Below are 113,258 nucleotides of genomic sequence, written 5' to 3'. Positions count from 1 at the left end.
CACCATCCCTATACCGCGGGCCTCATGGCCTCGACCCCGCTGGCCAGCGTGGGGCAGAAGCGCCTGAAACAGATCCCCGGCGCCATGCCCCGCCTTGGCGCCCTGCCCGACGGCTGCGCCTTCCACCCGCGCTGCGAATATGCGCAGGACAAGTGCCGCCGAGAGCCCGGCCCCAGCATCGAGGCCTGCGACGGCCGCGCGGCCTGCTGGTTCCCGCTCGGCACCACGCAAAAGGAGGACACCGTCGCATGAGCGCCCTGATCTCCATCCGCAACCTCACCCGCCGCTTCGACGTCTCGAAACCGTGGCTCAACCGCGTGATCGAGCGGCTGAACAAGGCGTATCTGACGGCTGTCTCCGACGTCTCCTTCGATATCGAGGAAAACAGCGTCTATGCCCTCGTCGGCGAAAGCGGCTCTGGCAAGTCCACCATCGGCAAGATTGTCGTCGGCCTCACCCCGCCCTCCGAGGGCAGCGTGAAGATCAACGACACCGATCTGGCGACCGAGACCGACGCCGCCAAGATCGAAGCGGTGCGCGACGAGATCCAGATGATATTCCAGGATCCCTTCGCCTCGCTCAACCCACGCTGGCGGGTGCGCGACATCATCGCCGAACCCGTCGCGGCCAAGGGCGGCGACACCGCCGGACTGGCCGAACGCCTGCTGGAGCAGGTCGGCCTCTCCGCCGCCGACGCCTCCAAGTACCCGCACGAATTCTCGGGCGGTCAGCGCCAGCGGATCTGCATCGCCCGCGCGCTGGCGTCCGAACCCAAGATCATCGTCTGCGACGAGCCCACCTCGGCGCTCGACGTCTCGGTGCAAAGCCAGGTCCTGAACCTCATGTCCGACCTGCGCGAGGAATTCGGACTGACCTATCTTTTCATCAGCCACGACCTGACCGTGGTGCGCCACATGGCCGACCGCATCGGCGTGCTCTACCTTGGCCGCCTGGTCGAGGAAGCGCCGCGCGACGCGCTCTTCACCGACCCCAAGCATCCCTACACCCAGATGCTCTTCGACGCCGCCCCCCGCATGGATGCCTTCGGGCGCGAGGTCGATCCCCCCAAGGGCGAAATCCCCGACGCGATCAACCCGCCGTCGGGCTGCGCCTTTCATCCACGCTGCCCCATCGCCATCGACAGGTGCAGCAAAGAACGCCCCGAGATGCGCCTTCTGGGCCAGACCCGCGTCGCCTGCCACCGGGCGGAATAATCGGCCCGAAGGCCGAGGCGTCCCCTCCGGACCGCGCGCCAGACCTTGTTTTCAAGGCCGGACATAGTGGGCCTTTACCACATATTGGAAAAATCACTTTACCAATTTGCCGGTTTGCCATTACGCTCGGACGCGTCGGAAACCTGAAAATACAGGACCGGCACGAATGGGAGGAAATACATGACCAACAAACTGACCACGCGGCGCAACGCGCTGCGCACGATTGCCGGTGCGGGTGCCGCCACTCTGGCCGCGCCCCATGTTGCGGGCGCACAGGCCAACGGCACGACCTGGAAAATCCAGACAAGCTGGCCCGGCGGCGCCGGGCTTCAGATCTTCCGCGACTGGTGCGGCACCATCGCCGAGAAAACCGGCGGCGAACTGACGTTCCAACCCTTCGGCGCCAATGACGTCGTGGGCGACTTCCAGCTTTACGACGCGGTGAAGAACGGCGTTCTGGAGGCCGTGAACCCCTTCACCATCTACGCCCAGGGCATCATTCCGGCGGCGACGTTCCTGACGTCCATCCCGCTCGGCATGCGCAACCCGCATGAATTCGACGTGTTCTACTATGGCCTTGGCGGCATCGACATCGCGCGCGAACTTTACGCGGCGCAAGGCCTGCATTTCGTCGGCCCCGTGCACCACGGCCCGAACATCATCCACTCCAAGGTTCCGATCCGCTCGATCGACGACTTCGCGGGCCGCAAGATGCGTCTGCCCGGCGGCATGGTCGCCGAGATCTTCAACGAGATCGGCGCCGAGACCACCGTTCTGCCCGGCTCGGAAATCTTCCCGGCGCTGGAAAAGGGCACCATCGACGTGGCCGACTATGTGGGTCCCGCCGTGAACTATGCCCTCGGCTTCAGCCAGGTCACCGACTACATCGTCATGGGCCCTCCGGGCTTCATGTCGCTCTACCAACCGGTCGACACCATGGACATCACCGTGGGCATGGACGCGTGGGAGGCCCTCTCGCCCGAGATGAAGCAATTCGTCGAGATGGAAACCCACGTCTATTCCGACATGCACCACGCCGCGATCCAGGCCGCCGACCAGGAAGCCTGGGAAAAGTTCGAGGCCGACGGCACCGAGGTCACCCGCCTCAGCCAGGACGACGTGGCCCTGATGACCGAGGTCGCCGTGCCGATCTGGTTCGACTACGCCAACCGCGATCCGCAGGCCGCACGCGTGTTCAAGATTCAGCTTGATTACATGCAGTCCGGTTCGCTGGGCTATGTCGACCCGGCCCTGACCGAGGGACTCGAGCTCAAGCTCTGATCCCCCGACCCATCCGCCGCCCGGGTGTCTCATACTCCCGGGCGGCATTTTCCAACGCTTTCAACGAGTGAGGACCGCAATGCCGGGTCTCAGCTTCACGCTGCCGCATTGGCTGTACTGGGTGGGACTGATCGTCTTTCCCATCATCGCGATGATCCTGTCGCGCCGACCACAGCCCGAAGAGAAACGCTATACCCTGCCGCTGGCCTACATGATCGCCGTCACCGGCGGCATCCTCGGCCTGCACCGCTTTTATCTCAAAAGCCTGTGGGGCCTGGTCTTCATCCCGATCTTCCTGTTCATCCTCTACGCCAACGCGCAGACGCAGGACGCACGCACGATCCTGTCGGGCTTCGACAACGAGCTGCGCGTGGCCCAAAGGATGATCGACCGCGAACAGGGCCGCGTCGAAGAGGCCCGCGCCGACCTGCCCGACCTTCAGGCCGCCTATGACGAGGCCGAGGAAGGCAGCTTTACCCAGCGCGCCGCCGAGCGCCGCCTGGACCGGGCGAAGGACACGCTCGACAGCGGGGCCGCCCGCCTCGAAGAAGCCCAGGCCACGCTGGAAGAGATCCGCCCGCAACAGATCGAGGCGTTCCGTACCCGCGCGTGGTGGGACAATGCCGCGGGCTATGGCTTCTACGCGCTTCTGGCGCTTCTGGCGATCGACCTTCTGCTGATGCCCATGCTGGTGCGTCGCGCCAATGAAAAGATCCCGCCCGAGGAGGTGTCCGAGACCGAAAAGGCCCTCGCCGCCCACGAGCAGGAAGAAGGCCCCAAGCACGACAGCGATTACGCCGAGAACTGGATCGACCGCCTGTCGCTCTTCTGCGGCGAATTCGTGGCCTACTGGGCCGTCATCGCCGTCTTCGTCTATTATTACGAGGTGCTGGCCCGCTACGTCTTCGGCTCGCCCACCAACTGGGCGCACGAGGCGATGTACCTGATGTTCGGGATGCAGTACCTGATCGCCGGCGCCTACGCGATGCTCACCGAAACCCATGTGCGCGTGGATATCTTCTATGCCCCGATGCGGAAAAAGAACAAGGCGTGGGTCGACCTGCTGACCTCGATCTTCTTCTTCATCTTCGCCGGCACGCTCTTGGTCACCTCATGGATCTTCGCCATGGACGCCATCGCCGTGCCCTCCGGCAACGCGGTCGTCTCCGACTGGGCACGCGGCCAGATCACCTTTGGCGAGATGGTCTCGGGCTTCGGCCTGAACCAATGGACCGATCCCAACATCCGCTGGGGCGAGATCAGCTTCAACGAATGGGAAGTGCCGCTCTGGCCGATGAAATGGGTCATGGTGATGGGCGGGCTGCTGCTCGTCCTGCAAGGCATCTCGAAACTGTCGAAAGACATCCGTGAAATCGCACGGGGGAACTGAGGCTCATGGGTATTGAAATCGACATCGCGTGGCTCACGCTCATCATGTTCGGCAGCCTTCTGGCGCTGCTCATGGCGGGCCTGCCACTGGCCTTCGTCACCGGCGGCCTGGCCTGCGTGTTCCTGTTCATCCTCGGGGATGAACGCGCGCTCAACATCGTGCCAAGCCGTATCTTCCCGCTGATGACCAATTATCAGCTCTCGGCGATCCCGCTCTTCATCTTCATGGCTGCCATGCTGGAAAGGGCAGGCATCATCAACGACATGTTCGACGTGATCTACAAGGTCATGGGCGGGCTGAAGGGCGGGCTGGCCGCGGCCACGATCATCGCCTCCACGATCCTCGCCGCCATGGTCGGCGTGATCGGCGCGGCGGTCGTGACCATGGGCATCATCGCCCTGCCGGCGATGCTGAAACGTCACTACGACCCCAAGATCGCCATGGGCTCGATCATGGCCGGCGGCACGCTGGGTATCCTGATTCCGCCGTCGATCCTCGCGATCATCTACGCGGTGGTGGCCGAACAATCGGTGGGCGAGCTTTTCATCGGCGCGGTCATCCCGGGCCTGATGCTCTCGAGCATGTATATCGCCTACGTCGTCGTGCGCAGCTACATCAATCCGGCCCTCGGCCCTGCCATCCCGGTCGAGGAACGCGTGTCGAACCGCGAAAAGATGCAGCTCATCGGCAAGATGGCCGCGCCCATCACGCTGGTCGCGGTGGTGCTGGGCATCATCTTCTCCGGCGTGGCCACCCCGGTCGAGGCCGCCGGCATCGGCACCTTCGGCGCATTCATCGTCGCCGCCATCCACCGCAAACTCGACTGGCCCACCATCCGCGAGGCCTGCACCACGACGCTCAAGGCCTCGGCCATGGTCATCTGGATCATGTTCGGCGCCACGATCTTCGTCGGCCTCTACGTTCTGGAAGGCGGGCAGCAATTCGTGCAGGACGCGCTGGCGGCCACCGGCCTCGGCCCCTGGGGCATCCTGATCCTGATGCAGATCCTGCTGGTGATCCTGGGCATGTTCCTCGACTGGGTCGGCATCCTGCTCCTTTGCGTGCCGATCTTCGTGCCGATCATCAAGGCCTTGGGCGCCGCCGCCTTCGGCCTCGACAGCCCCGAGGATCTGGTTCTGTGGTTCGGCGTGCTCTACCTCGTGAACATGCAGATGAGCTTCCTGTCGCCGCCCTTCGGCTACGCGCTCTTCTACCTGCGCGGGGTGGCGCCGCCGGAAATCCCGATGACGGACATCTTCAAATCCGCCCTGCCCTTCCTGTTTCTGCAAATCGTCGGGCTGGCGCTCTGCATGGTCTTCCCGCAGATCATCACCTGGCTGCCCAGGCTGATCTACGGCTGATACCGAGCCGAAACTCGGCTGGCCCTCTCAAACGGCCTCCGCACTGCGGGGGCCGTTTTCACATCCATGACACGCCAATTGCCACGCGAAGCGACCAATGAGCATATCATTCTGCCAAATCTGGAAGAAGTGGTGCCCGGGGGCGGAATCGAACCACCGACACGAGGATTTTCAATCCACTGCTCTACCCCTGAGCTACCCGGGCACGGGTGAACGGGCGCACCGTTCGGGTTCCGGCTTTCTAGGCGAGGGCCACGCGACTGTCCAGTGGGTTTTTGCCACTTTTCAGTGGGGTTTTCCCGAGCCCGCGTCCTGCGCCTCTTCCAGTGCGTCGGCGACCTCCTCTGCATCGTCCAACCGGCTGGAAGGTATGGCATAATCCCCGCGAAGCCACGCGCCTAGATCACGGTTGGCGCAGCGTTCGGAACAGAAGGGGCGGTATTTCTTCACCGTGTCTTCCCCGCAAATCGGGCAACTCATATCACACCTTTCGGCAGCGGCAGCCTGTCGCGCTTTCGTTGCAACTCATAGTGCCCAAGGGGCGTCCATCCCACAAGGGCCGTCTCCACCGTGTCGCGGCGGAACGCGGCGCGCAGGGCGGCCTCGAAGGTCTTGCGGTCCTTCTTCGGCATCGGCGCCAGGTCCAGCACCACCTGCCCGCCAAGCCCCCGCAGCCGCAAGGCCCGCGGCAAGGCCCGCGCGGCGGCCATGTTGGCTTTCACGCTTGCTGCCGGCGAGGTGTCGCCGCCCGCGTTCACATCCACCGCGACCAGCGCCCGTGTCGGCTCGACATAAATGCTGGCGCCGCCCGGCAGGTCCTCGCGCGGAGAGCCCAGCGTCTCGACCGCATCCAACACCCCGTGATGCGCGAACGCCTGCCCGTCCTCGTCCCAGATCTCCGGCTCCGGCCAGTCGCGCCAGGCCAACTCGTGCGGCCCTGGCCCCTCGACCAGTTTCTCCGGCTTGCCGCTCGCGTCGGCCATGACCGCGCGGGCCAACTCGGCCATGCGCGCCACGTCCTCGGCCACGGCGTCCTCGTCCGCGCTCTCGCAGGCCGAGCGCAGGATCAGGCCGTTGTCGTCGCCCGCCATCACGTCCTTGCCGATCAGCATCAGCCGGTCCTGCAGGTCGTCGTCCTTGATCGCCCGCGACACGTTGATCCCCGGCGCGCCGGGCGTCACGATCGCAAAGCGGCTCTTGAACAGCACCTTGGCCGTGACCGGGATCGCCTTGCCCGGCTCGGCATAGCCCGTCACCTGCACCAGAACCGTGCCCCCAGCACTCATCCCCTTGACCTGGCGCAGGAACCCATTGCCGTCAGGCGTGCGCACGAAGAGCCCACCCTGCCCCTTCACCGGCCGCTCGATCACGGCGCGATAAATCGTGCCCGGGCGCGGCTGGTCGGTGTCCACCAGCAGGTCGGACAGCACGCCATCCTCCATCAGCGCCGCCGCCTCGAATGCGCCCAGCTGGCCCAGCGCCACCACGCGTCCCTTCATGTTTTCCCTTTCCAGACCGGATACCCGGCCGCCAGAAGCAGCCCCGCCGTTTCCTTCAACGGCAAGCCCACAACGGCCGTGAAAGACCCCTGGATCCACGGAATGAACGCGCCCGCAGGTCCTTGGATGCCATAGCCCCCGGCCTTGCCCTGCCAGTCGCCGCTGGCCAGGTAGAACCCGATCTCGTCGTCATCCAGCCGCTTCATCTTGACGTCACTGACCACGTCACGCTCCCAGATGCGGTCACCGCGGCGCACCGCCACCGCCGTGACCACCTTGTGCCGCCGCCCCGACATCTTGCGCAGGAACGCCTCGGCCTCGCCTGCATCCCCGGGCTTTCCCAGGATGCGCCGGCCCAGCGCCACGGTCGTATCGGCAGAGAGGACGATATCGTCGGTCCCGGCCTCGACGGCCAAGGCCTTTTCCCGCGCCATGCGCACGCAATAGGGGCGCGGCAGTTCGGCCTTTCCAGGGGTCTCGTCGATATCCGGCGGGCGCACGTCATCGGCCACGACACCGATCTGCGCCAGCAGATCCCGGCGTCGCGGGCTACCGGACCCAAGGATGAGCTTGGGGCTGCGCAAACCTGCGGTTCGCGCTATTTGAAGCGGTAGTTGATCCGACCCTTGGTCAGATCGTAAGGTGTCATTTCCACCTGAACTTTGTCGCCTGCCAGAACGCGGATGCGGTTCTTGCGCATCTTGCCTGCCGTGTGGGCGATGATCTCATGGCCGTTCTCTAGCTCGACCCGAAATGTCGCATTCGGCAGGAGTTCCTTCACGACACCTGGAAATTCGAGCGTATCTTCCTTGGCCATGGTCTCTCCTTGGTTTCCGCCCTGCCGGTTGCAGGACAGGCGTTTAAATGGCCCTATTCCCCAAGGTTTTCAAGTCAAATATCATTGCAGCCGTTCAACTGTGGGCGCGCCGTCACGGCCCGCCTGCTCGGCCCAGTGGGTGCGGTTCAGTACCCCGCCATCCGCCCGCACCTGCGCGATTTTTTCCAGATCGACCTGCGCCACGGTCCATCCCGGCGCGTCCAGCACGCCCTCGGCCAGCACGCCCGTGGGCGGGAATCCCTTGTCGGGCGGGCCGAATACGCCGCCCGCGCCGGTGTTCACGTCGCAGACCTCGCACCAGTCGGCAGGCCCCACCAGCGACGACATGGCGCTCACGCATTGCTGCTCCAGCGCGCGGGCCATGGCCCCGATCCGCACCCGCCAGTACCCGGCCAGCGTCTCGGTGCAGGACGGCACCAGCAGGATATCAACATCCTGCAACGCACGCCCCAAAAGCGGAAATTCGCAATCATAACAAATGAGTACGCCCACCCGCCCCAGCGCGGTGTCGAACGCCTTCAGAGGCCCGCCGCCCACGCACGCCATGGGCTCGCGTTCCCAGCGGGTCATGATCTGCTTGTCGACCACGCCCTTGCCCCCGCCGGGGCCAAAGAACGCCGCCCGGTTCACCGGACGCGGGCCCAGCGCATCGTCAAAGACCGGCGCCGAGCCGCCAAGGATATGCACGCCGTACTGCACCGCCAGCCTGGAATGCAGCGCGTCGGCCTCGGGCATCCGGTCCGACACCGCCCGCAGTGACGGCTCCAGGTCCGTCGCCACCTCGCGCCCGGCCAGCATCGCCAGCTCCATCGCGGCATATTCGGGGAACATCAGCAAATCGGCGCCCTGCCCGGCGGCCTCGGCCACCCAGGCCTCGATCTTGTCGGCATAGGCCTGCCAGCTGTCCAGCTCGTCCATCGGATAGGCCGCACTCGCAATCTTCATCGCACTTCACTCTCCAGATCGGATTCGGCGCCACCCTACCGGCCCCGGCCCCGCGCCGCATCACCGGAATCGCGCGCTCACTCCGCGACCGTCTCCACCGGCCTTTGCATCCGCAGCGGAATCTCCCGCGCCAGACGAAGAAGATGCGCCATGTAGGGCTTGTCCGCCTCGTCCTCGCGGATCGCCGCGTACAGCCGCTTGGTCAGACCATCCTTCGTGACCGGCCGCGTGACGTATTCCGAACTCGTCCGCTGTTCCCGCAACACCCAGTCGGGCAGCACCGCAACGCCGCGGTTCGACGCCACCAGCAACAGGATCACAGCCGTCAGCTCGATCTGCCGCACCGCGCGCGGCTCGACCTTGGCGGGGGTCAGCAACTCGGTGAAGATATCCAGCCGCGAACGGTCCACCGGGTAGGTGATCAGCGTCTCGTCCCGGAAATCGTCCGCCTCGACGAAATCCTTGGCCGCCAGCACATGCTGGCTGGAGGCCACGAACAGCGGCTCGTAGTCGAACAGCGGCTGAAAGATCACGCCATCGAGGTCCTCGGGGTCCGACGACACCACAAGGTCGACCTCTTCCTTCTGCAACGCCGGCAGCGCGTCGAACGCGAGGCCCGGTCGGATGTCGATATCCACCTCCGCCCAGGTCTGCCGGAATCGCTCCAGCACCGGGAACAGCCATTCGAAACAGGCGTGGCATTCGATGGCGATATGCATCCGCCCCGCGCTTCCCTGCCGCAATCCGCTGAATTCCGCCTCCAGCGCCTCGACCTCGGGCAGCACTTTCTCGGCTACGCGCAACAGGCGCAGGCCCGCCGCCGACAGCTTCAAGGGCTTCGAGCGCCGCACGAACAGCTCGACCCCCGCCTGATCCTCCAACCCCTTGATCTGGTGGGACAAAGCGGACTGCGTGATGTGCAACAGCTCTGCCGCGCGGGCCAGCCCGCCGGCCTGGTGAATGGCCCGGATCGTGCGCAGATGACGAAAGTCGATATGCATGAATATTAGCCAGCCTCATTCAAACCATGAATTTTATGAAGTTGTCTCACATACGCGCACCTGCGACAAGAGACCCAACAACAGATTGCAGGATATCCGTCATGAGCACCCCCACCGTTTCCTTTGAATTCTTCCCGCCGAAATCGCTGGAGGCCTCGTTCCGCCTCTGGGACACCGTCCAGTCACTGGCGCCGCTGGACCCCACCTTCGTCTCCGTGACCTACGGTGCCGGCGGCACCACCCGCGAACTCACGCGCGATGCCGTGGCCACGCTGCACAAGTCCAGCGGCCTCAACGTCGCCGCGCACCTCACCTGCGTCGAGGCAACGCGCGAGGAGACCCTCGCCATCGCCCAGGACTTTGCCGATGCCGGCGTGAACGAGATCGTCGCCCTGCGCGGCGACCCGCCCAAGGGGTCGGACGGCTTCACGCCCCATCCCGACGGCTTTGCCGACAGCTGCGAACTCATCTCGGCGCTGGCCGACATGAACCGCTTCAAGATCCGCGTCGGCGCCTATCCCGAGGTGCACCCCGAGGCGGCGGATGCCCAGGCCAATATCGACTACCTGAAACGCAAGATCGACGCCGGCGCGTCCGAGGCGATCACGCAGTTCTTCTTCGACACCGAAGCGTTCTTCCGCTTCCGCGATGCCTGTGTCGCTGCGGGCATCGACGCGCCCATCACCCCCGGCATCCTGCCGATCGAGAACTGGGCCGGCACCAAGCGCTTCGCCGCCGCCTGCGGCACCAAGATCCCCGCATGGCTCGACGAGGCGTTCACCAAGGCCGCCCGCGACGACCGCGAGACGCTGCTGGCCACGGCGCAGGCCACCGAGCTGTGCAGCGAGCTGATCGACGGCGGGGCCGAGCACCTGCATTTCTACACGCTCAACCGCCCCGAACTGACCCGCGACGTCTGTCACGCGCTCGGCATCACGCCCAAGGTCGCGCTGCGCGACGTCGCCTGATACACCCCCGATCCCTGTGACCTCCCCATTCTTGGGGCAGTCGCAATAGCCTGACCCCGCCTTCCCTGGAAGGCGGGGCTTTTTCGTGCACACCTGTCAGGCACGCAGGTAATGCGGCGCGTGCTTGACCCGTGCTCGAACGTCAGGATCGAGCCCAAGGTGAGACAAGTGTGATCTATAGCTTCGAGGGCCATTGACGGGCCGCGGCGCGGCGATCCGACGGTCGTTCGGCAGCGTTTTATCCAAGCCAAATCCGAAACAGAATTCAGCGATGCACCGAACTTCACCCAATCGCCGGGCCGTGGGGGCGGCCCGTCAATGGCGCGGGGCCTGCGGCCTGATTCCGCGCTCGGGCCTTAGATCAAATGCCTTTCATGTCCGCACAGCCGACCTTTGCCAGGCTGCGCGACAAGCACCGCAAACCTTCTGCGCATCAAAATGCGGACCCTCCATCACAGCCACGACCTGCGAAAGCCGTGATGCTTTCATGCCCCGCCGCCGGGGGCGGGCTTGTCCACGCCCGGTGCCGGGATTAGCGTGCCGCCATGACAGACACACCCAGCCCCTTCACCGCCACATCGCTCGAGCAGATGCCCGACATGGACGCGCTCTTGTCCCGCTCGGGCCTCGACTTCATGCGCGACATGATCGCGGGCCGCCTGACCGCCCCGCCCATCGGCGCCACGCTCGGCTTCACCGCCCTCTCCGCCGATAAGGGCCGCGTGGTGTTCGAAGGCACCCCCGGTTTCGGCGCCCTCAACCCGATGCGCGGCGTGCATGGCGGCTGGTACGGCGCGATCCTCGACTCCTGCATGGCCTGCGCGGTGATGACCCTGCTGGACAAGGGCCAAGTCTACACGACACTTGAATACAAGGTGAACCTCACCCGCGCCCTGCCCATGGGGATGGCCGCGGTGGCCACCGGCACCACCCAGCACGGCGGCCGCCGCACCGCCACCGCGGTCGGTGAACTGCGCGGCAAGAACGATGGCAAGCTCTATGCCACCGGGAGCACCACCTGCCTGATCATGGACGCCGCGTGATCCGGCGGCCTTCCTTCAGCGCACGCTCGTGACCCTTCACCGACGCTTTCACCCGGCCCGCCGTCAAATCGGCAAAATCTAGCCAAACACACGCCCTGTTGCGCAGCTACACGCTTTTTCAAGATCTGGCGTGGAGGCCGCTCAATGACGACGATTGTAAATGTTGCTGCGCGAGGCGACCTTTTCCTCCGCGCCATCAGCACGCACCGCGTCCTGATCTCACTGTCGCTTTTTCACGTGATGTCGGCGCTCGGTGTCAGCCTGCTTCTCGGGGTTCCCTTTCGCGCCAGCGCGGTGCCGATCCTAATGCTGCTCTTCAAGGTACTTGTGCCGGTCTTCATGATCCTGATCATGTTTGCGCATTTCTTCCACCTCGCCATCTGGGTCCGCCCCCCGAACCCTGCACGACGGTTTCTCGCAGATGCGCGCGACACGCTGCTCGATCCGGAACGCCTGGTGGCGGGCGGTGCAGCCCTTCTGTCGATCTCCGTGTTCTGCGGCAGCTTTACCTTTCTCAAGGAAACCATTCCCGTGATGAATCCGTTCTCATGGGACCCGCTTTTTGCCGGATTGGACCGTGCCCTGCATGGCGGATACGATCCTTATGTTCTGGTGATGCAGGTGTTCGGCACGCCCTTTCTGACGACCGTCCTGAACGCGGCCTACCATTTCTGGTTCTTTCTTCTCTACTTCATCGTTTTCATGTGCTGCTTCTGGAAAGGCCAGCCGGCCCTGCGTCATACCTTCCTGATCGCCTACGTCCTGACCTGGACCATCGGCGGCAACGTCATGGCGACGGTCTTTTCGTCTGTCGGCCCGGTTTATTATGACTTTTTCGGGTTCGGCGCAGATTTCAAGCCGCTTGTCGGCACACTTCACCAGTTTGCCGAAACCAGCCCTGTCTGGGCGCTCGATGTGCACCAGATGCTGCTGGACGCCTATCGGGACGGTCGCGGCATCAGCGGTATTTCCGCCATGCCCAGCATGCACGTTGCGACGGCGGTCCTGATGGCCGTTTTCGGGTTTGGCCTGAACCGATGGGTAGGCTGGGCTCTGACCGCCTTCGCCGTGGTCACCATGATCGGGTCCGTGCATCTCGCCTGGCATTATGCAATCGACGGCTACGTCGGCGCCGCGGTCGCCGTCGCATGCTGGTGGCTGGCCCGAAAGCTGGCGCGTCACGAGGCGTATTAGCCGCCGCCTGACACCTCGCGCCAAATCTTTTCAGAAAAGATTTGCCAAAACTTTTTCAAAAGTTTTGCCCCCGCCTACGTCACCGCCTGTGCATCCGGGGCATCCGGTGCGGCGCGGCCCTGCACGCTCTCATGCAGCCGCTCGGACGGATCCTGCCCCACCACCCGGGCCTTGCGAAACAGGAATATCTTCCCCCAGCCCCGCCACTTGCCGACCGACGGCGCCTGCGCATCCGTCGGATACCGCGCCTGCCACCCCTCGGGCAGGGTCAGCCCATGCGCCTCCGCCCGTTCCAGCATCCAGACCAGCGGGATATTCGACAACGGCCGTGCCGCGTGAAACCCGTCCAGCTGCCCGCCCACATCGCCATGAGTGCCGCGGAACCAGACCTGCTCCACCCGGCCCTCGCCCGCGGCACGCCCCGGTCCGGTTTCCCACATCACGGGCGTATAGACCCGCCGCGTCTCGTCCAGCGCCAGCGCGTGATAGCCGTGCCGGATATGCGGCCCCAGCGCATGGCTGTGAAAGGCGTTCTTCGGCGTCAGCAGCCGCCAGATCAGCGGACCGGTCCAGTCCAGCGCCTTCACCGTATCCCAGACCCCGACCATCTCGATCTGCGAGGTCTCGTGGCACAGTTCCCGGGTAAAGGCCGCCGCAGCCGTACTCCTGGCCTCGTCGCGGTAATGGCGATAGGCCGTCCTCACCTGCCGCTCGGTCGCGTGTTCCGCCCGCAACAGCCCGATCCGGTCGATCACCCCGGCCAGCGACCGCACGGCATAGGCCCCGCGCGAGAACCCGAACAGGAAAATCCGGTCGCCGGGCCGATAGCGTGACGCGAGATAGCCATAGGCCCGGCGGATCTGCCGGTTGATGCCCCGCCCCAGCATCACGTCGCCGGTCCGCCGCCAGTCCGGCCACTGCACCCCCGGTTCGTAATACAGCGACAGCGCCGCCCCCACCTCCTCGTTCAACAGCTTGAAGGTCAGGCCCGCATTGCTCTCCAGCCCGGGATCGAGCGAGGACATGGTGCCGTCCAGGATGATCACATGCGTCACCGCCCCGCGCGGACCATGCTTGATCCGCGCCCGCTCGCCACGGGTCAGGCCAACCAGCCGCCGGACAGCCCGGCTAACGCGTTTCGTCCAGCTCATCACGGTTCAACATCATCCAGACGCGGTGCGGGGTAAAGGGCATGTCGGCCCGGCGCACGCCCCGGCCCTGCAGCGCATCGAACACCGCGTTCGCCGTGGCGGCCATCGCCCCCACGGTCCCGGCCTCGCCGCAGCCTTTCATGCCCATCACGTTGGTGGTCGACGGCACCGGCTCGGTGTCGAAACCGATCATCGGCATGCTGTCCGCCCGCGGCATCGCGTAATCCATGAAGCTCGCCGTCAGCAATTGCCCGTCCGCGTCATAGACCACCCGTTCGCACAGCGCCTGCCCGATGCCCTGCACCACGCCGCCATGGATCTGGCCTTCCACCAGCATCGGGTTGATGAGGTTCCCGAAATCGTCGACCACCGTGTAGCGCGCGACCGTGACCGCGCCGGTCTCGGGATCGACCTCCACCTCGCAGACATGCGCGCCATTGGGAAAGGACCGCGCCTCCAGTTCCGCGCGTTTCTTGTGGCTCATCAAATCGTCGCGCCCGTCCGCCCGCGCCCACGCGGCGGCCTCCAGCAGCGTCGGCGTCTGGTTCGATCCCCGTGCGCGGAACGTTTCGTGGTCGAACTCCACCGCGTCGGCATCGACGCCCATCTTCTCGGCCAGGTAGGGCCGGAACGCGTCAACCATCGCGTCCACCGTCACCAGCGTCACGTTGTTCTGCACCGTCACCGAGCGTGACCCGCCCGTGCCGCCGCCCTGCGCGATCCGGTCGGTGTCGCCGGCCACGATCTCGATGTGCTCCACCGGCACCCCGGTCTGGTCGCTCAGGAATTGCGCATAGACGCTCTCATGCCCCTGCCCGTTCGAGATCGTGCCCACGTAAAGCCGCACGCCCTCTTCGGTAAACTCGATCTGCGCGCCCTCCGCCGGGTCGCCCAGGATGCTCTCGATATAGAAACACAAGCCCATCCCACGCAGCCTGCCCCGCGCCTCGCTTGCCGCACGGCGCGCCGCGAACCCGTCGCGGTCCGCGTGCCGCGCGACGCTGTCCAGCACCCGCGCGAAATCGCCCACATCATAGGTCTCGCCAAAGGCGGTGGTATAGGGAAACTGCCCGGGACGGATGAAATTCCGCCGGTGCAGCTCCCACACATCCACGCCCAATTCCCGCGCCGCGTGGTCCATCAGCCGCTCCAGCGCATAGATCGCCTCGGGCCGCCCGGCCCCGCGATAGGCATCGACCGGCGTGGTGTTGGTGTAAAACCCCTCAACATGCAGGTAAGCGGCGCGGATATCAAAAACCCCCATCATCACCTTGGCGAACAGGTTGGTCTGGATGTTCTGCGCCAGCGGGCTGTTATAGGCGCCCAGGTTCATCCTGGTATCCACGCGGTAGCCCGTGATCCGCAGATCGTCATCGAACCCCATCACAAGGTCATGCTCCAGGTCCCGCGCGCCCGTGTCCGACAGCATCCCCTCGGTCCGGTCCGCCACCCAGGCCACGGGCGCCTCCAGCATCCGCGCGGCCTGTCCCACCAGCAGGGTCTCGGGATAATCCGGCGCCTTGGTGCCGAAGCCACCGCCCACATCCGGGATCGTGACCCGGATATCGTCCTCCGCCATCTTCAGGATCCGTGCCGCATGTGCCTTGGTGTTCCAGACGTTCTGCCCGCCATAGGCGATGTGCAGACGGCCCTTTTCCATCTGCGCCAATACGCTGCGGGTTTCCATCGGGTTCGAGATCACCCGGTTGTCTTCCAGCGGCATCCGCACCACATGCGCCGACCCGACCAGCGCCGCCTCCACCGCGTCCGCGTCGCCCATGCCGAAATCGAACGCCCGGTTTTCCGGCGCCGCGTCATGCAGCGCCTGACCGCCCGGCGCCCGCTCCAGGTGCACCGGCAGGCTGTCATAATCGACTTCGATCAACTCCGCCGCATCCCGCGCCGCGTCCAGGCTTTCGGCGACCACCAGTGCGATCGCCTCTCCGACAAAGCGCACGCGCCCTTCGGCCAGCAAGGGCCGCTTCGGTGCCGACCCCATGCTGCCGTCCCGGTTTTCCACCAAAAGCGCCGGCATCCCTTCGGTGATCCCCGCCTGCGCCAGGTCGTCCGCCGTCAGCACAAGGCGCACGCCGTCCGCTTCCCGCGCGGCCTGCGCATCCACCGATATTTGCGCATGCTCCTCGACCGACCGCAACAGATAGGCCCGCAAGCACTCCTCCGGCCACAAATCGGACGTGTACCGCCCGGCCCCGGTCAGAAACCGCCGGTCCTCGATCCGGCTCACGGGTTGAGAGCGGCCGAACTTGGCCATGCGCTGCTCGGTCATGTGGGGACACCTCTGCGCGGGAAATCTACCGCGACCCTAACGCCCGACGGCGCGGTGTCCACCCCCGATCAGATCAGGCGCGCCACCGTCACCGGCCCCTCGGGTCCGTAGCCGTTGAACCGCGTCGCCAGCGCCCGCGAATAGGCCCCCATCCCCTCGAACAGAACGTAATCGCCTTCGGCCACGTCTCCCGGCAAGGCCAGCGGATCGGGCAGCCGGTCCAGGCTGTCGCAGGTCGGCCCGAACACCACCCGCGCCACCGGGGCGCCCCCGCGCGGCCGCCCGTTCGGGCTGACAACCCGCACCCGCGTCAGCGCGTCGATGTCCCGCGCCTCGGCCAGCGCGCCGTAAATGCCGTCGTTCAGGAAAAGGCTTCCGTCCGGTCGCACCGCCTTCACGCGTGCGGCCAGCGTGAACGCCTCGGCCACCATCGCCCGCCCCGGCTCGCAGACCAGGCGGGGCGGCACCTCGAATACCGAGGCGGTCACCTCTGCCACATGATCAAAAATCGCCTCCAGGTCCGGCGCCACGCCCGAACGATGCGCGGCAAATCCGCCACCCACGTTCAATCGTTCCAAAGTCACACCGGCGGCCCGCGCCACCTCCGCACTGGCCCGCACATACGCGCCCCACGCACCGGGATCGGCGCATTGCGTGCCCGGATGAAAGCAGAGGCCGGGGCGAAACCCCATATAGGCCACCTTGCGCAGCAGCCCCGCCGCGGCGTCAGGCCCCGCCCCGAACTTCGCGCCGAAATCATAGGCGGCACCCTTGACCGGCAACGCCAGCCGCACCGTCACCTCCATGTCGCGCGGCAGGCCCGCCAGCTTGTCCAGCTCCGACGCGCAATCCACCGAAGCAGACGCCACGCCCATCTTCGCGGCCATCTCGACCTCGGCCGCCGATCGCACCGGGTTGTTGTAATGCAGCACCGCATCCGGCGCCGCCTTTCGCACCGCCCGCATCTCCGCCGGGCTGGCCACGTCGAAGGCCGGCACACCGGCCGCGGCCAGGTTCGCCAGCACTTCCTCGCCCGGGTTGGCCTTGACCGCATAGGTCACCAGCCCGTCAAAGCCGGTCAGGAACCGCCGCGCGGTGGCCTGCAGGACCTCGGGACTGAAATAAAGCACCGGCGCATCGGGTTTCTGGCGCGTCAGATGCGCCACGGGCGTGTCCCACGGGGATGTCTGATGTTGCATCGCTCTGCCTCTCGGGTCGTCTTTTCCATAGTGTGCCGCGAAACGTGGTGATTTTGTCAGGTCAGATTGCACTTTATGCAGTATAATTTCGGCACAACGCCGAGGGAATCATGCAAACAGACGAACTTGACGAGGCCCTGATCGCCCTCCTGCAGGAAAACGCCCGCATTCCTGTCGCCACCATCGCCCGCCGGCTGGGCCTTGCACGCACCACGGTACAGGCGCGGCTCGACCGGCTGGAAACCTCCGGCATCATCCTGGGCTATACCCTGCGCCTCAACGCCGCGCGCCGCGCCCCGCTGCGGGCGACCGCGCTGGTGCAGATCGAGGCCCGCAGCCAGCCCACCGTGCTCTCGCGCCTGCAATCCCTGCCCGGCGTGCGCCGCGTCCACACCACGTCCGGGCGCTTCGACCTCATCGTCACGCTCGAGGCCGAAACCACCGAGGAGCTCGACGAGACACTCGACCGCATCGGCGACGCCAAGGGCGTGCGCGGCTCGGAATCGCTCATTCACCTCGCGACCAAGCTCGACCGCAGCCGCTAGGCCATCCCCCGTCCCGGGCCTGACCCGGGACCTGCCGCGAGAGTCGAATCACCGCCGCGAACCGCCCCTGTTTGCGGTCCGGCGCGGCACTATCCCGCTTGACGCAGCGCCCCGTCCCGCGTCGCCGCATCCTACCCCCGGACGCCGGATCACCCGCTCGCGCGCTCCGCCACAAAGCGGCCACATTGCGTCCCGAAACCCGTACGACCTTGGTCGGACGACCTTCCGACGATGGGGTCGTAAAGCCGCCCACCGACCGAGGGAGGATTTCGCATTGCCCCGGCAGGCGTCAGTGTCGGGGCACACCGGGGTCGTTGCGGCCCGCATCCACAAACCTGTTCAAAACCACGGAAAGACACGATCATGACCATCGCACGTAAATCCATCAAGACCATCGCCCGCACCTTCGCCCGTGACGAGGATGGCGCCACAGCCATCGAATACGGCCTCTTCGCCGCACTCGTGGGCGCCGTGATCGTCGGTACCGTCGCCACGCTCGGCACCAACACCAACACCGGCTTCGAAACGATGAACACCGAGCTTGAAAAAGCCCAAGGTACGAGTGGCGGCACCTGAGCCGCGCGACGGAGCGGCCAGATCCCGGTCGGCCGCTCCACGCACCCGATCCACCTTCCCAACCCCACCGCTACCCGGAGACCGCCCCATGCCTTTCGATACCCAAGACGGCGTCGCCCCCGCGCTTCAGGCCTATGTCTGCACCGATACCGGGGCTGCCACGGCCCGCGCCGTCCTGGCCGAGAGCGGCCAGATGGCCAAGGCGATCCATGGCGGCGGGCTCAGCGGGGCGGCGCGCCTCCTGACCGGCGCCTCGCCGGTGAAATGCATCCTGGCCGAGATGGGCCAGATCAGCTTGCCCATGGCCATTGAATGCGTCGAGGAACTGGCCCGCGCCGGTATCGGCGTGATCGTGCTGGGTACTGTCGACGACATCGCCACCTACCGCGCCCTGCGCCAGGCCGGCGCCCGCGACTATTTCTGCCTCCCGGCAAACGCATCGGACATCCTCGCCGCCACCAACGCCCCCACGCCCGGCCCCGTCGCCGCACCGGCGACGCCGTCGCCCGAAGCGTCCCGGGGCCTCACCATCGGCGTTCTCGGCTGCAAGGGCGGCACCGGGGCCAGCCTTCTGGCCCTCAATCTCGCCGCCCACGCCGCCGCCCCCAAGGGTGCCGCGCGCAATACCGCGCTGGTGGATGCCGATCTGGAATTCGGCAGCCAGGCCATCGACCTCGACCGGGACGAAACCCGCGGTCTGTTCGACGCCCTGCGCGCGCCCGACCGCGTCGACACCACCTTCATCGGCGCGACCATGGACCAGGTAAGCGACACGCTCTCACTCTATTCCGGCCAGGTGCGCGGCGACCAGGCCGCCGCCGCCTACGAGCCCGGCATCGCCGCCCTCCTGCCCCGCCTGCGCGAGGCGTTCGACACCGTCATCGTCGACCTGCCGCGCGGCCTTGCCCTGCGCCAGCCCGACGTGATCGGCACGCTTGACCGGCTGGTGCTGGTGCTGCCCGCGGGCTTTGCCGGGGTCAACGCCGCCAGCCGCCTCTCGGCCCGGATCCGGGCTGACAATCCCGACCTGCCGATCCTCGCCGTGCTGTCGGACACCCGCAAGGACGCGGGTCTGCGCCCCAAGGACATCGCCAGGACGCTTCAGATGCCGCTCACCGCGACGCTGCCCTGCTGCGCCCCGGCGCTGGCCCGCGCGCACAAGGCCGCCAAGCCGCTCGTCACGCTGCAACCGCGCGCGCCCTGGTCCCGCGCCGTGCGCACCGTCTTCGAGGCCGCCATGCAACCGGCGAGCGCCGCCACGGCCCTGCGCAAACCCCGCAAGAGACTGTTCGGATGAAACACGAGGTTATCGAGCATCACAATCGGGCCGCGCTCGACCGGGTGCTGCACATCGCACGCCACATCGACGCCAACGGGCTGTCGGTCGAGGAAAAGGTGAACACGGCGCTGACCTTCGTGGTCGAGGCCGCCGGGACGCCGATCCCCCTCTCCCACCAACGCGCCCTGTTGGCACAGGCCGTGGCCGAACTGGGCGGCGACGCGCCCTCGCGCACCGCACCTGCGACGCAGCCCACCGCAGTGCCACGGGCCTCGGCCCACGCCCCGGCCGACACTCCTGCCAATGCCGAGGCCCACGCCCCGGCACCGCCCCGCGCGTCCGATACCGCACCGCGCCCCGCGCCCGAGCCGAAACTTCCCGCGCTGGTCGAGTCCGTCAACGCCGCCGCGGCCTCCGCCTCCGACATCTCCGCCATGGCCGGCGAAATGATCCAGGCGCTCTCCGACGTGCTCGACTTCACCGAGGTGGCCGGCCTGCCCCGCCCCGAGCAGGAAAGCCGCATCCACGACGCGATCCACGGCCTGTCCGAACAGCGCAAGATGCACCTCAACGGCCGCGAGGTCGCCGACCTCGTCCAGGCCGTGCTGGCCGACATGCTGGGCCTCGGCCCGCTGGAACGCCTGCTGGCGGATGAAACCGTGACCGACATCATGGTCAACGGCCCCGACCGGGTCTATGCCGAACGCCGCGGCAAGCTGGAACTGACCGCCACGCGCTTTCGCGACAACGCCCATGTCCACGCCGTGGCCTCCCGCATGGTCGCCGCCGTCGGCCGCCGCATCGACGAGGCGCAGCCGATGGTCGATGCCCGCCTCAAGGACGGCAGCCGCGTCAACGTCGCCATTCCGCCGCTCGCCATCGACGGCCCCACCATCACCATCCGCAAGTTCCCCGCCGACCCGATGAAGATGGAAACCCTCGTGGCAAACGGCAGCCTGTCGGAACAGATGGCGGGCTTTCTCGGACTTGCCGCCTACCTGCGGCTCAACGTGCTGGTCTCGGGCGGCACCGGCTCGGGCAAGACCACGCTGATGAACGCGCTGTCGGCCTTCATCCCCGCCACCGAACGGCTGGTCACCATCGAGGATGCCGCCGAACTGCGCTTCCAGCAACCGCATGTCGTCCGGTTCGAGACGCGCCCGCCCAATGTCGAGGGCAAGGGCGAGGTCACCATGCGCACGCTGGTGCGCAACGCGCTGCGGATGCGCCCCGACCGCATCATCATCGGCGAGATCCGCGGCGACGAGGTGCTGGACCTGCTACAGGCCATGAACACCGGCCATGACGGCTCGATGAGCACGCTCCACGCCAACTCCCCGCGCGAGGCGATGACGCGGATCGAAAGCATGGCCGCACTGGCGGGCTTCGACATGGCCTCCGGTGTCGTCCGCCGGCAACTGGCCGATGCCGTGCAACTGGTGATCCAGATCTCCCGGATGCGCGACGGCACCCGCCGCATCACTTCGATATCCGAGGTCGCGGGGCTGGAGGGCGATGTCGTCACCCTCCAGGATCTCTTCACCTTCGAGACCGACCCCGACAGCACCCGCAACGAAGTGCGCGGCACCTACCGCTATTCCGGCTATCGCCCCAAATTCGCCGGCCGCGCCGCCGATTACGGTGTCAGCGCCGACCTCGACGCCGTGCTGAGAGGATAACCCATGAGCCTGTTCCTGATCGTCCTCACCGCTAGCATCGTCACCTTCACCGCCCTCGTGCTCTGCGCGCTGGTCCATGCCGACCGCACCCGCCGCCGTCACCAGGCCCGGATGCAGCGGGGCCTCGCCGGCCCCGCCCCCGCGGCGTCCAAAAAGCCGCGCCGGGCCAATCGTGACGCGCCCGACATCACCGGCCTCACCCCCCGGATCGAGGCGCTTCTGGCCCAGACCGGCCTGCGGCTGACGCCCACCGATATCTGCATCCAGATCGCCATCGCCGCGCTGGCAATTTACGGCCTCGCGGTGCTTTACGCCGGGCTCAACCCGCTCATCGCGCTGGTGCTCGCCGTGGTCCTGCCGGTCCTGCTTGCGCTGGTCGTGCTGCGCTACGCCCGCGCCCGCTACCAGGCCGCCTTCACCGAAGGGCTGCCCGATGCGCTCGACATCTTCGCCCGCGGCCTGCGTGCCGGACGGCCCATCGCGGATTCCCTGCGCATCGTGGTCGAGACCACCACCGGCCCCGTTCAGGCCGAATTTGCCCGCACCCATGGCGAGATCTGCCTCGGCACGTCCCTTCAGGACAGCCTCGCGGCGCTCTACCAGCGCCTGCGCACAGCCGAGCTTGGCTTTTTCGCCGTGGCCACCGCCCTTCAGGCCGATTCCGGCGGCAACCTTGTCGAGACGCTGGAAAACCTCGCCGAACAGCTGCGCGAACGCCGCAAGCTGCGCAAGAAGGCACGGGCCCTGTCATCCGAGGCCCGCGCCAGCGCCATGATCCTCGCGGCCCTGCCCTTTTGCATCGCGCTCGCGCTCTTCGTGCTGAACGGCGCCTATCTCCAGCCGCTCTTCACCGATCCGCGCGGCCAGGTGATGGCGGCCGGCGCGCTGACCAGCGTGGCACTCGGGGTCTTCGTGATGGCCCGGATGGGGCGCGCGGATGTCTGAGTCCACGGTAGATATCCTGTCCTGGATGGCCTTCGCAGGGCTGATTCTGGTGGCCTTCGGCCTTGGCGCTCTGGTCGATACCGAACGCCGCCGCGCCGTCCTGATGCTGCGCCTGCGCCGCGCGAACGGCGAGGCCCTTGCCCCCCGCAGCGCCGCGCCGGGGAAGGCCCGCCGGTCCGGCGCGCTGGCCGGGATTTGCTCGGCGCTGCGCCGGGTGGTCCTGCGCATGGGCGAACGCCTGTCGGCGATTCTCGGCGGCGAGGCACGCGACACCGCCGCCGACCTGCGCTCGGCCGGCTACCAGGGCCGCGACGCGCTTCTGATCTACGCTTTCCTGAAAACGGTCCTGCCCGTCGGTGCCTTCCTGTCCGGTGGTGTCTGGGTGGTGACCGTCTATCCCATCGGCATGCCTGCGCTCATCCCCTCGGCCATTGTCCTGGCCGTGGCGCTCGGCATGTCGATGGGCGTCGACATGGTGGTCGATTCCCGCCGCCGCGCCCGCATGGGCCAAATCCGCCGCAGCTTTCCCGACCTGCTGGAACTGCTGGTGATCGCGTCCGAGGCGGGCCAAGGCCCGCAGCAGGCGCTGCACCGCGTCTCCCGCGAACTGCAATGCAGCGCCCCCGAGCTTGCCGCAGAGACCCGCCAACTGGTGGCCGAAATCGCCATGACCAATGACCGCCGCACCGCCTATGACAAGCTGCGCGCGCGCGTGCCGCTGCCCGAGATCGCGATCTTCACCCAGGCGCTGGACCAGTCCGACACCTACGGCACACCTTTCGCCCGCGCCATGCGCAACCTCGTGTCGGAACAGCGGGCCAACCGCCTGATCGCGATGGAGGAAAAGGCCGCCCGCCTGCCCGTCCTGATGACCATCCCGCTGATCTTCTGCATCATGCCGGCGGTCTTCGTGGTGCTGGTCGGGCCCGCCGGGCTTTCGATCTTCGACAACATCCTTGCGGGGCGCTGAGATCATGACCACGCATTCCCTGACCATCGCCGCCCGCCGCTTCGCCCGCGACACCACCGGCGCCGTCGCGATCGAGTTCGTGCTCATCGCACCGATCCTCTTCGCGCTGATCCTCGGCATCATCACCCTTGGCTTCTACATGGGCGTCAGCCATTCCGTGCACCAGCTGGCCGCCGGGGCCGCCCGCGCCTCGGTCGCGGGCCTCGACGAGACCGAGCGGCGCGATATCGCCACCGCGTATCTGGCCGAGGGCGCCACCCGCTATCCCCTGCTGACGGACGACGCGCTCTCCACCTCGCTCGCCTATTCCGGCGCGGCGATGGGCAGCATCACCGTCAACGTCACCTATGCCGCCCAAGGCACATTGCTCGACGTGGCCAACGGCTTTCTCGGCCTCGGGATCGACACCATCAAGGGGCGGGCCTATGTCGCTTACTGACCGCATTGCCCGCTTCCGGCGCGACGAGTCCGGCGTCGTCGCCATCATCGTGTCGCTGATGCTGACCGTGCTCTTCGGCTTCGTGGCGCTCGGCGTCGACGTCGCCGCGCTCTACCGCGACCGCGCCCGGCTTCAGGCCGCCAGCGACCTCGGCGCGATGAGCGCCGTCGCCGACGCCTCCGCCGCGCAAGACCGCGCCATCGACGCCATAACCAAAAATGACCGCGCCGCCTCCACGCTCACCGAGCTGCAAACCGGGCGCTACTTCCGCAACCCCGCCATTCCCCGGACCGAGCGGTTCATGCCGCTCGACGACGACACAGACGTCGTGAACGCCGCCCAGGTCACGCTCAGCGACGCGTCGCCGCTCCATTTCGCCCAGATCTTCAGCGGCACGCCCTCCGTCGACCTCAGCCGCACCGCCATGGCCACCCGGACCGGCGCGGCCAGCTTTTCACTGAACAGCCATCTGGCCGATCTCGACCCCGCCGCGCTCGATGCCGTGCTGACGGCGGAATACGGCGTCGGCGCCGCGATCGGGGTGGGTGATCTCGCCCTTCTGGCCGACGCGCGGGTCAATCTCGGCACCCTGTTGGATACCCTCGACGGGCTCACCGGCGGCCCCTCCCGCAACCCGGCGGAGGTGCTGAACCGCGTCACCACCGCCGACACCCTGCTCGACGCGTTGGCCGCCGAATTGCCGCCCGCCCTCGCCGGCAGCCTCACCGGGCTGGCCAGCGCCGCCGCGGGCCAACAGATCGACGTGGCCGCGGTCATCGGCGGCATCGACACCCGCCTTGGTCTCACCGCCACCGATTTCCTGATCGAAATCGACGTCACGGCCCTCGATATCGTCAAGGCCGTGGTTGCCAGCGAAGATATAAACGCCGCCTCTCTGGATCTGGACCTCGACGGCGCCGGCATCGTCGGCGTCGACGCGCAACTGACCGCCGGTGAGCCGCCCGCGCAATCGGGCTGGGTCGCCCTGGGCGAGGAAGGCGTGCAACTGCACCGCGCCGCCGCGCGCCTTGGCCTCGATATCGACGCCGATCCCGGCCTGCTGACCGGGCTGGCCGCCGAGGTCACCGCCACCGATCTGCATGTACCGCTTTACGTGGAACTCGCCGGCGCCACCGCCACGCTGGACGAAATCAGCTGTAGCGCCTCGCGCCCGTCCGACCCTGCCGCGTCCTTCCTGGTGTCACATACGCCCTTGCACCCGGAAAACGGCACCGCTGTCGCCGCGCTCTACCTCGGCACCCTGCCCGCAGGCACCAGCGCCACCGCGCCCGTTGATCCCGCGAGCCTCGGCTTTGCCGATCTTCTGACCGTGCGCATCGCCATCCCGGTGCCGTTGCTGCCCGACCTGGTGCTGCCCGACCTGGTGCTGGCCGACCTGGTGCTGGCCGACCTCGTGGTCCAGGCCCGCAGCCACGTCGCCGTCGGCAGATCGAACACCGACCGCATCACATTCACCCATGGCGACGTGGCTAGCGGCGACACCGTGCGCAGCTTCGGCTCGGAACTCTTGGTGACCAACGCCGTCAGCACGCTCCTGTCGTCCGAGACCACGGAAATCCGGATCAAGCCCGATCAGCAGGGCCTTGTCACCGGCCTCGCGGCCCCGGTCGTCAACACCCTGCTCGCCAACCTTCCGGCCCAGCTTCTGGCCGCGCTCACCACGCCGGTCGATGGCGTGGTGGACAGCGTGTTGGCGAGTGTGGGGCTAGAGCTCGGATCGGGCGAGCTGACCCTGACCGGGCATCACTGCGAACTCATCCGGTTGGTCCAGTAATGCCGGGCGGCGGTATCAGGCCGCGTGCTGCTTGCGGCGCCCGACCAGCGGCAGGGCATCCTTGGTGCTGATCTTCGCGGCGGGCTCTTCGGCCTCGCGCGCCATCGACACCACCTCGTCGGTGACGAAGGCAATCAGCTGGTAGCGCGATTCAAGGCCCGATTTCTGATAGATCCGGCCCAACTGCGATTTCACCGTGGTGATCGCGCTGCCGCGCATGTCCGCGATCTCACCGTTGGAAAATCCCTTGGCCACGAAAATCGCCACGTCCGCCTCGGCCTGCGACAGCCCCCAGTCCGGCGCGTGGCGCAAGATGACGGTTTCCTTGGCGACGGGCTCGCTCATCCCCGGGGCCAGCTTTTCACGGCGCTTCTGCACCACGTGCCGGGTCAGCTGCGTGCAGGCGACATAGGCCACCACCGCGGTCAGCGCAAAGAACAGCGCGAAAAGCCCCGACAACACCACCAGGCTCGGCGCGCCCGAGACGCCCCCAAAGGCGAAATGAACGACCAGCAAGGTCTTGAGGGCCGCAATGACGGTGACGAGGACAGATCCGAATACCCAGATACGTTGCATTAATCGCTACTCCTGTTCGCGCTGATTTCCGGCGCCAACGTTGCCTCGAATTAAGGCAAATTTGAGGTAACTGTTTCTGGAATATCGACAATTTTAGGGATTTTTTCACGCATCAGACCTGCGCCCCGCCGTCACCACAACCGTCGAGCGTCACGGCCCAAGGATCAGGCTCAGCCCGCGTACATCACGCTCCAGCGTTCGATCAACCCCTGCTGAAGCTGCTTGGCCCTCCGGTTCCAACTGGACGCGCCCGGCGGGCGCACGTCCGACCGGCTGTCGATCGGCTCGCGCAGCTTGGCGTTATGGGTGAAGACCGCAAAGGCCAGCTCGGTGCCGTCCGGCGCCGTCGCATATCCCGCCAGCGTGCTGACGAAATACAGCGTCCCGGTTTTTGACGCGACCTTGACGGGATGGTCCCGCATGATGCCGCCCTGGCTGTCGCGCATCAGAAACGGCTTCAGGATCGGCTTCAGCCGCCCGTCTCCGTGCACCCGCGCCAGCGCCCGCGCCATGCCCAGCGGCGTCACCCGCGACATCTCGCCCAGGCCCGAATGATCGACCAGTTTGGCCCCCGTCATGCCCAGTGTCTCCTGTGCCCAGGCACTCATCTCGGCGCCCGAGGCCGCCAGGTCCGCGGGCTGGCCCAGCCGCGCGGCACTGGTCGTCAGCCCGACCAGCTCGGCGGTCAGGTTGTTGGAATACTTCAACATCTCCTTCAGGATCGGCACCAGCGGCTCGCTCAGGTGACTGACCAGCACCTTGCCTTCGGGCGTGCCCTCGAACACCTCACCCGCACTCAGCGTCACGCCCTGCGCCTGCGCCAGCGCGGTGAACACCTCGGCGGCATAATCCCCCGGCCGCCGCACCGGCAGCCAGCGCGACCCGCCATTGCCCAGCGCGCCCGACGCCACGGTCCACGCATCGTGGTCGCCCGCGTCCTCGTAGGTATAGACCGGCCCCTTGCGGTTCGCGACGCGCATCCGCGCCACCCGCACCGACGGGCGATAGCGGTCCGACCGCGCGTCCATCGCCACGGTGTAATCCCCGCCCGACCGCTTCCACTCGAAATGCACCCGGTTGAAATTCAGGTTCAGCCCCGACAGCGACGGGTTATAGCCCACGTGCAGGGGCTGCTCGTCGTCGATGAACCGGGTAAAGGGCAGCGCCCCGGCCCAGGCCCGCAGCTTGCCGGTCACCCGGGTCACCCCGGCCTTCTTCAGCCGCGCGGCCATGTCGGCCAGGCCATTCGTGTCAAGCACCGGGTCGCCGCCGCCCGCCAGCACCAGGTCGCCGTCCAGCACCCCGTCCTTGACCGGCCCGGTCGCGATCAGCCGCGTCTCGAACCGGTATCCCTCGCCCAGCGTCTCCAGCGCGTAAAGCGCGGTAATCGCCTTCATCACGCTCGCGGGCGGCATACCGTCGCCTGCTCCAACGCCTTCCAGCGGCTTGCCGGACTTCACGTCGATGACCGCGAACCCCACGTCCCCGCCCAGCTTGGCACGCTCGATCAGCGCGTCGACGCTCGGAACCGAGCGAATGCGCGCCGCCTCGGCGCCGCCTTCGGGGCGCAGCTGCGGGCGCAGCGACACCTTGGGCGCATCGGCCATCGCGCCACCCGCCAGGCTGGCCAGCGCCGTCGTCAACAGGAACCGTCGGGAAATGTTCGTACGCATGGGTCCAATTAACCCAAGCGCGGCAGGTCACACAATCCGCAATTCGCCCCTGTCGGCACCATGTCGCGGGCGTGCGATCAACTTTCCGAAAGATCGCCCCAGTCACCCCGTGCCCGCAGCGCCGTCGACGACAGCGCGCTCATCGGGACATTGACGAAACACCACGCCGGCGGGGCGGCCATGCGCAGCGCCCGCGACTGCCGCGCCGGGATGCGCACCGTGCGATAAATCCGCGCCGGCTTCGACATCCGCGCCGAAATGCGCTGCCCGGGCCGGGCCAGCACGCCGATCGGCACGGTATCCATGATCTGCCGCCAGTCCTGCCAATGCTCGAACTGCGCCAGGTTGTCGGCGCCCATCAGCCAGACGAAATGCACATGCGGCCGCATCTTTTGCAGCACCGCCAGCGTCTCGGCGGTATAGCGCGTGCCGACCTGCGCCTCGAAATCGCTGACGTGGATGCGCGGATGATCCACCAGCGCCCGGCACGCCGCCATCCGCCGCTCCAAGGGCTGCGGCCCCCGCGCCTTCAGCGGGTTGCCGGGGCTCACCAGCCACCACACCCGATCGAGGCCAAAGCGCCGCAGTGCCTCGCGGCTGATATGCACATGCCCCGCATGGGGCGGGTCGAACGATCCCCCCAAAAGCCCGATCACCATGCCGGGCCGCGTCATCGGCAAGCGCAAACGCATGTCCTCTCCCTTCGCGTCGCCCCTGAAATCGCCGGGATGTGGCGGGATGTCCAGCCTTTTCGCCACGCGCCCCTGCACCGGGATTCGACGCAATTTTAGGGATTTAGCCTTTGAAGTCGCACGGAATGTTAAGCGCCGCGTGGCAAGACGGCTCTCGGTGAGTACCGCAAGAGTATGGGCGTGGCAGAGCAGAGCAACATACCGCACCCGCATCCCGCCGATGCGGCGCAGGGTCCGTCAGCGGACAGGGCTGGCCCGTCGCGCCCTGTGGACGACCTGTCTTGCTGCCCTCAGTTCCTGAACCGGACCCAGGACGCCATCATCGTCCAGGATATCGAAGGTCACGTCGAATGGATGAACCCCGCCGCCGAGGCGATGTTCGCCACCTCTCTCGACCGCGTGCGCGGGATCAAGGTCATGGCCCATGTCCTGCCCGACGGCGCCCGCGTCGACTCCGCCAAGGTGGCCGCCTTCCGCTATGACATCCACAGCGCCATCTTCGACCGCGACCACCTCGCCCGGCACAAGCGCGCGACTGGTGAAACCTTCTGGAACCTGCACAGCTTCACGCTGCTGGCCACGCCCACGGGGCACAAGATCGCCGTCACCTGCCGCGACGTGACCGGCACGGTCGAGACCGAGCAGGACCTGCGCCGCGCCATGGCCCGCCTGCAACACGTCGCACATCACGATGACCTCACGGGGCTGGCCAACCGCAAGCGGCTGTCGCAATACCTCGCCTCCGACATCGTGGCCCGCGCCCTGGCCGAGCGGCGCGTCGGCGTGCTGCATCTCGACCTCGACAAGTTCAAGGAAATCAACGACACGCTGGGCCACGCCGCCGGCGACGCCGCACTCCTGCACGTGGCCGACCTCTTGCGCCGCTTCTGCGGCCCGCAGGACCTCGCCTGCCGCATTGGCGGTGACGAATTCCTGCTGGTCTGCCTCGGCATGGCGACCGAGGAGGCGCTGCTGACCCGTGCCGAACTGCTGCTCGGCGCCACCGACGACCCGTTGATGTGGAAAAACCAGGCAATCCGCGTGGGCCTCTCGATCGGCGCCTGCCTGGCACAGAACAACAAGGAAAACGGCGAAACCCTCATCCATCACGCCGACCAGGCACTCTACGAGGCCAAGACCCGCGGCCGCAGCCGCGTCCAGCTTTACACCCCCGCCCTGGGGCAGGTTCAGATCGCGCAGAACCGGATGGCCCGCGAACTGCGCCTCGCCACCACGGAAAAGCAGCTGACCGTGCACCTGCAACCCCAGCTTGACCTGACGCGCGGGCGCATCACCGGGTGCGAGACGCTTCTGCGCTGGAACCATCCCCGCCTTGGCCAGCTGCCCCCCGGCGCGTTCTTCGAGACCGCCCGCCGCGCCGGCGTACTCGCCGATCTCGACTACCAGTCGATGCACCTGTCGCTCGACGCGCTCAAGCGCCTGCACGAGGCCGGCTTCGAGGATCTGACCCTCTCCCTCAACGTCTCCGCCGAGGCGCTCACGGATGTGAACTACGCAGGCCTGCTGGACTGGGCGCTGCAATCACGCGGGCTCAAGCCCGCGCAGATCTGCGTCGAGATCACCGAGACCACGATCCTCCAGGGCGGCGGCCGCACCATCGCCACCGCCGTCGACCGGCTCAAACGCATGGGCGCCCGCGTGGCGCTCGACGATTTCGGCACAGGCTATGCGGGCCTTGCCCATATCTCGGAAATCGAGGTGGACGAGATCAAGCTCGACTGCTCGCTCACCGCCAACATCGCCACCGATCCGCGCAACCGCGCCATCGTCCGCTCGATCATCGAGCTGTGCCGCAAGCTGGGCACCCATGTCACCGCCGAAGGGGTCGAAACCGCCGAGCAGCTGCGCCTCCTGCGCGTCGCGCGCTGCCCCGCGATCCAGGGCTTCGTGCTGGCCCATCCCCAGCCCTGCGACGACATGATCGCCTGGCTTTCCGCCAACCTGCCCCTGCCCGCGGATTTCGACAAGGGCCCGGACACCCCCCGCGTCACCCGTCTGCACCCGCGCGCCTGACGCGTTATCCCGTTTGAATTCGCCGCCCGGCGCGGTTACATGGGCCTCAACGTATCCCCTTTACGAAAAGAGCACGGACCATGGCAGCCTACCAATACGTCTACCACATGCAGGGCGTCTCCAAGACCTACCCCGGCGGCAAGAAATGCTTCGAGAACATCCATCTCAGCTTCCTTCCCGGCGTGAAGATCGGCGTCGTCGGCGTGAACGGCGCCGGTAAATCCACCCTGATGAAGATCATGGCCGGCCTCGACACCGATTTCACCGGCGAGGCGTGGTCCGCCGAGGGCGCCAAGGTCGGCTACTTGCCGCAGGAACCCCAACTCGACGAAAGCCTCACCGTGCGCGAAAACGTCATGCTCGGCGTCGCCGCCCACAAGGCCAAGCTCGAACGCTTCAACGAACTGGCGATGAACTACTCGGACGAAACCGCCGACGAGATGGCCGCCCTCCAGGACGAGATCGACAGCAACAACCTGTGGGATCTCGACAGCCAGGTCGACGTTTCGATGGAGGCGCTGCGCTGCCCCCCCGACGACGCCGACGTGAGCACACTCTCGGGCGGCGAAAAGCGCCGTGTCGCGCTCTGCAAGCTGCTGCTCGAGGCGCCCGACATGCTGCTCCTCGACGAGCCCACCAACCACCTCGACGCGGAAACCATCGCCTGGCTGCAACAGCACCTCATCGACTACAAGGGCACGATCCTGATCGTCACCCACGACCGCTATTTCCTCGACGACATCACCGGCTGGATTCTCGAGTTGGACCGCGGCCGCGGCATCCCCTACGAGGGCAACTATTCCGCGTGGCTGGAACAAAAGGCCAAGCGGTTGGAGCAGGAAAAGCGCGAGGACAAGTCCAAGCAGAAGACCCTCGAACGCGAACTGGAATGGATGCGCCAGGGCCAGAAGGCCCGCCAATCCAAGCAGAAGGCCCGGATCGAACGCTATAACGAGCTGGCCAACCAGTCCGAGCGTGAAAAGGTCTCCCGCGCCCAGATCGTCATCCCCAACGGCCCCCGCCTTGGCGGCAAGGTGATCGAGGTCGAGGGCCTGCAAAAGGCCATGGGCGACAAGCTTCTGATCGAGGACCTGACCTTCTCGCTGCCCCCCGGCGGCATCGTCGGCGTGATCGGCCCCAACGGCGCCGGTAAATCCACGCTGTTCAAGATGTTCACCGGGCAGGAGCAGCCGGACAAGGGCGAGCTGTCCTACGGCGACACGGTCGAACTCTCTTATGTCGACCAGTCCCGCGACGACCTCAAGGACAACGACACCGTGTGGGAGGCCATCACCGGCGGCGCCGAAATCATCCAACTGGGCGACGCGCAAGTGAACTCCCGCGCCTACTGCTCGTCCTTCAACTTCAAGGGCGGCGACCAGCAAAAGAAAGTCTCGCTCCTGTCAGGCGGCGAACGCAACCGCGTCCACATGGCCCGGCTCCTGAAAGAAGGCGGCAACGTCCTCCTGCTCGACGAACCGACCAACGACCTCGACGTCGAAACCCTCCGCGCCCTGGAAGACGCGCTGGTCGACTTCGCCGGCTGCGCCGTGGTCATCTCCCACGACCGCTTCTTCCTCGACCGCATCTGCACCCACATCCTGGCCTTCGAAGGCGAGGCCCATGTCGAATGGTTCGAAGGCAACTTCGAGGATTACGAGGAAGATAAGAAGAGACGTTTGGGGCCAGACGCGCTAGAACCGAAGAGGATCAAGCATAAGAAGTTCGCGAGGTGACTTTTGGCCTCTGGCCAAATGTCACCAGTGGGCGAAAGCGTTTCCGCAGGAAATGCGTGCCCACCCCATCGATCTGCCGGGAACTGACCTGCTCCCTCGCCGTCCCGGGCTCGACCCGGGACCTCCGGACCCCAAGATCCTCGGATCAAACCCGAGGATGACGTAGGGTGGGTGAAAACCCACGCATTCTACCCGAGATTCAAACGCCCGGATGCCAGGTCCCGATGCACCGAAGAATACGTCCAATCCGTTGGTTCTACCACGAACCCATGCTTGACCGGGTTCATCCAGCAACACCGCATCGTAGTCTTCCGGGCCACGCACATGATGCTCCCAAAACCGCCGCTGCCAGATCCCGGCATCCCTTTTCCGGCGCTTGCTCTCCGACCGGCGTAGGGTGGGGTTCCACCCCACCGCATGTCCCGTCTCCTTTGCCAAGGTGGGGTGGAACCCCACCCTACAGTCATCCCGCAGGCTCCGCGTGAACCGCGACTTGATCGCGCCCCACCGCGTCGAGAAATCATGATCTCCCTCCGGCAAGGTCCAAACAGCATGCAGGTGATCCGGCAAGACCACCCAGGCGTCGATATGAAACGGCCGCTCGACCCGAGTCCGCCGGACCGCCGCACGCAAACGCGCGATCTCATCCACCAGCAATCGGCTCCCCCGTTCCGCAAGGGTCATGGTGAAGAACACCGTTGCACCGGGAACGTTCGGTCGGAGGTAATTAGACATCCCCCAACCCTGAACGAAACATGATTAAGAAAAGGTTGCCTCTCCCCTACTCCCCCATCCCAACCCTCTCCCGCAACACCTCCTCCAACCGCACCTCCTTCGCCAGATGCATCTGCATATACGTCGCCAGCAGCCGGTTGATCCGCCCCTGGTACCCCTTCCCCATCGCCCGGTAGAACCGCGCCACTGACCGGTCCAGATACAGCGTCACCTTCTCCTTCGGCTCCTCCACCGGCACGTCCATCTCCAGCGTGTGCCACGCCTCCGGGATCTCGTCCGCGATCGTGTCGGGGATCCAGCTTTCCTGCTGCAGATAGATCAGGCTTTGCATCAGGCTGGCGCGGGCGGCGCGTTCGGTCTTGGTGGGCATGGCGGGCTCCTCTGTGGCGAGCCCGCATCCTCGCCCCAAACCCTTACCGGAACTTAACCCCACCGCACCGCCGCGTTACCACCCGGATACCGACGTGATACCGACACGTCTTTCCGCGCCCCTCGGGATGCTCTATCTCCCCTGTCCAAGATGCCCGATTTCGACCTTGTCATCCTCGGCGCCGGCCCCGCCGGAACCGCCGCCGCCATGCAGGCCCGCACGCTTGGCCTGAGCGTTGCGCTGGTCGACAAGGCATTGTTTCCACGCCAGAAACTCTGCGGCGGGCTTGTGACAGGCCGCTGTGCGGCGCATCTGTCCGACATTTTCGGCATGCAGATCACCCCGGACCTTTTCGAGACACGGCGGAATTTCGAATTTCACCTGAAAGATCAATATCTTGGAGACCTCCAGGACGTCCCGCCACTGCACCTCACCATGCGTTGGGACTTCGATCATCACCTGCTGAAACAGGCCCTTGCCGCCGGGGCCGCCGACTATACCGGTCACCGCATCGAAGCCCTTGATTTCAAAAACAATAAAGTCAATCTGGCCGAGGGCGAACCCCTCTCCTACAAGCTCCTCATCGCCGCCGACGGCGTTCAAAGCCCGACCGCCAAGGCCTTGTTCGGCAAACCTTTTTCCCAAGACACCATCGGTTTCGCGCTGGAGGTCGAAGGCCCCGCGCAAGCCCCGACCGAGGCCACGCCCATCCGCATAGACTTTGCCGCCGCCGACTGGGGCTACGGCTGGTCCTTCCCGAAAAAATCCAGCACGACCATAGGCTTGGGTGGCCTGCACGCCCAAAACCCCAACATGAAATCGCACCTCGCCACCTATCTGGACAAGCTGGGAACCGGTCAGACCGCCAAGGTCAAAGGCCATTTTTTGCCCTTCGGCGCCCCAAGGCCCATCCCCGGCAAGGACAATGTCCTGCTCGCGGGCGACGCCGCCGGCCTTGTCGACCCGATCACCGGCGAGGGGATCGGCCACGCCATCCACTCCGGCGCCCTCGCCGCCCGTGCCGCGAAAACCGCGCTGGATCAAGGGGATGCCCAGCGCGCCCTTCCGCTCTACACGACCGCGACCAAGCCGATCCGCCGCGCCATCGCGCAGGCCCGCCTGTTGCGTCCGCTGATCTTCTCGGCACGCTTGCAGCCGTTTTTCGCCCGTACCTTTACAGCCTCGCAAACGCTCAAACGCGACTATATGCACCTGCTTTCAGGCGATATCGAGTATCCGGCCCTCCTGCGCCGCACCGCTCTCCGCCTGCCGCGCGCGGCAATCCGTTACCTCTCTGCCGCAGCTTCGGGAAACTGACGCTTGACGGTCACAGAATCGCTTGCCCTACCGCCATTCACTTGTTTTTGATTTCTAAATGCTCATGTGGCGGAATATCGCCACACCCACATGCCGCCGTTTCGAGGGGAAGAAAACATGATGAATCGCCGCCAATTCGTGGCCACCGCGGCCGCGGCTGCCACTGCGCCCGCGCTGCCTGCCGCCGCGCAGTCGTTCCAGATCGCTCCAAAATACATGCCGCAGGATGTGAACATCTCGGCCCAGTATGCCCCCGGCCAGATGCTGATCCTGCCCAAGGCGCATTTCCTGTACCTGATCACCGAGCAGGGCCGCGCCCGCCGCTACGGCGTGGGCGTCGGCAAAGCCGGCTTGGAGTTCACCGGCCGCGCCACCATCGACGTCAAGAAAAAGTGGCCGACTTGGCGCCCGACGCAGGAAATGATCGAGCGCGAGCCCAAGACCTATGCCAAGTTCAAGGGCAACGACTACGTCCAGCCGGGCGGCAAGGGCAACCCGCTGGGCGCACGCGCGCTCTACCTCTTCCAGAACGGTCGTGACACGTATTTCCGCATCCACGGCACCACCGCACCCCGCTCGATCGGGCGCTCGGTGTCCAACGGATGCATCCGTATGATCAACGAGCACGTGATCGACCTTTACGAACGCGTGCCGCTGGGCACGGTGGTCACGGTTCTCTAAGAGACCTGCGCGGAACCAAGGCGCGGCTTGTCGCGCCCCCGCGCAAGCGACGGGCCGCCAACGTCAGCCGCCAAACTTCCCGTCCCGGGCTTGACCCGGGACCGCTTCCTCGGGTTCAGACTGAGATCCGGCCAAGCAGGAAAGCCCCGCGACCTCACTCCACCCGGTCAGCCAGATCCGCGACCGCCGGCCCCATCGCCTCGACGATCCGGGCCACGCCCTCGGCATTCGGATGAATCCCGTCCGACTGGAAATACCCCTGCAGCTCGGATGGATCCCCCTCGCCCAACCCTTTGAAGAAGCTCTCGAAATAAAGCGCGCCGAACTCTTGCGACAACTCCGGGTACATCGCGTCGAACGCCGCCTTGTAATCCGGCCCGAAATTCGTCGGCGCCTGCATCCCCACCATAAGCACCGGCAGGTCTTGCCCCTCGGCCACCTCCAGGATCGTCCTCAGGTTCGCCCGCGCCTCGCCCGGGTCCAACCCGCGCAGCATATCGTTGCCGCCCAGCGCCACGATCATCGCGTCGACCTCGGGCGTCAGGCTCCATTCGACCCGCGATGCGCCACCGGCAGTGGTATCTCCCGACACGCCCGCATTGATGACCTCGGCCGCGACGTCGTTCTCTTCCAACCAGCTTTCCAGCTGCGGCACGAACCCGTCGTCCTGCGCCAGCCCGTAGCCCTGCGTCAGGCTGTCACCCAGCGCCAGGATCGTCACCGGCTCTTCACCAAATGCCGGTAAACCAAGGAAAACAAGCGCCGCAACCTTGCCCGCCAAGGCCCGGACCCCATATGTGAAACGACGAAAAGCAGACAGGCAGAACCCCATGACAGACCCCGTGTTATCGCTACGCGAGGCCGCACTCTCGCTGCAAGGCAATGCAGGCCCCGTCGACATACTTGAGGCGATCAGCCTCGATGTCCACCGCGGCGACACACTCGGGCTGGTGGGGCCGTCGGGTTCCGGCAAATCCTCGCTGCTGATGCTGATGGGCGGGCTGGAACGCGCCACCGGTGGCACGGTCACCGCCTTGGGCCAAGACCTCACGACAATGTCCGAGGATGCGCTCGCCCGCCTGCGCCGCGATCATATCGGCGTGGTCTTCCAGTCCTTCCACCTTATTCCAACCATGACCGCACTGGAAAACGTCGCCACCCCCCTCGAACTGGCCGGCAATCCCGACGCCTTCACCCGCGCCGAGGAGGAGCTGACAGCCGTGGGCCTGGGCAAACGCCTGAACCACTACCCCTCGCAACTCTCGGGCGGCGAGCAACAGCGCGTGGCATTGGCCCGCGCCGCCGCCCCGCGCCCCGATATCCTGCTGGCGGACGAGCCCACAGGCAACCTCGACAGCACCACCGGCACCGCCATCATCGACCTGCTCTTCGGTCTTCAGGACCGCCACGGCGCCACGCTGGTCCTCGTCACCCACGACCCCGGCCTCGCCGACCGCTGCGCCCGCGTGGCCGAGCTGAGCGATGGCCACCTTTCCGAGCGTCAGCCCCCCAAGGCCCGCACCGCATGAAACTCCGGCTCGCCGCACGCCTTGCGGCCCGCGAACTGCGCGGCGGCCTGCACGGGTTCCGCATCTTCCTTGCCTGCGTGATCCTCGGCGTCGCGGCCATCGCCGCCGTCGGCACCGTCCGCCAGAGCATCACCGAGGGCCTCGCCCAGGAAGGCGCCACGCTCTTGGGCGGCGACGCGGAAATCGAACTGACCTACCGCTTCGCCAACCCGGACGAGCTTGCGTGGATGCAAGACACCGCCACGCAAGTCTCCGAGATCGCCGATTTCCGCTCCATGGCCGTCTTCGGCGAGGAACGCAGCCTGACGCAGGTGAAAGCCGTCGACACCGCCTATCCCCTCGTGGGCACGGTGGGCCTTTCCCCCGACATTCCCCTGAATGAGGCGCTGGTGAATGATGGCCTCGTCATGCACCCCACCCTGGCTGACCGCCTTGGCGCGACCCCCGGCGACACCGTCACGCTGGGCTCCAAATCTTTCACCTTGCGCGCCATGATCGAGCGGGAACCCGACAGCCGCACCGGCGGCTTCGGCCTCGGCCCCCGCACCATCGTCATGCGCAGCGCGCTGGACGGCGCGGGATTGCTCGAACCCGGCACGCTCTTTTCCTCGCATTACCGCCTCGACCTGCCCCCCGGCACAAATCTCGACGCCATCCGGGCAAAGGCCGAGGACGCCCTCGAAGGCAGCGGCATGCGCTGGTCCGACGCCCGAAACGGGGCGCCGGGCGTGGCCGAATTCGTCGAGCGTCTCGGCGCGTTCCTGATCCTCGTGGGCCTCTCCGGTCTGGCCGTCGGCGGCGTCGGCATCTCCGCCGCGCTGCGCGCCTATCTGTCGGGCAAGACGCAGACCATCGCCATCCTCCGCAGTCTCGGCGCGGACCAACGCACGATCTTCCTCACCTACCTGATGCAGGTCGCCGTTCTGGGCGTCCTTGGCATCACCCTCGGCCTCGCCCTCGGCGTCGGCCTGCCGGTGCTGCTGTCGCCCATCATCACCGCGCAACTGCCGGTGCCTGCCGTCTTCGCCCCCTACCCGGGACCCATGGCCGAGGCCGCGATCTACAGCGCCCTCACCATCCTCATCTTCACGCTCTGGCCGCTCGCTCAGGCCCGCGACATCCGCCCTGCCGCGCTTTACCGAGACGCCGACACGTCCGGCACGATCCCCGGCGCGGGTTTCATCCTGACCACCGCCGCCCTCGTCGCGGCCCTCGTTTGGGTCGCTGCATGGTTCTCCGGCAACGCGACCCTGACCTACTGGACGGCAGGCTCCATCGCCGCCGCCCTCGTCGTGCTGGCCCTCGCCGGCCTTGCCCTGCGCGCCGCCGCCCGCAAAATGCGCCCGCTGGCCCGGGGCCGCACCGCGCTCGGCTGGGCGCTCGGCGCCATAGGCGGCCCGCGCAGCACCGCCAGCGCCGTGGTCCTGTCGCTCGGCCTCGGCCTGTCCGTCCTTGCCGCCGTGGGCCAGGTCGACCGCAACCTGCGCGACGCCATCACCCGCGACCTGCCCACCCGCGCGCCCAGCTTCTTCTTCGTCGACATCCAGCGCGACCAGATGCCCGACTTCTCGGCTCGGCTCGACAGCGACACCGGCGTCACCCGCGTCGACGCCGCCCCCATGCTTCGCGGTATCCTTTCCGAGATCAACGGCCAGCCCGCAGCCGAGGTCGCCGGCGATCACTGGGTCCTGCAAGGCGACCGCGGCGTCAGCTATGCCGCCGCCCTGCCCGACCGCAGCACCATCACAGGTGGCAACTGGTGGCCCGAGGACTACTCCGGCCCGCCCCAGGTCAGCTTCGCCGCCGAAGAGGCCGAAGAAATGGGCCTGAGCCTTGGCGACGAGATCACCCTCAACATCCTCGGCCGCGACCTGACGGCGGAAATCACCTCCTTCCGCGAGGTCGATTTTTCCACCGCCGGCATGGGCTTCATCATGATCCTGAACGAGGCCGCGCTGGTGAACGCCCCGCACAGCTATATCGCCACGGTCTACTCCGACGCCGAGTCCGAAACCGCCATCCTCCGCGACCTCTCGCGCCAGTTCCCCAACATCACCGCCATCTCGGTGCGCGACGCCGTCTCCCGCGTCAGCGACCTTCTGGGCAGTCTCGCCTCGGCCACCGCATGGGGCGCCGCCGCAACGCTACTCACCGGCTTCATGGTGCTGATCGGCGCCGCCGCCGCCGATGCCCGCGCCCGCAGCTACGAGGCGGCGATCCTCAAGGTGCTCGGTGCCAGCCGCGCCCGCATCCTCTGGGGTCTTTCCCTGCGCGCCGCGCTCCTCGGCGCAGCGGCGGGCAGCGTCGCACTCGGTGCTGGCATCGCCGGCGCCTGGGCGGTCAGCCACTACGTGATGGAAACCTCTTTCGCCGTGGCCTGGCCCCCCGCACTCGGCATCGTCGCGGGCGGCGCACTGATCAGCCTGCTGGCGGGCCTCGCCTTTGCCCTGGGCCCCATCTCGGCCCGTCCCGCAAAAGTTTTGCGCAGCCGCGAATAACCGCCCATCCCGTACCCCGATCCGGTTGCGATCCGGCGCGCGCGGTGGCACTTAATCCGCATTCCCTCACCTTCGAGTCGTACAAGGAGCGTCCATGACGGAAACCCTGCCCATCCCCGTGTCATCGCCGCTGACAAAGGCGCAGAAGGCTGCGCTCGTCAACCTTGTCCGCCGCGCCGCCCGGGCCGAGGTCATGCCCCGCTTCCGCAACCTTGCCGCCGCCGACATCACCTCGAAATCCGGTCCCGACGACCTGGTGACCGAGGCCGACCACGCGGCCGAGGCCATGATCGCGCGCGGCCTTCAAAAAATGTTCCCCCACGCCCTCGTCGTGGGCGAGGAAGCCGCCGCCGCCGACCCTGCCCTGCGCGGCAAGCTGGCCGAGGCCGAACTTGCCTTCATCCTCGATCCCGTCGACGGCACGTGGAACTTCGTCAATGGTCTGGCGGTGTTCGGCGTCATCGTCTCGGTCACCCGCTTCGGCAAACCGGTCTTCGGCCTGCTCTACGATCCGGTGATGGACGATTTCATCGCCGCCGAAGAGGACGGTGCCGCCCAGATGACCCGCGCCACCGGCCGTGCCCGCCCGGTCTCGACCTCGCAAGGCGGCGAGATCGACAGTCTTTCGGGCTACATGCACTTCTCGTTGATGGACCGCGCGGTGCAGGAACAGCTGGCACCGCTTCTCCCGAAATTCGGCCGCACGGGCTCGTTGCGCTGCTCGTGCCATGAATACCGGATGCTGGCGCAAGGCCACGCCGATTTCCTGCTCTCTTCCACGCTCAACCCGTGGGACCACGCGGCGGGCGTTCTGATCGTCCAACGCGCCGGCGGCGTCGTGCGGATGCTGGACGGCCGCGATTACAACGCGGGCATCGAAACCGGCTACCTGCTTGCCGCCGCGAACGAGGCCAGCTGGCAAAATCTGCACGAAGTGTTCTCGATACTGGTCGAGGACGACTCCGCGTAACGTTCAGCCTTCGCACCGGACCTCCAAGCCCGGTGCCTCCCCGTCCCGGACCTGATCCGGGACCTCCGGCACCACGCACCCGCTCGTCAGTCAGACGCAGCGCGGCTGGCGGCGCGGCTTGCAACCCGCAAGCCCCACACCTCTTCTGCACGCCCTCCTCTGCACATCCACAAAATAATTTGAACCCGTCGCGCCCCCGCCGCGACCCATGGGCAATCGTTCGAAGGGCTCTCCCACCTTCCGAACGAGGGTCCCGCCCCTGTCCCGGGCACGACCCAAGGATTTTAGAGAGTGATTTCAGTACCAAAGTAAGGGCGGTCTCCTCCGGGAGGCCGCCTGATTACATGGTCACTCCGCCGCCTCGGCATACTCCTCCATCGGCGGGCAGGTGCACACCAGGTTCCGGTCGCCAAAGACGTTGTCGACCCGGTTCACCGGCGGCCAGTACTTGTCCACCCGGAACGCGCCCGGCGGGAAACAGGCCTGCTCGCGGCTATAGGGCCGGTCCCAGTCCCGCACGAGATCTTCCATCGTGTGCGGCGCGTGTTTCAGCGGATTGTTCTCGCGGTCGCTTTGGCCGTCCTCGATGGCGCGGATCTCCTCGCGGATCGCCAGCATCGCATCGCAAAACCGGTCCAGCTCCGCCTTGGTCTCGGATTCCGTCGGCTCGATCATCAGCGTGCCGGCCACCGGCCAGCTCATCGTCGGCGCGTGAAACCCGCAATCCATCAGCCGCTTGGCGATGTCGTCCACCGTCACGCCCGCACTGTCCGCGAAAGGCCGCGTGTCCAGGATGCACTCATGCGCCACCCGGTCGTTGCGCCCGCGGTAGAGCACGTCATACGCGCCCTCCAGCCGCTTGGCGATGTAGTTGGCGTTCAAGATCGCCACCCGCGTCGCCTGGGTCAGCCCCTCGCCGCCCATCAGCAGCGTATAGGCCCAGCTGATCGGCAGGATCGAGGCCGAGCCGTAAGGCGCCGCCGACACCGGCCCCGGCCCGTCGTCCTGCCCGCGCGGATCGCCCGGCAGATGCGGCGCCAGGTGCGCCTTCACGCCAATCGGCCCCATGCCGGGCCCGCCCCCGCCATGCGGAATGCAGAACGTCTTGTGCAGGTTCAGGTGGCTCACGTCGCCGCCCAGATCCCCGGGCCGCGACAGCCCCACCATGGCATTCAGGTTCGCCCCGTCGATATAGACCTGGCCGCCGTGATCATGGGTGATCTTGCACACCTCCAGCACGGTTTCCTCGAAGACACCATGCGTGCTGGGATAGGTGATCATGCAGCCGGCGAGATTCGCGGCATTGGCCTCCGCCTTGGCGCGGAAGTCGTCAAGGTCGATATCCCCGTTCGCCGCCGACTTCACCGGCACCACTTTCCAGCCCACCATCTGCGCACTGGCCGGGTTGGTGCCATGCGCGGACATCGGAATCAGGCAGACATTGCGATGCCCCTCGCCATTCGCGGCATGATACCCGGATATGGTCAGCAGCCCCGCATACTCTCCCTGCGCGCCCGAATTGGGCTGCATCGACATGTCGTCATAGCCGGTGATCTCGCACAGCCTTGCACTCAGATCGTCGATCATCACGCGGTACCCTTCGGCCTGGTCCTTCGGGCAGAACGGATGCAACCGCGCGAATTCCCGCATGCTGATCGGCATCATCTCGGCGGCGGCGTTCAACTTCATCGTGCACGACCCCAGCGGGATCATCGCCCGGTCCAGCGCCAGGTCCCGGTCCGCCAGCCGCCGCATATAGCGCATCATCTCGGTCTCGGCCCGGTTCATGTGAAAGATCGGATGCTCGAGGTACCCGCTCTTCCGGTGCATCTTTTCGGGCACGCGGTACTCCGGCTTAAAATCCTCGTCCGCCTTCTCAATCCCGAAGGCCCGCCAGACCGCCTCGATATTCTTGGGCCGGGTCGCCTCGTCCAGCGTGATACCGACGCGGTGCTCGCCCACCCGGCGCAGGTTGATCCCCTCGTCCACCGCCGATTTCATCACCGCCGCCTGCAACGGACCCACATCCACCGTGATCGTGTCGAAATAGACCTGCGGGTCCACCTTGAACCCCGCCGCCTCCAGCCCCTTGGCCAGTCGCACGGTCTTGCGGTGAATACGTTGCGCAATGGCCTGCAAGCCCTTCGGCCCGTGAAAGACAGCATACATCGACGCCATCACGGCCAAGAGCGCCTGCGCGGTACAGACATTCGACGTGGCCTTCTCGCGCCGGATATGCTGCTCGCGGGTCTGCAAGGACAGCCGGTAGGCCCGGTTGCCATGGGAATCCACCGACACGCCCACGATCCGCCCCGGCATGGCCCGCTTCATCGCGTCCTTGCAGGCCATGTAGGCCGCGTGCGGCCCGCCATAGCCCATCGGCACGCCGAACCGCTGAACCGAGCCCACCGCGATATCCGCGCCCATTGCGCCGGGTTCCTTCAGCAGGGTCAGCGCCAGCGGGTCCGCCGAGACGATCCCGATCGCGTTCTCGGCGTGCAACGCCTCCATCTGCGGCGTGAAATCCCGCACATGGCCGTAGGTCCCGGGATACTGAAAGAGCGCGCCAAAGACCTTGTCCGCCTCCATCTTCTCCGGGTCGCCCACGATCACCTCGATCCCCAGCGGCGCGGCCCGCGTCTGCACCACCGCGATGTTCTGCGGATGACAATCCCGGTCGACGAAAAACGCCTTCGCCTTCGATTTGGCCACCCGCTGCGCCATGGTCATCGCCTCGGCACAAGCCGTCGCCTCATCCAGCAGCGAGGCATTCGCCACCTCCAGCCCCGTCAGGTCACAGATCATCGTCTGGAAGTTCAAAAGCGCCTCCAGCCGTCCCTGGCTGATCTCGGGCTGGTAGGGCGTATAGGCGGTGTACCACGCCGGGTTCTCCAGAATATTGCGCTGGATCGCCGGCGGTGTGACCGTGCCGTGATAGCCTTGGCCGATGAGGCTCACCAAAACCTTGTTTTGACTCGCGACCATCCGCATCTCGTGCATCAACTCGCGCTCGGACTTGGGCTTGCCGAAATCCAGTTTCTCCGCCTGGCGGATCGATTTGGGCACCGTCTCGTCGATCAGCTGATCGAGATCCTTCACACCCAACGCGGCATACATCTCGGCCATCTCCTCGGGCGACGGCCCGATATGGCGCCGGTTGGCGAAATCATAAGGCAGGTAATCGGTGGGCTCGAACGGCATGGCAGGCACTCCCGGGTGTCGGACAAAAGATTGTGCCGGGGCGGCCGCACCGCCCCCGCTTACTCTGGCTCTAAATATCCCCGCCGAAGGCACAAAAATCTTCGAAAGATTTTTGCCAAAATTTTTCAAAAATTTTGCGCCCGGCGGCGCGGATCAGTCGATGAAATCCTTGTAGGCGGCTTCATCCATGTAGTCGTCCATCGGCGAGGTGTCCGACGGCTTGATCTTGAAGAACCATCCGTCGCCCTCGGGGTCCTCGTTGACCTTGCTGGGCGTGTCGGCCAGCACTTCGTTCACTTCCACGATCTCGCCATCCAGCGGCGCCAGGATATCCGAGGCCGCCTTGACGCTCTCGATCACCACGATCTCGTCGTCCTTGGTCACCTCGGCGCCCACCTCGGGCAGCTCCACGAAGACGATATCGCCCAGCTGCTCGGCGGCGTGGCTGGTGATGCCGACCGTGACGATATCCCCGTCCTGGTCCAGCCACTCGTGTTCTTCGGTGTATTTCATGCAAGTCTCCCTGATGCTCAGCGTTTGAAATTTGATGGCGTGAACGGCATATCCGCCACCCGCACGGGCAGGCGCTTGCCGCGTACCTCGCCATAGAGCGTAGTTCCGGCCGAGGCGTGGCTCGCCGCGACATATCCCATCGACATCGGCGCCTCGATGCTCGGCCCGTAGGCGCCCGAGGTGACATGGCCCACGGCCTCACCGCCCGTCTCGCTGCCGAAAATCTGCGTGCCTGCGCGCATCGGTGCACGGCCCTCGGGGCGCAGCCCCACGCGGCACCGCGCCATGCCGTTCTCCAACTGGTCCAGGATCACCTCCGCGCCGGGGAATCCGCCTTCGCGCTCCCCGCCCCGGCGGCGCACCTTCTGGATGGCCCAGCTCAGCCCCGCCTCCACAGGCGTGGTGCCTTGGTCGATATCCTGCCCGTAAAGGCACAGCCCCGCCTCCAGCCGCAGGCTGTCGCGCGCGCCCAGGCCAACCGGCTCCACCGCCTCGTGCAGCAGCAGCGCCCGCGCCAGCGGTTCGGCCTGCGCTTTGGGCACCGAAATCTCGTAACCGTCCTCGCCGGTATAGCCCGAGCGTGACACCCACAATTCCCCGTAATCCGAGGTGAAAATGCCGGTATCCAGGAATTTCATGATCTCGCAGCCCGCGGCGATCGGCGCCAGCGCATCGACCGCCTTCGGCCCTTGCAACGCGATCAGCGCGCGGTCCGTCACCTCGGTCACCTCGCAATCGGGCAGCCCTTCACGCATCAACGCGATATCATCCGCCTTGCAAGCCGCGTTCACCACGACCAACAGGTGATCGCCCCGGTTGGTCAGCATCAGATCATCGAGGATGCCGCCCGTCTCGTTGGTGAAAAATCCGTATCTCTGTCGCTTCTCGCCCAGCCCCAACAGGCTCACCGGCACCAGCCGCTCCATCGCCTGCGCCGCGCCGCCATGTCCCGCTTCGTGGCGGATCAGGACCTGCCCCATGTGGCTGACATCGAACAGCCCGGCCTTTTGCCGCGTGTGCAGGTGTTCGCCCATGACGCCGCGCTCGTATTGCAGCGGCATCTCATAGCCCGCGAACCCGGTCATCTTTGCGCCCAGCGCCTTGTGCAGGCCCGTCAGCGGCGTCTCGCGCAGATCGTCCAAGTGGCTCTCCTTCGCATCTCGCACCGGGCGCATCTGGCAGGGCAACCGGCATCCGTTCCGCGTCTCGCATGACGCGTTCGATGCCCCCTCTGTCCTTCCGCCTGAGATCGCTATCCCTTCGGCGCCGCGGGTTTTCCCGCGATCTCTCCAGAGTCTTCCATCGGCCGGTCCTTGCGCCTGAGAGTTTCCGGGGCGGTTGCTCCTTCGGCACCGGCAACGCCGGTTCTCCCGTTCCGATACTTTAGTAGCGTAGTGACCGCCCCGCACCTCTGCAAGCAGAATGACAGGCGCCGATCACAGTTTGGTCGCCCCCATTGACCTTTGCCCCCACGCCTGTTGACATCAGGGCAATCGAGAAAGGTGGTACCCCACGTGCAACCCGGATTCTTCTTCGGCTATGGCAGCCTGGTGAATCGCGGCACCCACGCCTACACAGATGCCCACCCCGCACAGCTTTCTGGCTGGCGGCGTGCTTGGCGCAAGACGACGCTGCGCGAGGTGGCGTATCTCACGGCCGTGCCCGACACCACAGCCCAGATCGACGGCCTCGTGGCCGGCGTGCCCGGTGCCGACTGGGCTGCGCTCGACGCGCGCGAGCGCGCCTACAAACGAGTGCCCGCCCGCCACCAGGTCCGCACCCACTTGCCCGAGGACGCCGACCTCGTGGTCTTCGCCATCCAGGACGGCCAGCACCAGACCCCCGACGCCGTCAGCCCGGTTCTGCTCAGCTATATCGACGTGGTGGTCCAGGGCTACCTGCATGTCTTCGGCGAGGACGGCGTGCAGCGCTTCTTCGATACGACCGACGGCTGGGACGCCCCCATCCTCGACGACCGCCGCCGCCCGCTCTACCCGCGCCACCAAAAGCTTCAGCGCAAGGAGACGGCGCTGGTGAACGACATGCTGGATCGCGTCGGCGCCAAGGTGCAGCCGGTGTCGACCTTCAGCCCGCTCAGGGACTAACCCGCACCCCGCGCGAGTGTCGGCATTGCCCCACCTCGCACGACGACACTCGTCAGGGAGATCCCCGCCGATGCAACAGGCGAAACCGTCAGACGCGATCCCGCGCCGACGTCGTCAGCAGTGCGAACAACAGAACGGCAACGATCAGCAGTCCGATCAGTACTATGGCGCTAGACATATCTCGATCCCAGGTAGCGGTGTTGGCAGACCATCTTGATGAGGTGGAATCAGGGCCGGCAACAAGCCTCCCGGCGCAGACCGGCATCGATGTGTTGCTCAAAAACTCGGGGCATCGGCAAAGAAGCACCGATCAGCCGCCAAGGTGCCGCGTTTTTGCCCGAAGGCGGGTCTGACTTGGGTCACGCGCAGCGTTCGCGATGGCAGGTACTCGGCGAAACAGGGTCTCCGGCCATCCGCTGCGCCGTAACCGCGCGTCTGCCATGCGGGCTTTGCCGCCGTTCACGACGGAGGCAATCAGTCAGCCTCTGGGGTGGCGATCCGACGGCAATTTCGAAGCCCTTCATGCCTGCCAAATACATCCTCGGAAGGGTCGTTGCGCCAGCCTCCGCCAAATCGCCAGCCCAAGGGAAGGGCTGACGAGGGCCGGGCCGCGTCGCGGCTGTTAACCGGCTGGGGGCTTGGCAACAATGACCAACACCGGACGTCGCCGCGGCCTCAGCAGACACCTACTCTAGCAGACGTCGCGCGACGACCAGCCTTCAGCCCTTCGCCTTGATCACCTGCAACAGCGGCAGCACCTGGCTCATGTCCGGCCCGTGGTTCTGCCCGGTCAGTGCCTTGCGCAGCGGCATGAACAGGCCCTTGCCCTTGCGGCCGGTCTGTTCCTTGACCACGGCCGTCCACTGCCCCCAGGTGTCGCCGTCATGCGGCCCCTCGGGCAACAGCGCCAGCGCCTCGGCCACGAACTCCCGGTCCTCGTCGTCGATCACCGGCTCGGCCCCGTCGCGGAACATGATCCACCAGCCTTCCAGGTCCTGCAGCGTGGTGATGTTCTCGCGCGTCACGCTCCAGAACCGCTCGGCCTGGTCCTCGGGCACGCCCAGCGCCACGATATGCGCCTTCACGTCCGCAAAGTTGCGCCCCTGCAACACCCGCGCGGTCAGCGGGAACAGGTCATTCGCATCGAACTTCGTCGGCGCCGAGCCGAAGCGCGAGATGTCGAACCCCTCGATCAACTCCGCCATGTCCGTCCGCAACTCCACCGGATCGGCCGAGCCCAGCCGCGCCATCAGCGACAACAGCGCCATCGGCTCCACGCCTTGCGCCCGCAAATCGCGCAGGCTCAGCGTGCCCAGCCGTTTCGACAGCGATTCCCCCTGCGGCCCGGTCAGCAGCGAATGATGCGCGAATTGCGGCACGCTGCCGCCCAGCGCCTCGATGATCTGGATCTGCGTCGCGGTATTCGTCACGTGATCCGACCCGCGCACGACGTGCGTCACGCCCATTTCCGTGTCGTCCACGACCGAGGCCAGCGTATACAGCACTTGCCCGTCGCCCCGGATCAACACCGGGTCGCTGACGCTGGCCGCGTCGATGGAAATGTCGCCCAGGATGCCGTCATCCCACTCGATCCGCTCGTGATCCAGCTTGAATCGCCAGACGCCATCGCCCCGCTCGGCGCGCAGTGCCTCCTTCTGTTCCTCGCTCAGCCCCAGCGCGGCCCGGTCATAGACCGGCGGCCGCCCCATGTTCAGCTGTTTCTTCCGCTTCAGGTCCAGCTCGGTCGGCGTCTCGAACGCCTCGTAGAACCGCCCCATCCCGCGCAGGGTGTCGGCCGCCTCCGCATAGCGGTCCAGCCGCTCCGACTGCCGCTCGACCCGGTCCCAGGTCAGGCCCAGCCATTCCAGGTCTTCCTTGATCGCGTCCACGTATTCCTGCTTCGACCGCTCCGGGTCGGTGTCGTCGATCCGCAGGATGAACGTCCCGCCGGCCTTGCGGGCAATCAGAAAGTTCATCAGCGCGGTGCGCAGGTTGCCGATATGGATGTACCCGGTGGGGGACGGCGCGAAACGGGTGGTTGTCATGGGGTGTCTCCTGTTGCCGCGCCAAATGTCACAAGGGGGGGCGCTTGTCCAGTATCAGCCGTGCGTGGGCCAGCGGTGATGGGTATCGTCGATGATCACCTCGTGAGCATGGCGCGCGCCCTGCCCGTGCGCCTCCAGATGCGGGTGATCGGGCGGCAAGTCGGGATGCCGATGCGTGATCACCCCCTCGGCGTCTCGCGGCCAGACCCGCGACGCCACCGCCACCGCGCCCAGCCCCAGCAAGGCCAGCAGGCCCAGCGCCGGCCCCAGCCCGATTGTCACGCCCGCCCAGCCCGCCAGCGGATAGGTCACCAGCCAGCACGCATGGCTCAGCGCGAACTGCGCCGCGAAGATCGCCGGGCGGTCCCCGGCATGGGCCGAGCGCCGCAACAGCCGCCCCGAGGGTGTCAGGATCGCGGCCCATAGCGCCCCGATCCCGGCCCAGCCCGCCAGCATCGCGCCCCATCCCATGCCCAGCGTCAGCCCGGCCGCCAGCACCAGGCTCAGCGCCACCAGCGCCAGTGCGGCGGCCATAATGACGGGCCGGTCCTCCACCCGGTCCAGAAGGCGCGGCAGGGCCAGCGCCGTCGCCATCGACCCGGCCCCGAAACAGCCCATCGCCACCGCCAGGTCGGTCTCGGACCCGCCATAGCTGCCCCGCACCAGCACCACCGTGTTGACCAGCACGAAGGCCCCGCTCGCCGCCGCCAGGAAATTCAGGGCCAGCAATCCCCGCAGGCGCGGCGTCGCCAGGTAGATCCGTATCCCCCGCGTCACCCGCTCGCGAAACGGTCTTTGCCCCACCCCCGCGCCCACCGGCGGCACGGCTGCGCCCAGGATCAGCAGCGCCGAGGCACAGAATCCCGCCACCGTACCCAGGAACAGCCAGTTGTAACTCATTACCGTCAGAAGCAGCCCCGCCAGCGCCGGGCTCGCAAGGTTCTCGATGTCATAGGCCAGCCGTGACAGCGACAGCGCGCGCGTATAGTCCCCCTCGTCCGGCAACACGTCGGGCAGGGTCGCCTGAAAAGCCGGGGTGAACGTCGCCGACGCCGCCTGCAACGCGAAGATCAGCACGTAGATCTGCCACACCTCGCTCACGAAGGGCAGGCACAGGGCAATGCCCGCGCGCACCATGTCAGCGCCCACCAACACAGCGCGGCGCGGCAGAACCTCGACCGCCGCCTGCATCACCGGCGACAGGCCCACATAGGCCACCATCTTGATCGTCAGCGCCAGCCCCAGCACCACGCCCGCGCGCCCCCCGGCCAGATCATAGGCCAGAAGGCCCAGCGCCACGGTCAACAGGCCCGTGCCCAGCAGCGCCACGACCTGGGCCGCGAAAAACCGCGCGAAAACGGGATGCTTCAGGATCGACCACATGGCCCAAGCCTAGCCCCCCGCCCGCCCGCCGCCAAGCCGCCGGTGCCGCGCCTCAAATTCACGTGAAAGCGGCATGTCGAAGGGGACTTTCGCCCGCACCGTCCTATCCTCTCGCGCGACAGCAACAGGAGGTTTCACATGTCCACCCGCCTTTCCCGCCGCGGCTTTATCGCCTCGGCCACCGCCCTCTCCGCCGCGCCCGCCCTGCCCGCCTGGGCGACCGCGCCCATGCTCGGCGCCGCCACGCCCCCCTTCCGCCGGTTCAAACTGGGCGCGTTCGAGGTGACGACCCTGCTGGCAGGCGAGGCCACCCGCCCCGATCCGCACACCATCTTCGGCCTGAATGTCGAGGAAGAAGAGTTCATCGCCGTCTCCGAAGCCGCGATGATTCCGACCGATCAGGCGCAGTTCTTCTTCACCCCCACCGTGGTCAACACCGGGTCCGAACTTGTGCTCTTCGACACCGGCCTGAATGCCGAGGGCACCACCGCGGCGCTCGAGGCCGCGGGCTACAGCACCGACATGATCGACACGGTCGTCATCACCCACATGCACGGCGACCATATCGGCGGGCTGATGAACGGCGACACGCCCACCTTCGCCAATGCCGCCTACGTCACCGGATCGGCCGAGTTCGACCACTGGGCCGCCGCCGGCGACGAGAACTTCGAGGCCAAGGTCCGCCCGCTGGCCGAGCAGTTCAGCATGATCGGCGACGGCGACGCGGGCTTTTCCGGCCATACCGCCATGGCCGCCTTCGGCCACACGCCCGGCCACATGGTCCACCTGATCGAAAGCGAAGGCGAAAGCCTGATGATCGCCGCCGATTTCGCCAATCACTACGTCTGGTCCCTCGCCCATCCCGACTGGGAGGTGAAGTTCGACATGGACAAATCCGCCGCCGCCCAGACCCGCAAGACGATCCTCGACATGCTGGCCACCGAGAAGATGCCCTTCGTCGGCTATCACATGCCCTGGCCCGCCACCGGCTTCGTCGAGAAATCGGACAGCGGCTACGCCTACGTGCCCAGCTCCTACCAGCTGCGGCTCTGATCGCTTGCGCCTCTCGGGCGCGCAGCATAAATCCTGACCATGCCCGCGCCCGACACCTCTCTCGACTGGATGGAAGACGTGGCCCGCCGCACCGTGGCGGGCTTTCCGCAGGCCTTTGCCGAGGCCGCGCGGGCCGTCGCCATCCACGTCGCCGACTGGCCGGATCACGAGATGCTCGACAGCCTCGACATGACCGACCCAGCCGAGCTGACGGGGCTCTATGACGGCATCCCGATGACGGAAAAGTCGGTTTTCGACCAGCCCACCGGCCCCGATATCGTCTGGCTGTTCCGCGAACCCATCCTGGCGGAATGGCGCGACCGTGGCGACGTGGACCTGGCCGATCTGGTGGCCCATGTGACGGTCCACGAGTTCGCCCACCATTTCGGCTGGTCCGACGACGACATCGCCAGCATCGACCGCTGGTGGGAATAGCAAACCCCGTCCCGGGCCTGACCCGGGACCTCTACCTCTCCCACAACATCCCCTTGCCCCCCCGCACGCCCCGTGCATTCTGACCCCATGCAAGATTACCGCTCCCACGACATGACCTCCCTCGCCGGCCTCGTCGCCAAGGGCGAGGTCACGCCAGACGACCTCCTCGACACCGCCCTTGCCCGGATGCACGCCGTGAACCCCGCGCTCAACGCCGTGGTGCACGACTATTCCGACACCGCCCGCCAGATGATCGCCGACGGCCTGCCCAAGGGCCCGCTCACCGGCGTGCCTTTCCTGCTCAAGGACATGGGCGCGGAATCCACCCAGCATCCCGCCTCGCTCGGCTCCCGCCTTCTGGCCAACACCAGCTACAAGATGAATTCCACCATCTACGACCGGCTGGAATCGTCGGGCCTCGTTACTTTCGGCCGCACTGCCGCGCCCGAGGGCGGCGTGGGCGCGGCGACCGAGGCGGCGGTCTATGGCGGCCCCACCCGCAATCCCTGGGACAGCTCCCGCACCCCCGGCGGCTCGTCCGGCGGCTCGGGCGCGGCGGTGGCGGCAGGCATCGTCCCCGGAGCGCATGGCAGCGACGGCGGCGGCTCGATCCGCATCCCGGCGTCCAATTGCGGTCTCGTCGGGTTCAAGCCCACCCGCGCCATGGTCCCCGACGGGCCCTATGCCGGGGAAGGCTGGGCGGGAATGGCGATCGAGGGCTTTCTCACCCGCTCGGTCCGCGACACGGCCCTCTTGCTCGATATCGTCTGCGGCCCCGACCTCGGCGCGCCCTACGTCGCGCCCCCGATGCCCTGCACCTTCATCGAATCGCTCGACCGGCCCAACGGCCCCCTGCGTATCGCCCTTTGTGACACCACCCTCACCGGCGACCCCATCCACCCCGAATGCCAGGCCGCCGTGCAGGACGCCGCCGCCCTGCTGCAGGAGATGGGCCACCACGTGACCCCGGCCCGCCCCACCGCCGACACGACAGGCATGATGCACGCCTGGACCAAGATCGTCGCCTGCGGCACGGCCTCCTGGGTGCGGCGGGCGCTGGCCAAACGGGGCCGCGACCTGCGCCAGGGCGATCTCGAAGGCGTCGCCCGCGGCGCCGTGGACTACGCCAAGACCGTCAGCGGCACCGATTACCTCGATGCCGTGGAGACCGTGCACGCCTATGGCCGCCAGATGGCCGCGTTCTTCGAGGATCACGACATCCTGCTGACCCCCACCATGGCCGAGCCACCGGCCGCCATCGGCCGCTTCGCCCACGACACCGAGGATTACGTGGCCTACCGCATGGGCGAGGATGGCATCTTCGCCTACTCCCCCTATACCGCGGCTTTCAACGCCACCGGCCAGCCCGCCGTCTCCCTGCCGCTCTGCCGCGGCGCCGACGGCCTGCCCATCGGCATCCACCTCGCCGCCCGGTTCGGGGCCGACACCGCGCTCATGTCTCTCTGCGCCGATCTGGAACGCGCCCGCCCATGGTTTGATCAAATTCCGGCATTGCCCGGTATCGACACCTGAAAATACTTGAATGTCGTGGCCTTGTCGGGAAACACTAAGGTCATGAACATGGGGGACAACGCATGACCGAAGCCGCGGTCGAGGCCCGATCGGCCCGCAAGGAATACGGTGCCGGCGACAAGAAGGTCCGCGCCCTCAACGATGTTTCCCTTGTGATCAACAAGGGCGAATTCTTCACGCTTCTGGGCCCCTCGGGCTGTGGCAAGACCACCCTTCTGCGCCTGATCGCCGGGTTCGAATCGCCCACATCCGGGATGATCCTGCTGGGCGCGCGGGACATCAGCACGATGGCCCCCTACGACCGTCCCGTGAACACGGTCTTCCAAAGCTACGCACTCTTCCCGCATCTCAGCGTGGCCGACAATATCGGCTTCGGCCTGACCATGCAGGGCACGCCCAAGGCACAGGTCGACGCCCGCGTGGCCGAGATGCTGGCCCTGGTCAAGCTGGAGGCCTTCGCAGACCGCAAACCCCAGCAACTCTCCGGCGGCCAGCAACAGCGCGTGGCACTGGCCCGCGCCCTTGCCCCCGCGCCCGAGGTGCTCTTGCTGGACGAGCCGCTTTCCGCGCTCGACCTCAAGCTGCGCAAGGAAATGCAGCTGGAACTCAAGCGCCTGCAAACCGAGACCGGCATCACCTTCGTCTTCGTCACCCACGACCAGGAAGAGGCGCTGACAATGTCCGACCGCATCGGCGTCATGCGCGACGGCGTGATCCTGCAAATCGGCGGCCCGCGTGAGATCTACAACAAGCCCGTCAATCGCTTCGTCGCCGATTTCATCGGCGAAACCAATGTCCTGACCGGCACGGTCGAGCCGGGCGGCGTGCGCCTGCCCACCGGCGACGTGATCGCCGTGGACAACCTCGACGCCGCCTCTCAAGGCGCCCACGTCAGCCTTGCCGTGCGTCCCGAACAGGTCCGCATCGGCGACGGCGCGCTTCGGGGCCGCGTGGCCGAAACCGTCTATTTCGGCACCGACACCCATTGCCACCTGCGCATGTCCGACGACACCGAGGTCGTCGCGCGGATGCAAAGCCCGCCCTCTGGCGACACCGGCCTGACCGCAGGCCAGACCGTCGCCTTCGATTTCGTCCCCGGCGCGGTCCGGGTGCTGGAGGACTAGCATGGCGGGAACCACCCATGGCAGCGGACGCACCGGCTGGATCCTTTCGATCCCGGCGCTGATCCTGCTGGCCCTGGGCGCCGCCGGGCCGCTGCTGATCGTTGTGGTCTACGCCTTTCTCGAGCCGGGCGAATATTCCGGCGTGGTCTGGGAGTTCACGACCGAGGCGTGGTTCCGCGTCTTCTTCGAGCGGGACATCTTCGACGACACCGTCACCTTTGCCGACGCGCACCTGACGATCTTCTGGCGCTCGGTGAAACTGTCGGTGCTGACCACGCTCATCGCCTTCGCCATCGGCTTTCCGACCGCGTGGTTCATCGCCACGCGCCCGCCCAACAAGCGCGGCTTCTGGCTGTTTTTGATCACAATTCCGTTCTGGACAAACCTGCTGATCCGCACATTCGCGATCATGGAAGTGGTCCGCAACCAGGGCCTGCTGAATTCGTTCCTGATGAATTTCGGCATCATCGATGACCCCTTGCAGATCCTCTATACCGACACTGCCGTGCTGATCGGCATGGCCTATGTCTACCTGCCGCTCATGGTGTTGCCGCTCTACGCCGCCATCGACCGCTTCGATTTCCGCCTCGTGGAAGCAGGCTACGACCTCTACGCCACCCGCATGAAGGTGCTGCGCCGGGTCATCCTGCCCATCGTCAAACCGGGCATCGTCGCGGGCTCGATCCTGGTCTTCGTGCCCTCGCTGGGCGCCTACGTCACGCCGCGCATCCTGGGCGGCGGCAAGAACATGATGGTCGGCAACTTCATCGAGCTTCAGTTCGGCCAGGGCCGCAACTGGCCCCTTGGCGCGGCCCTCTCGCTGCTCCTGCTGATGATCGTCCTCGTCGCCCTGCTTGCCTATGTCCGCGTCACCTCGAGGGATGACTCCAATGGCTAGGAACAAGAGCTTCTCCGTCACCACCCTGCCCGGCTTCACCGCCATCGCGCTCACGACCTTCGTGCTGCTCTACGCGCCGATCGTCACGATGGTGATCTACTCGTTCAACGATTCCGAATCCGTGGCGCTCTGGGGCGGCTTCTCCGTCCGCTGGTACGTCGAGGCCTGGGACAACACCCAGGTGCAGGAGGCGACCGTGCGCTCGCTCGTGATCGCCGTCTCGGCCGCACTCATCTCCACCACCGTCGCCACCATGGCCGCGCTCGGCACCACCCGCCGCGGCCGCTTCAAGGGGCAAACGCTCATTTACGTGATGATCAACCAGCCCCTGATGGTGCCCGAGATCGTGACCGCCGTCGCCCTCCTGATCTTCTTCGCCTCGATCAAGGTCGCCACCGGCTACACCGGGCTGGCCTACCTCATCCTCGCGCATTCGGCCTTCTGCGTGCCCTTCGCCTACCTGCCGATCCGCGCCCGGCTCGAAGGCATGGACCTGGCCCTTGAAACCGCCGCCTCGGACCTCTACGCCCGGCCCTGGCAGACCTTCCGCCACGTGACCCTGCCGCTGATGATGCCCGGCATCGCCGCCGGCGCCATGCTGGCCTTCGTCATCTCGCTCGACGACGTGATCATCACCGAGTTCGTCAAATCCGCCGGGCAGGACACCCTGCCCACCTACATGCTGGGCCAGCTGCGCCGCGCCATCACACCCGAGGTCAACGCGATCTCCACCGCGCTCCTTGCGCTGACCGTGCTTCTGCTGACCGCCTTCTTTATACTGAACCGCAAGCGGGACTAACCCGCGCACAACCTCAACAGGGAGAAAGACGATGAAACTACATCTGACATGCACAGTGGCGGCCATCGCGCTCGCCGGGGTGGCCCATGCCGAAGGCTCGCTCAACATCTACAACTGGGGCAACTACACCAGCCCCGAGATGATCGAGAAGTTCGAACAGGAATACGACATCGACGTCACGATCACGGACTATGACAGCAACACCACCGCGCTCGCCAAGATCGAGGCCGGCGGCCACGGCTTCGACATCGTGGTGCCCACCCACAGCTACATGGGGGTCTATATCGAAAAGGACCTCTTGATGCAGCCGGGCATCCCCGAGATGGGAAACTACGCCAACATTTCCGAGCAGTGGAAGAACGTCGAATGGGACCCGAACCGCGAATATTCCGTGCCGTGGCAATGGGGCACGACCGGCGTCGCGGTGAACAAATCGGCCTATGACGGCGACATCAACACCTCCGCCATCTTCCTCGACCCGCCAGAGGAACTGGTGGGCAAGGTGAACGTCGTGCCCGAAATGCAGGACGTGATGAACCTCACGCTCTTTTACGTCGGCGGCGAGCCCTGCACCACCGACAAGGAAATGCTGAAAAAGGCCCGCGACGTGCTGATCGAGGCCAAGCCCAAGTGGATGAGCATGGATTACGGCATGACCGAGAAGCTGTCGAACGGCGACGTCATGGCCTCGGTCAACTGGAACGGCTCGACCTTCCGCGCCCGCAACAACAACGAAGATGTGGCCTATGGCTACCCCAAAGAGGGCTACCCGGTCTGGATGGACAGCGCCGCAATCCTGTCGGACGCGCAGAACGTGGAAAACGCCAAGCTTTTCCTGAATTTCATCATGGAGCCGGAAAACGCGGCCATGCTGTCGGCCTTTGCGCGCTACGCCAACGGCATCGACGGCTCCGAGGAATTCATGCCCGAGGACATGAAGACCGCACCCGAGATCGTCGTGCCCGAAGAGCTGAAGGCCGCGGGCCGCTTCACCACCGCCTGCCCCGCCGAGGCGCAGGAATTCTACACCGCGATCTGGACCGAACTGCAGAAATAAGCCAGTCGACGGGGGACGGGAAACGGGGGCCAATTGGCCCCCGTTTTTCTTGCAACCGGCAGTATGCCTCTGCCTCCCGGCTCATCCGGCCTCCTTGGCTCAGACAGGGTTGCGCACAGGGTTACGCAGACGGAAGACCGGCGCCGGCTCGGATTCGGATTCGGATTTGTGCAGCATGTAGACCACGCCGTGCATCAGCACCGCCGCGGTGGCGATCAGCAGCAGGTAGGCCGTCAGGATCACCATCACCGGCACGTTGTTGTTCAGCTGCGGGAAGGCGCCCAGCGCCACCGGAAGGAACCACGACACCGCCGAGATGGCCCCGGATGTCACGAAGACTGTCCGCTTCAGCGGACTGATATCGGTGAACAGGGATTTGCCGATCTGCCGCTTGACGCCCGGCAGGATGATCGTGTGGATGAAAAAGCCGTTCACCGTCAGGATCGTGACGATCATCAGCTTGGCGTGAACCTTGGGGTTCATCAGCAGTTCGGGGTTCGTCAGGGCATATAGGAACAGGAACCCGACGCCCGTGATCCACAGCACGAACAGCCCCGCGCTGACGATCTTTGATGCGAACTCGAAGATGTCTGATGTTTCCTTGATGATCCTGCCCCTGACGAAGAACCGTAACATCATGAGATCGAGCAGGATCGCACCACCCAGGCCCAATGCCAAGCCGATGAAGTGAACGAACCTGAGCCCGGTACGCACCGTTGCCTGCGGATCGGAACTGAAAAGGGCGACCAGTTGCGAGAAGTCCATTTTTGTCTTCCTTGTTAAGAGCTTGCCGTTTTCGATAGGTAAACTTTGGGCACGCAGGCCCCACTCGGAATGACTGGTTGACTCGCAAGAAAACACCACTGGTTAACCGGCGAATGGCCCCCTCGTACACGGGTCACCCTCACCTGCTCCTCCTGCTTTCCAGCAGTCCCGATTTGGGCGTGGGAGCGTTGTCATCTGGGTTAGAACAGCGCAAATTTTCAATCAATTCCGCGGCCTGACAATCGGCGGCTTTCGGCAGGCTCCGCCGACCAGAACCACTAAGTGATTCTAAACAGGCGAAAAAACTATCGGCGTGAAATCACCCACCGATTCCGTCTGCCGTCCCGCCACCGCCTGCGCGGATGGAACCGGCGATATCCTGCACATCATCTGGTGCCGCCGAAACGGCTTTTCTCTACAATAAGCAGAATTCACTAGGCATTTTTCAACCAATCAGCCAATTCACCGGGACCGCGGCGCGCTGCTCAGACCTTGAAAACTGTCCCGCACAGGAACAGCAGAACGATGGGAAAAACGATGCCCGTGGCGTTCACCGTCGCCTGAAACGCCGTAAGCCGGCCACCGATCAACAGCACCAAGGCAACGACCGTCAGGGAGGAAACCAGGAAAACCGGATTGTGAATATCGAAGGAGAGCGAACCGATCTCCCGCTCGATATTGTCCTGCGCCACCTCGTAGCTGGTAACGATCGTGTTGACCTTGCCTTCGGGCGCGGGAACGTCCCATTCCTCGGACGACGCGTCAGACAGGGGTTATGTCTCCTTTCCCTCGATAGCACCGATTCTCAGAACAACCGGGCTGCACGTCATTTCAAAAGTGCGGTGGCGGCTTAAGGACCTGCTACTGTCGAGGACGTCGGGCCACCTCGAGCCAAGCGTTGAACCGTCCGACGATCAAAGGGGATCGGACCCTGCCTGTGTCCGGTTCATCCGTACCCAAACGGCAAGCATGTCGTGTGTCCGGATTGAAACCCGGCTGTCATCAACCACATGCGCGGCACGCGCGGCGCAACCAGGCATAAAGAGTGGTTGCCTTTCAACTCCGAGAGCCTCGAGCCCACCCCGCACGTCGATGGCCCCCTGACCCTGACGCTGTGCGCGCGGCCCAAGTCCGGGCCGCCCTTACTCCAGCGGCGCCAGCTCCGCCTCGTAACTGATCGTCGCCGCTACAGGCTCGGCCCCGTCGGCCACGCGCGGCTCGTCCATGTAGTTCGTCAGCCGCAGGAACGTCCCCTCGACCGTCGCGGTCATCACGTTGTCCTCGGTCATCTCGAACGCGGTCAAGGTTCCTTCACCGCCGTCTGCCCCCATTGCCAACGGCGCGTCATAGCCCTGGTCGTCGTATATCTCCGCCGACAGCATCCGCATCTCTCCGCCCTGCTCCAGCAGCGTCACCTGCACCATGGGCCGTCCGGGCGAACCGTCCTCGCCGACCGTCTGCCCCACGGCGTTGACCGACAGGGACGACCCCATGATCATCTTCTGCTCGGCGTAGGCTTCCTCGTCTTCGATGTCATAGGCAATGACCAGTTCCATAACCTCGCCATCCAGCGTGACGGTCATCGTCCCTATGGCCTCGTACTCGTCGTTCAGCTCCGCCGCCCCCGCCGGCACGGCCAGCATCATCGCGGCAATTGCGGTAAAAAAGCGTGTCATATCAACCTCCTGAAAATAATATTTCTGGATCGTAACAGACACCTCCCGGCCATGCAAAACCGGCGGGCCTAACCCCCGTCCCGCCACCGGTTCACGATGGGATAGCGCCGATCCAGCCAGAACGCGTGTTTCGACAACCGCGTGCCGGGGGCGGACTGGAAGCGCTTGTATTCGCTGATGTAGATCAGATGCTCCACCCGCACCGCGTCCGCGCGGTCATACCCCGCCTTGACGCAATCCTCGATCGAGCCGTCCTCGTCCACAAGGATCTGCAATATCCCGTCCAGCACAGGATAATCCGGCAGGCTGTCACTGTCCTTCTGGTCCTCGCGCAACTCCGCACTGGGCGGCTTGGTGATGATGTTCTCGGGGATCACCTCGCCCTCGGGCCCCATCATCCACTCGCGGTGATTGGCGTTCCGCCACTTGCAGATCTCGAACACCCGCGTCTTGTACAGATCCTTGATCGGGTTGTACCCGCCCGCCATGTCGCCATAGATCGTGGCATAGCCCACCGCCACCTCGGACTTGTTGCCGGTGGTCAACAGCATCTCCCCGAACTTGTTGCTCAGCGCCATCAACAACAGGCCGCGCAGCCGCGACTGGATGTTCTCCTCCGTGATCCCCGGCTCGGTTCCCTCAAATAGCGGTGCCAGCGTGTTCGTGATCGCCGCGCGCCCTTCGGCGATGGGCACGAAATCATACCGCGCACCCAGCGCGTTCGCACACGCCTTGGCATCGTCCAAAGACGCCTGCGAGGTATATTCCGACGGCAGCATCACGCACCGCACGTTCTCCGCCCCCAGCGCATCGACCGCAATCGTGGCCACAATCGCACTGTCCACGCCGCCCGACAGGCCCAGCAGCACTTTCCCGAACCCCGTCTTGCGCATGTAATCGCGCAAGCTCAGCACCATCGCGTGATAATCGCTCTCCAGCGTGTCGGGGATATGCGCCAGGTCGGTCTTCTCGATCTGCCAGCCGTCGTCTCCGCGCACCAGGTCGATATGCGCGATGTCCTCTTCCATCAGCGGCATCTGCACCGCCAGCTTGCCGCCGGGGTTCAGCGCAAAGGTGCCGCCGTCGAACACCTGGTCGTCTTGCGCCCCCACCAGGTTGAGGTAGATCAGCGGCAGCCCCGTCTCGACCACGCGGGACACCATCAACTGGTGCCGATGCGCCAGCTTGCCGCGGTAATAGGGCGAGCCGTTCGGCACCAGCAGAAACTCCGCCCCCGTCTCGGCCAGCGTCTCGGGCACGTCCTCGTGCCAGCTGTCCTCGCAAATGGGCGAGCCGATGCGCACATTACCCACGGCATATGGCCCCATCACGTCGCCCGACGCATAAAGCCGTACTTCGTCGAACACCGTCTCGTTCGGCAGGTGATGCTTCAGCACGCAGGCGGTGATGCTGCCGCCCTTCAGGATGTAATAGGCGTTGTACAGCTCCGCGCCTTCCAGCGCCGGGCCTCCAATGGCCAGCGCCGGCCCCACCGCACAGTCCTTCGCCAGCTCCTCGATCTTCGCGATCGCCGCCTGGTGAAACACCGGCTTCATCACCAGGTCCTGCGTGTTGTACCCGGTGATGAACATCTCGGGCAGCGCCACAAGGTCGGCCTCGGCGGCCTTCCCGGCCTCCCAGGCCTTGCGCGCCAGGTCCGCGTTCCCGTCAAGGTCGCCCACCGTGGCGTTCAGCTGTGCCAATGTCACGCGAAACCGATCCGCCATACGCCCTCGAAACCCTCGCAATTCCCACTTCCCCCGTGATTTAGCAGATGGACGCGCGAGGGAAAGCCGAAACCGGGAAAAGCCGTTGTCAGCCCTGCCCGGGTCAATTACGTTCTCTTGGACCCATTGGGGGGTTGTCGCAGAACCGGGGTGAGTGGGCCGACATGCAAAGCAGAACCGTCACATCTATCGTCCTCGCCGCGATGCTCGGGCTGGCCGGTCCCGCCCTGTCGCAGGATGGCGAAGTCCAGACCAAGCAGTATGACGACGGCGGCATCTACGAGGGCACGTTCCGCAACGGCCTTCAGCACGGCACCGGCACCTACACCCTGCCCAACGGCTATGAATATTCCGGCGAATGGGTCGATGGCGAGATCCGCGGCACCGGCACCGCGCGCTTTCCCAACGGATCGGTCTACGAGGGCGAGTTCGCCAAGGGCAAGCCCGAAGGCGTGGGCAAGATCACCTTCTCCGACGGCGGCACCTACGAGGGCACGTGGGAGGACGGCAAGATCAACGGCGAGGGCGTCGCGGTCTATGCCAACGGCGTGCGCTACCAGGGCGGCTTTCGCAACGCCCAGCATCACGGCCGGGGCAAAATGGAAAGCCCCGGCGGCTATATCTACGACGGCGACTGGGTGAACGGCGTCAAGGAAGGCATGGCGACGATCACCTATCCCGACGGCGCGGTCTACGAAGGCCAGGTCAAGCGCGGCGCCCGCGACGGCGAAGGCACGCTCACCATGCCCGACGGGCTGATCTACGAAGGCACCTGGGCCGAGGGTCAGATCAACGGCACCGGCAAACTGACCCAGCCCAATGGCGACGTCTACGAGGGCGAGCTTGTGGCGGGCCGGCGCGAGGGTCAGGGGCGCGTGGTCTATAACAACGGCGATGTCTACGAAGGCGAGTTTGCCGATGACAGCCGCCACGGACAGGGCACCTTCACCGGCTCCGACGGCTACCGCTACGAAGGGTCCTGGGTCGCGGGCAAGATCTCGGGCGAAGGCACTGTCACCTATCCCGACGGTTCGGTCTACGAAGGCCAGTTCCGCGACGACCTGGCCAACGGCCAGGGCAAGGTCACCTACCCCGACGGCTCCACCTACGAAGGCGAGTGGTCCGGCGGCGTGATCGACGGTACGGGCAAGGCAACCTATCCCAACGGCCTCGTCTACGAGGGCGAGTTCCAGAACGCCAAGAACCACGGCCAGGGCGTGATGACCTATCCCGACGGCTACCGCTACGAGGGCGCGTGGCAGGATGGACAGCGGCACGGGCAAGGCACGGCCACCTATGCCGACGGCACGGTCTATGAGGGCGAGTTCGTCGACGGCCAGCGCCACGGGCAGGGAAAGATCACGATGCCCGATGGCTTCGTCTATGACGGTCAGTGGCAGAACGGCGAAATCTCGGGCCAAGGGGTCGCGACCTACACCAACGGCGACGTCTATGAGGGGACGTTCGAGAACGGCAAGCGGCAGGGCACCGGCACCATGCGCTACGCCACTGGCGAAGAGGCATCCGGCGAATGGTCCGACGGCGCTCTCGCCGAGCAGACGACCGTGGTCACCGAGGAAGAGACCCCGGCCGTCCCCGAGGACACATCCGGGGCCTCCGGCGCAGAGACCGGCGCGGCGACATCTGACACCGGCGACACGGCGGGAACCTCGACCGAGGCCGAAAGCGGAACCGCGGCCGAGGGCGAGACGGAGGCCGAAGCCGAGACGACCGACGACGCGACCACCGAAGAAAGCAACTAATCACGCGCTCCGCCCGTCCCGGACCTGATCCGGGACCTCGTAGGGTGGGTGAAAACCCACGCGCGCCCCGGTTAATCAAACGTCGACTCCGCACGCCCCGTTAACCCGGCAAAACGCTAGAAACCGCACCGTCGCCATACCACCCGGATACCGACGCAATACCGACGTTCCGAATCCGCCGATTTCCGCGCCGTTAACCTTCGAGTCGCACCCTTACACGATTTCGCCCGCATCCAGCCTGTCCAGGATGCGTTTCGCCCCGTCCAGAACCGCCTCCTTGCGGTCGTCCTTCATCCGGTCCCACGTGGCATACATCTGCCCCATCCGCGGGTTTCTGGCGAACTTCTCCCGGTGCCGCACGAGGAAATCCCAATACAACAAGTTGAAAGGACACGCCTTTTCGCCGGTCTTTTCCTTCACCGAATAGGCGCAGGACCCACAGTAATCCGACATCTTGTCGATGTAATTGCCCGAACTCACATACGGCTTCGACGCGATGATCCCGTCATCGGCAAACTGGCTCATCCCGATCACGTTGGGCGCCTCCACCCATTCATAGGCATCATGGTAAACCGCCAGGTACCACTCGTGCACTTGATGCGGATCCACCCCCGCCAGAAGGGCGAAATTGCCCGTCACCATCAATCTCTGAATGTGATGCGCATAGGCCAATTCCCGTGTCTGATCAACGGCATGGGCGACGCAGTTCATATGCGTTTCACCCCCCCAATACATCCACGGCAAGTCCCTCTTGTGCCCCAGCGCATTGCGCGTGACATAGTCCGGACCTTCCCGAAAATAGATCCCCCGCACGTATTCCCGCCAGCCTATTATCTGCCGGATAAAGCCCTCGGCAGCATTGATCGGCACGTTCCCGGCTTTCCATTCTTCTTCCACACGGGTGCAGATTTCCACAGGATCCAGCAATCCGATGTTCAAATACTGAGATAACAGCGAGTGATGCAGGAACCGGTCGTCCTGCAGCATCGCGTCCTGGTAATCCCCGAAACAGTCCAGAAGGTTCTTGGCGAAATGATCCAGCGCCCGCAGCGCCTGGCCACGCGTCACCGCAGACGTGAACGGCCGCAAAGCCCCGAAATTGTTTCCAAATTTCTTCTCGACGAGGTCCAGAACCTCGTCCGTGATGTCATCCGGCGTAAACGCCATAGGTTTCGAGCGCAGCATGTCGCCCGAGGCCGGTTTGCGGTTCTCGTGGTCGTAATTCCATTTCTCGCCCGCCGGTTCATCGCCGTCCATCATCAGCCCGGTCTTGCGGCGCATCTCGCGATAGAAGTACTCCATCCTCAACGACTTGCGCCCCTCGGCCCATGTGTTGAACTCATCGAGCGAGGCCACGAACCGATCATCCGGCAGCACCGTCACCGTCAGCGGCGCATTCTCCAGCGCCTCGATCAACCGCCACTCCCCGGGTTGGGTCGCGATCACCTCGCTCGTGTCATGCTCCTGTCCGCGCCGCATCAGCTCGCCGACGATGGATTTCGACGTATCCGCATCATCCAACCGCGAATAGGCGACCTGCCAGCCACTCTCTTGTAATTCCTGCGCAAAATGGCGCATCGCCGAGAAGATCAGCGCGATTTTCTTTGGATGGTGGCCCACGTAACTGGCCTCGTCCGCCACTTCGGCCATCACCACGAGGTCGCTCGCCTTGTCCGCCTCGCGCAGCGCCGACAGGTTCTTGCTCAGCTGGTCCCCCAGCACGAGGATCAGCCGCCTCACCACGGCACCCGCTCCCCGGCCCAATCAAAGAATTGCCCCGTATTCTCGGGCGTTAGGGCCGACAGTACATCCAGAAGGTTCTGCGCCGCGTCCTGAGGGGGAACCGTCTTGTGCCCGCCCGCGAACTTTTCGGTCAGCGGCGTCTCCACCGTTCCGGGATGCAGCGCCACGCAGATCGACTGCCTGTGCGTGCGGCTCAGTTCGATCGCCGCACCATGGATGATCTGGTTCACCGCCGCCTTGGCCGTGCGGTAGCTGTACCAGCCACCAAGCCCGTTATCCCCGATCGACCCCACGCGTGCCGACAGAGCGGCAAACCGGCATTCACGGTCACGCGGCAGCAGCCGCACCGCGTGCTTCAACACCAAGGATGGTCCCACGCAATTCACCCGAAACTGCGCCTCCATCGCCTCGGCGCTCAATTCTTTCAATGACTTCTCGGGCCCGCGTCCGTCCAACTCCAACGCGCCTGTGGCCACGAAAACAAGGTCGAATTCGCCCTCCAGCACCCCCAGATGCGCCTCGACCGACGCCTCGTCCGTCACATCCAAACCGTCGCCGGATCGTGACAGCCCGGTCACCCGCACCTCGCGCTCTTCCAACGCCGCCACAAGCGCGGACCCGATTCCGCCAGAGGCGCCTATCACCAATGCTTCTTTCATGTCGCCAAGAGCTAGCGGGCCACCGACCTGCTTCAAGACGAAAATCGTCGCCAGATCGGGGGTTTTCAAAGCCACCCATCGTCCTTATGCTCTGCTTATGTCTACGCGCTGCCATATCTCCGGCCCCGCAAGCCCCGCCACGGCGGCTTGCCTTTCCGCGCGTCTGCTCCTAAGCCGCCTCTGAGCGTGCCCTGATCCGGCGCGACCGCTCAGAGGAGTAGCCTTTCGCGCCACAGGCTTAGGACCAAAACACGAGACATGACATGACCAATTCCGAACATAACCGCGTGGTGATCTTCGACACCACCTTGCGCGACGGCGAACAATCCCCCGGCGCCACCATGACCCATGCCGAAAAGTTGGAGATCGCCGGCCTGCTGGACGAGATGGGCGTCGACATTATCGAGGCGGGCTTCCCCATCGCGTCCGAGGGCGACTTCAGGGCCGTTTCCGAGATCGCCAAGAACTCCAAGGACAGCGTGATCTGCGGGCTCGCGCGCGCCAATCTCAAGGATATCGATCGCTGCTGGGATGCGGTAAAGCACGCCGCCCAGCCGCGCATACATACCTTCATCGGCACCTCGCCCCTGCACCGCGCCATCCCGAACCTGACCAAGGACGAAATGGCCGAGCGCATCCACGAAACGGTGACGCACGCCCGCAATCTCTGCGACAACGTGCAGTGGTCCCCGATGGATGCCACGCGGACGGAATGGGATTACCTTGCCCGTGTGGTCGAGATCGCGATCAAGGCCGGGGCCACCACGATCAATATCCCCGATACCGTGGGCTACACCGCGCCGGTCGAAAGTGCCGACCTCATCCGCCGCCTGATCGCCGAGGTGCCCGGCGCCGACGACGTGGTTTTTGCCACCCACTGCCACAACGACCTCGGCATGGCCACGGCCAACTCGCTGGCCGCCGTCGAAGGCGGCGCGCGGCAAATCGAGTGCACGATCAACGGGTTGGGTGAACGCGCCGGCAACACCGCGCTGGAAGAAGTGGTGATGGCGATGAAGGTCCGCAACGACATCATCCCCTATCACACCCGCATCGACTCCACCAAGATCATGCACCTGTCGCGCCGGGTCGCCACCGTGTCGGGTTTCCAGGTGCAGCCCAACAAGGCCATCGTCGGCAAGAACGCCTTTGCCCACGAATCCGGCATCCACCAGGACGGCATGCTCAAGAACGCCGAGACGTTCGAGATCATGCGCCCCGAGGATGTTGGCCTGACCGAAACCAATATCGTCATGGGCAAGCATTCCGGCCGCGCCGCCCTGCGCTCGAAGCTCAAGAACCTTGGGATCGACTTGGCCGAGAACCAGCTTGGCGACGTTTTCGTGCGGTTCAAGGAACTGGCCGATCGCAAGAAAGAGGTGTTCGACGAGGACCTGATCGCGCTGGTCGCCGCCGGCGAGGATGCCGAGAATGACCGCCTCGTTCTGAAATCCCTGCGCGTGGTCTGCGGCACCGGCGGCCAGGCCGAGGCCGAAATGGTCATGACCATCGACGGCGAGGAGAAATCCGCGACGCAACAAGGTGACGGCCCCGTCGACGCCACCTTCAAGGCCGTGCGCGAGTTGCACCCCAATGACGCGCACCTGTCGCTCTATCAGGTCCACGCCGTGACCGAGGGCACCGATGCACAGGCGACCGTCTCCGTCCGGCTGGAGGAAGGCGGCAACATCGCCACGGGGCAGTCCGCCGACACCGACACCGTGGTCGCGAGTGCCAAGGCCTACATCAACGCCCTCAACCGTCTGCTGACCCGCCGTGCAAAACTCGGTGAGGACGAAAAGGAAGTCAGCTACAAGGACGTGAGCTGACCAAAACGCCTCGTCCGGATCAGGCCGGACGGGGCAGCCGCGCAAGGGGCTGACGCGCGGCTCTTAACCGAGCATACTCCGAAACCTCAGTGGACGTTCCAGCAAACGAAAATGGCGCCCCCGATTGGGGACGCCGCGTGACATGCCTGCTCGAATTTCTTAGTCCCAGCCGACCGCGTTGAACAGTTCCTGCGCCTTGGACGCATTCCGGCTGAACGCCGCGGTGGGCGTGGTCTCGTCCGCCTTGAATTCACCCAGGCGCTCGGTGGTCGCCGTGCCGGGCGCGTCCTCGACGGCGGGGTATTCGTGGTTGCCCGTCGCAAGGTTGGTCTGCGCGGTGTCGCTGGTGAAATATTCCATCAGCTTCACGGCGTTGTCCGGGTTCGGCGCCGTCTTCAACATGGCTGCGGTGGACAGGTTGACGTGGGTGCCTCGCCCGTCCTGGTTCGGCCAGACCCAGCCGATCTTGTCGATATCGTCGCTCAGGCCCTCGACGTCGGATTCGAAGCCGCGCACGAAGTAATAGTGGTTGCCGACCGCCACTTCACACTCGCCCGAAACAATTCCGCGCAGCTGGTCGGTGTCGCCGCCCTGCGGGTCCCGCGCCATGTTGTTGACGATGCCCTGCGCCCATTCCTTGGCCGCTTCCTCGCCGTGGGTTTCGATGATCGAGGCCATCAGCGACTGGTTGTAGATGTTCGAGGACGACCGGATGCAGATCTTGCCTTCCCACGCGGGATCGGCCAGCTCTTCGTAGGTCTGCGGCGGGTTCTCCACCTTTTCCTTGTCATAATAGATGATCCGCGCGCGCTGCGCGATCCCGTACCAAAGATTCTCGGGGTGCTCGAGGTGGTCGGGGATGCGGTCCTCGATGGTCTGCGACTCGTAGGCCGCCAGAAGGTCCAGCTCCTCGGCCCGGGCCATGCGGCCCGCATCCACGGTGATCAGCACGTCGGCGGGGCTGTTCTCGCCTTCCGCTTCCAGCCGCGCGATCAGTTCGTCCGCATCGGCCTCGATCCGGTTCACGGTGATGCCGGTTTCCTCGGTGAACGCGTCATAGAGCGCTTCGTCGGTGTCGTAGTGACGCGAGGAATACACGTTCACCTCCTGCGCGACGGCAGGCACAGCCACACCGGTCAGCGCCAGCGCGGCAACGAGAGAACGAGAGGTCAGATGAGCCATCAAGAAAAAGCCTTTCTTTTTCCGAGTGAATTTGTAAGCAATTGATGAATTTTCCGACTAAAAGAGTCAAGAGACGTTTTCGGCGACCCGGGGAGCGGCAAGAAAACGCAGCGTAAAACTTGCACGCCCCGCAATTCGTGATCATGCTGCCCGGACGGGAGAATAGGGCGCATGACGACGCGCCGCGGGAGGAGACAACATGACATTTTCCACACGTCAGGACGTGATCGGTATCCAGGACGAAATGCCGTGGGAGGCGCGCGACCTGCCCAAGACGGTGCACCAGATGCTGGCCGATACCGCGGCCGCCTTCCCGGATCGCCCCGCCGTCAGTTATCAGCTTCTGTCGGGGCCCACCGACAAGGCACAGACGCTAACCTGGTCCGAATTTCATGGGCGTGTCTGCCAGGCTGCAAACCTCTTCCGCAGCCTGAAGATTGCCGAGGATGACGTGATCGCGCTCGTCATGCCCAACTGCCTTGAGACTGCCATCGCCACGATCGGCGCAATGGTCGCGGGCATCGCCAACCCGATCAACCCGCTGCTCGAGCCCGAACAGATCGGCGCCATCCTGCGCGAAACCGACGCCCGCGTCGTCGTGACCCTGCGGTCATTCCCGAAAACCGACGTGGCCCAGAAAATGGCCGAAGCCGTGCGCAACGCGCCCCGTGTGCACACGGTCCTTGAAGTCGACCTTGTCAGCTACCTGACGCCCCCGAAAAGCTGGATCGTCCCACTGATCCGCCCCAAGAACCCGGACAATCATCACGCCGACGTCAAGAACTTCAACGCCGAGGCGCGCAAGCACCCCAAGACGCTGTCGTTCGAGGACAAACAGGCCGACCGCGTCGCCGCCTATTTCCACACCGGCGGCACCACCGGCATGCCCAAGGTTGCCCAGCACAAGTATTCCGGGATGGTGTATAACGGCTGGCTCGGCCATCGCCTGCTGTTTGACGAGCAGGACAGCATCATGTGCCCTTTGCCGCTGTTTCACGTTTTCGCCTGCCACGTCATCCTGATGGCGATGATCAAGTCCGGCGCACATGTGGTCTTTCCCACCCCCGCCGGATATCGCGGCGACGGCGTGTTCGACAATTTCTGGAAACTGCTGGAACGCTGGGGCACGACCTTCGTGATCACCGTGCCCACCGCCACCGCCGCGCTGATGCAGCGCAAGGTGAATGCCGACATTTCCAAGGTGAAGAACGCCTTCTCCGGCTCGGCCCCCATGCCGCTGGAACTGTTCAAGCGCTTCGAATCCGCCACCGGCATGACCGTGATCGAGGGCTACGGCCTGACCGAGGCGACCTGTCTTGTGTCGTGCAACCCGCCCACGGGCGAGAAGAAGGTCGGCAGCGTCGGCGTGCCCCTGCCCTACACCGACGTCAAGATCTACAAGACCGACGGCGCCGAATGCGGCCCTGACGAGGTGGGCGAGATCTGCATCGCCAACCCGGGCGTCTTTGCTGGCAACACCTATACCGAAGCCGCCAAGAACAAGGACCTATACCATCACGAGGTCTACCTGCGCACTGGCGACCTCGGTCGGATCGACGGCGACGGCTACCTCTGGATCACCGGCCGCGCCAAGGACCTGATTATTCGCGGCGGGCACAATATCGACCCCGCCGATATCGAAGAGGCGCTTATGGCCCATGCCGAGGTCGCGGGCGCCGGTGCCATCGGCCAGCCCGACGCGCATTCAGGCGAACTGCCCTGCGCCTATGTGGAACTGGTCGACGGCGGCTCCGTCGACGCCGAGGCCCTGCGCGAGCACTGCAAGATCCACGTCCACGAACGCGCCGCCATCCCGAAATATATCGAGGTGCTGGACGAGCTGCCCAAGACCGCCGTCGGCAAGGTGTTCAAGCCCGACCTGCGCAAGCGGGCCATCACCCGGGTCTATAACGCTGCGCTCGCAGAGGCCGGCATCAACGCCGAGGTGACCGAGGTGATCGACGACAAGAAACGCGGCCTCGTGGCCCGCCTGTCGAAGACCGGCGAGGCGGACGAGGCGGCGATCTCGCATTGCCTTGGCGAATTTACCCGCCCGTGGGAGTGGGCCGACGCAAAGAGCACGGCCGACGCCGCCTGAAGGTCCGGCCTCAGCCCCTGAATGTCAGGATCGCACCGACGTCTTCGCGCTCGGTGCGGTACTGGTTCACCGGCTGCGTCTCGTCGGCATAGCCGAAGGAAATCGCGCACAGAATGGCATGGTCTTCTGGCAGGCCGAAGTGCCGCCTGACTACGTCCGGATAGGCCGCGACCGCCGCCTGCGCGATCGTGCCAAGCCCTTCTGCCGTCGCCGCCAGCATGAAGGCCGTCAGGAACCCGCCCGCATCCAGCGCGCCATAGGGGCCTAAAACTTGCGGAATATGCAGGATGGCCACATGCGGCGCGTCGAACATCTCGAAATTCCGCATCGATTGCCGAGCCCGGGCCTCGCGATCCTCCCGCGCGATGCCGACCGCGTTGTAAAGCGCATAGCCACAGGTCCGCCGCCGCTCGCCCAGTTCGCCGGGATAGCTTTCTGGCCAGTCCATATCGGGCCCCGGCTTTCCCGTCTGCACCTCGCTCAGCAAGGCCTGCCGGAACGCCTCCGTCTCCGTGCCCCGCGTCACCAGGAGTTCCCAAGGCTGCGTGTTGTTCCAACTCGCGGTGTATCGCGCCGTGTCGACGATCCGCTCGATCACCGCGTCCGCCACCGGCTCGGGCCTGAAGGCACGGCACGAATAGCGGGCCTGCACCAGCCGCTTCAGGGCGTCGCCGTCCGCACTCATTGGCTCATCGCCACGCCGTAACCCACCGCTGCCGCCACGATGACCCCGATCACCACGGCAATTGCGATCTTGATCGCCGAATAGGGCCGCTCGCCCTGCACCTTGCCGTTGCGACCGTTGACGACAAAGCGATAGGTTTCGCCACTGTACTTGTAGGCCGCCAGCCAGACGGGCAGCAGGACGTGCTTGAAAGTCACATCGTTGACCGCCGTGTCGATCGAATGAATGCGCTGCCGATCACCACCGATGTCGAACCGAACGTCTCGCGCAATCCGGGCATCCATGATCTGCCGCGCTTGCACGAACCCGTCCTCCAGCGTCACCTGATATCCCTCGGCGCGAAACCCGGCCAGGAACTCCGGGCTGTAGGGCTGCAATTCGCCCAACTCCCAAGGCTCCAGCGCGTCGGTGTAGCGCTTCGGCAAGGTTTTCGAGGCCAGCACCAGCACATCGTCGAAGAACCGCGCCACTCGGCCCCGCACAGGCGTCCATCGGACCTTGGCCACCTGCACCTGCTCGCGCTTGCCGTCGCGCATGACCGTCTTTGTCTCGTAATAGACCGTGCCGCGCTCGCCGGTATAGCTGGACTTCGTGTCGGCATCATAGGTCCAATAGGGCACATAGATGCCCTGCATTCTGCGCCCCTTTCGCGCATAGTCCTGCAACCCGTTGGGCGCGAACCACAATCGACCCAGCCACTCGGTCATGGCGCCCCGCGCCGCCGGCTCATCCACCCTGAACGGCAAGACGCCGCGCGGTTTGATATGCCGATGCGTGCCGGTATCCGTGACCACTGGCGTTGAGCAGAACGGGCACTCGGCGGCATGTACCGTCGCGTCGAACTCCACCTGCGCGGCGCAGTTGGGACAGGTCACGACGCGGGTCTCCTCGATCTCCGACGCGTCCAGTTCACCCTTGATCGCCGCGCCGAAATCCAGCTCTTTCAGCGGCGCGGCCCAGGGGCCTGCCTGCTCCATCTCTGCCTCGTTGCCGCAATGATCACAGATCAGCTTGCCCGCCTGCGGATCAAACCTGAAATCGGCGCCGCACTGGTCACAGGGAAAGCGGTGTTGTTGTTCAACGGTCGGGGAATCGAGCATATGCCTACAGGTACTTGTGGAATTTGGCCGGGATGATGCGGCGCAGCGCGCCGTCCCGCAAGGCCGTGTGACGCCAAAGATGGAATATCGCGTGAAAGAGCGGCGCCGCCCCCAGCACCAGCAAGGCGGTCCGGACCTCCGGCCCCGGCAAGGGCCGCTCCACCGCTCCGGCAGCCAGCGCCATCACGGCCCAAGCCAATAGAACGTACATGCCCCGGCTCAGCCACGGATGCGCGGTGCGCAAAACACCGTCCAGCGCCGGGCCCTGCCCCTTGTTCAGCAGACCGAAGCAAAGCCAAAGCAGGCATAGCGCCCCGCCCGAGACCACGAAGGTCCAGCCTAACACGCCGAAGATCCGGTCATCGACGGACAATAAAAGGTACAAAAGCACGCCGGTCGTCCAATGCAGAATCTGCGTCGCCAGCCGCCGTGACTTGAACGCCCTCACGCCCCGGGCGGCGGCGGCGGTAGGATGGTGAAGAGCTGCGCCAGTTCCTGCACGTCACCGGCTTTCAGCCATCCGTCCTGCCCGGCGGTCCAGACATGGCTGTCCCGAGTCAGCTTGCCGTCGCTCGCCATCCGGCCCAAAGCCGCCTTGGAATAGGGTCCGTGGGTCTGGCCGTTTTCCGCGATGTGCCAGACATGCTCGACCGGCGGCGGGGGCGGCGCGGGCGAGGCAGACGGTGACGGCTGATGAGCGCTTGGCCCCCAAGGGCCACCCTGCCCGGCCATTTGACCCGCCATCGCCATGCCCAGACCGGCCCCGATCCCGGCACCCATGCCACCCCCGGCGCCGCCGGGGTTCTTGGCCGCCGCCGTCATTGCCTCGGCCGCCGAATACTGGGTGAACTTTCCCAGATTTCCGGCCAGGCCCATGGACGTGCGCTTGTCCAGCGCCTCTTCCACCGCGGGCGGCAGCGAGATGTTCTCGATATAGAATTCCGGAATGGTCAGCCCGTAGTCCGCCACCACGGCGGAAATCTCGGCGGCGACCAGCTTGCCCAGATCGGCAGTGTTGGCCGCCATGTCGAGTACCGGAATACCAGACCCCGCGATGATCCGGCTGAAGCTCTGCACGATGATGTTGCGGACCTGATAACTGATCTCGTCCATCGTGAATTCGCCATCGGTGCCCACGATCTCGGTCAGGAACTTCGCCGGGTCCGTGACGCGCGTGCTGTAGGTTCCAAAAGCGCGGATGCGGGTCGGCCCGAATTCCGGATCGCGCAGCATGATCGGGTTCTTCGTGCCCCACTTGAGATCCGTGAACCGCGTCGTGTTGACGAAATAGATCTCGGACTTGAACGGGCTCTGAAAGCCGTGATCCCAGTGCTGCAGCGTCGTCATGATCGGCATGTTGTTCGTCTCGAGCATATAGAGACCCGGCGTGAACACATCCGCCAGTTGCCCCTCGTGCACGAATACCGCCGCCTGCCCCTCGCGCACGGTCAGCTTGGCGCCGTACTTGATCTCGTGGCCGTGCCGCTCGAACCGCCAGACCATCGTGTCGCGGGTATCGTCGACCCAATGGATGACGTCGATAAATTCGCCTGAAAGAAAATCGAAAATGCCCATGGTAATCTCCGTGCGCTAGTTCCCGTCCGGCAAGCGGACATCTGCGTGTATCATAAACCCAAGTGGCGGAGGCGCCACATCTCTCGTCGTCACGCCCCTCACGACGCACCCTTCTCGAACAGACGCCGCAGGATGGGTCGCGCCTCCTCCAGCCCCATGCCGGGCTTCAGCGCAGGATTGTAGAGCGCTTCCAGCAGCATCTCGTCATGGGTCGTCAACAGCGCGAATTCCTCGTCGTCGTTAAAGATCGAGGGCCGCGCCCGGGGGCTGTCATTGGTCAGGCCCAGACCTTGCGCAATTTCCTCGTGGATACATGCCAGCCGTTGCAGGTCGGTCAGCTCCGACCGAATATAGGCCAATGCAACGCCAAGATCGTTCTCGCTTCGAACCCCGGCGGAGATCACGAAACACTGGGTCGACCGCGGCAGGTTAGTGACGATCGCCAAGTTCGACTTGGCAATCGCCGGGATCACCTCCAGCGCGCGCGCCCTCGATTGCGCCCTGTCATCGTTGCTCATGAAAAGCACGACGAAGTTGGGCGAGGCATTGCTGACCGTGATCGGATGGCCAGTGACCCGCGCAAGACGGCTGGCATAGGCGGCCACCCGGGCGCGTTCGCTGGCCTTCACATCGGCAGGCACATTACGCCCGAACTCGACCCCGATCCGCACGGGCCCGGTCCATTTCTTGATCGCCACCGGCCCGCTTTGGGACGGCAGCAAACCCTTGTCGCGCTGGTATTCCTCGAAAAACCCGATCCGAACGAAATTTCGCAGAAGATCGTTGTCGGTGAACGGCGTGTCGACACCGCCGCCATCCCGCCGCATCAGCCCCTGGATGACAAGGTCGTTCTCAAGCCGCTTGTAATACCGTGCAAGGTCCTGGCTGGCCTCCGACGGGCCGCTGGGCTGCGGCGCACGCACCATCGCGTTCGGCCGCGCCTGGGGATTGGTCGGGGGGTCCTCGGACACGACATCGTCACACCCGGCCAGCGCAAGTGCACCGGCCAGCGCAAGGACGCCGGGAAAATATCTGTACAAGTTACGCAAGCCACCACCAACCGATCATGCCGGCACCGATCCTCCGGTATTCTCGCCCACACCATCGCGGCGCGACTTGGCCGCGGCCAGCGTGTCGCGCAGTTCCTTTTCCATAGATTGCAGATCCTGCTCGGCCTTGGCCCGGCGCGCCTTTCCTTCGTCGGCGATTTGCAGGCTTTCCTCGATCGTGCCGATCAGGTCGGCATTGGCCTGCTTGACCGCCTCGATGTCGAAGACGCCCCGCTCCATCTCTTCGCGGATCGTCTTGTTGGCGTCGCGCAGGTTCTTGGCGTTCGCGGTCAACAGCTCGTTCGTCAGGTCGTTGGCCTCGTGCACGGCCGCCGCGGCCTCGGCGCTGCGCTGGATGGTGACCGCCTGCGCCAGCTGCGTCTCCCACAGCGGCACGGTGTTGACCAGGGTGCTGTTGATCTTGGTCACAAGGCTCTTGTCATTCTCCTGCACCAGCCGGATCGACGGCAGCGACTGCATTGTCACCTGCCGCGTCAGCTTCAGGTCATGCACCCGGCGTTCCAGGTCGTCGCGCGCGGCGCGCAGGTCGCGCAATTCCTGCGCCTTCATCACCTGGTCGTCCTCGGGCGCGGCATTGACCTCGGCCTCCTTGGCCGGGATGTCGGTCTCGTCCAATTCCTTCAGCTTTTCCTCGCCCGCCGCGATGTAAAGCGCCAACTCGTCGTAGAACTGCAGCGTTTTCTCGTACAGCAGGTCGAGCGACTTGATGTCCTTCAGCAGAATATGCTCGTGCTTCAGCAGGTCATCGGTGATCTTGTCGATCTGGCCCTGAACGTCCTCGAAACGCGCGGTGAACTTGGCAAAGGGCGCGGCCCGACCGATCAGCTTTTCCCACCACGATCGCTCGCGCCGCACGTCAAGCTCGCTGACCGAAAAGCCCCGGATCGTCGTAACGATGCCGCGCAGGCTGTCGCCCGCCGGGCCCACGTCCTTGTTGCGCACGCCTTGCAGCATGGATTGCGAAATTTCCTGCAATTCCGCCTGCGCGGCCGACCCGAAAGACACGATCGAGTTGGTGTCGGCCATGTCGATCTCGTCCATCCGCTGCCGGATCTCGGCACCCACCGCAGGATCGGCTTCCGCCATGGCAACCACCGCCCCGGCTTCTTTCGGCTCGGGCAGCACCACGCGATTCACTTCTTCCACCTCCGCGAGGGCGGCCTCGGCCTTCGTGCGTACGTCTTCTGACATGATCAATGTCCTTCCTGAAATTCCTGGGTCGTGTCGTATCTGAGGCCCTCGCGCGCCAGCCGGTCGCGCAGAACCTCGATCTCGATCTCGAGATCACTGTTGTTGTCGGCCAGAAGCGTCTTTGTCTTGGCCTCGAAATTCGCCTCCAGGTCGCCCAGCAGGTCAAGGTAGTCCGCCTTCGCCTTCGGGTCGGGCGCCCGCGATTGGATATCGGCGAACTTCACCGTCGCGTCACGTGCGCCCATCAGGTAGACGCCAAGGTACCTGCGAGTCGCCGTCAGATCACGCGGATCGTCCTCGACGGTGCGCAGCATGTCGCGCACGCTGACCTGGAACCGCTCCAGCCGGGCCTCCGCCGTGCGGTCCCCGGCGCGGCGGATCGCGTCGGACATCGCGCTCAGGTAGGTCTCGGCCTGGTCGACCACCCGCGCCACGCGGTCGGTCTGCAGCCTGTCGACGCCCTCCATGCCCTTGTCCTTCATCGGGTCAAGCCCGAAGGAAAAGACATGCAGCGCCGCCGTCACCACGCCGAAGGTCACCGGCGCCACCAACCCCGGTTCGACCTTGTAGGCGGCCACGGCAATCCCCAGCCCTGCCAGCACCGACGAGAAGAGTTTGCGCGGGATGCCCGGCCGTCGCGCCACCTTGCGTGTATTATAGGCTGCCTCCGCCTTCAGTCCGTCGCGCAACAGCCACGCCGACAGGGCCAGCACTGCCGCGGAGACCACTCCAAGCGCCAGCCCGGTCGCGCCCGACGTCAGCGAGGTGAACAGGACCACCGCGGCAGGCACGAACATCAGGTTCGCCCGCGCGCCCGCTGGTTCGACCGTCGCGCCACGGTAGGACGACGTATCCCGCGGCTTCGCCACCTCGGAGCCACCGCCATCGGGGCTGTATTTTCCGCCGAACTTCCGTGCCATGCGCGTCACAACCCTCCCAAGAGGCCGCTGGTGACACCCAGCATCACGATGAACAGGGCCACGTAGGCGATTTTCTGCATACTTGTTCCCCTCGTGGTGACCGCGATGTCACGCCCGGCTGCGCCGGCATCACGCGCCGCGCGCGCCACAGCAGACGTCGCTACCGCGGCCAGTGCAACCGCGGCAACAATCAAGAATACCAGCATGATAAGTCGCGTCATGCCGTGCCGACTCCCGCGCCCGATGTCGCATTTCTACCCCGAAACTTAGGTTAACGCTTCGGGGGTTGCTAGGGGAAACATCGCAACCGCTTCCCGTGTTCCCGACGGCTCCACTCCTTTCGGGGCGCCTCAAAAGCTTTGTCAAAGCTTTTGGCAAAGCTTTTTCGACAAAAGATTTGCGCCGCCGTCACAGCTTGGATTGCGTACGCCGCTCGGCTTTGAGCTTGCGGTTACAATCCGACTGGAGCGACCCGAAGGAAACGATCGGCCTTATCAAAACCGTAAGCAAATGATCTGTGCTGCCGGAATGGACGCCCTTCGCCCCATCGCCTAAAGTCCGGGCACAACGACAAAGGGCCCGCCCTGGCATGACATCGGTCCGTCTGCGCCTTCTGATCCTGGCACTTTTGCCGCTGGTGGTCCTGCTGCCGCTGCTGTTGTGGTTTGCGGTCAGTCGCTGGGCCGCCAACTACGACAACCTTCTCATCGCCAATGTCGAAAGCGATCTGCGCATCGCCGAGCAATACCTCGACCAGATCCTCGCAACCACGGGCGGCGACGTTGCCGCCCTGGCCCGGTCGACCCGGTTCCGCGAGGCCATGGCCGGCCCCGGCTCCGGCATGGCCGGTTTTCTCGACACCGAGCGCGGGGCGCTGGGCTTGGATTTCCTTTATTACCTGCCGGAGCCCTCTGCCCAAGCCGCCGCCGAAACCTGGCCGGTCATCGCCACCGCCCTGAAAGGCGGCAGCGCGACCGAGATCGACATCCTGTCAGGCGACCGGCTTGCCGGTATAGACCCGGCCCTGGCCGCGCGCGCGCGGCTGCCCCTCATCCCGACCGAGGCCGCGGTGCCCACCGACCGCGTGGTGGAGGACCGCGGCATGGTCGTGCACACCGCGACGGACCTGCGCGCGGCTGGCGACTCGGGTGTTCTGGTCGGGGGCATCCTGCTCAACCGCAACCTCGATTTCATCGACACGATCAACGCCCTCGTCTACCAGTCCGACGATGCCGCCGATGTCGAGCGCCAGGGCACCGCAACCCTGTTTCTCGAAGACGTGCGCGTCTCGACCAACGTGCGCCTCTTCGAAGGCGAGCGTGCGCTTGGCACCCGCGTCTCGGCGGTGGTGCGCAACCGGGTGCTTGGCGAAGGTCGCACGTGGCTCGACCGCGCCTTCGTAGTTAACGATTGGTACATCTCCGGCTACCTGCCACTGACCGACAGCTTTTCGCGCCGCGTCGGTATGCTCTACGTGGGCTTTCTCGAAGCACCCTTCGTCGCGGAAAAGCGCAGCGCCTTCATCCTTGTTTTCTCGGCCTTCGTCGGTGTTCTGTTGCTGACCATCCCATTGTTCCTGCGTATGGCCGGGGGCATCTTTTCGCCGCTCGAACGTATGAACCACACCATGAAACGCGTCGAGGGCGGTCAGCTCGACGCGCGCATCGGGCCGGTGTCCTCGCGCGACGAAATCGGCCAGGTCGCGGCGCATCTCGACGAATTGCTCGACCAGGTGCAGGAACGCGACCGCGCCCTGCGCTCCTGGGCGGACGAACTGAACACGCGGGTCGAGGACCGTACAGCCGAGCTGCGCGACGCCAACGAAAAGCTGGAAACCACCTACCAGCAACTCGTGATGAGCGAGAAACTGGCCTCAATCGGCGAGATCACGGCCGGCGTCGCGCACGAGATCAACAACCCGGTCGCGGTCATCCAGGGCAATATCGACGTCATCCGCGAAACACTGGGCGACGATGCTACACCGCTGATGACAGAACTAAACCTGATCGACCGCCAGATCGCCCGGATCAACGCCATCGTCGGCAAGCTGCTTCAATTCGCCCGCCCCAGCGAGTTCAACGCCTTCTCCGAGCATGTCGATGTCGCCGCCGTACTGGACGACTGCCTTGTGCTGGTCGATCACGTCATTTCGCGTCGCAATGTCACCGTCACCACCCATCGCGCCGAAGACGCCCCTCCGGTCCGCATCAATCCCGGAGAGTTGCAGCAGGTCATCATCAACCTTGTCGTCAACGCGGTACAGGCGATGGACGGCCCAGGCGAGCTGTCGCTGTCGATCCGCGCCGAGGCGCGCGACGGACGGTCCGGCACTGCGCTCGTGGTGGCCGATACCGGGCCCGGCATCGCGAACGAGCGTCTGAACACCGTGTTCGACCCGTTCTACACCACCAAGCCGGGCGAAGGCACCGGCCTTGGTCTTTCGGTCAGCCAGACCCTGATACGCCAGTCCGGCGGGCTTATCACCGTGCGTAACCGCGATGCGGGCGGTGCGGAATTCACCGTCTGGCTGCCCGACGATCCTGACGAGTCGTAACCAGCACTGCGCCCAGCCCGGTCAAATATCCCACGCGGCGCATTTCCGGTCCACCGTCTTGCGGCTGACACCCAGACGCCGCGCCGCCTCGGCCCGGTTGCCGTCGCAGGCGTCCAGCACGCTCATGATGTGCCGCTGCTCCACCAGCGCCAAGGTCTCGATCGCCTCCTGCCCGGTCACCGTGCCATGGCCCGCGAACTCTTCCGGGAACTGGCCAAGGATCACCGACCGCTCGACAAGGTTGCGCAGCTCGCGCACGTTGCCGGGCCAGTCGTAGCGGCTCAGCTTCAGCAGGATTTCCTCGTTCAGATCCAGCGCGGGCAACGCGAGCGCGCGGGAAAACTCGCTCATGAACAACGCGGCCAGTTCCACGATATCCTCGCTGCGGTCGGCCAGCGGCGGCATGTCCACGTTCACGACGTTGATGCGGTGATACAGGTCCGCACGGAACCGGCCCGCATCGACCTCGGCTTGCAAATCGGCGTTGGTGGCAAAGAAAAACCGCAGGTTCAGAGGGATCTCGCGCTCGGCCCCCAAGGGTCGGATCTTACGATCCTCCAGTACCCGCAACAGACCTGCCTGCACCTGTTCCGGCAGCTGCGCCACCTCGTCCAGGAACAGCGTGCCGCCATCGGCATGCAGGAACAGCCCGTCGCGGGTGCGGTCGCGTCCCTCGACGACGCCAAAGAGCTCCTCCGCGATATGGTCGGGCGACACCGCGGCACAATTGACCGCGACGAAGGGCTCGCTGGCGCGGTCCGACATGGCGTGCAGCGTCCGCGCGGCGATCTCCTTGCCCGTGCCGCTGGCCCCGGTGAACAGGACCGAGGCCGGAGTCGGCGCCAGTTTGGCCAGGACGTCGCGAACCTGCTGGATCGCCGGCGAATTGCCCAACAGACGCCCGCGCGCCGCCTGCCCGCCCTCGCTCAACTCGTGCTTCAGCAGAAAGTTCTCGCGCCGCAGGTACTTGCGGTCCAGCGCGCGGGCGACCGCGTTCAGGATCTGGTTGGCGCGAAACGGCTTCAGGACGAAATCCGCCACGCCCGTCCGCAACGCCCGTATCGCCGTGTCCAGATCGGCATAGGCCGTAATCATGATCGTGTCGGCGAACAGCCCCACGCGTCGCTGCTCTGACAGCCAGTCCAACCCGGTCTTGCCCGGCATGACGTTGTCCAGGATCACCAGATCGAAATGCGCAAGGTCAAGGATCTCCGCCGCCTGTTCGGCCGACCGCGCCTGCTCGACCCGCTTGACCCGCGGCTCAAGGATCTTGGTCAGGAAGTTTCGCATCCCCGGCTCGTCGTCGATCACCAGAACCGAGGCGAATTGCAGGTTCTCGCCGTAATCGTCCCGCGCCTTTTCGGACGGGTCTCCGGGCGCTGGCGCGGCGACGGGCTTCGACATGCCTTACTCGTCTCCCAGCCGCACCGACTCCCCGGAATTGCGCTCACCGGCAGAGAATCCCGCCTCGTGCAGCCCGTACCACGCGACAACGGCGATGATGGCCATGGCGGCAAACGCGGAAAGCATCGCTTTCATTTCTCCGTTCTCCCTTTCAATGCGCAGTTCACGGCTTCGTGGCCTCGCGCAGGTAATCGATCAGGTCCTGCCGGTCCTGCTTGGCGGTGATGCGCTGCATCGGCATCTTGGATCCCGGAATATAGTGATCCGGGCCGATGTCGAAAAGCGCATCTATGGTCTCGTCGGTCCAGACGATATCAGACCCGTCCAGGATCTCCGAATAAGGGTAGTCCGGCACCTTGCCTGCCTGTCGTCCGAAGAGACCATGCAGCGACGGCCCCGCCTTGCGAGACGGCGGCGGGGTCAGCGCGTGACAAATCGAGCATTTGCGCATGAACTGCCGCTCTCCATTCGGCATCGCCTCGGGGTCGCGCAGGAAGCTGCGCTGCGTGCTGCCCGCCGGATCGAACGCGTCAAGGTCCGCCACGGGCCATCCAAAGGCCACGTCCTCGATCCCGCCCGCGTATATCATCGTGCCATCGGGCGAGAAATCCAGTGCCCAGACCGGTCCCTGCCGCATGGCGCGGAAATCCCGCACGATTTGCCAGCCCTCGGTGTCGATCATCATGATGAACCCGTGCCCGTCGCCCACGGCCAACTGCCCGCTGGCCGCGTGATAGGCCATCGAAAGGATCGGCCGCCGATCGAGCGAGAAATCCCGGATCGTCTCACCCGACATCGGGTCCACGACCCGCGTCACGCCATCGACCGCGCCGTAGGCCAGCCATTGGTCGTCCGGGTCAAGGACAAGCCGGTTCACCCCGAAGCCCGCATTCACCACCACACGTGGCGCTCCGTCCGGTTCTTCTACCTGCCACACGCGGATCGTCCCGTCTGCGGAAGCCGAATAAAGCCGTGTGCCGTCCGTGCTGAACGTCACGTCGCTGACCGACGCATTGTGGCCCTTGAGGAACCGCACCGCACCGCCGTCGCGGGACCACAGCCCGATCGAACCGTCCCAACTGGCCGTCGCAAGCGTTTCGCCATCCGGCGACAGCGCGATCTCGGCGACCTTGCCCTCGTGGCCTTCCAGCCGCGTCGCCGCGCCGTCCGGCAACGACCACAGGATCACGTCGAAATCGTCGCCGCCCGAGGCTGCCGTATGTTCATCGAGGAACCGCACCGTAATCACCGCTGCGTCATGCCCTTCCAGCCAGCGCGGCGCGCGGCCCTTCCACAGGCCCACGGAATTGTCGAAGCTGGCCGTGGCGACCTGACCAGTCTCGGGACTCACGTCAATCCCCATGACCGGCCCGCCATGCCCTTTCAGCGTGGTAAACTCCTGCGCCGCCGCCGGCGCACCGACGGCGAGCAGGCCCGCACATGCCAGCACCAGGCTGCGCATCTATTCGGCGGGTGTCGTCGCGGTGTTGGCCGGTTTCGGCTCGTCCTCGCGCTGCTTCACCTCGTCGAGCCACAGGCTGTGGTGCTCGCGCGCCCACTGTTCCTCGACCTCGCCACTGACCATCGCGTCCGAGGCGCCTTCCATCCCGACCGAGCCGATATAGATATGCGCGATCACGATGGCCATCAGCACGAAACTGACGATGGCATGCCACAATTGCGAGTATTGCATCTCTTCATGGGGCGCCAACTGCTCGGGAAGGGCGCCGAAGCCCAATGCCTGCGGCAGGCCCATGTCATTCAGGATGACGAAGGTCTTGGCAAACATCGGCAACTCGAACGGGAACAGCAGCGACAGACCCGACACTGATATCGACGCGCCGAGGATCATCACCGACCAGAAGATAAGCTTCTGGCCGGCGTTGAATTTCTTGGCCGGCGGGTGGACGCCTTTCTTGAACATGCCGCCGCCCACGGCGATCCATTTCAGGTCGGTCTTGTTCGGGATGTTATGGACGACCCAAAAGATGAAGGCCAGGATCAGGCCTAGCATGAAGGCCCAGCTGACATTGTTGTGAATCCATTTCGAGGCCACGGCGGCTGTCGCGAAGGCCTCGTGCCCGAAGGCCGGGATGATGAACTTGCGCCCCATCAGCACAAGCAGGCCAGTGATCGCCAGAAGAATAAAAGAGCCGCCCATCAGCCAATGCGCGAACCGCTCGACAAACTTGAAGCGCGTGACCGTGCGCCCCGTCTTTTCGCCGTCGATGCGGATGCGGCCCCGGATCAGGAAGAACAGCGCCAAGAGCGCGATCGTCCCCAAGAGCAGCCAGCCGCCATACTTGATCAGCGGCCCTTGACGGAAATTCAGCCACCACATGCCATTGTCCTGGATCAAAACCCGGGACGGCGCGCCTCCCGACGACACGGTCACGTCAGCGGTCCCGTAGCGCAGCGCGCTCCAAACGTCGGCATCCGACGAGCCACCAAGCGCGCCAAGCTGTCCTACCATGGCACCCGCGCTGTCGGGGTCTTCGCCCGCACGTGCGCGGTCCGGCACCTCCTCGCCCCGCTGCCGGGCCAGGATATCTTCCAGCGTCTGCGCGCCGCCCGTGGCCGAACGGTCGGTCTGCGTGGCCTCGGGCGCGGTCAACTCGCCTGCCTCCTGCGCCTGCACGCCCGGAGCGGCCAGCATCGTCACGCTCAGAAGACAAATCAGCAACAGCTTGTGCATGTCTTTTCCTTTCTACCCTGCCCGGTTTCGCGGGCCTCACCTCTACGCGGTGCATTGCGAATATTCTGGGAAACGGACTTTGCGGCGTGCCGCCACGCGGGTCAAAGTGCGTTTCTCAAGATACTCTCGGCATTCCCTCTTCCGGGACGGGCTGAAAGAGGCGGGACACACCCGCCTCTTTCGCTTGGTCTCAAGGTGACGTCGAAAGGCGATCAGCCGCCCTTCTGGTCATACGCCGTGCCCCAACCCCAGGCACCCGAGCCGAAGCCACGTGAAACGACACGCTCGCGATAGATATTCGCGACCACGTCCCCGTCGCCGGCCAGCAGCGCCTTGGTCGAACACATCTCGGCGCAGATCGGCAGCTTGCCTTCCGCGATCCGGTTGCGTCCGTACTTGTTGAACTCGGCCTGGCTGTTGTTCTCTTCAGGACCACCGGCGCAGAAGGTACATTTGTCCATCTTGCCGCGCGATCCGAAGTTGCCGGCCTGCGGGAATTGCGGCGCGCCGAACGGGCACGCGTAGAAGCAATAGCCGCAACCGATACACAGGTCCTTGGAGTGAAGAACGACGCCTTCCTCGCTCTGGTAGAAACAGTCTACCGGACAGACCGCCATGCACGGCGCATCGGAACAATGCATGCAGGCCACCGAGATCGAGCGTTCACCGGGGTTGCCATCCTCGATGGTCACCACGCGGCGACGGTTGATGCCCCACGGCACCTCATGCTCGTTCTTACACGCGGTCACGCAGGCGTTGCACTCGATGCAGCGTTCGGCGTCACACAGGAATTTAGCTCTAGCCATTCCATCTTCTCCTTATGCTGCTGAGATCTTGCAGAGAGTCGCCTTCGTCTCCTGCATCTGGGTTACCGAGTCGTAGCCGTATGTCTGGGCGGTGTTGGTGGATTCACCCAGGACATAGGGGTCGGCGCCATCGGGATACTTGCTCCGCTGGTCCTCCCCCTGGAAGTGACCGCCAAAGTGGAACGGCATGAAGGCCACGCCTTCGCCCACCCGGTTTGTCACCATGGCCATGACCTTGACTTTGCCGCCTTCGGGCCCTTCGACCCAGACCTGCTCGCCGTCCCGCACACCAAGGTTGTTGGCGTCACGCGGATTGATTTCCACGAACATGTCCTGCTGCAGCTCGGCCAGCCACGGGTTCGACCGCGTCTCGTCGCCGCCGCCTTCGTACTCGACCAGACGACCGGATGTCAGGACAATCGGGAAGTCCTTCGAAAAGTCGTTCTTCTGGATCGAGGCGTAAAGCGTCGGCAGGCGATACGCATGCCGGTCCTCGTAGGTCGGATAGTCCTCGACCAGATCGCGCCGCGAGGTATAGAGCGGCTCGCGGTGCAGCGGCACCGGGTCGGGGAAGGTCCACACGACGGCACGGGCCTTGGCGTTGCCAAAGGGCGCACAGCCATGCGCGATCGCGACCCGCTGGATACCGCCCGACAGGTCGGTCTTCCAGTTGACGGCCGAAACCTTCTCGTTGAAGTCCGACGGGAACGGCGACATCGCCTGTTCACCGACCTCTTCGTCAGAGCCCTGCTCGCCATTAGGCTGCGACAGGTTCTGACCTTCGGCGGTGTCCTGCACCTCCTCTGTCTGGTCGCCCTCGGTGGCGTTCTGTGCTTCCTCGCCGTCGTCCTGGTTGCCCACCGACGCGTCCTCGTCGATGCCCTCGACGCCGGCCACGCGGCCCATGACGCGCTTCTCTTCCTCGGTCAGGTCACTGTCCCAACCCAGGTCGACAAGCATCTGGTAGGTGAACTCGGGATACCCGTCCTGGATTTCCGAGCCGACGCTGTAGACGCCCTCGGCCAGCAGGTTGTCACCGTCCCGTTCCACGCCGAAACGTGCGCGGAATGTCAGGCCACCCTCGGCCACCGGCTTGGACATGTCATAGAGGTTCGGCGTACCGGGGTGCTTCATCTCCGGCGTGCCCCAGCTTGGCCACGGTAGACCGTAATAGTCGCCATCAGCCGGACCGCCAACCGCCTTCAACGTGGTGCGGTCGAACGTGTGCTGGTTCTCCATGTGCATCTTCAGCCGTTCGGGCGATTGCCCCGTGTAGCCGATCGTCCACATGCCGCGATTGATCTCGCGCAGCGTGTCCTCGATGTTCGGCGTCACGCCGTCATCTTCGATGCCGATATTGCGGAACATCCGATCGTGGAAGCCGAACTTCTGTGCGAAAAGGCCGATGATCTCGTGGTCGGTTTTCGACTCGAAGAGCGGATCGACCACCTTTTCCCGCCACTGGATCGAGCGGTTCGATGCGGTGACCGAGCCATAGGTCTCGAACTGCGTACAGGCCGGCAGCAGGTAAACACCGTCGGTCCGGTCATGCAGCACGGCCGAAACGGTCGGATACGGGTCGACCACGACCAGCATGTCGAGCTGCTCCATCGCGGTCTTCATTTCCGTCATTCGAGTCTGAGAGTTCGGCGCGTGGCCCCACAGGACCATGGCACGCACCTTGTTGGGGTTGTCCATGTTCTCGGGGTCTTCCAGCACGCCGTCGATCCAGCGGCTGACGGGGATGCCCGACAGGTTCTGCAGGCTCGTGTCCTTGCCGTCCTTGGTCTTGGTCGTGACGAACTGGCTGGCCAGCCACTCGGGGTCTTCACCCCAGACACGGGCCCAGTGGCCCCATGCGCCAGCCGACAGGCCGTAATAGCCCGGCAGCGTATGGCTCAGAACACCAAGGTCCGTCGCGCCCTGAACGTTGTCGTGACCGCGGAAGATGTTGGTGCCGCCGCCCGACGTGCCCATGTTGCCAAGGGCCAGTTGCAGGATGCAGTAGGCGCGGGTGTTGTTGTTGCCGTTGGTGTGCTGCGTGCCACCCATGCACCAGATCACGGTGCCGGGGCGGTTGTTGGCCAGCGTCCGTGCAACCCGCTCAAGCTGGCTGCCGGGTGTGCCGGTCACACGTTCCACTTCCTCTGGCGTCCACTTGGACACTTCGTCCCTGATCTGGTCCATCCCCCAGACGCGGGTGCGGATGAATTCCTTGTCTTCCCACCCGTTCTCGAAGATGTGCCACAGGATACCCCAGACCAGCGCCACGTCGCTGCCCGGACGGAACCGGACGTACTCATCGGCATGCGCCGCCGTGCGCGTGAAGCGCGGGTCGCACACGATCAGCGGCGCGTTGTTCTGTTCCTTGGCCTTCAGCACGTGCAGCAGGCTGACGGGGTGTGCCTCCGCCGGGTTTCCGCCGATGATGAAGATCGCCTGGGAATTGTGGATGTCGTTGTAGCTGTTGGTCATCGCGCCATAGCCCCAGGTGTTGGCAACACCTGCAACCGTGGTCGAGTGACAGATACGGGCCTGGTGATCCACGTTGTTCGTGCCCCAGTAGGCGGCGAACTTGCGGAACAGGTAGGCCTGTTCGTTGTTATGCTTGGCAGAGCCCAGCCAGTAGACGCTGTCCGGGCCGCTTTCTTCCCGGATATTCATCATGCCGTCGCCGATCTCGTTGATCGCCTGTTCCCAGCTGATGCGCTTCCACTCGCCACCCTCTTTCTTCATCGGGTATTTCAGGCGGCGCTCGCCATGGGCGTGCTCACGCACCGAGGCGCCCTTTGCACAGTGGGCACCCAGGTTGAACGGGCTGTCCCAGCCGGGCTCCTGGCCCACCCAGACGCCGTCGCTCACCTCGGCCACGACCGTGCAGCCGACCGAGCAGTGCGTGCAAACCGATTTGACTGTCTCAACCGCCGCCGCTGCGGACGATTGCGCGTTGGCCCGGGTGACACTGCCCCCCGTTGCGCCAATCGCGGCCAGGCCACCGATGGCCAGGCCAGAACCGCGCAAGAACGCGCGGCGGTCGATGGTCTTTCCCCCGACCTCAGACAGGATACTTGTCCGCTGGGGGCGTCGCGCAACCCCGTTGGTCTTTTTCCTAAGCATGTTTCTCTCTCCTCCCGAGCGTTCCCGATTGGGATTGCTGGGTACTAAGGTTATCCACCGACAGTCGGGCGTCCCGCAACCAGTCGCCGGCAGGTCAAGTGATCACGTCCGGTTCGTCAGAACCGGGCGCTATCGAAGTATGCGCGCGTGTGCGCGGTGTCCTGCATCTTGTCCGATGACAGGTCCGGTTCCACCGCTTCGGCAGTGCCGGTGCTGGCTGCCGTTGCGACCGCGACCGCGGGCGCGCCTGCGGCGGCCATTTTCAGAAAATCGCGACGGCTGTTGCCTTGCGTTTTCTCGCTCATGAGAGTCCTCCTCTCTGGTGTTGACAGGTCGCCCTGCCGGTTCATGCGGATCCCTCCGCGCTCATCCGGAAACCTTCCGCCTCGATCTCCATGAACACCCGGCCGACAGCGCCGACCGAGGCATAGAGAACCGAGTTCTTCGCGGCCTCCAAATCCGTGAAAAAGTGACCGGCCCATGGGCCGATATGCGTGTTGAAGAACGTCTTCTGGTCGCTCAGGTTGGCCGGCTTGCCGAACCGCCCGGTGATCAGCCCGCCCATCATCTCCATCAACGACGCGATGTTGTCCTCGGGCTCGTATACGTTCTGCGCCCGGGTCATGCCCCGCGCCGCCATGTCCCGCCGAAGGCTCGCCAGCGGCTTCTCGTTCAGGAACCCCGTCAGGTAGTAACTGGCATAGGGCAGAAGCTCGCCGCGCCCCAGCCCGATGAACAACGCGTTGAACTCGCGCTCCACCGCCTGCGGCTTGGTGTGCTTGGCGATGCGCGACAGCGCCGCGACCGCAACGCCGAGGTCGGTTTCGTTGTCGCCCGACAGGCTGGCCGTTTGCGCCAGCAGGGCCTCGGACGGCGGGGCCGCCAGCAACACGCCCAGGAAATCGTAAAGATCGGCGCGCAGCCGGTCCTCCTCCGCGATCTGGGCACGTGCCTCTGTGGTCATGACCGTCTCCTGCTTGCTCATGTGCTCGGCTCCGCCGTGTCATCGAAGGTGAACTGCATCCGGCGGCGCGGCGGGGCGGCCCACGCGTCCGCCTCTTCTGTGGCGGTCTCATAACTGTAGACCGGCGCGGCCTCGGCCAACTCGGGCGGGTCCGTCTCTTCGCCCTGTTCTTCGACATCCGGTTCCACTGCGCCGGTGCCGGCCTCATTCTCGGCCTCGGTCTCAGTATCGGTCAACGCGCTCAGCGCCTCGGCCTCTCGGGCCAGCTTCTGCACATGGGTCAGCATGCCCTTGCCCACCTGATAGGCGGTCTGCATGTTCTCGATCACCATCGACTTGTCGGTAAAGTCCTCGCCGTAATCCAACAGCCCGTCCAGGTTGGCCAATGCTGGGTTCGTGCCCCACAGCCGCCGCAGCGCCCAGCGGCGGATGCGGTCCGGTACCGCCTCGGCCATGAAGGCACTGAAATCATCGCCACGGTTCAGTGTGTCGGGATCGGGCAGGCCAAGCAATTCCAGCACCTCGGCATCGCTTTTCTCTTCAAGCGATGCGCGCGCCTCTGCCCGCTGCGCCTCTTCACGCGCCTCGACTTCGGCGGCATCCTCAGCCGCGACCCGCGCCTTGCGGCGCGACCAGAAATCCTCGCGTGCGCTCATTGCATTCGCCCTTTCCGCCGCAGCGTGGGCGAACGGTAGATGTCACGCTGCTGGACGATCCGTGGGTCGCCGATCCCGTCCACATGCGCATCGACCTTCACCCGGTCCCGGCGGCGTTTCTTGAATTCCTCTTCGGTGTGGTAGGCGTGCGCGAAATCACGCACCCAGGCGATCAGCCCTTCGGGCATCGGGATCTTCTCGACGATATCCTCGCCGTTATCCTCGTAATCCTGCGCCTCGTAGGGCGAGGCCGTGACCAGCACCGCCTCCAGCGGGCACTCTCCCGAGCCGGTCTTGCGGAACACCGCGTAGACCGAGGGCACCTGCGCCGACAGACCGTGCAGGTAGCTTTCGGTTTCCGCCCCATGCAGCTCCAGTGTCATGGTCGCGGCATGATACTCGGTGACATCGCCCTCTTCGCGCAGCACGCGCCACGCGGCCGAGCCGGCCCCCGGCAGAACCGCCACGGCCCTCCACGCCCACACGGCCCAGCGCGTCACGCCCGGCGTGCGGCGCATGACGATCCCCAAAGGCATAGTGGCGTACATGTCCGGATTATGGATCATGTGTGGCTGGTATCCTCCCGTGGTCTCATCCTGTGCCAACTGCACCGGCGCCTCAAAGAAAAAAAGCATGCAATTGTGGACGAAACGCAAATCTGGACAATTTGGGTAGCCATAGACCGAATTCGGAAGGGTGACGGACAGAATGACCGGACGAGAAAAATGCTCAGGTTTCCTGCTTGCAACAGCGTCGCGAAGGGCAGAAGAATCGCAGGCCAACCGCCCCCAATTCCTGACCATGCTTGTCGGAAAAGGGGGCCTAAGGCCCGTGCAGGTTCATGAGGAGAGAACTGCATTGCAATCCATCAGCTCGTCGCGCCGAACTACGGCGCGGCCCGCCAGTGAAAGCCGGGGCAAATCATGACTAAGCAACTGATTCTGTGCAATTGTGCAGGCTCGCAAGAGCTTGACAAGGACGCGCTCGAAGCCGCCACCGGCCTCACCTGTAGCGCGGTTCATTCCGGCCTCTGCACCACCCAGACCGACGCCACCGCACAGGCCATCGCCTCGGGTGACGCCATCCTCTGCTGTCGCCAGGAACAGCGCCTCTTCGCCGAACTGGCCGCCGAGATGGACACGCCCGAGCCGCCGGTCACCGACCTGCGCGACCGGGCCGGGTGGTCCGATGACCCCGCCAGCAAACTACCCAAAATGGCCGCCCTCCTGGCCGAGGCGACGCTGGACGTGCCTTCGGGCAAATCCGTCGACGTCATGTCCGAGGGCTTGTGTCTGATCATAGGCCCCGCGGACACGGCCCTGGCCGCCGCCGACAAACTCAAGGATATTCTCGGCGTCACCGTTCTTATGACAGATGACGCCGATGCCCCCGACCCAACGGAATACGACGTCATTCGCGGCAAGCTGAAACGCGCCACAGGCGCTTTGGGCGGCTTCTCTGTCCAGATCGACGCGCTGCAACAGGTGGACCCGTCCGGCCGTGGCGCCCTGACATGGACCGCCCCACGGGACGGCGCGCACACGGAATGCGACGTGATCCTCGACCTGACCGGCGGTACACCCCTCTTTCCCGCACCGCAAAAACGCGAAGGCTACCTGCGCCCCGATCCCGGCAGCATTTCGGCCCTGGCCGACGCCATTCTCGAGGCCAGCCAGCTGATCGGCACCTTCGAGAAACCGCTCTACGTGGCGGTCGAACCACTGCTTTGCGCCCATTCCCGCGCCCAGCAGGTCGGGTGCACCAACTGCCTCGACGTCTGCCCCACCGGCGCGATTTCCCCCGCGGGCGAGCATGTCACCGTCGATCCGATGGTCTGCGCGGGCTGCGGCGCCTGCTCGGCGCTTTGCCCCTCCGGCGCCATTTCCTACGATGCGCCCGCGCCCGCCACGCTCTTCCGGCGCATCCAGACCCTCGCCGCGACCTTCCGCAAGGCCGGCGGCACCGCCCCGCGCCTGCTGGTCTGCGACGACAGCCACGGCCAGCAGATGATCAGCCTCGCCGCCCGCTATTCCCGCGGCCTGCCCGCCGACGTCATCCCGCTGGAAGTGCCCGCGCTCTCGGGCTTCGGCCATGCCGAGATGCTGGCGGCCCTCGCCTCTGGGTTCACAGACGTGACGATCCTGCTGTCGCCCACCACGGAACGCGACGCGCTCGACCGGGAAATCCCCCTGGCCCGAGCCATCGCGGGCGATAACCGCATTGCCCTGCTCGACGTGGCCGAGCCCGATGCGCTTTGCGACTCGCTTTATACCGACTCGGCCCGCCCGGCTCCGGTGACCGAACCCGTCCTTCCGATGGGCAGCCGCCGTCAGGTCACGCGCCTTGCCGCCAAGGCGCTGCATGGCGACGACACGGTTCTGCCCCTGCCCGACGACGCCCCTTACGGCGCCGTTCTGGTCGACACCGACGCTTGCACGCTCTGCCTTTCCTGCGTCTCGCTCTGTCCCTCCGGGGCGCTCGTCGAAAACCCCGACAAGCCCGAGCTGCGTTTCCAGGAGGACGCCTGCCTGCAATGCGGCCTTTGCGCTAACATCTGCCCCGAGGACGCCATCGGCTACGAGCCGCGCCTGAACCTCGCGGACGAAGCCATGGGCCAGGTCGTGCTGAACGAGGAAGAACCGGCCCAATGCATCGAATGCGGCGTGCCCTTCGGCGTGAAATCCACCATCGACCGGATCACCGAGAAACTGGCTGGCAAACACTCCATGTTCGGCAACGAGTCGGCGGCGCGGCTGATCCAGATGTGCGACGACTGCCGGGTAAAGGCGCAGTTTCACTCAAAAGACAACCCCTTCGCGGGCGGCGAACGCCCGCAGGTCCGCACCACCGACGACTACTTCTCGAAACGCCGGGATCACTGATGCTCGATCGGTGCCCCAAGGTCGGCCGGCTCTACACCGGACACGTAGGCCAGGATGGCCTGCAAATCGTCTATGGTGATCTCCAAGGGGGCGATCGGCGACGGACGGTTGATCGGAAACGGCTCGGTCACGTCCTCGACCTGGGTAAAGGCCGGGTGCGGGTTCAGGATATAAAATGTCTGGAAGCGCCGATCCCAGTCCGCCATCGCCCGCAGCACGGCGAAACTGGGGGTCGAGGCCATGGCATTCATCCGCGTTGCCTCGCTCACCGCGTGGCACCGGGCGCAATGTGCCACCGACAGGTCGTGCCCAAGACCCGCATCCCCGTCGAAACTGACCTCGGCCACCTCCTGCCTGTCCGCTTTCGGCAGACCGAACGGCGCCGTGGCATCGACCTCATAGCTGGTCACCGTCCGTTGGCCGATCTCGGAGGTCAGCCAGTCTGCAAATGCGACCGCACCGTCGTGGCTGGGCGTATTGATCTGCATCCGCCACTTCGCTTGCGGCCCGTCGAACACCCTCGGCCCCTCGGCATCTGGCGCCAGCAGGATATCGCCGCCCTCATTGAGGTCAACGACCTCGACCCTTATTCCTGTCTTCAGCGAAAACCGCGGCAACACGTAATCCAGCAACCCGCTTTCGGTCAGCGGTGGCGGCGCACCAAGGCGAAAATTCTCCGCCGTGCGCCCTTCAGTGGTGGACATCCCGAGACAGACCACCACAATCACGCCAATAAGGGTTAACATTTGCCCGCGCATGGCCCAAGCCTAGGAAGCACGCGGGCCACGCGTCAACACTCTTGAAAAAAGGAGAGTAAAATGAGCGACGATTTCAACATGTCCATGCGCAAGTTCCTCAAGCAGGTCGGCGTAACCTCGCAGCAGGCGATCGAGGACGCCATGCGCAACGCCGACGGCACCGAGGGCAAGACGTTCGAGGCCAAGGTCGTGCTGACCGTGGACGGTCTCGATGTCGAACACGTGGTCACCGGCACGATCAAGGGCGGGTGAACGTGACGGCAACAAGGGAAAGCGTGCTCGCCGCGCTGAAGAACGTGAACGACCCGGTTTCGGGCGACGACATCGTGTCGGCGGGCGTGACCCGCGGCCTTAATGTCGAGGACGGCACCGTCCGCTTCGTGCTCGAGATCGACCCCGCGAAGTCAAAGGCCTACGAGCCTGTGCTGGCCGAGGCGCAGGAGGCCGTGCGCGGCGTGGAGGGCGTGACGGACGTGTCCGCCGTGCTGACCGCACACTCCGCCAAGGCGCCGCCGGACCTCCAGACGAAAAGCAAACCTGCCGAGCCGCAAGGCCCGCAGCGCGTCCCCGGCGTCGACCACATCATCGCCATCGCTTCCGGCAAGGGCGGCGTGGGCAAGTCGACCGTTTCGGCCAACCTCGCTTGTGCGCTGGCCGCCGAGGGCCGCCGCGTCGGCCTGCTGGATGCCGATGTCTATGGCCCTTCGCAGCCCCGGATGCTGGGCGTTTCCGGACGGCCCGCCTCGCCCGATGGCAAGACGATCCTGCCGATGCGCAATCATGGCGTCACCATGATGTCGCTGGGCCTCATGACGAACGAAGATCAGGCCGTGGTCTGGCGCGGGCCGATGCTCATGGGTGCCCTGCAACAAATGCTGATGCAGGTGCAATGGGGCGCGCTTGACGTGCTGATCGTCGACCTGCCGCCCGGCACCGGCGACGTGCAGATGACGCTGGCGCAAAAGGCACAAGTGGACGGCGCGATCATCGTTTCCACCCCTCAGGACGTCGCCCTGCTGGACGCGCGCAAAGGGATCGACATGTTCAACCAGCTTAAGGTGCCGACCCTCGGCATGATCGAAAACATGTCGACACATATCTGCTCCAACTGCGGCCACGAGGAACACGTCTTTGGCCATGGCGGCGTCGCTGCCGAGGCGCAGAAAATGGGCGTGCCCCTGCTGGCCGAGGTGCCCTTGCATATCGACATCCGCATGGCCTCTGATGGCGGCGCACCCATCGTGGTGTCCAAGCCCGACGCACCGCAGTCGCAGGCCTTCCGTGATATCGCGCGGGCGCTGGTGGCACAGGGCGTGGCATGACGCGAGACCCGGCCTTCCCGCCGCTGATGCAGGGGCATGGCGTGGACGCAGGTATCGACCCGTTCGAGAAAGCCTGCGCCATGGCGGCCCTTGGCTGCGATGCCGGGACCATCGTTCATAACGTCGGCGCCAACCGGCTGGCCGCGGCGCTGATCATGGCACCCGAGGTGCCGCTGGAACAGGCCATGGCCATGCTACCCACGTGCGGCGTCGGTTTTCAGAACGCGCTCGGCGCAATTGCACCGCCCGAAGTGGCCGTCCACCTGGAATGGGCGGGCGGTCTACGCGTGAACGGCGCCGCTTGCGGCCGCCTGCGCGTCATGGCCGGCACGACCGATCCCGCCGCCATGCCCGGCTGGCTGGTGGTGGGGCTGGAATTGCCATTGATGCTGACCGATGCCGTGCCGGGCGACGCCCCCGACCGCACCGCGCTCTATGAGGAAGGCTGCGCCGACGTGGATCCGGTGGCGTTGCTGGAAGGCTGGGCGCGCCACACGCTGGTCTGGATCACCCGCTGGGAAGACGACGGCCCCCGCACCCTGCATGCCGAATGGCGCGGCCTCGCGCACGGCATCGGCGAAGACATCGCCATCGACGGCCAGACCGGAACCTTCATGGGCGTCGACGAAAATTTCGGAATGCTGCTGCGGACCGGGGGCGAGACCCGCCTGATCCCGCTCAGCACCGTGCTGGAGACTGAGACATGAAACTCGCCCGCGCCATCCACTTCGACGAGAGCGACACGCGCGTCTATCCCTCGCCCGCCCGCACCGGCGAATGGTGCATCTCCGGCGGGTTCGAGTTTTCCAACTGGTCCGAGGCTGACCTCAGCGGCAAGCAACGCCAGGCGTTCTCGAACGGCTGGCTGGGGCTGGAAACCTTCGGACGCGTGACCTTCGTGGCCGTCACGCAGATCGAAGAGCCCGAACGCGCCGCCGTGACCGACGCGCTGGCGCAGCATTTCGTCTCGGTCTACGGCGCGCCCGACATCGACGCCGCGCGCCCGGTGGCGGCTGACGAGATCGCCCAGATGATCGAGATGTGCGACGAGCACGACCCCAACACGCTCCTGACGGTCGCGCGTGAACTCACCGAGGCCGGCGTACGCGAAACCTACCGCGCCATCGCCGCGCAGGATGCCGGGCTCGAGCAGTTCGCCATTCACGGCAGCCTCGACGAGTGACCTGGCAGAGCGCTTGCGGCGCGCAGGATATCTCGTCGTCCTTGCATCCTCCTCGGGGAAGAATTGCATCGTGACGCACTGACCCTCGCGGCAGCGCCTGTCGAACCGCGGCGTTTGAGTATTTGAAGAACAGTGAAGCAGAAGCGCCCGCCCGGCTTTCACTGTTCCAAAAATACTCACTGTCGATCCGATGAAGCCTTTAGAATCGCGCCGGGATTCATGATGCCTCCGGGGTCCAGCGCTGCCTTGATCGCCCGCATCGCCGCCAGCTTGGCCGGATCGCCATAGCGCTCCAGGTCATTGACCTTCAGCCGCCCGATCCCGTGCTCGGCGGACACCGAACCGTCCATCTCGTGCACCAGATCATGCACCAGCCGCTTGATGGCGTCGCGCTGGTCCGTGTAGGCCTCGCGCGTCTCGCCCTTGGGCGGAAAAACGTTGTAATGCAGGTTTCCGTCGCCCAGATGCCCGAAGCAGTTGATCCGGAACGGTCCCAACTTCTTCAGGTTCGCGTTGCATTTCTGAATAAAACCCCGCACCGCGCTCAGCGGCAAGGAAATGTCATGGCTGCTGATCGCTCCGATGCGCCGGTTCGCCTCCGGGATCGTCTCCCGCACCTCCCAGAACTCCTGCCGTTGCGCCTCGGACTGGGCAATCATGCCGTCGCTCACCAGTCCGGCCTCCGCCGCCTCGACAAAAAGTGTCTCAAGCGCCTCTGCCGGATCAAGACCCTTGGCCAGCCCGATATCGATCAGGACGAACCACTCGGGCGGCTCGGCGAAGGGCAAACGCATGTCCGGCATGGTCTCTGCCAGGAAATCCAAGCCTGCCCTGTGCATCAACTCGAACGCCGACACCCCTTCGCCCATGTGATCGCGCGCCATCGACAACAGGCGCAGCGCCGCCTCGGGGCTGTCCACCACCATCAGCGCCGTGCCTTCTCCGGCGGGCTTGGGGAACAGCTTCAGCGCCGCGGCGGTGATCACGCCCAGCGTACCCTCGGACCCGATCAGCAGGTTGCGCAGGTCATAGCCGGTGTTGTCCTTCCTCAGCCGCTTCAGCCCGTGCCAGACCGTCCCGTCCGGCAGCACCGCCTCCAGCCCCAGGCAAAGATCCCGCGCGTTGCCATAGCGCAGCACGTTCACACCGCCCGCATTGGTCGCCAGGTTTCCGCCGATCCGCGCGCTTCCCTTGGCGGCCAGCGACAAGGGAAACAACCGGTCCACCGCGTCCGCCTCGGCATGGATATCCTGAAGGATGGCGCCCGCCTCGACCACCATCACGTTTTCCTCGGGCCAGACCCCTCGCACCGCGCGCATCCGCTCCAGGCTGAGCAGGACCGGCGCAGGCCCCTCGGGCGACAATTGTCCACCGACGAGCCCCGTGCCGCCGCCATAAGGCACCACCGGCACACCAGCGTCCACACAGGCCCGCACCACGGCCGCGACCTCCTCGGTACTGCCGGGGGCGACCAGTACGCCCGCCTGCCCCTGCCAACGCCCGCGCGGCTCTTCCAGGTAGGACGGCATCACCTCGCGGAATGCCGCCTCGGGCAGCACGCCGCGCAGGTGAGCGATGAAGTCTTCGGTCACGGAATTGAGTGTCATGACCCGCTCCTAGGCTGCGGCTCCCGCATCGTCAATCGAACAGCTTCAGCAGGCCGCGTTCCAGCTCGTCTTCCAGCGCGTCCTTCGCCGCATCCTCCAGCGACTGGCCCTCCTGCCGCTCGATCCCAAGCTGCTTTTCGACCTCGCGTTCGATCTCGTCGCGGGCCTGACGCTCCAGTTCCTTCTTCTCTTCCTCGAAGTTCAGGTCAATCGCCGCTTCCAGGTCCGGCGTGATCTTCGGGTTGGCCCACGGCCCCCGGATCTTCACCGGAATGGCCAGCCCGTCGCGGCTGCCGCCATCCAGCAGTCGTGGCGTGAACAGATAGTCGATATCCCGTGCGCCCAGCCCCACGCGACCTTCGCCCGCCGCACTCGCCTGCGGCAGTTTCAGCGTCAGGTCGTCGTTGAATAGGTTGCCCTCATCCATCGTGAACGTCGCATGAAGCGTGTCGAACACCGTGGTGCCCCCGGTGCCGCTGCCCGACCGCATCAGCCGGTCGAGGTCGAAGCCCGAGATCACGCCGCGCCCGGTCTTGAACGCGCCGCCGCCGCTCAGCGAATTCATGATCGCGTGCACGCTTTCGCCGACGCCGAGGAAATCCACCTCACCATCGGCCTTCGCCTCGAAGCGCGAGATATCCATCGCGTCGTCCAGAAATGTCTTCAGGTTGACTCCCGTGGCGATCATGTCGCCGCCCACCGACAGACCCGAGCGATTGTTCATCACGAACTGCCCGGTGATCAGCCCGTCATAGGCGCGCACCTCGCGCAGGCCAAAAACCAGCCGCGAGCGATCGAGCGTGGCAAGCGTCCGCACCTTGCCCAGCTTGAAATCACCGAGGTCGATGCTGTCTGCGACCAGCGCGAACTCTCCATTCACCGCCGCCAGCCCGGACGCGTTGATCGGTGCTTTTGACCATCCGCCACTTGCCGCGCCACCACTGTTGCCGCTGCCTGTGTTGCCATTGCCGTCTTCGCCCCCGGCGTCGTCGGCGCTCAATCCAGTCAGGTCCAGAGCACCTGCATTAAGCTGCACGTTAAGGCGCGGTTGGTCCTCGCCCAGATCCACGTCCGCCGCTCCGGTAAACCGGTTACCGTCCAGCCCCAGTACCGTGTTGCGTAGCGACAGCCGGTCGTCCTTGAAGATCAGGTCCGTCTCCAGCGTTGCAACACGGCCCAGCCCATCGGGGATGTCCATCGGCCCCTGCCCGATCAACGCCATGAAGTCCGATGTGTTCTTCAGATCCGCAGTCAGCTTTCCCGCCGCCTCCGGCGCCGATCCCCCGCGCCCGGCAAAGCTGGCCGTGCCCGCCTTGGTCGAAATTCGCGCCTGTAAGTCCGACACGCCGCCGTCGATGAAATGCCCCACGCGCTCCAGCGTGCCGGATATCTCCACCACCTCGCCGCCGGGCCTCAAAGTCAGGTCGAAATCCGCGGCCCCTTCGTAATCCGGCCAGCGCAAATCGAAATCCACGCCAGACTGGCGCACGGTGGTGCCGTCCACCTCGTCGACAAAAACCAGCGAGGCATTCTCGATCAGCGCCCGGTCCAGCGTCAGCGACAGGCGGTTCGACCGCGCCGGTGCCCCGCCTTCTGCACCGCCCTGCCCCTGGCCGGACGGTGCCACGCCCTCCACGTTCAGTTCCCAGTTGACGCGCCCATCCTTGGCTCGGCGCAGGTTGATCTGCGGGCCCACGGCCTCCAGCCCGGTAATCCGAATATCCCCTCCGAACAGCGCTTGCGGCTCCACCCCGATCTTCAGGCTGTCGGCCCGGAACATCGGCGCCTCCCCGGCCCAATCCGCATTGGCGACCGTGACCGCGCCGGTGCTGACGCCTAGGATGGGCCAGAAGCTGATGGTCGTCTCGCCGCTCATCGTCACCTGGCGGCCCGTCATGCGGCTCAACTGGTCCGCCGCGATGCCCGCGACGCGCTCTCCGGGCAGGAAAAACACTGCCGCTACGACCAGCGTCGCCGACACCAGTACGATCATGAAAATGCGAATGAGCCACCGCATACCGCTCTCCACCGTTTTCTTTTCAGACTAGGCGCAGGCCTTGCGCCCAACAACAGCTTTTCCGCTTTATCGGGTGGCCTTTGGGGACTATATCGCGCCGAATGAGCACCAACCCACCCGATCTGCGCCCCGATCTTGCGAAGGCCCGCGTCACCGAAAGTCCCCGCAAGGGCCAGCCGGTGATCGGCATGGTGTCGCTGGGCTGTCCCAAGGCGCTGGTGGACAGCGAGCGCATACTGACGCGCCTGCGGGCCGAGGGCTACGGTATCTCACCCGACTACTCCGGGGCCGACGCGGTGATCGTGAACACCTGCGGCTTTCTCGACAGCGCCAAGGCCGAAAGCCTGGACGCCATCGGCGAGGCGCTTACCGAGAATGGCCGTGTCATCGTCACGGGCTGCCTCGGTGCCGAGCCCGAGTACATCACCGGCGCCCACCCCCGCGTTCTGGCCGTGACCGGCCCGCACCAATATGAACAGGTGCTCGACGCAGTGCACACCGCCGTGCCTCCTGCTCCCGACCCTTTCATCGACCTTCTGCCCGAGGCCGGCGTCAAGCTGACACCCCGCCACTACAGTTACCTCAAGATTTCAGAGGGCTGTAACCACAAGTGCAAGTTCTGCATCATCCCGGACATGCGCGGGCGTCTTGCCTCGCGCCCCGGTCACGCCATTCTGCGCGAGGCCGAAAAGCTGGTCGAGAATGGCGTGCGCGAGCTTCTGGTTATCTCCCAGGACACAAGCGCTTACGGACTGGACCGCAAGTATGACGTGAACCCGTGGAAGGATGGCGATCTGCGCAGCCATATCGTCGATCTGTCCAAGGCACTCGGAGAGCTCGGCGCGTGGGTCCGGCTGCATTACGTCTATCCCTACCCCCATGTGCGCGATCTCATCCCGCTCATGGCAAACCCGGACAACGGCGTGCTGCCCTATCTCGACATTCCGTTCCAGCACGCCCACCCGGACGTTCTGAAACGCATGGCCCGTCCCGCCGCCGGGGCGAAAACCCTCGATGAAATCGCCGCCTGGCGCGCGATCTGCCCCGACCTGACGCTGCGCTCGACCTTCATCGTCGGTTATCCCGGCGAAACCGAGGCCGAATTCCAAACCCTGCTCGACTGGCTGGACGAGGCACAGCTCGACCGCGTCGGCTGCTTCAAGTACGAGAATGTCGAGGGTGCGCGATCCAACGATCTACCCGACCATGTGCCCGAAGAGGTCAAGCAGGACCGCTGGGATCGCTTCATGGAAAAGGCGCAGGCGATTTCTGTGGATAAACTGGCCGCCAAGGTTGGGTCCGTGCAAGAGGTGATCGTCGATGATATCGACGAGGACGGCATTGCCACCTGCCGCACCAAGGCCGACGCGCCGGAAATCGACGGCTGTCTCTTCATCGATGAGAATACCGAGGGCCTGAACGTGGGCGAGATCGTCACGGTCGAGGTGGACGAGGCCGGGGAATATGACCTCTGGGGGCGACGCCTCTAGTGTTACAGGTTTCACGGGTCGCCTGACGCCCTCGTGAAATTCTGAAATATTTCAACATTCACAAGTATTTACACCACTCCGTGTGCTCACGGGCCTGTCAGTTGATTGTCATCTTGTGCCGCCGCAGCTTGGCCGCACCGACGCAACCTCAGCCTGACAAGGACCCCGATCCATGACCTCCCTGACCACCGACACCCCCCGTGCACTTCCCGCCGTTTCCGTCGACACGGCGTTGCTCATCCTGCTGTCCGGTGCCGCCGGCACCGTCGCCTTCGACCTTTTCGGCCAAGCGCTTTCGCCGATCCTCGGCTTGGCCAATCTCGCCCCCGTGGGCCTTGCCCGCAGCCTGCTCGGCTCGTTGGGTCTGCCTAATGCCGCGCCTTACGGCCACCTGATGCACCTCTTTTTCGTCGGCCTGCTGGCCTATCCCATCGGCTGGCTCTTCATCGCGCGTCCGGCGCTGAAGCGTGTTCTGCCCGGCCTTCACTGGCTTCCGGCCTCGGCCATTTACGGCGTCGGCCTTTGGGTGTTCGCCATCGGCGGCATCACCAGCATCGCCGGCCTGCCGTTTTTCCTGAATTTCACCGGAATCACCTGGGTGGCGCTGGTGGGGCACGTGATCTACGGCATCGTCGCGGCAGCCACCGTGGTGTATCTCGAGCGCCTCCAAACCCGCTAACCCCTTGTAAAGACGACAAACAAGGGCCCAACCGGGTCCTTGTTTCCATTTTGGTTACGGTCTTGTCACATAAATTTTGAACGAAACCCCCTAAAACTGAAACATAATAGAGACATCTCAGTGTCATGATCGACACGGAACCACGGGACACCCACAGGCCGGAGGACCGCGACATGTCCTACCCCAGTTACACACGCGCAGAGCGGATCGCCGATGGCGCCGTGCACGTGCTCGGGGTTGGCAGTGCACTTGTTGCGGTCGCGTTCCTGATCGCCGCCAACGCGGGTCAGCAGACGGTGGGGACGATGACGGCGGCCGTCGTCTACGGCGTTGCCATGATCCTGATGCTCAGCGCCTCGGCCGCCTATCACCTCGCCGCGCATACGCCCTTCCGTCCGCTTCTGCGCCGGATCGACCACGCCGCCATCTACGTCAAGATCGCGGGCACGATCACGCCGCTTGCCGTGCTGCTGAACACACCTTTCGCCTATACCGTGCTGACGGTGGTGTGGTTCCTCGCACTCTCGGGCGCAGTGCGCAAACTCCTGGCCGAACGCGGAAAAATGAGCACGCACTGGTTGCCTCAGGTCCTGTTGGGCTGGCTGGGCCTGATTATCATCGTCCCGCTCTGGCCGTCGCTTCCGGCCAACAGCCTGACACTGATCTTCGCAGGCGGCATCATCTATTCCGGCGCGGTGGTATTCTACTGCTGGGACACGCTGAAATTCAGCAACGCGATCTGGCATGCCTGCGTGCTAATAGCCACCGCCTGCTGCTTTCTCGGCATCTCGGGCGCTATGGCAACCAGCATAGCACCACTCTAGAGTAGCGCCACAAGCGCGACGGCTCAGATCCGCAGTCCCGCCTTCAATGCGGCAAAAACCTCGCCGTTGCGGCACATGATCGGGGTCGCGTCCACCGGGCTGGCCTGTGCCGACATCCAGGCTTCGCAGCCATCGGGATCCGCACAGCCCGTGCATCGCAGAACCGCGTCGCACAGCGTTTCAGGATCCAGTTGCCCCGCATAAACCTCTTCCTCCAGGTCCAGGCCAAGCGTACTGGCCATACGGTCAACAAGATCAGTATGACGTTTGATCGTTTTCGTCTGCGGCATTGCGCTCTCCTGTCGCGTGAGTGCCATCGACCCTTACGGCTTCATTGCCGGGTCAAGGGGGGGCACTTCCACGGCAAAGCTTGTCGCGCAATCAGCGGGCGCGCCTTGATCTGCATCAAGCGCGCTCCAGCGCCTCCATGTAGGTCGTCACGCAGTCCTGCACGTGCCGAAACCTGTCGCCGCCCAGATGCTTGCCGCCAAACCAGCGCGTGACCACGATCACGTGTTCGCGCAGGTCGGCCCGTTCCAGCATCCGTACGATCACCATGCCTGCCCCGGCCTCGCCGTCATCGGATTTCAGCGCCTTGCCGTCGGAATCCAGCATCGCCCAGGTGTTATGGGTCGCCTTGGCGAATTTCTTGTCCCGTTTCAGCTCTTTCAGGAAGGCGTCCACAGCCGCGCGGTCCCGCGCCGCGCCACCCGACACGGCGTATTTCGACCCCCGGTCGGAAATCACGCCGGTCAGTTGCAGCATGTCACCCCGTCAGAGTTGTGAATTCACACGGCGCACCGTGTCGATTCGCTGCGCGTTGGGCGGGTGCGAGCCCAGGAACCGATTGCCCGGGTCCGGGATGCGCGTGAAATATTCCGCGCCCCGGAGCGGGTTATAGCCCGATTTCTTGGCGATGATGGTCCCCAGCGCGTCGGCCTCAAGCTCGAATTCCTTGGAATAGCTGCGCGCGCCCACCGAGGCGCCCACGTTCGTCGCCGCATCCACGGCGCCCGTCCCGGCCCCGGCCAGCGTCGCCAACCCGCCCAGCAGGATGGCCCCCGCCGCGGCACTCTGCTGTTGGCGCGGTATGTGCCGCCGGATATGGTGCGACGCCTCATGCGCGAAGATGAAGGCCAGTTCGTCCTCGTTGCGCACATCTGCGATCAGCGATGCGGTAAACGCCAGAATCGGCCGACCGTTGCGGTCCAGCGTCTGAAACGCGTTGGGCGGGCGGCCCGGGCGATCATCCAGCACCACGTTGAAATCGCAGTTCACGTTGCCGCCGCGCGCCCGGCATTCACGCTCGGCCACCGGCTCGACCCGGGCCACGACCTGCCGGAACCGCGACAGCTGCGTTCCCGAGGGCGCCTTGACCGATTGTTGCTGCTGGCCCGTCGGCCGGGGCTGCGGCGCGTCGCCGCCCGTCGTCGTGACCTCGCAACCCGCCAGGAAAACCGCACAAATCAGAACCTTCCACCGCATCTGTCTCACCTGCAATTGCTCCCTTTGCCATAGTTCTAGCAGGGTTTGCGCCGAGGGCCAGTCCCCCTCACGCACACGCGCGGTGCAAAGCCGATTGCGCTTTGCGCCGCACACGCTAGGCTGGCGGCATGTTTTCGATAGAACACGAATTCGACGCCACCGTTGTCACCCTGATCGACGAGGGCAGCACGCCCTTGCAGGAGGACGTCACCATTAACGCCTTCGAGGAATGCGTGACCATCGAACAGCTCGACTCGCGCACCGACCGGGTACAGAAGGTGACGTTGTCGATGACCCAGTTGCAGGATTTGGGCGCCGCCCTCAACCTGCCCGAGGGGGTTTATAGCCTGTCGCGCGGTAAGAAATAATCGCATCATTCTCGGGGCCTGACCGTTCGCGGCAAAAGGGTTGACGCCCGCACCGCGCCGCCCGACATATGCCACAACATCCAAGACGCAACGAAAGCCCACCATGCCCGCTCCCAATTCCGCCGCGATGGACTTCCTTCTCACCCGCCGCTCGCGCCCGGCGAAGACGCTGACAGGCCCGGCGCCCACGGCGCAAGAGCTTCGCCCGATCCTGACAGCCGCCGCCCGCTCGCCCGATCATGGCAAGCTGGAACCGTGGCGCTTCATCGTATTGGATCGTGCCGCCATGCCACGCCTTGCCACGCTTGTCCGCGACCGCGGCGCCGTCCTGGGCAAGTCGGAAGAGGATATCGCCAAGGCCGCCAAGCAATACGAGGACGGCCAGCTTGCCGTCGCCGTGGTCGAGGTGCGCAAACCGTCCGACAAGATCCCCGCAATCGAACAGACCTATTCCGCCGGCGCGGTCTGCCTCGCGCTTTTGAACGCCGCGCTGGCCTCGGGCTGGGGCGCCAACTGGCTCACGGGCTGGGCCACCCATGACCGGGAGTTCATCAGCCAGGGCCTCGGGCTTGCCGACAACGAAAGCATCGCCGGCCTGATCTTTCTCGGCACCGAAACATCGGCCCCGCCCGAACGCCCGCGCCCGGATATCGACAGTATCACCACCTGGGTCATCGAATGATCTTCACAGCCTTCTTCAAGGCGCTCGGTCAGCTGGGCGATCCGCGTTTTCGCAAGGTTTTCTGGCTGGGCGTGGCGCTCTCGTTTCTGCTGCTCGTCGCCGTTACCGCCGCCTTCCTGATGTTCATCCAGTGGGCCACCGGCGACAGCACAACGCTACCTCTTATCGGCGAGGTGAACTGGATCGACGACCTGCTCGGCTGGTCCGGCTTCTTCCTCATGCTCATCCTGTCGGTCTTCCTGATGGTGCCCGTCGCCTCGGCCATCACCTCGCTCTTCCTCGACACGGTCGCACAGGCGGTCGAGGACCGGCACTATCCCAACCTGCCAGCAGTCCCGCCAGTGCCCTTCTTCGACGGCCTGAAGGACAGCGTGAACTTCCTGGGCGTCATCATCGCGGCCAACCTGCTGGCCTTCATCCTTTACGCGCTCTTTCCGCCGGCCACACCGTTCATCTTCTGGGGCGTGAACGGCTATTTGCTGGGTATGGAGTATTTCCAGCTGGCCGCCATGCGCCGCGTCGGCCGCGCCAACGCCAAGGTGCTGCGCAAGGAACATCGCGGCACGATCTGGATGGCCGGCACGCTCATGGCCCTGCCCCTGTCGATCCCTTTGCTGAACCTCGTGATCCCGATCCTGGGCGCGGCGACCTTCACCCATATCTATCACCGTATTGCCAAATCGGCCGGCTGATCGGGGCGCGTTCAACCGGCGCCGTCGCCCAAATCCAGCCACAGCTTGCCGCGCCTGTACCCGCCCCGTATCAGTCGGCCAGGCTCCCGCGTTTCGGGAAAGTCCTCGTTCCAGTCGCGAAACCGATCATTCGTGACAATCCGCGCGTTCATATCCCGCGCCGCCGTCAAAATCGTCGGATCCGCCGGCTGCCCTTTCGGCACGACCATGATGCGCTTCTGCGGCAACCCCATCAGGCCCGCAAGCTCCCTGTCGCCCAGGAATCTGTCACCCACCTTGTAGCCCACGTTGGCATCGAACACGACGCCCGGCGTGAAACCTTCGGATGACAGGTGATCGACCACTTCGCGGACCGTATCCAGATCCGGCGACCTGTCTTTCCAGTGCATGACGTTCGAGCCATCCAGCACGACCCAACGCTTGCGCCGTTCCGTGCGCCGCCGCAGCGCCCCTACGAGCAGCAATAGAGCGCTGGCAACCGCGCACGGTCCGGCCAGCAGGATCACATCGCTCCACCCGGGCACCATCGCCGACAGGAGAATGCCGCCGATGGACAGGAACAATAGCAGGAATGGTACGATCATCGAAACACCAGCCGAACGCGCCACCTACCGAGTGACGCACCCAACAGTTGGACCGAAATCCCGGTGTGGCGCAACCCGCCTCTGACAGGTCGAATCGCGCCGCTATTCCGCCGGCTGGGCGCCCGCTCCCTCGGGCGCATCGGCCTCGTCGCGGTCCTTTTGCAGCAGATCGTACAGCACAGGCGTCAGGAACAGTGTCAGCACCGAGGCCGACATGAACCCGCCGATGATCACGATGCCGATGGAAAACCGGCTGGCCGCCCCGGCACCGGTGGACAGCACCAGCGGCACGGCCCCCAACACTGTCGACATCACCGTCATCAGGATCGGTCGCAACCGAACCGCCGACGCCTCGATCACCGCTTCACGCACGTTGCGGCCTTCCTCGCGCAACTGGTTGGCAAACTCCACGATCAGGATGCCGTTCTTGGCCATCAGCCCGATCAGCATCACCATACCCACCTGCGTGTAGATGTTGATCGCTTCGCCCAGCGCGAACAGCGTCAGCAACGCCCCCGCCACGGCCAGCGGCACCGACAACAGGATCACCACCGGCTGGATGAAGCTCTCGAACTGCGCCGCCAGCACCAGGAACACGATCAAGAGCGCCAGTGCGAATGTCAGCGCGATGCCCCCCGAGGTCTCCTGATAGCTCTCCGCCTGCCCCGAATAACTGATCTGCATGGCCGAGGGCATGTCCTCGGCAATCTCTTCGACCGTCGCGATGGCCGAGCCGAGGTCCACGCCCTCCGCCAGCGACGCGCTGATCTCGACCGAGGGCTGTCGGTTGTACCGGTTGTAAGCCCGCACCGACGCGCGCCGCTCCAGCGTCACCAGCCCGTCCAGCGGCACCAGTTCACCGGTCTCGGTCCGCACGTTCACGCCCGTCAGATCGGCGGTGTTGGTCCGCCGCGCGTCCGGCGCCTGCAGGATCACCGGGTACTGCCGGTCGCGCGAGATGAACTCCGTCACCTCCGCCGAGGCAAAGAAGGTACGCACCGCGTCCGAGATATCCCGCGCCTCGACCCCGATCTGCCGCGCCATCGCCCGGTTCACACTGATATCGAACCCCGGCGTGTTGATCTCGTAATCCCGCCGCACCCCGGTCAGGTCGGGGCTGGCGCGCATCGCCTCTTCCATCTGCCGCGAAAACTCGGCGGCATCCTCAAAACTCGGCCCCGTCACGATCACCTCCAGCCCCGAGCCGCTCCCGGCATCAAGGCCCGATGGCGCGAAGGCTCGCACGCTGGCGCGGGTGATCTTGCCGAATTCAGGCCGCAGTTCGGCCAGAACATCGCGCGGACCCATCTCGCGCTCGGCCCAAGGCGACATCACCGCCACCACGAAGGCGCGGCCCGACTCGCCGTATTGGCCGACGATGGCGATGGTGTCCTCCACCACGCCTTGTTCGCGGTAAGGCGCGATCAGGTCCTCGACCTGGCTCACCGCATTGTCGGTCAGTGGCAGGGCAGATCCCGGCGGCGCCTGGATCGACACGAAGAAAATACCCCGGTCCGATGCCGGAGTCAGCTGCGACGGCAATTGCTGGTACAGCGTCCACGACATTCCTGTCAGGCCCGCCGCAATCGCCAGCACCACCAAGGGCGCACCGATCGCGCGCGTCAGCAGGTTGCGATAGCCCTCCGAGGTGCTCTTTGTGACCCGCTTCACACCGCGCGCGAACCACGTGTCGTTCATGCCCTTCTTCAAGAGTTTGCTGGCGATCACCGGGCACAGCGTCAGCGCCACGAAGGTCGACAGCGCCACCGCGATGGCCAGCGTGACGCCGAATTCCCGGAACAGCTTGCCAAGCTCCCCTTCCAGCAACGACAGCGGCACGAAGACCGAAATCAGCACCGCCGAGGTCGACACCACGGCAAAGAACACCTGGTTCGCCCCGGTGCGCGCCGCTTGCCTGGGGTCCTCGCCTTCCTCGACCTTGCGCTCGATATTTTCCAGCACCACGATGGCGTCGTCCACCACCAGCCCGATGGCCAGAATCAGCGCGAACAACGTCAGGATATTGATCGAAAACCCGGCCAGCGCGATCCCCGCACAGGCCCCCAGCAGCGCGATAGGGATGGTCACCGCCGGGATCACCGTCGTCCGGATCGAGGTCAAAAAGACGTAGATCACCGCCACCACGATGCCCACGGCGATGGCCAGCGTAGTCAAAACCTGCCGGATCGAATTCGAGATGAAATCCGCGTCGTCCGAGGTGATCTGCAAAGCCGTCCCACCGGGCAGGTCAGCCGCGATCCGCTCCACTTCCTCGCCAACCGCGGCCGAAATCGACAGCGTGTTGGCCGAGGATTGCCGCAGCACGCCCAAACCCAGTGCCGTCTCGCCATTGGCGCGAAATTCGCTGTCGTCACTTTCGACCCCCAGCTCGATCCGCGTCACGTCCCCCAGCAGCACCCGGCCATTCTCGTCCGACCGCACGATCAGGTTCTCGAATTCCTCGACGCTCGACAGCCGCGTCTCGGTGCGCAACAGATACGTCCGAGCCTCGTTCTCGATGGTGCCCGCCGGCAGTTCCAGGTTGTTGGCCCGCAACGCGTCGGCAATCTCGTTCGCGGTCACGCCCCGCGCCGCCATCGCCTGCGGGTCCAGCCAGACGCGCATCGCATAGGCCCGGTCGCCGTAGATCTGCACCGCCGCCACGCCACTCAGCGTCTCCAGCCGGTCCGTGATGAACCGGTCTGCGTAATCCGTCAGTTCCGAGGCGGACAGGGTCTCGGACGTCAGGGTCATCCACAGGATCGGGTCGCCCTGGCTGTCATTCTTTTCCACCTCCGGCTCCTCGGCCTCTTCCGGCAGATCGCCCGCCACGCCCTCGACCGCCGCGCGCACATCCGCAGCCGCCTGGTCGATATCGCGCCCCTGCCGGAACGTGATGACCGTGCGCAGACCGCCCAACTCGGATTCGGTGTTCATGCTGTCGATGCCCGACACCGTCGACAACGCGCCTTCGACAACCGTCGCCAATTCGCTGTCCACCACACCGGGACCGGCCCCGATATAGGGTACACTCACCGTCACCTCGGCCGTCGTCGTGTCCGGCAATTCCCGCACCGGCATTCGGGTCAGCCCGGCAATGCCCACCACGATGATCAGGATCGACAGGACGGTCGCCAGCACGGGCCGCTTGATGCACAGATCGGGCAGCGTCATTGCGTGTTGGCCCCTGCATCGCCCTGGGATGCGGCGTCGCCACTCTCGTCCACCTCTTCGGCCACCTCGACCGAGGCCCCGTCCGACAGGTTGTCCCATCCCGCGACGACCACGCGGTCCCCCAACGCCAGCCCGTCGCGCACTTCGGTCATCGCACCCAGCGACTGCCCCGGCTCGATTTCGGTGCGCACGGCAGCATCGTCAGCCACTGTGTAGACATAGCTCGCCAGTCCCTCGCTGATGATCGCATCGTCGGCAATCGCCAGCCCTTCATAGGTGTCCAGAACGATCTCGGCATCAGCGAACATGCCGCCCACCAGTCGCCCGTCGGCATTGTCGATCTCGGCACGGATGTTGAAACTGCGGGTCTCCAGGTTGACCTCCGGCGCCCGCACAGTCACCTCTCCGTCGAATTCCGCATCCGGATAGGCTGGCGTCGTCACGTTCACGGCCTGCCCAACCCTGATCCGGTCGAAATACCGCTCGGGCAGCGACACGGTCAGTTCCATCGTGCTGATATCCGCCAGCCGCGTGACGGCCATGCCTTCGCTCAGAAACGTCCCCGTTTCGATATCAATCAGGCCCAGCACCCCGTCGAACGGCGCTAACAGCGTCCGGTCTTCGAGGTCGGCCCGGGTCATCATAAGCGCCGCCTCCGCCCGACGATAGGCCGCCCGCGCCTCTTCCAGCCGCGCCTCGGCAGCGGCGTTGTTGTCGGTCAGTTCCTCAACGCGGCGAAATGCGTCCTCGGCCTCGGCATATGTGGCCTCGGCCTCGGCCAGCGCCGCGCGGGCCGCACGTTCGTCCAACTGCACGATGACCTCACCTTCGGTCACCTCTTCACCCGATGACACTGGCACACCTGTAACGCGCCCGGCGGATGTCGGTACCAGCTCGACCGAACGCACCGGGATCAGTGTGCCGACCCCGCTCACCCGGTCTTCTATCTGCCGCGTCTCGGGCCGGGTCACTTCCACGCGAACTGCGGGCGGCGCCGAGGCGGCCTCACCCGATCCGCCTTGCGACAGGATCTGCTGCGTACCCCAGATCCCCGCAGCGGCGCAGATGGCCACAACGCAAAGGCCGATTACGACCCTGAAAACCTTACCCAATTCATCTCCCTCCGAACGGTAACGCGCCGATATCGGACACCGCGCGCACGCACGGGCCATTTCACCGGGTTAATTGGGCGAACTAGGGCAGCCGGTCCCGAGGAACAGGCCACGGGTCATTTGGCCACGGGCAAATGCGTCCGCGCTGAGATCACAAAAGCGCGAGTAACGGCCTCGTAGGGTGGGCGAAAGCCCACGCGTCCCCCCACGCGCACCATCGCCATCACGCCAGCGACGTCACCCACAGGATCGTCGCATCCTCGTCGCTCACCGACACCACGTTGTGGCCCATGGTGGCGTCGTAATAGGCGCTGTCGCCCCGGCGCATCTCGATCGGCTCGTAGAATTCGGTGTAGAGCCGGACAACCCCCGTCAGGACATACATGAACTCTTCGCCGTCATGGCGCACCCAGCCGTCGAACTCCTCGACCGACCGTGCCCGGATCCGGGCGCGATAGGGCAGCATCCGCTTCTTCAACAGCGCATCGCCCAAGAGTTCATGCTCATAGGTCGTGGTCGCCTGCGCCGTGCCCTGCCCTTGCCTGGTCACCGCCATCCGGCCGCTGACCTGTTCGCGCTGAGGCGGCGTGAACAGCTGCGGGATGGAGATCTCCAGCCCCACCGCCAGCTTTTTCAAGGCATCGTAGGTGGGCGACATCACCCCGTTCTCGATCTTCGACAGGGTGGACCGCGCCAGCCCCGCCTGCTTGGCGGCCTGTTCCAGCGTCCAGCCCCGCGACTTGCGCAAATCGCGCACCCGTTCGGCCAGGTTCAACGGCTGTGCCGCGTCCTCTTCCCCGCTTTCGCGGGCCAACCTGATCAGGCTCACGGGCGATCTGTCTTCCATGTCCTACGCTATACGCAGCACCGCCATGGCTTGCAACTTGGCGGTGGCAGCCATAATCCTCCCGCCATGCGCTCCGAGACCGACACCACCGCCTTTCCGCCCTGCCCCGCGCCCTTCAACCTGGCCGCTCATGTATTGCGCCATGCCGACGACTTGCCCGACAAGGTCGCGCTGGCCATCCTCGGGCTCTCGGGCTCCGAACGCTACAGCTTCGCGCGTCTGAAATCCGCCGTCCTCGGCACCGGCGCGGGCCTCCTGGGGCACGGCCTTCAACCCGGCGACCGCGTGCTAATGCGCCTCGGCAACACCGTCGACTTCCCCATCACCTATCTCGGCGCCATCGCCGTGGGCCTCGTGCCGATCCCCACCTCCTCGCAACTGACCGAGCGCGAAGTCGCCAGCATCCTCAAGACCACGGAACCGAAAGCCATCCTGCGCGGCACGGACATCCCTTGCCCCGACACGGATATTCCCGTCATCGACACCGACGCCCTGCGCGCCATGCACGACAATGCCCCGGCAGACTTCGACATGGGCGACCCCGACCGGCTGGCCTATATCATCTACACCTCCGGCACCTCCGGCACGCCCCGCGCGGTGATGCACGCCCACCGCGCCATCTGGGCGCGGCAGATGATGGTCGACGGCTGGTACGGCCTGCGCCAGGACGACCGCCTGATGCATGCCGGTGCCTTCAACTGGACCTACACGCTCGGCACCGGCCTGATGGACCCGTGGACAGCAGGCGCCACCGCCCTCATCCCGGCCACCTCCGTCACGCCCGACCAGCTGCCCCTGCTGATGAAACGCCACGATGCCACCATCTTCGCCGCCGCCCCCGGCGTCTTCCGCAAGTTCGTCGCTCCCGGCAAAACGCTCGACCTGCCGAAACTCCGCCACGGCCTGACCGCGGGCGAAAAGCTCTCGGCCACAATCGACGCCCATTGGCGCGAGGCGACCGGCACGCCGCTCTTCGAGGCTTACGGCATGTCCGAATGCTCCACCTTCATCTCGGGCTGCCCCGATCACCCCGCTGCCCCCGGCACGCTGGGCCGCCCCCAGCCGGGTCGCAACGTGGCGCTGATCGACCCAGACGGCCCGGTGCCCGTGGGTGAGGAAGGCACCATCGCCATCCACCGCTCCGACCCCGGCCTCATGCTGGGCTACTTGGGCGAACCAGACGAGACCGCAGACCGCTTCCAGGGCGACTGGTTCCTCACCGGCGACCAGGGCATCATGTCGCCCAAGGGCGATATCACCTACCTCGGCCGCTCCGACGACATGATGAACGCCGGCGGCTTCCGCGTGTCGCCCATGGAGGTCGAGGCGGTCCTGAACGCTCACCCCGACATCACCCAATCCGCCGTGACCGAGATCGAGGTCAAACAGGACGCCCGCCTTATCATGGCCTTCTACACCGCGCCCGCTCCGGTTGCCGAGGACGTGCTCAAGGCCTATGTCAACGACAACCTCGCCGCCTACAAGCGCCCCCGTGGCTTCTTCCACCTCGACGCGCTGCCCACGGGCGCCAACGGAAAACTCCTGCGCCGCGCGCTGCGGCCGATCTACAAGGACCTGCATGGTCAAGCTTGATATCGTCTCCGACCCGATCTGCCCGTGGTGCTATATCGGCAAGGCCTGCCTCGACAAGGCGCTGGCCGAACGCCCCGGCCACCCGTTCGAGATCGAATGGCACCCGTTCCAGCTCAACCCCGACATGCCGCCCGAGGGCATGGACCGGCGTGAGTACCTCGAAGCAAAGTTCGGCGGTAAGGACGGCGCGGTTCAGGCCTATGCCCCCATCGCCGAACGGGCCGAGGCCGAGGGGCTGACGATCAATTTCGACAAGATCACGCGCACGCCCAACACAATGGACGCTCACCGCCTGATCCACTGGGCGGGCATCGAAGGCCGCCAGATGGCCGTCGCCATGTCGCTCTTCCGCGCCTATTTCGAGGACGGACGCGATATCAGCGATCCCGAGGTTCTGGGCGATATCGCCGACAGTGCCGAGATGGACGCCGCGGTGGTTCAGAAACTGCTGGCCTCCGACGCCGATATCGAGGGCATCGCGGGCCGCGACAAGGCCTTCCGCGAGATGGGCGTGACCGGCGTGCCCTGCTTCATCGTCGCGGGCAAGCATGCCGTGCCGGGCTGTCAATCTCCCGACCTCTGGATCAAGGTCATCGACGAGATCGTCGAGAACCTCGAAAGCGATGAAGACCCCGCCATCTGAGCGCAATCAGCCCGAGGCATGACGCTCGACACCGTCCTGCCCCCTTGCCATCCGCGCCGCGGCCCTGTTCCTTTGGGGAGGGCGACACCGAATGGAGGTCTGACATGCGCGGATTGCGACTTCTTTTGCTACTCTCGACCCTGCCCGCCATCATCCTCGGCGGCACCGTCTTCTTTCACTACGTCGAAGGCTGGAGCTGGCTCGACAGCTATTTCTTCACCGTCATCACCCTGTCCACCGTCGGTTACGGCAGCCTTGTTCCGGCCACTGCGGCGGGCAAGATCGGCACAACGGTCTTCATCTTCGTGGGCCTTGGCGTCTTCGCCATCGCCGTGCAGCAGATCGGCGCCTTCGCCATGCGCAAGCGCGAGGAACACACAGAATGGCTGGTGGGCAAGCTGCATCACGGCCCGCCGCGCCCCTCGGACGAGGAAGGCACACAAGCCAATATCGACCGCCGCCCCGACGACTGACGCGCCTGTGCGAAAACGGCCCCCTGTCTGTGCACGCCTCGCTCTGGCGCACATCCCGGCACCGTGATAGCGCCCGGTCATGACCGCTCCCACCGACCACCCCGCCAC

The 113,258-nt window shown here is 65.3% G+C and carries 103 protein-coding genes, 1 tRNA gene and 1 riboswitch (1 of these 105 running past the window's edge); of the genes, 49 read left to right on the top strand and 55 right to left on the bottom strand.

The window, feature by feature from the left end; all coding sequences use genetic code 11:
* From RBB18_RS06820 to RBB18_RS06800, 5 genes are all read left to right on the top strand, one after another.
* Positions 1-252: the 3' portion of an ABC transporter ATP-binding protein gene (locus RBB18_RS06820; RefSeq protein WP_306112093.1), read on the top strand. Its footprint begins 744 nt before the window's first position; the window shows 252 of its 996 coding nt (coding positions 745-996); its start codon lies beyond the left edge, outside the window; it ends in the stop codon at positions 250-252.
* Complete coding sequence (locus RBB18_RS06815; RefSeq protein WP_103762275.1) at positions 249-1,214, top strand: ABC transporter ATP-binding protein; 966 nt, start codon at positions 249-251, stop codon at positions 1,212-1,214. Before RBB18_RS06820 ends, RBB18_RS06815 begins: the two co-directional genes overlap by 4 nt.
* Positions 1,215-1,394: 180 nt before the next feature.
* A complete protein-coding gene (dctP, locus tag RBB18_RS06810; RefSeq protein WP_103762274.1) occupies positions 1,395-2,495 on the top strand; it encodes a TRAP transporter substrate-binding protein DctP in 1,101 nt (366 codons plus the stop codon).
* A 79-nt stretch (positions 2,496-2,574) separates the two neighbouring features.
* The gene (locus RBB18_RS06805) at positions 2,575-3,885 is read left to right on the top strand and encodes a TRAP transporter small permease subunit (protein WP_306112092.1); all 1,311 of its coding nucleotides are present in this window, start codon (positions 2,575-2,577) and stop codon (positions 3,883-3,885) included.
* A gap of 5 nt (positions 3,886-3,890) precedes the next feature.
* Positions 3,891-5,246 carry a TRAP transporter large permease subunit gene (locus tag RBB18_RS06800; RefSeq protein ID WP_103762272.1) on the top strand — a complete coding sequence of 452 codons (1,356 nt, stop codon included), beginning with the start codon at positions 3,891-3,893 and terminating at the stop codon, positions 5,244-5,246.
* Positions 5,247-5,376: 130 nt separating this feature from the next.
* Here RBB18_RS06800 and RBB18_RS06795 read toward each other — a convergent pair.
* The 7 genes from RBB18_RS06795 to RBB18_RS06765 form a co-directional block, all read right to left on the bottom strand.
* Positions 5,377-5,451 (bottom strand) — tRNA-Phe (locus RBB18_RS06795).
* An 80-nt stretch (positions 5,452-5,531) separates the two neighbouring features.
* The gene (locus RBB18_RS06790) at positions 5,532-5,726 is read right to left on the bottom strand and encodes a DNA gyrase inhibitor YacG (RefSeq protein ID WP_103762271.1); all 195 of its coding nucleotides are present in this window, start codon (positions 5,724-5,726) and stop codon (positions 5,532-5,534) included.
* Positions 5,723-6,745 carry a ribonuclease E/G gene (locus RBB18_RS06785; protein WP_274592507.1) on the bottom strand — a complete coding sequence of 341 codons (1,023 nt, stop codon included), beginning with the start codon at positions 6,743-6,745 and terminating at the stop codon, positions 5,723-5,725. The genes RBB18_RS06790 and RBB18_RS06785 overlap by 4 nt, the downstream gene beginning before the upstream one ends.
* Positions 6,742-7,329 (bottom strand): nucleoside triphosphate pyrophosphatase, encoded by a 588-nt coding sequence (locus tag RBB18_RS06780; RefSeq protein WP_306112091.1) that lies wholly within the window; start codon positions 7,327-7,329, stop codon positions 6,742-6,744. The genes RBB18_RS06785 and RBB18_RS06780 overlap by 4 nt, the downstream gene beginning before the upstream one ends.
* 14 nt (positions 7,330-7,343) lie before the next feature.
* The gene (gene infA / locus RBB18_RS06775; RefSeq protein ID WP_005978431.1) at positions 7,344-7,562 is read right to left on the bottom strand and encodes a translation initiation factor IF-1; all 219 of its coding nucleotides are present in this window, start codon (positions 7,560-7,562) and stop codon (positions 7,344-7,346) included.
* An 81-nt stretch (positions 7,563-7,643) separates the two neighbouring features.
* Positions 7,644-8,528 carry a carbon-nitrogen hydrolase family protein gene (locus RBB18_RS06770; RefSeq protein ID WP_306112090.1) on the bottom strand — a complete coding sequence of 295 codons (885 nt, stop codon included), beginning with the start codon at positions 8,526-8,528 and terminating at the stop codon, positions 7,644-7,646.
* 77 nt (positions 8,529-8,605) lie between these two features.
* Positions 8,606-9,529 (bottom strand): LysR family transcriptional regulator, encoded by a 924-nt coding sequence (locus tag RBB18_RS06765; protein WP_103762267.1) that lies wholly within the window; start codon positions 9,527-9,529, stop codon positions 8,606-8,608.
* A 101-nt stretch (positions 9,530-9,630) separates the two neighbouring features.
* On the opposite strand from RBB18_RS06765, the gene metF reads away from it, so the two are divergent.
* The 3 genes from metF (at position 9,631) to RBB18_RS06750 (ending at position 12,734) form a co-directional block, all read left to right on the top strand.
* The gene (gene metF, locus RBB18_RS06760; RefSeq protein ID WP_103762266.1) at positions 9,631-10,497 is read left to right on the top strand and encodes a methylenetetrahydrofolate reductase [NAD(P)H]; all 867 of its coding nucleotides are present in this window, start codon (positions 9,631-9,633) and stop codon (positions 10,495-10,497) included.
* Between the two features lie 545 nt (positions 10,498-11,042).
* The gene (locus RBB18_RS06755) at positions 11,043-11,540 is read left to right on the top strand and encodes a PaaI family thioesterase (protein WP_274592510.1); all 498 of its coding nucleotides are present in this window, start codon (positions 11,043-11,045) and stop codon (positions 11,538-11,540) included.
* Positions 11,541-11,684: 144 nt separating this feature from the next.
* Complete coding sequence (locus tag RBB18_RS06750; protein WP_306112089.1) at positions 11,685-12,734, top strand: phosphatase PAP2 family protein; 1,050 nt, start codon at positions 11,685-11,687, stop codon at positions 12,732-12,734.
* Positions 12,735-12,808: 74 nt separating this feature from the next.
* On the opposite strand, the gene RBB18_RS06745 is transcribed toward RBB18_RS06750, so the two are convergent.
* The 3 genes from RBB18_RS06745 to RBB18_RS06735 all read right to left on the bottom strand — a co-directional run bounded on the left by RBB18_RS06745 (position 12,809) and on the right by RBB18_RS06735 (position 17,371).
* The gene (locus RBB18_RS06745) at positions 12,809-13,885 is read right to left on the bottom strand and encodes a DUF2235 domain-containing protein (RefSeq protein WP_103762263.1); all 1,077 of its coding nucleotides are present in this window, start codon (positions 13,883-13,885) and stop codon (positions 12,809-12,811) included.
* Complete coding sequence (locus RBB18_RS06740) at positions 13,863-16,157, bottom strand: xanthine dehydrogenase family protein molybdopterin-binding subunit (protein WP_306112096.1); 2,295 nt, start codon at positions 16,155-16,157, stop codon at positions 13,863-13,865. Before RBB18_RS06740 ends, RBB18_RS06745 begins: the two co-directional genes overlap by 23 nt.
* Before the next feature lie 83 nt (positions 16,158-16,240).
* Positions 16,241-17,371, bottom strand: a complete 1,131-nt coding sequence (locus RBB18_RS06735) for a type III PLP-dependent enzyme (RefSeq protein WP_306112088.1) — start codon at positions 17,369-17,371, stop codon at positions 16,241-16,243.
* A 110-nt stretch (positions 17,372-17,481) separates the two neighbouring features.
* Here RBB18_RS06735 and RBB18_RS06730 point away from each other — a divergent pair, with 110 nt between their 5' ends.
* The 8 genes from RBB18_RS06730 (at position 17,482) to RBB18_RS06695 (ending at position 25,599) form a co-directional block, all read left to right on the top strand.
* Entirely contained in the window at positions 17,482-17,916 is a 435-nt protein-coding gene (locus RBB18_RS06730) for an Lrp/AsnC family transcriptional regulator (RefSeq protein WP_103762261.1), read from the top strand.
* A gap of 363 nt (positions 17,917-18,279) precedes the next feature.
* The gene (locus RBB18_RS06725; RefSeq protein WP_103762260.1) at positions 18,280-18,492 is read left to right on the top strand and encodes a Flp family type IVb pilin; all 213 of its coding nucleotides are present in this window, start codon (positions 18,280-18,282) and stop codon (positions 18,490-18,492) included.
* 88 nt (positions 18,493-18,580) lie between these two features.
* Positions 18,581-19,789 (top strand): hypothetical protein, encoded by a 1,209-nt coding sequence (locus tag RBB18_RS06720; RefSeq protein ID WP_306112087.1) that lies wholly within the window; start codon positions 18,581-18,583, stop codon positions 19,787-19,789.
* A complete protein-coding gene (locus RBB18_RS06715; RefSeq protein WP_306112086.1) occupies positions 19,786-21,450 on the top strand; it encodes a CpaF family protein in 1,665 nt (554 codons plus the stop codon). The genes RBB18_RS06720 and RBB18_RS06715 overlap by 4 nt, the downstream gene beginning before the upstream one ends.
* 3 nt (positions 21,451-21,453) lie before the next feature.
* Positions 21,454-22,395, top strand: coding sequence for a type II secretion system F family protein (locus RBB18_RS06710; protein WP_306112085.1), 942 nt, complete (start codon positions 21,454-21,456; stop codon positions 22,393-22,395).
* Positions 22,388-23,365 (top strand): type II secretion system F family protein, encoded by a 978-nt coding sequence (locus RBB18_RS06705; protein ID WP_306112084.1) that lies wholly within the window; start codon positions 22,388-22,390, stop codon positions 23,363-23,365. The genes RBB18_RS06710 and RBB18_RS06705 overlap by 8 nt, the downstream gene beginning before the upstream one ends.
* Positions 23,366-23,369: 4 nt before the next feature.
* The gene (locus tag RBB18_RS06700; RefSeq protein WP_306112083.1) at positions 23,370-23,804 is read left to right on the top strand and encodes a TadE/TadG family type IV pilus assembly protein; all 435 of its coding nucleotides are present in this window, start codon (positions 23,370-23,372) and stop codon (positions 23,802-23,804) included.
* Entirely contained in the window at positions 23,791-25,599 is a 1,809-nt protein-coding gene (locus RBB18_RS06695; protein ID WP_306112082.1) for a TadG family pilus assembly protein, read from the top strand. The genes RBB18_RS06700 and RBB18_RS06695 overlap by 14 nt, the downstream gene beginning before the upstream one ends.
* Positions 25,600-25,614: 15 nt before the next feature.
* Here the strand turns inward: RBB18_RS06695 and RBB18_RS06690 are convergent, their stop codons facing one another.
* The 3 genes from RBB18_RS06690 to RBB18_RS06680 form a co-directional block, all read right to left on the bottom strand.
* Positions 25,615-26,175: a helix-turn-helix transcriptional regulator gene (locus RBB18_RS06690; protein WP_103762253.1), complete on the bottom strand. Its 561-nt coding sequence runs from the start codon at positions 26,173-26,175 to the stop codon at positions 25,615-25,617.
* Positions 26,176-26,345: 170 nt separating this feature from the next.
* Entirely contained in the window at positions 26,346-27,848 is a 1,503-nt protein-coding gene (gene dacB / locus RBB18_RS06685) for a D-alanyl-D-alanine carboxypeptidase/D-alanyl-D-alanine-endopeptidase (RefSeq protein WP_306112081.1), read from the bottom strand.
* A 77-nt stretch (positions 27,849-27,925) separates the two neighbouring features.
* Positions 27,926-28,540: a nicotinate-nucleotide adenylyltransferase gene (locus RBB18_RS06680; protein WP_306112080.1), complete on the bottom strand. Its 615-nt coding sequence runs from the start codon at positions 28,538-28,540 to the stop codon at positions 27,926-27,928.
* Positions 28,541-28,720: 180 nt separating this feature from the next.
* On the opposite strand from RBB18_RS06680, the gene RBB18_RS06675 reads away from it, so the two are divergent.
* Positions 28,721-30,574, top strand: coding sequence for a bifunctional diguanylate cyclase/phosphodiesterase (locus tag RBB18_RS06675; RefSeq protein ID WP_274592520.1), 1,854 nt, complete (start codon positions 28,721-28,723; stop codon positions 30,572-30,574).
* A gap of 80 nt (positions 30,575-30,654) precedes the next feature.
* Positions 30,655-32,310 carry an energy-dependent translational throttle protein EttA gene (gene ettA, locus RBB18_RS06670; RefSeq protein ID WP_103762250.1) on the top strand — a complete coding sequence of 552 codons (1,656 nt, stop codon included), beginning with the start codon at positions 30,655-30,657 and terminating at the stop codon, positions 32,308-32,310.
* Between the two features lie 781 nt (positions 32,311-33,091).
* Here the strand turns inward: ettA and RBB18_RS06660 are convergent.
* Positions 33,092-33,415 (bottom strand): BrnA antitoxin family protein, encoded by a 324-nt coding sequence (locus RBB18_RS06660; RefSeq protein ID WP_103762249.1) that lies wholly within the window; start codon positions 33,413-33,415, stop codon positions 33,092-33,094.
* 150 nt (positions 33,416-33,565) lie between these two features.
* On the opposite strand from RBB18_RS06660, the gene RBB18_RS06655 reads away from it, so the two are divergent.
* Both RBB18_RS06655 and RBB18_RS06650 read left to right on the top strand, forming a co-directional pair.
* A complete protein-coding gene (locus RBB18_RS06655) occupies positions 33,566-34,732 on the top strand; it encodes an NAD(P)/FAD-dependent oxidoreductase (RefSeq protein ID WP_306112079.1) in 1,167 nt (388 codons plus the stop codon).
* Between the two features lie 117 nt (positions 34,733-34,849).
* Positions 34,850-35,413 carry a L,D-transpeptidase gene (locus tag RBB18_RS06650; RefSeq protein ID WP_103762502.1) on the top strand — a complete coding sequence of 188 codons (564 nt, stop codon included), beginning with the start codon at positions 34,850-34,852 and terminating at the stop codon, positions 35,411-35,413.
* A gap of 154 nt (positions 35,414-35,567) precedes the next feature.
* On the opposite strand, the gene RBB18_RS06645 is transcribed toward RBB18_RS06650, so the two are convergent.
* A complete protein-coding gene (locus RBB18_RS06645) occupies positions 35,568-36,245 on the bottom strand; it encodes an arylesterase (protein WP_103762247.1) in 678 nt (225 codons plus the stop codon).
* Here RBB18_RS06645 and RBB18_RS06640 point away from each other — a divergent pair.
* The 3 genes from RBB18_RS06640 to RBB18_RS06630 all read left to right on the top strand — a co-directional run bounded on the left by RBB18_RS06640 (position 36,244) and on the right by RBB18_RS06630 (position 40,410).
* Entirely contained in the window at positions 36,244-36,942 is a 699-nt protein-coding gene (locus RBB18_RS06640) for an ABC transporter ATP-binding protein (protein ID WP_306112078.1), read from the top strand. The two genes, RBB18_RS06645 and RBB18_RS06640, sit on opposite strands and share 2 nt — an antisense overlap.
* Complete coding sequence (locus RBB18_RS06635; protein WP_306112077.1) at positions 36,939-39,440, top strand: ABC transporter permease; 2,502 nt, start codon at positions 36,939-36,941, stop codon at positions 39,438-39,440. The genes RBB18_RS06640 and RBB18_RS06635 overlap by 4 nt, the downstream gene beginning before the upstream one ends.
* A 94-nt stretch (positions 39,441-39,534) precedes the next feature.
* The gene (locus RBB18_RS06630) at positions 39,535-40,410 is read left to right on the top strand and encodes an inositol monophosphatase (protein WP_306112076.1); all 876 of its coding nucleotides are present in this window, start codon (positions 39,535-39,537) and stop codon (positions 40,408-40,410) included.
* 348 nt (positions 40,411-40,758) lie between these two features.
* Here the strand turns inward: RBB18_RS06630 and gcvP are convergent, their stop codons facing one another.
* The 3 genes from gcvP to gcvT form a co-directional block, all read right to left on the bottom strand.
* Positions 40,759-43,611, bottom strand: a complete 2,853-nt coding sequence (gcvP, locus tag RBB18_RS06625) for an aminomethyl-transferring glycine dehydrogenase (protein WP_103762243.1) — start codon at positions 43,609-43,611, stop codon at positions 40,759-40,761.
* 153 nt (positions 43,612-43,764) lie between these two features.
* On the bottom strand, positions 43,765-44,124 hold the full coding sequence (gcvH, locus tag RBB18_RS06620) for a glycine cleavage system protein GcvH (RefSeq protein ID WP_103762242.1): 360 nt from the start codon (positions 44,122-44,124) through the stop codon (positions 43,765-43,767).
* 17 nt (positions 44,125-44,141) lie between these two features.
* Positions 44,142-45,266, bottom strand: a complete 1,125-nt coding sequence (gcvT, locus tag RBB18_RS06615) for a glycine cleavage system aminomethyltransferase GcvT (protein ID WP_306112075.1) — start codon at positions 45,264-45,266, stop codon at positions 44,142-44,144.
* Positions 45,267-45,421: 155 nt separating this feature from the next.
* Positions 45,422-45,508: riboswitch (glycine riboswitch) on the bottom strand.
* 130 nt (positions 45,509-45,638) lie between these two features.
* On the opposite strand from gcvT, the gene RBB18_RS06610 reads away from it, so the two are divergent.
* Entirely contained in the window at positions 45,639-46,229 is a 591-nt protein-coding gene (locus RBB18_RS06610; RefSeq protein ID WP_103762241.1) for a gamma-glutamylcyclotransferase family protein, read from the top strand.
* 719 nt (positions 46,230-46,948) lie between these two features.
* Here the strand turns inward: RBB18_RS06610 and gltX are convergent.
* Positions 46,949-48,274, bottom strand: coding sequence for a glutamate--tRNA ligase (gene gltX / locus RBB18_RS06605; RefSeq protein ID WP_306112074.1), 1,326 nt, complete (start codon positions 48,272-48,274; stop codon positions 46,949-46,951).
* Positions 48,275-48,328: 54 nt separating this feature from the next.
* On the bottom strand, positions 48,329-49,657 hold the full coding sequence (locus tag RBB18_RS06600; RefSeq protein ID WP_306112095.1) for an MFS transporter: 1,329 nt from the start codon (positions 49,655-49,657) through the stop codon (positions 48,329-48,331).
* A 138-nt stretch (positions 49,658-49,795) separates the two neighbouring features.
* Here RBB18_RS06600 and RBB18_RS06595 point away from each other — a divergent pair, with 138 nt between their 5' ends.
* From RBB18_RS06595 to RBB18_RS06565, 7 genes are all read left to right on the top strand, one after another.
* The gene (locus tag RBB18_RS06595; RefSeq protein WP_306111877.1) at positions 49,796-50,710 is read left to right on the top strand and encodes an MBL fold metallo-hydrolase; all 915 of its coding nucleotides are present in this window, start codon (positions 49,796-49,798) and stop codon (positions 50,708-50,710) included.
* A 39-nt stretch (positions 50,711-50,749) separates the two neighbouring features.
* A complete protein-coding gene (locus RBB18_RS06590; RefSeq protein ID WP_103762237.1) occupies positions 50,750-51,145 on the top strand; it encodes a metallopeptidase family protein in 396 nt (131 codons plus the stop codon).
* Between the two features lie 87 nt (positions 51,146-51,232).
* Positions 51,233-52,678: an amidase gene (locus tag RBB18_RS06585; RefSeq protein WP_306111876.1), complete on the top strand. Its 1,446-nt coding sequence runs from the start codon at positions 51,233-51,235 to the stop codon at positions 52,676-52,678.
* 62 nt (positions 52,679-52,740) lie between these two features.
* Positions 52,741-53,802, top strand: a complete 1,062-nt coding sequence (locus tag RBB18_RS06580; RefSeq protein WP_306111875.1) for an ABC transporter ATP-binding protein — start codon at positions 52,741-52,743, stop codon at positions 53,800-53,802.
* Position 53,803: 1 nt separating this feature from the next.
* The gene (locus tag RBB18_RS06575; RefSeq protein WP_103762234.1) at positions 53,804-54,700 is read left to right on the top strand and encodes an ABC transporter permease; all 897 of its coding nucleotides are present in this window, start codon (positions 53,804-53,806) and stop codon (positions 54,698-54,700) included.
* Entirely contained in the window at positions 54,693-55,499 is an 807-nt protein-coding gene (locus tag RBB18_RS06570) for an ABC transporter permease (protein WP_103762233.1), read from the top strand. The genes RBB18_RS06575 and RBB18_RS06570 overlap by 8 nt, the downstream gene beginning before the upstream one ends.
* Before the next feature lie 31 nt (positions 55,500-55,530).
* The gene (locus RBB18_RS06565; RefSeq protein ID WP_306111874.1) at positions 55,531-56,556 is read left to right on the top strand and encodes an extracellular solute-binding protein; all 1,026 of its coding nucleotides are present in this window, start codon (positions 55,531-55,533) and stop codon (positions 56,554-56,556) included.
* 99 nt (positions 56,557-56,655) lie between these two features.
* Here RBB18_RS06565 and RBB18_RS06560 read toward each other — a convergent pair whose 3' ends face one another.
* The 4 genes from RBB18_RS06560 to RBB18_RS06545 all read right to left on the bottom strand — a co-directional run bounded on the left by RBB18_RS06560 (position 56,656) and on the right by RBB18_RS06545 (position 60,724).
* On the bottom strand, positions 56,656-57,321 hold the full coding sequence (locus RBB18_RS06560) for a hypothetical protein (RefSeq protein ID WP_211286115.1): 666 nt from the start codon (positions 57,319-57,321) through the stop codon (positions 56,656-56,658).
* A gap of 485 nt (positions 57,322-57,806) precedes the next feature.
* Complete coding sequence (locus RBB18_RS06555) at positions 57,807-58,013, bottom strand: hypothetical protein (protein ID WP_306111873.1); 207 nt, start codon at positions 58,011-58,013, stop codon at positions 57,807-57,809.
* A 450-nt stretch (positions 58,014-58,463) separates the two neighbouring features.
* Entirely contained in the window at positions 58,464-58,997 is a 534-nt protein-coding gene (locus RBB18_RS06550; RefSeq protein ID WP_146049977.1) for a hypothetical protein, read from the bottom strand.
* Positions 58,998-59,065: 68 nt separating this feature from the next.
* Positions 59,066-60,724 (bottom strand): NAD+ synthase, encoded by a 1,659-nt coding sequence (locus tag RBB18_RS06545; RefSeq protein ID WP_274592537.1) that lies wholly within the window; start codon positions 60,722-60,724, stop codon positions 59,066-59,068.
* A 164-nt stretch (positions 60,725-60,888) separates the two neighbouring features.
* Here RBB18_RS06545 and RBB18_RS06540 point away from each other — a divergent pair, with 164 nt between their 5' ends.
* The gene (locus tag RBB18_RS06540) at positions 60,889-62,487 is read left to right on the top strand and encodes an MORN repeat-containing protein (protein WP_306111872.1); all 1,599 of its coding nucleotides are present in this window, start codon (positions 60,889-60,891) and stop codon (positions 62,485-62,487) included.
* Positions 62,488-62,700: 213 nt separating this feature from the next.
* Here the strand turns inward: RBB18_RS06540 and RBB18_RS06535 are convergent, their stop codons facing one another.
* A complete protein-coding gene (locus tag RBB18_RS06535) occupies positions 62,701-64,230 on the bottom strand; it encodes a cryptochrome/photolyase family protein (RefSeq protein ID WP_306111871.1) in 1,530 nt (509 codons plus the stop codon).
* On the bottom strand, positions 64,224-64,889 hold the full coding sequence (locus RBB18_RS06530; RefSeq protein WP_306111878.1) for an SDR family NAD(P)-dependent oxidoreductase: 666 nt from the start codon (positions 64,887-64,889) through the stop codon (positions 64,224-64,226). Before RBB18_RS06530 ends, RBB18_RS06535 begins: the two co-directional genes overlap by 7 nt.
* 263 nt (positions 64,890-65,152) lie before the next feature.
* Here RBB18_RS06530 and RBB18_RS06525 point away from each other — a divergent pair, with 263 nt between their 5' ends.
* Complete coding sequence (locus RBB18_RS06525) at positions 65,153-66,718, top strand: 2-isopropylmalate synthase (protein WP_103762225.1); 1,566 nt, start codon at positions 65,153-65,155, stop codon at positions 66,716-66,718.
* Between the two features lie 159 nt (positions 66,719-66,877).
* On the opposite strand, the gene RBB18_RS06520 is transcribed toward RBB18_RS06525, so the two are convergent.
* Positions 66,878-67,900: a Fe(3+) ABC transporter substrate-binding protein gene (locus RBB18_RS06520; RefSeq protein ID WP_306111870.1), complete on the bottom strand. Its 1,023-nt coding sequence runs from the start codon at positions 67,898-67,900 to the stop codon at positions 66,878-66,880.
* Positions 67,901-68,099: 199 nt separating this feature from the next.
* Between RBB18_RS06520 and RBB18_RS06515 the strand changes: the two genes are divergently transcribed.
* Positions 68,100-69,998: an acyl-CoA synthetase gene (locus RBB18_RS06515; RefSeq protein ID WP_274592542.1), complete on the top strand. Its 1,899-nt coding sequence runs from the start codon at positions 68,100-68,102 to the stop codon at positions 69,996-69,998.
* A 10-nt stretch (positions 69,999-70,008) separates the two neighbouring features.
* On the opposite strand, the gene RBB18_RS06510 is transcribed toward RBB18_RS06515, so the two are convergent.
* The 8 genes from RBB18_RS06510 to RBB18_RS06475 form a co-directional block, all read right to left on the bottom strand.
* Positions 70,009-70,683, bottom strand: coding sequence for a nitroreductase (locus RBB18_RS06510; RefSeq protein WP_306111869.1), 675 nt, complete (start codon positions 70,681-70,683; stop codon positions 70,009-70,011).
* Positions 70,680-71,783 (bottom strand): TFIIB-type zinc finger domain-containing protein, encoded by a 1,104-nt coding sequence (locus RBB18_RS06505; RefSeq protein ID WP_306111868.1) that lies wholly within the window; start codon positions 71,781-71,783, stop codon positions 70,680-70,682. Before RBB18_RS06505 ends, RBB18_RS06510 begins: the two co-directional genes overlap by 4 nt.
* A 4-nt stretch (positions 71,784-71,787) precedes the next feature.
* Positions 71,788-72,174, bottom strand: a complete 387-nt coding sequence (locus RBB18_RS06500) for a hypothetical protein (protein WP_306111867.1) — start codon at positions 72,172-72,174, stop codon at positions 71,788-71,790.
* 53 nt (positions 72,175-72,227) lie between these two features.
* Positions 72,228-73,358, bottom strand: coding sequence for an SPFH domain-containing protein (locus RBB18_RS06495; protein ID WP_103762219.1), 1,131 nt, complete (start codon positions 73,356-73,358; stop codon positions 72,228-72,230).
* A gap of 98 nt (positions 73,359-73,456) precedes the next feature.
* The gene (locus tag RBB18_RS06490; RefSeq protein ID WP_245890422.1) at positions 73,457-74,398 is read right to left on the bottom strand and encodes a DUF2927 domain-containing protein; all 942 of its coding nucleotides are present in this window, start codon (positions 74,396-74,398) and stop codon (positions 73,457-73,459) included.
* 24 nt (positions 74,399-74,422) lie between these two features.
* Complete coding sequence (locus RBB18_RS06485; protein ID WP_274592548.1) at positions 74,423-75,619, bottom strand: toxic anion resistance protein; 1,197 nt, start codon at positions 75,617-75,619, stop codon at positions 74,423-74,425.
* Between the two features lie 2 nt (positions 75,620-75,621).
* On the bottom strand, positions 75,622-76,539 hold the full coding sequence (locus tag RBB18_RS06480) for a 5-bromo-4-chloroindolyl phosphate hydrolysis family protein (RefSeq protein WP_306111866.1): 918 nt from the start codon (positions 76,537-76,539) through the stop codon (positions 75,622-75,624).
* Positions 76,540-76,544: 5 nt separating this feature from the next.
* Positions 76,545-76,760: a hypothetical protein gene (locus tag RBB18_RS06475; RefSeq protein WP_274592550.1), complete on the bottom strand. Its 216-nt coding sequence runs from the start codon at positions 76,758-76,760 to the stop codon at positions 76,545-76,547.
* Between the two features lie 368 nt (positions 76,761-77,128).
* Between RBB18_RS06475 and RBB18_RS06470 the strand changes: the two genes are divergently transcribed.
* Entirely contained in the window at positions 77,129-79,093 is a 1,965-nt protein-coding gene (locus RBB18_RS06470) for a cache domain-containing protein (protein ID WP_306111865.1), read from the top strand.
* A gap of 21 nt (positions 79,094-79,114) precedes the next feature.
* Here the strand turns inward: RBB18_RS06470 and RBB18_RS06465 are convergent, their stop codons facing one another.
* The 10 genes from RBB18_RS06465 to RBB18_RS06420 all read right to left on the bottom strand — a co-directional run bounded on the left by RBB18_RS06465 (position 79,115) and on the right by RBB18_RS06420 (position 89,301).
* Positions 79,115-80,497 carry a sigma-54 dependent transcriptional regulator gene (locus RBB18_RS06465; protein ID WP_306111864.1) on the bottom strand — a complete coding sequence of 461 codons (1,383 nt, stop codon included), beginning with the start codon at positions 80,495-80,497 and terminating at the stop codon, positions 79,115-79,117.
* Positions 80,498-80,500: 3 nt separating this feature from the next.
* A complete protein-coding gene (locus RBB18_RS06460) occupies positions 80,501-80,632 on the bottom strand; it encodes a hypothetical protein (protein ID WP_306111863.1) in 132 nt (43 codons plus the stop codon).
* A 28-nt stretch (positions 80,633-80,660) separates the two neighbouring features.
* On the bottom strand, positions 80,661-81,959 hold the full coding sequence (locus RBB18_RS06455; protein WP_103762214.1) for a c-type cytochrome: 1,299 nt from the start codon (positions 81,957-81,959) through the stop codon (positions 80,661-80,663).
* Positions 81,960-83,192 (bottom strand): formate dehydrogenase subunit gamma, encoded by a 1,233-nt coding sequence (locus tag RBB18_RS06450; protein WP_103762213.1) that lies wholly within the window; start codon positions 83,190-83,192, stop codon positions 81,960-81,962.
* 212 nt (positions 83,193-83,404) lie between these two features.
* Positions 83,405-83,998, bottom strand: coding sequence for a formate dehydrogenase FDH3 subunit beta (gene fdh3B / locus RBB18_RS06445; protein WP_103762212.1), 594 nt, complete (start codon positions 83,996-83,998; stop codon positions 83,405-83,407).
* 12 nt (positions 83,999-84,010) lie between these two features.
* On the bottom strand, positions 84,011-87,115 hold the full coding sequence (locus RBB18_RS06440; RefSeq protein ID WP_274592556.1) for a formate dehydrogenase subunit alpha: 3,105 nt from the start codon (positions 87,113-87,115) through the stop codon (positions 84,011-84,013).
* A 116-nt stretch (positions 87,116-87,231) separates the two neighbouring features.
* Entirely contained in the window at positions 87,232-87,420 is a 189-nt protein-coding gene (locus tag RBB18_RS06435; protein WP_103762210.1) for a ubiquinol-cytochrome c reductase iron-sulfur subunit N-terminal domain-containing protein, read from the bottom strand.
* Positions 87,421-87,461: 41 nt separating this feature from the next.
* Positions 87,462-88,100 carry a molecular chaperone gene (locus RBB18_RS06430; RefSeq protein WP_103762209.1) on the bottom strand — a complete coding sequence of 213 codons (639 nt, stop codon included), beginning with the start codon at positions 88,098-88,100 and terminating at the stop codon, positions 87,462-87,464.
* The gene (locus RBB18_RS06425; RefSeq protein ID WP_306111862.1) at positions 88,097-88,735 is read right to left on the bottom strand and encodes a DUF3306 domain-containing protein; all 639 of its coding nucleotides are present in this window, start codon (positions 88,733-88,735) and stop codon (positions 88,097-88,099) included. Before RBB18_RS06425 ends, RBB18_RS06430 begins: the two co-directional genes overlap by 4 nt.
* Positions 88,732-89,301 (bottom strand): DUF3305 domain-containing protein, encoded by a 570-nt coding sequence (locus tag RBB18_RS06420; protein WP_306111861.1) that lies wholly within the window; start codon positions 89,299-89,301, stop codon positions 88,732-88,734. Before RBB18_RS06420 ends, RBB18_RS06425 begins: the two co-directional genes overlap by 4 nt.
* Before the next feature lie 357 nt (positions 89,302-89,658).
* Between RBB18_RS06420 and RBB18_RS06415 the strand changes: the two genes are divergently transcribed.
* Positions 89,659-91,617: a 4Fe-4S binding protein gene (locus RBB18_RS06415; protein ID WP_306111860.1), complete on the top strand. Its 1,959-nt coding sequence runs from the start codon at positions 89,659-89,661 to the stop codon at positions 91,615-91,617.
* On the opposite strand, the gene RBB18_RS06410 is transcribed toward RBB18_RS06415, so the two are convergent.
* Positions 91,611-92,363, bottom strand: a complete 753-nt coding sequence (locus RBB18_RS06410) for a hypothetical protein (RefSeq protein ID WP_274592561.1) — start codon at positions 92,361-92,363, stop codon at positions 91,611-91,613. The genes RBB18_RS06415 and RBB18_RS06410 overlap by 7 nt on opposite strands.
* Before the next feature lie 72 nt (positions 92,364-92,435).
* Here RBB18_RS06410 and RBB18_RS06405 point away from each other — a divergent pair, with 72 nt between their 5' ends.
* From RBB18_RS06405 to RBB18_RS06390, 4 genes are read left to right on the top strand one after another with little or no spacing between them, the layout of a single operon-like run.
* The gene (locus tag RBB18_RS06405; protein WP_103762205.1) at positions 92,436-92,627 is read left to right on the top strand and encodes a DUF6494 family protein; all 192 of its coding nucleotides are present in this window, start codon (positions 92,436-92,438) and stop codon (positions 92,625-92,627) included.
* A gap of 2 nt (positions 92,628-92,629) precedes the next feature.
* Positions 92,630-93,697, top strand: coding sequence for an iron-sulfur cluster carrier protein ApbC (apbC, locus tag RBB18_RS06400; protein WP_103762497.1), 1,068 nt, complete (start codon positions 92,630-92,632; stop codon positions 93,695-93,697).
* Positions 93,694-94,404: a biotin/lipoate--protein ligase family protein gene (locus RBB18_RS06395; protein WP_103762204.1), complete on the top strand. Its 711-nt coding sequence runs from the start codon at positions 93,694-93,696 to the stop codon at positions 94,402-94,404. The genes apbC and RBB18_RS06395 overlap by 4 nt, the downstream gene beginning before the upstream one ends.
* Positions 94,401-94,880, top strand: coding sequence for a DUF6505 family protein (locus RBB18_RS06390; protein WP_103762203.1), 480 nt, complete (start codon positions 94,401-94,403; stop codon positions 94,878-94,880). The genes RBB18_RS06395 and RBB18_RS06390 overlap by 4 nt, the downstream gene beginning before the upstream one ends.
* A 176-nt stretch (positions 94,881-95,056) precedes the next feature.
* On the opposite strand, the gene RBB18_RS06385 is transcribed toward RBB18_RS06390, so the two are convergent.
* Positions 95,057-96,487, bottom strand: a complete 1,431-nt coding sequence (locus RBB18_RS06385) for an FAD-binding oxidoreductase (RefSeq protein ID WP_274592563.1) — start codon at positions 96,485-96,487, stop codon at positions 95,057-95,059.
* Between the two features lie 31 nt (positions 96,488-96,518).
* Complete coding sequence (locus RBB18_RS06380) at positions 96,519-98,504, bottom strand: AsmA family protein (protein WP_103762201.1); 1,986 nt, start codon at positions 98,502-98,504, stop codon at positions 96,519-96,521.
* A 101-nt stretch (positions 98,505-98,605) separates the two neighbouring features.
* Here RBB18_RS06380 and rimO point away from each other — a divergent pair, with 101 nt between their 5' ends.
* The 3 genes from rimO (at position 98,606) to RBB18_RS06365 (ending at position 101,497) form a co-directional block, all read left to right on the top strand.
* A complete protein-coding gene (rimO, locus tag RBB18_RS06375; RefSeq protein WP_103762200.1) occupies positions 98,606-99,994 on the top strand; it encodes a 30S ribosomal protein S12 methylthiotransferase RimO in 1,389 nt (462 codons plus the stop codon).
* A gap of 172 nt (positions 99,995-100,166) precedes the next feature.
* Entirely contained in the window at positions 100,167-100,673 is a 507-nt protein-coding gene (locus RBB18_RS06370; RefSeq protein WP_103762199.1) for a hypothetical protein, read from the top strand.
* Positions 100,674-100,798: 125 nt separating this feature from the next.
* Positions 100,799-101,497, top strand: a complete 699-nt coding sequence (locus RBB18_RS06365; RefSeq protein ID WP_103762198.1) for a hemolysin III family protein — start codon at positions 100,799-100,801, stop codon at positions 101,495-101,497.
* A 23-nt stretch (positions 101,498-101,520) separates the two neighbouring features.
* Here the strand turns inward: RBB18_RS06365 and RBB18_RS06360 are convergent, their stop codons facing one another.
* The 3 genes from RBB18_RS06360 to RBB18_RS06350 form a co-directional block, all read right to left on the bottom strand.
* Positions 101,521-101,787: a DUF6455 family protein gene (locus RBB18_RS06360; protein ID WP_245890418.1), complete on the bottom strand. Its 267-nt coding sequence runs from the start codon at positions 101,785-101,787 to the stop codon at positions 101,521-101,523.
* A 115-nt stretch (positions 101,788-101,902) separates the two neighbouring features.
* Positions 101,903-102,262, bottom strand: a complete 360-nt coding sequence (locus tag RBB18_RS06355; RefSeq protein WP_306111859.1) for a YigZ family protein — start codon at positions 102,260-102,262, stop codon at positions 101,903-101,905.
* Positions 102,263-102,271: 9 nt separating this feature from the next.
* A complete protein-coding gene (locus RBB18_RS06350; RefSeq protein ID WP_103762195.1) occupies positions 102,272-102,982 on the bottom strand; it encodes a M48 family metalloprotease in 711 nt (236 codons plus the stop codon).
* Between the two features lie 128 nt (positions 102,983-103,110).
* On the opposite strand from RBB18_RS06350, the gene RBB18_RS06345 reads away from it, so the two are divergent.
* The 3 genes from RBB18_RS06345 (at position 103,111) to RBB18_RS06335 (ending at position 104,724) form a co-directional block, all read left to right on the top strand.
* Positions 103,111-103,350, top strand: coding sequence for a hypothetical protein (locus tag RBB18_RS06345; protein ID WP_306111858.1), 240 nt, complete (start codon positions 103,111-103,113; stop codon positions 103,348-103,350).
* 103 nt (positions 103,351-103,453) lie between these two features.
* Complete coding sequence (locus tag RBB18_RS06340; protein ID WP_306111857.1) at positions 103,454-104,032, top strand: nitroreductase family protein; 579 nt, start codon at positions 103,454-103,456, stop codon at positions 104,030-104,032.
* The gene (locus tag RBB18_RS06335; RefSeq protein ID WP_103762192.1) at positions 104,029-104,724 is read left to right on the top strand and encodes an EI24 domain-containing protein; all 696 of its coding nucleotides are present in this window, start codon (positions 104,029-104,031) and stop codon (positions 104,722-104,724) included. The genes RBB18_RS06340 and RBB18_RS06335 overlap by 4 nt, the downstream gene beginning before the upstream one ends.
* A gap of 11 nt (positions 104,725-104,735) precedes the next feature.
* On the opposite strand, the gene RBB18_RS06330 is transcribed toward RBB18_RS06335, so the two are convergent.
* From RBB18_RS06330 to RBB18_RS06315, 4 genes are all read right to left on the bottom strand, one after another.
* Entirely contained in the window at positions 104,736-105,308 is a 573-nt protein-coding gene (locus tag RBB18_RS06330; RefSeq protein ID WP_306111856.1) for a hypothetical protein, read from the bottom strand.
* Positions 105,309-105,410: 102 nt separating this feature from the next.
* On the bottom strand, positions 105,411-108,482 hold the full coding sequence (locus RBB18_RS06325) for an efflux RND transporter permease subunit (protein ID WP_306111855.1): 3,072 nt from the start codon (positions 108,480-108,482) through the stop codon (positions 105,411-105,413).
* Positions 108,479-109,594, bottom strand: coding sequence for an efflux RND transporter periplasmic adaptor subunit (locus RBB18_RS06320; protein WP_306111854.1), 1,116 nt, complete (start codon positions 109,592-109,594; stop codon positions 108,479-108,481). The genes RBB18_RS06325 and RBB18_RS06320 overlap by 4 nt, the downstream gene beginning before the upstream one ends.
* A 223-nt stretch (positions 109,595-109,817) precedes the next feature.
* On the bottom strand, positions 109,818-110,441 hold the full coding sequence (locus tag RBB18_RS06315; RefSeq protein WP_103762188.1) for a helix-turn-helix domain-containing protein: 624 nt from the start codon (positions 110,439-110,441) through the stop codon (positions 109,818-109,820).
* A 66-nt stretch (positions 110,442-110,507) separates the two neighbouring features.
* On the opposite strand from RBB18_RS06315, the gene RBB18_RS06310 reads away from it, so the two are divergent.
* From RBB18_RS06310 to RBB18_RS06300, 3 genes are all read left to right on the top strand, one after another.
* On the top strand, positions 110,508-112,034 hold the full coding sequence (locus RBB18_RS06310) for a class I adenylate-forming enzyme family protein (protein ID WP_306111853.1): 1,527 nt from the start codon (positions 110,508-110,510) through the stop codon (positions 112,032-112,034).
* Positions 112,021-112,677: a DsbA family oxidoreductase gene (locus RBB18_RS06305; protein ID WP_103762186.1), complete on the top strand. Its 657-nt coding sequence runs from the start codon at positions 112,021-112,023 to the stop codon at positions 112,675-112,677. The genes RBB18_RS06310 and RBB18_RS06305 overlap by 14 nt, the downstream gene beginning before the upstream one ends.
* Positions 112,678-112,781: 104 nt before the next feature.
* Positions 112,782-113,150 carry a potassium channel family protein gene (locus RBB18_RS06300; protein WP_103762185.1) on the top strand — a complete coding sequence of 123 codons (369 nt, stop codon included), beginning with the start codon at positions 112,782-112,784 and terminating at the stop codon, positions 113,148-113,150.
* The last annotated feature ends 108 nt before the right edge of the window (positions 113,151-113,258 follow it).

It is taken from the genome of Roseovarius sp. MMSF_3298 (genome assembly GCF_030733705.1).
Lineage (GTDB): Bacteria > Pseudomonadota > Alphaproteobacteria > Rhodobacterales > Rhodobacteraceae > Roseovarius > Roseovarius confluentis.
This window is presented reverse-complemented; position numbering and strand designations above follow the sequence as displayed.

What these genes read in the sequence shown, in the direction of transcription:
- RBB18_RS06645 (WP_103762247.1), bottom strand. Translation starts at nt 36,245, where the DNA reads ATGGGGTTCTGCCTGTCTGCTTTTCGTCGTTTCACATATGGGGTCCGG.
- RBB18_RS06430 (WP_103762209.1), bottom strand. Translation starts at nt 88,100, where the DNA reads ATGAGCAAGCAGGAGACGGTCATGACCACAGAGGCACGTGCCCAGATC.
- RBB18_RS06710 (WP_306112085.1), top strand. Translation starts at nt 21,454, where the DNA reads ATGAGCCTGTTCCTGATCGTCCTCACCGCTAGCATCGTCACCTTCACC.
- RBB18_RS06790 (WP_103762271.1), bottom strand. Translation starts at nt 5,726, where the DNA reads ATGAGTTGCCCGATTTGCGGGGAAGACACGGTGAAGAAATACCGCCCC.
- RBB18_RS06565 (WP_306111874.1), top strand. Translation starts at nt 55,531, where the DNA reads ATGAAACTACATCTGACATGCACAGTGGCGGCCATCGCGCTCGCCGGG.
- RBB18_RS06440 (WP_274592556.1), bottom strand. Translation starts at nt 87,115, where the DNA reads ATGCTTAGGAAAAAGACCAACGGGGTTGCGCGACGCCCCCAGCGGACA.
- RBB18_RS06805 (WP_306112092.1), top strand. Translation starts at nt 2,575, where the DNA reads ATGCCGGGTCTCAGCTTCACGCTGCCGCATTGGCTGTACTGGGTGGGA.
- gcvP (WP_103762243.1), bottom strand. Translation starts at nt 43,611, where the DNA reads ATGCCGTTCGAGCCCACCGATTACCTGCCTTATGATTTCGCCAACCGG.
- RBB18_RS06420 (WP_306111861.1), bottom strand. Translation starts at nt 89,301, where the DNA reads ATGATCCATAATCCGGACATGTACGCCACTATGCCTTTGGGGATCGTC.
- RBB18_RS06640 (WP_306112078.1), top strand. Translation starts at nt 36,244, where the DNA reads ATGACAGACCCCGTGTTATCGCTACGCGAGGCCGCACTCTCGCTGCAA.
- RBB18_RS06785 (WP_274592507.1), bottom strand. Translation starts at nt 6,745, where the DNA reads ATGAAGGGACGCGTGGTGGCGCTGGGCCAGCTGGGCGCATTCGAGGCG.
- RBB18_RS06460 (WP_306111863.1), bottom strand. Translation starts at nt 80,632, where the DNA reads ATGAAAGCGATGCTTTCCGCGTTTGCCGCCATGGCCATCATCGCCGTT.
- RBB18_RS06390 (WP_103762203.1), top strand. Translation starts at nt 94,401, where the DNA reads ATGAAACTCGCCCGCGCCATCCACTTCGACGAGAGCGACACGCGCGTC.
- RBB18_RS06650 (WP_103762502.1), top strand. Translation starts at nt 34,850, where the DNA reads ATGATGAATCGCCGCCAATTCGTGGCCACCGCGGCCGCGGCTGCCACT.
- RBB18_RS06815 (WP_103762275.1), top strand. Translation starts at nt 249, where the DNA reads ATGAGCGCCCTGATCTCCATCCGCAACCTCACCCGCCGCTTCGACGTC.
- RBB18_RS06475 (WP_274592550.1), bottom strand. Translation starts at nt 76,760, where the DNA reads ATGACGCGACTTATCATGCTGGTATTCTTGATTGTTGCCGCGGTTGCA.
- RBB18_RS06450 (WP_103762213.1), bottom strand. Translation starts at nt 83,192, where the DNA reads ATGCACAAGCTGTTGCTGATTTGTCTTCTGAGCGTGACGATGCTGGCC.
- RBB18_RS06680 (WP_306112080.1), bottom strand. Translation starts at nt 28,540, where the DNA reads ATGCGTTTGCGCTTGCCGATGACGCGGCCCGGCATGGTGATCGGGCTT.
- RBB18_RS06465 (WP_306111864.1), bottom strand. Translation starts at nt 80,497, where the DNA reads ATGTCGAAGCCCGTCGCCGCGCCAGCGCCCGGAGACCCGTCCGAAAAG.
- RBB18_RS06750 (WP_306112089.1), top strand. Translation starts at nt 11,685, where the DNA reads ATGACGACGATTGTAAATGTTGCTGCGCGAGGCGACCTTTTCCTCCGC.
- RBB18_RS06340 (WP_306111857.1), top strand. Translation starts at nt 103,454, where the DNA reads ATGCCCGCTCCCAATTCCGCCGCGATGGACTTCCTTCTCACCCGCCGC.
- RBB18_RS06545 (WP_274592537.1), bottom strand. Translation starts at nt 60,724, where the DNA reads ATGGCGGATCGGTTTCGCGTGACATTGGCACAGCTGAACGCCACGGTG.
- RBB18_RS06590 (WP_103762237.1), top strand. Translation starts at nt 50,750, where the DNA reads ATGCCCGCGCCCGACACCTCTCTCGACTGGATGGAAGACGTGGCCCGC.
- RBB18_RS06395 (WP_103762204.1), top strand. Translation starts at nt 93,694, where the DNA reads ATGACGCGAGACCCGGCCTTCCCGCCGCTGATGCAGGGGCATGGCGTG.
- RBB18_RS06380 (WP_103762201.1), bottom strand. Translation starts at nt 98,504, where the DNA reads ATGCGGTGGCTCATTCGCATTTTCATGATCGTACTGGTGTCGGCGACG.
- RBB18_RS06600 (WP_306112095.1), bottom strand. Translation starts at nt 49,657, where the DNA reads ATGTGGTCGATCCTGAAGCATCCCGTTTTCGCGCGGTTTTTCGCGGCC.
- RBB18_RS06580 (WP_306111875.1), top strand. Translation starts at nt 52,741, where the DNA reads ATGACCGAAGCCGCGGTCGAGGCCCGATCGGCCCGCAAGGAATACGGT.
- RBB18_RS06540 (WP_306111872.1), top strand. Translation starts at nt 60,889, where the DNA reads ATGCAAAGCAGAACCGTCACATCTATCGTCCTCGCCGCGATGCTCGGG.
- dctP (WP_103762274.1), top strand. Translation starts at nt 1,395, where the DNA reads ATGACCAACAAACTGACCACGCGGCGCAACGCGCTGCGCACGATTGCC.
- RBB18_RS06575 (WP_103762234.1), top strand. Translation starts at nt 53,804, where the DNA reads ATGGCGGGAACCACCCATGGCAGCGGACGCACCGGCTGGATCCTTTCG.
- RBB18_RS06410 (WP_274592561.1), bottom strand. Translation starts at nt 92,363, where the DNA reads ATGTTAACCCTTATTGGCGTGATTGTGGTGGTCTGTCTCGGGATGTCC.
- RBB18_RS06595 (WP_306111877.1), top strand. Translation starts at nt 49,796, where the DNA reads ATGTCCACCCGCCTTTCCCGCCGCGGCTTTATCGCCTCGGCCACCGCC.
- RBB18_RS06525 (WP_103762225.1), top strand. Translation starts at nt 65,153, where the DNA reads ATGACCAATTCCGAACATAACCGCGTGGTGATCTTCGACACCACCTTG.
- RBB18_RS06310 (WP_306111853.1), top strand. Translation starts at nt 110,508, where the DNA reads ATGCGCTCCGAGACCGACACCACCGCCTTTCCGCCCTGCCCCGCGCCC.
- RBB18_RS06330 (WP_306111856.1), bottom strand. Translation starts at nt 105,308, where the DNA reads ATGATCGTACCATTCCTGCTATTGTTCCTGTCCATCGGCGGCATTCTC.
- RBB18_RS06695 (WP_306112082.1), top strand. Translation starts at nt 23,791, where the DNA reads ATGTCGCTTACTGACCGCATTGCCCGCTTCCGGCGCGACGAGTCCGGC.
- RBB18_RS06435 (WP_103762210.1), bottom strand. Translation starts at nt 87,420, where the DNA reads ATGAGCGAGAAAACGCAAGGCAACAGCCGTCGCGATTTTCTGAAAATG.
- RBB18_RS06505 (WP_306111868.1), bottom strand. Translation starts at nt 71,783, where the DNA reads ATGCTCGATTCCCCGACCGTTGAACAACAACACCGCTTTCCCTGTGAC.
- RBB18_RS06350 (WP_103762195.1), bottom strand. Translation starts at nt 102,982, where the DNA reads ATGCGGTGGAAGGTTCTGATTTGTGCGGTTTTCCTGGCGGGTTGCGAG.
- RBB18_RS06305 (WP_103762186.1), top strand. Translation starts at nt 112,021, where the DNA reads ATGGTCAAGCTTGATATCGTCTCCGACCCGATCTGCCCGTGGTGCTAT.
- RBB18_RS06560 (WP_211286115.1), bottom strand. Translation starts at nt 57,321, where the DNA reads ATGGACTTCTCGCAACTGGTCGCCCTTTTCAGTTCCGATCCGCAGGCA.
- RBB18_RS06740 (WP_306112096.1), bottom strand. Translation starts at nt 16,157, where the DNA reads ATGGCCAAGTTCGGCCGCTCTCAACCCGTGAGCCGGATCGAGGACCGG.
- RBB18_RS06705 (WP_306112084.1), top strand. Translation starts at nt 22,388, where the DNA reads ATGTCTGAGTCCACGGTAGATATCCTGTCCTGGATGGCCTTCGCAGGG.
- RBB18_RS06315 (WP_103762188.1), bottom strand. Translation starts at nt 110,441, where the DNA reads ATGGAAGACAGATCGCCCGTGAGCCTGATCAGGTTGGCCCGCGAAAGC.
- RBB18_RS06510 (WP_306111869.1), bottom strand. Translation starts at nt 70,683, where the DNA reads ATGAGTGCGGACGGCGACGCCCTGAAGCGGCTGGTGCAGGCCCGCTAT.
- RBB18_RS06715 (WP_306112086.1), top strand. Translation starts at nt 19,786, where the DNA reads ATGAAACACGAGGTTATCGAGCATCACAATCGGGCCGCGCTCGACCGG.
- RBB18_RS06690 (WP_103762253.1), bottom strand. Translation starts at nt 26,175, where the DNA reads ATGCAACGTATCTGGGTATTCGGATCTGTCCTCGTCACCGTCATTGCG.
- RBB18_RS06630 (WP_306112076.1), top strand. Translation starts at nt 39,535, where the DNA reads ATGACGGAAACCCTGCCCATCCCCGTGTCATCGCCGCTGACAAAGGCG.
- RBB18_RS06765 (WP_103762267.1), bottom strand. Translation starts at nt 9,529, where the DNA reads ATGCATATCGACTTTCGTCATCTGCGCACGATCCGGGCCATTCACCAG.
- RBB18_RS06700 (WP_306112083.1), top strand. Translation starts at nt 23,370, where the DNA reads ATGACCACGCATTCCCTGACCATCGCCGCCCGCCGCTTCGCCCGCGAC.
- RBB18_RS06755 (WP_274592510.1), top strand. Translation starts at nt 11,043, where the DNA reads ATGACAGACACACCCAGCCCCTTCACCGCCACATCGCTCGAGCAGATG.
- RBB18_RS06345 (WP_306111858.1), top strand. Translation starts at nt 103,111, where the DNA reads ATGTTTTCGATAGAACACGAATTCGACGCCACCGTTGTCACCCTGATC.
- RBB18_RS06520 (WP_306111870.1), bottom strand. Translation starts at nt 67,900, where the DNA reads ATGGCTCATCTGACCTCTCGTTCTCTCGTTGCCGCGCTGGCGCTGACC.
- dacB (WP_306112081.1), bottom strand. Translation starts at nt 27,848, where the DNA reads ATGCGTACGAACATTTCCCGACGGTTCCTGTTGACGACGGCGCTGGCC.
- gcvH (WP_103762242.1), bottom strand. Translation starts at nt 44,124, where the DNA reads ATGAAATACACCGAAGAACACGAGTGGCTGGACCAGGACGGGGATATC.
- RBB18_RS06325 (WP_306111855.1), bottom strand. Translation starts at nt 108,482, where the DNA reads ATGACGCTGCCCGATCTGTGCATCAAGCGGCCCGTGCTGGCGACCGTC.
- RBB18_RS06585 (WP_306111876.1), top strand. Translation starts at nt 51,233, where the DNA reads ATGCAAGATTACCGCTCCCACGACATGACCTCCCTCGCCGGCCTCGTC.
- RBB18_RS06425 (WP_306111862.1), bottom strand. Translation starts at nt 88,735, where the DNA reads ATGAGCGCACGCGAGGATTTCTGGTCGCGCCGCAAGGCGCGGGTCGCG.
- infA (WP_005978431.1), bottom strand. Translation starts at nt 7,562, where the DNA reads ATGGCCAAGGAAGATACGCTCGAATTTCCAGGTGTCGTGAAGGAACTC.
- RBB18_RS06300 (WP_103762185.1), top strand. Translation starts at nt 112,782, where the DNA reads ATGCGCGGATTGCGACTTCTTTTGCTACTCTCGACCCTGCCCGCCATC.
- RBB18_RS06385 (WP_274592563.1), bottom strand. Translation starts at nt 96,487, where the DNA reads ATGACACTCAATTCCGTGACCGAAGACTTCATCGCTCACCTGCGCGGC.
- RBB18_RS06415 (WP_306111860.1), top strand. Translation starts at nt 89,659, where the DNA reads ATGACTAAGCAACTGATTCTGTGCAATTGTGCAGGCTCGCAAGAGCTT.
- RBB18_RS06360 (WP_245890418.1), bottom strand. Translation starts at nt 101,787, where the DNA reads ATGCCGCAGACGAAAACGATCAAACGTCATACTGATCTTGTTGACCGT.
- RBB18_RS06455 (WP_103762214.1), bottom strand. Translation starts at nt 81,959, where the DNA reads ATGCGCAGCCTGGTGCTGGCATGTGCGGGCCTGCTCGCCGTCGGTGCG.
- RBB18_RS06335 (WP_103762192.1), top strand. Translation starts at nt 104,029, where the DNA reads ATGATCTTCACAGCCTTCTTCAAGGCGCTCGGTCAGCTGGGCGATCCG.
- RBB18_RS06800 (WP_103762272.1), top strand. Translation starts at nt 3,891, where the DNA reads ATGGGTATTGAAATCGACATCGCGTGGCTCACGCTCATCATGTTCGGC.
- RBB18_RS06570 (WP_103762233.1), top strand. Translation starts at nt 54,693, where the DNA reads ATGGCTAGGAACAAGAGCTTCTCCGTCACCACCCTGCCCGGCTTCACC.
- RBB18_RS06635 (WP_306112077.1), top strand. Translation starts at nt 36,939, where the DNA reads ATGAAACTCCGGCTCGCCGCACGCCTTGCGGCCCGCGAACTGCGCGGC.
- ettA (WP_103762250.1), top strand. Translation starts at nt 30,655, where the DNA reads ATGGCAGCCTACCAATACGTCTACCACATGCAGGGCGTCTCCAAGACC.
- RBB18_RS06735 (WP_306112088.1), bottom strand. Translation starts at nt 17,371, where the DNA reads ATGCAACATCAGACATCCCCGTGGGACACGCCCGTGGCGCATCTGACG.
- RBB18_RS06660 (WP_103762249.1), bottom strand. Translation starts at nt 33,415, where the DNA reads ATGCCCACCAAGACCGAACGCGCCGCCCGCGCCAGCCTGATGCAAAGC.
- RBB18_RS06655 (WP_306112079.1), top strand. Translation starts at nt 33,566, where the DNA reads ATGCCCGATTTCGACCTTGTCATCCTCGGCGCCGGCCCCGCCGGAACC.
- RBB18_RS06370 (WP_103762199.1), top strand. Translation starts at nt 100,167, where the DNA reads ATGACCTCCCTGACCACCGACACCCCCCGTGCACTTCCCGCCGTTTCC.
- RBB18_RS06485 (WP_274592548.1), bottom strand. Translation starts at nt 75,619, where the DNA reads ATGTCAGAAGACGTACGCACGAAGGCCGAGGCCGCCCTCGCGGAGGTG.
- RBB18_RS06720 (WP_306112087.1), top strand. Translation starts at nt 18,581, where the DNA reads ATGCCTTTCGATACCCAAGACGGCGTCGCCCCCGCGCTTCAGGCCTAT.
- RBB18_RS06770 (WP_306112090.1), bottom strand. Translation starts at nt 8,528, where the DNA reads ATGAAGATTGCGAGTGCGGCCTATCCGATGGACGAGCTGGACAGCTGG.
- RBB18_RS06515 (WP_274592542.1), top strand. Translation starts at nt 68,100, where the DNA reads ATGACATTTTCCACACGTCAGGACGTGATCGGTATCCAGGACGAAATG.
- RBB18_RS06365 (WP_103762198.1), top strand. Translation starts at nt 100,799, where the DNA reads ATGATCGACACGGAACCACGGGACACCCACAGGCCGGAGGACCGCGAC.
- gltX (WP_306112074.1), bottom strand. Translation starts at nt 48,274, where the DNA reads ATGACAACCACCCGTTTCGCGCCGTCCCCCACCGGGTACATCCATATC.
- RBB18_RS06730 (WP_103762261.1), top strand. Translation starts at nt 17,482, where the DNA reads ATGCAAACAGACGAACTTGACGAGGCCCTGATCGCCCTCCTGCAGGAA.
- RBB18_RS06470 (WP_306111865.1), top strand. Translation starts at nt 77,129, where the DNA reads ATGACATCGGTCCGTCTGCGCCTTCTGATCCTGGCACTTTTGCCGCTG.
- RBB18_RS06495 (WP_103762219.1), bottom strand. Translation starts at nt 73,358, where the DNA reads ATGGGCATTTTCGATTTTCTTTCAGGCGAATTTATCGACGTCATCCAT.
- RBB18_RS06550 (WP_146049977.1), bottom strand. Translation starts at nt 58,997, where the DNA reads ATGACACGCTTTTTTACCGCAATTGCCGCGATGATGCTGGCCGTGCCG.
- RBB18_RS06725 (WP_103762260.1), top strand. Translation starts at nt 18,280, where the DNA reads ATGACCATCGCACGTAAATCCATCAAGACCATCGCCCGCACCTTCGCC.
- RBB18_RS06745 (WP_103762263.1), bottom strand. Translation starts at nt 13,885, where the DNA reads ATGAGCTGGACGAAACGCGTTAGCCGGGCTGTCCGGCGGCTGGTTGGC.
- rimO (WP_103762200.1), top strand. Translation starts at nt 98,606, where the DNA reads ATGAGCACCAACCCACCCGATCTGCGCCCCGATCTTGCGAAGGCCCGC.
- RBB18_RS06530 (WP_306111878.1), bottom strand. Translation starts at nt 64,889, where the DNA reads ATGAAAGAAGCATTGGTGATAGGCGCCTCTGGCGGAATCGGGTCCGCG.
- RBB18_RS06480 (WP_306111866.1), bottom strand. Translation starts at nt 76,539, where the DNA reads ATGGCACGGAAGTTCGGCGGAAAATACAGCCCCGATGGCGGTGGCTCC.
- metF (WP_103762266.1), top strand. Translation starts at nt 9,631, where the DNA reads ATGAGCACCCCCACCGTTTCCTTTGAATTCTTCCCGCCGAAATCGCTG.
- fdh3B (WP_103762212.1), bottom strand. Translation starts at nt 83,998, where the DNA reads ATGGCTAGAGCTAAATTCCTGTGTGACGCCGAACGCTGCATCGAGTGC.
- RBB18_RS06405 (WP_103762205.1), top strand. Translation starts at nt 92,436, where the DNA reads ATGAGCGACGATTTCAACATGTCCATGCGCAAGTTCCTCAAGCAGGTC.
- RBB18_RS06355 (WP_306111859.1), bottom strand. Translation starts at nt 102,262, where the DNA reads ATGCTGCAACTGACCGGCGTGATTTCCGACCGGGGGTCGAAATACGCC.